The following is a 115,343-nucleotide window of genomic DNA, read 5'->3' as shown; positions in this document are numbered from 1 at the left end:
TCGCTGTTTTGCTTAAAGGTAATTTTTTCCAAAATGTTGTCTTCATCAAGTAGAGGTCTTACCGCTAAAAAATCAACGTTCATAATCATGTAATAGATGAAACGATCAAAGTTACCTAAACCTTTATTGATAATGCTTTTACCAAATGTTGAAGTGCTTTTTTCATAGAATATGCTCTCACTGTCATTTTGAAATTGTGCTCTGTCGTACAGTCTACCTCCGGTGTAGTATAGTATGTCATTGTCGTAAAAGTGTTTTTTCACCAGGTCCACTTCAACCATTCTTTGCGACATCACTCTATTTGGGGTTTGATAATCCCAATAATTATTGTCTCTATATTGCTTATTTAAGAAGTGATATTTCAGCGAAAAGGTATTGATTGAACGAGTGCTCTTATAGTGGTTTCTGAGTTCTTCGATAATCGTTTTAGTTTCTTTTAGTGTTGATGTGGTTGAAGCCAGCGCTGAAGTTGTCGTTATAGTGAGAATAAATAAGACTATTAAATTTAGCGTTGGTGAATGACTCATACGGTTGAGATTCATCAATAACTCCTTGATTTTTAGTTGGTAAATATAAAAGGCGTATAGTGTGATTGCTTATTCTGCTACAGTATTGCATCGTAAGTTTTATTCATCACTTCTACGCTAATATCGTTATTTTTGAAGTTGCCCACGATGCGCTTAAATTTCAGCTGTTTACTTCGAATAAAATTAACGAAGGTTTTGGTGTAATTAGGTATTACCTTGGCAATGGTATTGTCGAACGCGATATCAAGAAATTTCGATTGAAATATAATTTCGCTATCTTCAAAGTGCACGAAACTTTGCCGTTTTGAATGCATATTTTCTAAAACATAAAAATGCGCGCCACCAATAATTTGATCATGGCTAATAGTGCGAAATTTAAAGTTAGTTATGTTATCAGCAAATGTAGGGTAGGCTTTGATAGCGTCGATGCTATAGGCATCAGCTAGTATTTCGATACCTTGGTTTGCGTAAACGTCGAGGCCATCAATTTCATAGCCGTGCGGATGTGTGACATAAACCGAAGATATCTTTTTATTTGGGAATTGCTCATTGATTAGCTTAATGGTTTTTTCTGCTAACGCCTTATAGCCACTGGCACCAAAAACCATAATTTCATCACCATTGACTTTAAATAAACTGTTCCGCCACGCCGAAGAGTCAGTAACTAGGTAAAGATCTTTTGCAATTGCCTTGGCAACTAAAACACCGTCAGCTATAGGAATTACCGGACCATATCCTGTTGGTATTTTTAGTTTGCTAGGCTCTACCTGATCAATAACTTCGAAATGATCGTTGTAGATGCTGTAGTATGGCTCTGTAGCGCCATCAAAATATTGGTGTACAGTTCTCGCGTAGGTTAAGCCGTTTGTTATTTGATAGTTTTCATAAGTCAGGATTGCTTGTTTCGATTTATCATAGAGCGATGTCAGTCGCAACGGAGTATTGCTAAACTTATAAGTGACAATATTGTTATCGTCTGTATGGTGAGTGATGGTTGATGTCCCCGATTTATGATCCTGGTGTAGGGAAATGTTTTCGCCAATATTGTCTTCCGCTAATAGCGGTCTTACCGCTAAAAAATCTATATTTAACCGGACATAGTCCATTCTAAAAAACTGTCCCTTGCCTTGATCAATAATACGTTTACCTAAATAGCTACCATTTAATTCAAAGGCAAAGCTTCCGGTGTCATTTTCAAAGTGCGCCTTATCTAACAGTAATCCGCCTGATGTGTAGTAGACGTCATTATCGTAAAAGTGCTGGTTAACCAAATCTAGCTCGACTGTTCTTTGAGCCATTATTCTATTAGGTATTTGGTAGTCCCAATAATCGTGAGATTGGTATTGTCGGTTTAAATAGTGATGACTCAATGAAAATTTCTTAATTTTTCGAGTTTTTTTATAGTGTGTTTTAAGTTTGTTTATAAAAGCTTTTGTTTCTATTTCTGTTGCTTCCGTGGTCGATGCCAATGCTGGCACGGTTACCATAATGAGCATGCACAATGCCACGCAGGTAAAGGCAATAAAATGACTTTTATAGTTTGCTTTCATTGGAATTTCCTAAATAAAATAATAAATTTGAGGTTTAAAGTTGCTAGAGAAAAGACCGCTATAACATGGCATCGTAAGTTTTATTCAGCACTTCAACGCTAATGTCGTTATTTTGGTGATAGCCAACAATACGATTAAATTTCAGTCGTTTAGCACGAATAAAGTCGACAAAGGTTTTAGTGTAATTAGGTATGTCTGTGGCAATAGTATTGTCATAAGCGATATGGAGAAATTTCGACTGAAATATAATTTCACTTTCCTTAAAGTGAACAAAACTTTGTTTTTTTGAATGGTTATTGTCTAAAACATAAAATTGGGCACCTTCAATAATTTGCTTATGCTTAATAGTGCGAAATTTGAAGGTAGCTATGCTGTCAGTAAATTTTGGGTAAGCTTTAATCGCAGCAATGGTATATTCATCAGCAAGAATGTCGATACCATGCTCAGCATAAACGTTAAGACCAGCAATTTCATAACCATGCGGGTGAGTGACATAAACTGAAGTGATTTTCTTTTCTGGAAATTGCTGGTTAATAAGTTTAATGGTGTCTTTCGCTAATGCAGGATAGCCACTGGCACCAAATACAGTAATATCATCACCATTCACTTTAAACAAACTATTGTTTTTTTCTGATGAATCAGTCACTAAGTAAAGATCATCTGCAATTTCTGTTGATACTAATTTTCCATTTCCTTCAGTAACAATTGGACCGTACCCATGGGGGATTTCAAGCTTAGTAGCCTCAATCTCTTTAATAACATTTAGGCTTGCAATGTGTTTTATAAACGTAGGTGTCATGTCTCCATTTGCATATTGCACTATAGATCTAGCAAAGGTTAGGTTATTAGTGGTTTGATAGTCATCATAGAAATAAATACGACGTAACGACTTATTGTTAAGCGATAGCAAACGTAACGGACTGGTACTAAAAGTATACTCAACAACATTATCATCTGAAGCTTTATGTATTAGAGTAGTTCTGCCGAAATTTTTGTCGTGAAAGAGTTTAATCGTTGCTGCAACATTTTTTTCAGCAAGAAGAGGTCTAACGGCGAAGAAATCGACATTAACAACAATAAGATTTTTGAAACCTTCGAATTCACTCATATCTTGTTTGATGATTTGTTTACCATATGGCGCGCCATTTTTAGCGTATCTTAAGCTGCTGGTATCATTCTGAAAATGTACCTCGTTATGCTTTCTACCACCGGCATAGTGGTGTATTACGTTTTCATAATAATAGTCTTTTTCTAAATCGAACTCTGTTACCTTAAATGCCGTATATCTGTTTGGCGCTTGATAATCCCATGCACTATAAGACGCATTACTGCCTAAATATAAGTAGTTATGAGTCATTGAAAATTTTTGAATTGATTGGGTTGTTTGATAGTGTGTTTTAAGCTGAGCAAAGAAATTTTCTACTTCACTTGCTGATTTTGCTGGTATCGCAACGGCAAACAAAAACAACAAAACAATCGATTTAATAAAGTGATTCATTATTAACTTTCCTATAAGTGAACAGTGTCTGTGTTCCGATGTCACTAATATAAAGTGCCTGTAAAACGCTAAACAGACATAGTATGTAAAACTATTAAGGCGATGTTTTACAAAAGTTTACATTGGAAAGTTGGCAATATCCTGTATCTTAATTATTTAAAGGTATAATGAATCAACCGTGTTAATCGACAGCAGTTTTAATAGCAATAAGGGAATAATTTGACCATCAAACCTAAGCTTCTTATCGTAGAAGACGAGCCTGCAATATTAATGGGGCTTACTGATTTATTCGTCTTTCACGGTTATCAGGTTGAAAGTGAAAGTAACGGAGAAAAAGGTTTAGCACTTGGGTTAAATGGGCAATATGCCTGTATTATTCTTGATGTTATGTTGCCATCGCTTAGCGGTTTTGAGATCTGTAATGTGCTTCGCAAACATTCGCGCACGCAACCTATTATGATGTTAACTGCCAAAAACTCGGAAGAAGATATTATTAATGGTCTAACGCTTGGGGCTGATGACTATGTTGGCAAGCCGTTTTCAACGTCTGAACTGGTATTGCGAGTTAACGCTTTAGTAAGACGTTCAGGTTGGACGGGCGAAAACAGCACTATTACACTAAGCGCTGAGGTATCTATTTGTTCTCAAACCTTAACGGGCAATTCATACCAACAAAAAACTAAATATACCCGCAAAGAAGTGGAGGTTTTAAGCTATTTGCTGCGGCAAAATAAGCCGGTGTCTCGTGATGAATTACTTAAACAAGTATGGGGATATAAAACCACTAGTGAAGTAGATACCCGTACTGTTGATATTCATATCGCAAAAATTCGCAAGAAAATAGAAACGAATCCTAAATCGCCTAGGCATTTAGTTACCCATCGTGGCGAAGGTTATCAGCTCCATGTGGTTTAGTATGTTGTTTAACATCTTGTATAACTTTCAGCTAAATTTCTTGCATCATAAATTGGGAAGCTAAATTGATTTTTTCTAGTAAGCCGCTAAATAATTATGCACAACGTTTGCGTAGGTTACGCTATTTGGCTATCGGCTTTTTGTCGTTTTTATTGATCCCGCTAGGAACATTACTTTTTTTCGGCTTTCAGCAAATGGAAAAAAACCTGCTCGTTGAATATCAGCGCGAATTAAGTAGTTTAATTCAGCAAATCGATAGAAACTTTTTTAAAAAAAGAATGTTAACCAATACCATACCTGTTGATGCATTTGACTATTATCAGCAGGTGTATAACCCGGTAACCAAACTGTCAGAGCGAGTGCTATCACGCCTTTCCAAGTATGAGCTCGCCCAGCCGATTGTTTGGAAGCACACAGAAGGGTTGGTAGGGTACTTTCAGTATGATAGTGAAGGAAATTTTAGCAGTCCTATTTTTCCCAAATCTTTACGTAGTAATGGTTTAACTCAAAATGACGTGGCTAAGGCTAAGCGACAAATGCCAATTGAGGAGCTAGCATCTCGAGAAAAGGCAGCTAATAGCATGCACTCGATATTGTCTCAGTCGAAAAGTATTCAACAGTTGGTGAAAAATGGGTTTTCGGTAGACAAAGAGTTGCTAAATGTGGCTTTTGATGTACCCGGATATTTGATTTTCTATCGTGTGATGCTATTGGCAAACCATACTCGACTGCAAGGGTACATTGTGAAGAAAAAGCTATATATTGCGCAAATAATGATGGAAACGATGGAACAATATCGATTTGATAGTGCAATTTTGGTTGAATTAAGAGATGTTGAACACTCAGATCAGGCTGACTACTTTCTTTATCAAAACTTACTTGATGATCGTGTGAAAATCACTCAACCATCAGAAAAAAATGTAGCAGATATGCACTTGCAGCAAAAAACTATATACCAAAAGAACTTGCTTTGGCCATTTTTGGGGTATCGAGTAACGGTGACAGTAAACCAATTACCGAAGACACCAGCTATGCTGTATAGTGGTGTTTTTATTGTTGTGCTAATTATTTCTATATTACTTGCCTGTTTTGGTTTTTACCGCTTAGGCGTAAAGCAACTTAAACTAGGAGAGCAACGTCTTAACTTTGTTTCTTCCGTTAGTCACGAACTAAAAACCCCTTTAACCTCAATTCAAATGTATTCGCAAATGCTCAAAGAAGGTACTGTGATATCTGAATCACATCAACAAAAGTACTTTGACTTTATTTTTGGGGAAAGTGAACGTTTAACGCGACTAATCAATAATATATTACAGCTATCTAACCTAGGAAATCAGCAACAAAAAGTACAACCAGAATTTATTTCACTGGCAATACTTCAAGATATTATTCGCTCTAAAACCTCATCAATCATGGAAAAGCATAACTTTCAGCTAAATATGGTTGTGAAAGAAGTTGATGCTGACAATGTCATGATGTTAGTTGAACAAGATGCCTTTGCTCAAATTGTTATTAACATTACTGACAACGCCGTTAAATTTTTTAATCGGGAAAAGATAAATGATGCAAGTCGGCAAAAAGTTGATTTCATTTTTTGTCAGCATCCTAAGCATAAAGATAGAGTGCAATTGGAAATACGAGACTATGGCGAAGGCATAGCCTTAGATCAAGAAAGTAAAATATTTGATCTTTTCTACCGTGGCGGTAATGAGCTTACTCGAACAACACAAGGTACAGGTATTGGCCTCGCTTTAGTCAATGAATTGGTATTAGCGCAACAAGGGATTATTAAGGCAGAAAAGAGAAAACCTGGGCTTTCAATGTTGTTGTCCTTTAAAGCAGAATATAAAACAACAGCACACAACTAGTATTTAATAACGTTATCAATAATCAAGAACAACATTTACTCAAATGGCAGGGCGATAGCGAGCCCAAGAATAAATATAGTAAGGAAAATAGCCATTACTATTTTCCTAAACCTTACTAATAGTCGGTTATGCTAGTGCATTCTCAAATAAATATAGTAAGCGAGCCCAGGCTTTTTCAGCCTGTATTTCATTGTAACCATGAAAGTCTGGTGTACACCAGCCGTGTAAAGTGCCTTTATATACTTCAATTTCAGCAGCTACACCTGCTTCTTTATAGGCAGCTCGGATAATATTTTTGGTTTCAGGCGATCTTTGATCATCATTTTCAGCAACAGCATGAAATGCATGTGCCGTTAATTTGGGGATAAGCAGGTGCGGACTATCAGGTCCATCGGTAACCATGCTCCTGCTGCCATGAAATGAGGCGACAGCACCGACTCGATTTGGCATAGCGGCTGCCGTTAAAACAACAAGTTCACCGCCCCAGCAATAGCCCATTGTCCCTAATTTTCGGTTCACGTCGACGCTAGGGTGGTTATCTAGAAAATTTATATAGGCCTTTGCATCAGAAATATTGCCATTTTGAGTAAGTTTCCACGCCATGCTTCTTAAATATTGCATGGTTTCGGGATCACTAAAGCTTGCGTTAGGGCCAACAACAGGAGCTTTTGCTTCTCGGTAATAAGGATTTACCACTAAAACTGAATACCCAGCAGCAGCCAAACGTTTAGCTATAGCGGTATAAGCTGGCCTTAAACCCTTAATGTCTGGCCATAATATTACTCCAGGATGTTTTCCTTGAGCGGGGCGGACAAAATAACAATCAGAAGCGCCATCTGGCGTAACTACTTCAACAGTAGATTCACTCAAAGCGTCAGCAAAGGCGACTTTGGGCAGCATAGCCATTAAAAGTGTAGCGGCTCCAATTTTACTAAAATCGCGCCGGTTAATTTTGTTAGTTTGTAAGCTAAATTTATTTGCATCTTCTTCTGTTTGTTCATCGCACATGCAGAGTTTCCTGTTGCTTTATTATTAGGTCTAACACTGCCGTTTGTTAAGTAACGGCAGTGACAAAGTAATTTAAAGCTACGTTGGGCGGTTAAAACAGTCATGTTATGTAAAAATAGGGATTAGATAATTTACAAAAGTTTACATCAGGTTGATTTTAGGCATCAATTCTCAAGTATAAGTTATCACGATGTAGTTTCAGCTGCTCTAGTTTTCCAACTCAAAACTAAAGCAATTGCGAAAGTTGTTAAACCAAATACTAGCCCTAATTTTTGATAACTATTAATAGCAAGCATACTAGCAAAAGCAGCTATAATAGCCCCACCAACCATTCTCATGAAGCCATCTATTGATGTTGCAAGCCCGGCACAGTATTTAAATGGCTCTAGGCTAAGTGAAGTTGCTGCACCGCTTATTACACTAAAGCCGGCACAACCAAATGCAGATAATAAGAAGAACAAGTTTACGTTTTCTTGGCTGACAAAAAACAATGCGAATCCTGAAAGTACTATCATCGTCAATCCAAATAATACAGTATAACTTCTGCCAAGTAAGTGCATTAACTTTGGTGCGATAAAGCTCGCAACAATTTGTGAAGCGCCAATCATTCCAAATAGGATTGAAAAGTTAAATTGACTCAAACCGGCTTCTTTTATGGCGACAATTGGGGATATTGCTACATAAGAAAGTAAACCACCAAAACTAAATAAATTAGCTGTGCTAAAGGTTAAAAACTGTTTGTTTGAAAGAATATCTTTCAAGTTACAAGATAACTTTTCGGTATCTTCAGTATCTGTAGTGAGGATAGTGACCTTTTCTGAAGGAACGCCTCGTAAAGCCAGTAGGAATATAAATAGTGCCACAAGTGACATAGCATAAAAACCGCCAAACCAGCCCCAGTAAACGGCTAAAATACTCCCTATAAGTGGCGCCACGGTTGGAATAGCACTTGTTACACCGCCCATATAACTAAGCCATTTAGCCGCCGTTACACCGTCATAATGATCTCTTATCCATGCCATTGCGCTAACCAGCGTAAATGCAGCGCCAATACCTTGTACAATCCTAAATGAATATAAGTAGGAAACTGTTGTACTATAAGTGATAGCTAAACTGGCAAATCCATACAGCACAAGTCCAATGATTATTGATACTTTCCGGCCATATTTATCAGATATAGGGCCGGCAATTAATTGAGCTATCCCTAATGTCAAAACATAAAGCGATATTGTAAGTTGAACGCTGCTATCTGATGTTTGAAAATATTCAGCCATCTGTGGCATGGAAGGCAAAAACACATCAATAGCTAGAGGACCTAATGGCACCAACAAAAATATAACAATAAGTGCACCAGTATTTGGTTTAGTCATTTCTATCCCCTCTAACTTGTCCAAGTTTACAAATTGTCTTAAACAGTGGTATTTCTGAGCGCTTTGAAATGTATTCTGCAAATACTTTTAATTGTTTTGGTAATGGTAATTCATAAACCATTGATAAATTTCGTAACTCTGCAAATGTCGCTATATCATCGAGATTAATATACCTTTGATTTAGCAATAACTCTTTTATCTTCAACTTCGAATCCAAAATAGTTAAGTGTTCAAATACTTCAACAGTTACCTTATCTGTCATTAATAAAGCGTCTGAAAATGAACATTTTATTCGCTCCTCTCGCGAGTGCTTAAAATATTCCGTTGCCGTTTCGTCTTCTAGTTCAGGCAAATTTAGATAAGGCATTCTTGGGTAGCATAACTTGCTTGATGTTTTAGCAATAATACCCAGTAGCATATTTATTTCTCTGCTAATGTTAAAATCATCAATTATTGGCGTACCAAATGTTTTATCTAAAAACTCAATAATTTCTAAACTTTCCTGCATCAGCACACTATTGTTAGCACCACCATTATCTATCTCTAAAAGTGGTACCACCTTTTTAGTTATTCTGCTTTCTAAGTGAACTGGAAACTGACCAGCTTGTAGGAACTCAATTTCACAATCTATTTTTTTTAAACCAATTAAAGTCCGTACTCGAGTACAAAACGGACAACTGTCATATACGTATAATTTCATTTAACCACCATGAATAATTGAGAAACCCATTTTTTCGATATACGTGGGTAAGTCATTATAGTTAGCCCACTCTTTATATTTTGGCATTTCAAGTGTTGTACTCATTGCTAGTACCGATGGCACTAAACTTGATGGGGCAGTATCGTTAATCTCTTTAACTTTATTGAAAACAACATCATATAAATCGTTTAAAAAGTCAGCGGTGTTCTTTAATGGCGTCAGTGATGTTGAGGAAGAATGCACATTAATGGCATGTACAACATCCCATTTCAAAAGGGTATTCAGTATTTTCCGCACCCCTAATAAATTTGTATCGGTCAGAAAAACTCCGGCGTTTAAACCGTTATCAACATACATGTCAGCACTTAAAACTATTTTCTCCTTAGGTAAATACACAATTGCCGTAGCGATACCGTCTGCAGCAATTAAATGATGAAGCTCTACCTTTGTCGTCCCCATGTTTATAGCCATGTATCTTTCAAATGTTTTGTGAATTACATCAGGCACTAAATCCAACGGATCTAATCCTTCAAATTCACGAATGTTATTCTGGGCAATAATTTCAGCGTCAGGGAATACTGCTGTGCCTCCGGTGTGATCAAAGTGTTCATGCGATAAAACTATTTTCTTTACCGGTTTATCTGTGAGCTTTTTAATCTCTGCTTTAAGCGCATTGGCTCTATATGGATTAGCTGTATCTGTTATTAGAACGTCACTTTTACCCACCACCACTAGGCTTGTATAATGATAAAGGCTGATCATATATACATTTTTGCTTAATTCTTTTACTACAGCATTACTCTTTGCAATTGTTGATGTCGTAGTAAACGTTAGCGTGAGTAAAATTATGATTTGTTTGATTAATTTCATATTTTTCACCTACAAAAGTACTAATTGCCATGCCAAATTGAATAAGACATTCGCTGTATATGGCTTGGCAAATTCTTCTCATAGCCCATCCAGTGGCTGAATTCTGGTAACTTAATCGTTTGCATCAATTCTTCGGTCGATTTGCCTTGTTGCATTCCTGCCCAAACAGCATCGAATAACGCTTTATTAAAACGATAGTCTTCTTCAAATTGCTCAACAGAAGATGTCGGCATATGTCCACTTAGCACATGGTCAAAGGCTAATTCTTCTCTAACTCTTTCCATTGTATTTAGCACACCAACATAATCGTGCGACGGTAAACGGTAACCCTCATTTACATAGCCTTGAAGATGCCAATCAACAGCCAACAGTATTTTGTCTTTTGGCATATGAATTACACTCATACAATTGCCATCGTTAGGGCCGTAGTAATGTAGATCTACTTGTTTGTCGCCAAGTTTAATACTCATACTTTCTTTGTAAGTTTCATCAGGTAAAACTACTTTTTTTTCTAAGTCACGACTAAGTAGCTCGGTGCAATTTTCTTGGGCAATAAATTCGGCACCTTCGTCCTTAAATATTTGGCCGCCTCTTGTGTGATCAAAATGATCATGGGAGTAAATTACCTTAACAACAGGTTTGTCAGTTAACCTTCTAATAGCCTTTCTCATATCTGCAGCTCGATGGGCCTTAGAAGGGTCAGTCACTAAAACACCTTCATCGGTTACAACAACGAGGCTTGTATAAAAGTACTGATGATATTGGTAAACACCGTCAGTGATTTTAGTCATTACCGGTTTTGACGGATCGAAGTTCGCTGCTACAGCTGTTGAGCTAGCAATTAACGCGGCTGAAACGAGCAAAGGTTTAATAAACTTCTTCATTCTTTTTTTCTCCAATATTTAAACCCGCTGATAAAATGACGAGTCATATTTGATTTTGAATAGAGCAAGTATATTCAATACATTTAAAAGATAAATGAACCATAGGTAAGTTGTATGTATACTAAAAGTATCTAATGATTGAGGTGTTACTGTTCAAAAAACGACTTAATAGGGGAGTAATCAGTGGATAAACTAAAGGACATGCAGCTGTTTTGCGAAGTTGTAGAAAGAGGAAATTTCGCAAACGCTGCGAAAAGCATAAGTGTAACTCCTGCTATTGTTGGTCGCAGAATTGCGGCTTTAGAGAATGAGCTTGGCTTTGTGTTGTTAAATAGAACAACACGAAAAATGCTATTAACGCCTAGTGGCAAAGCTTACTATGAAGGCGCAAAAAAAATTATAGAAAACCTTGAAGAACTTGAAGACGCATTAGGCTCTGAGCATCAGAAAACACCTGGTGGCGTTATACGATTATCGGCACCTGACGGCTTAGGAGCACCGTTTTTAGTTGAAGCCATTCAAGAATTTCAAACGCTATACCCAAATGTTAGATTTGATTTGCTTCTGCAAAATAATCAAGTTGATCTTATCGAAGAATCGATAGATTTAGCATTTAGATTCTCCTTTGATTTACAAGATTCATCCTATGTGGCGAACAAGTTTGGTGAAACAACCTTTAATATGTACGCTGCTCCTTCATACATAGAACGACGCGGCCAGCCACAACACTTTAGCGAATTAGAAAATTTTGAATGCCTGCATATGGGAGCAAATAGATACGGTGATTACTGGAAGTTATCTGTTAATGGTGAAGCGGTTGCCTACAGGCAACCTTGGTCTGTAGTCTTATCAAACACCGAAAGTTATCTAGCGGCTATCGTAAATGGCATGGGAATAGGGGTGTTACCTGAATTGTTTGCTCGCGAAGAGTTTAAAAAAGGCAGCATAATAAAAATATCAGGAGTTGCTGAATTCCCTACACTTGGCGTTTATGGCATATACCCAACTCGAAAACACTTACCGCATAGATTAAGGCTTTTTATCGACTTTCTAAAAGAGCGACTTTCACCATTACTAAAAGTTAATTAGCCGAAACTAAAATCTGTTTAATTATTTTTACCCGAACTACATGCTTAATCAAATTGGCGGTCAATTGACTAAAACTGGCAAGATAAGTACTCAATTTTTGAATAAATTTCATTGTATCCAATATTCTTCAGAATAGGGCTAGTGCACTTTTTAACTTCTTAAACTACGTAAATGAGCTATTTTAGTGCTTATTGATGGCTCTTTATTTATCTCGATAAGAAGACGAAGCCTATCAATTTTAGATTGCATTGAATCAATTTGAGTTTCGTATAATTCAATTTTCCTATCCAAATTATAATAGTTTTCGACTGCCTTTCTGACTGCTTTTGATGCAGCACCGGTTCTAAACTGGAGCTTTAGTAACTCTACTTTTTGGTAAAATAAAGGATCTGTAGAGTGAAATTTAATTAACATTCTGCAATTATGCTTTTGCTCTTTTCTGTCTAATGTTTGGATCTCTTAATGTAACTTTTCCATCTTTTTGGATGTTATCATACTCTAATAGCTCTATTCTGGAGCTACTGTTTAAGAGACTTTGCCATTCATTTATGCAGTATAGTGTTGAATTTGAAATTACAACTACTCCATTTGATGGGGTGTAGTTCATGCAAAATGTTAAGAGCCTCCGTACAGCATCATTTATGTCTGTGTAATCATTAACAGGAGATGTATTAAACCCTTCACCCTTAATGTTAATTCCATATTCTGTTTCAGCAAATGAGATAAATGTATTGAAAATGTTTTGAAAAATTATTGTTTCATTTGTGTTTTGATATGTTTTTTCACAGTGAATAATTTGACCTCTTACCCTATCTAGGTATTGTTTCACATTTAATGAATATGTTTCTTTCGTTGTATATGGAGTTACTGATTCATATGAGTTTTTTGGAAAAAAAGATTTATACAATTGTCTTTTATTTTTAATTTCTAAAATATCGGAATGATAATTTTCATTTATATATTTTTCAAAATCAGCAATGGAATCATAATAGTTTCTCAGTGTATTTTGTTTTAATGCATTTTTATTAGCTTCAATAGTAAGTTTGATTTGTTCTGCATTTTGAGTAGAACGGTGTTGGGTAGCAAGTAGTAAAACTATAGATAATCCTGCTGCCAATATGCTAATCGGTAACTTAAAGCTATCCATGAACAATTCAGCATTTAAAGCACCGAAATTTTCTATATAGGTCAAGTTATCCGTAGAAATAATATTGTTTGCCACATAGCAAGTTAATATTAAAACGCTTCCTATTAAAATCCATACACGTTTGAGTTGGAAGAAGCTTCTAGGTAATTTATTTTCACTCATTTTCATCCTTGATAGTTGTAAGTTCGAGTTCGGGTACTAGTGACACGCGAATTAAGTCCGGATATCCAGACTACTTTTTAGCTTTACAACTATTATAAGCTGCGAGAAAACTGTCTTCAACAAACAGAAATTATGCCGTGCAAGGTTAAATAAGTTATATTTAATTTTGACCTATATTGACACGAAGCGTTTTAAATTCTGCTACCAAGATAAATTTCATGGTCAATTTAGAAAGTGTTATTGCTAAAATAATGTTGGCATTAAAACTTAACCGTTGCTTATCCTACGTAATTAAAATGGTAACAGCACAACTAATGAAAGCACTAAGTAAGTCTAAACACTGAGATGATCGGAAGTATCAACTGGAGCAACGAAACTTATACGTGAGTACCAAAAGTAATGCAGCTAATAAGGATAACTTGGAATAGAATGAGCATCTCAAATAATTCAATATTATTAATAAATTAGCTAAAATCTAACTTTTAAATCTGAGGGTAATGTTAATCCAAGTTAAGAAGTAGATCTTGGGCTTTTTAAATTCAAGAGGTTACGGGGATTTTGCAAAGATCTTTTTCTAAAGTTTCCAAGCTAACAGATAGATCTTCATAGTGTTTGCAAGTGAACAACTAGATCTTCAATACCAGACTACAAAATCTATACATAGCAAGGGCTGCGAGAAATCGCAGGTATATAAATACAATATATACAAATGCTAATAATGTAAATAGCAATTTATTTTTGGTAGCTATATTAAGTTCATCATTCGTGACTATAAAACCTATAGTTAATATGACATTATACTAAGTAATTATAAAATAAGGAGTTGTCACGTTAATGCCTATAGGAATAAATGAGTTTTATCAAAAATATTTAGGGAAAAAGCTTAGAACGCAATATGCTTGGGGAGCTAAGCTCGATAATTCCGTTCTAGCTTTAAATTGTTGGTCAGAAGAATTATCAGTAGTCGATAATAAAACACGCGTTCTCGTATTAGACACGACTAACCCTAGTAAAATGACTAATGGCCATACCAACCCAAACTATATTGAAAGAGTCTCGCATATAGAAATGGTCAAGTCTGGATTTAAGGTATATGGAGTATTGATTAGTAATGGTGGTGTTTGTTCAAATGCTACTAAATGGAATATCAAAGACCTAAACACTGACTCAATCTTTGAATTATCTGATTTAGCAATAGAAGATGGTGTTTATACCATGGCCATAAACCTTACTTCTCCTATACCTATTAAAGAGATGGTCTTTGATAAAGAGCATGCTATCTCACAAATTCAAAACTTTCCGAACGGTCTAGAAACAATAAAAAGAGCCGAAAGCAAAGGCTGGGAATTGGTAGGTGTTAATGAAGAAATTGCTACATTATCTCAAAAAAACATGTATATGAAAGTTGAACTTACGAATGGTAAGTTTGCAACAACTAAAGATATTATCTGAACCTCAAATATTGTTTAATGAAAAGATTAACGTGTGTAAAAATATAGTATTCATGGAAGAGTAGTAAATGGTAGTTTCTTCCGCCCAATACGCCTATGAGAATGATTTCGAAGGTGTGTTGACCCACAGATCAAATGTTTTAAAGCATCCTAGGCTTGGGTGCTGTATATATTTACAGTGCGCATGATTTGTCCTATGATTAGTTAACACCAATTAATCATAGGGTTCCTTATGAAAAACAAACTGACAAGCCAAATCAAAGAGATTGAAGGAAAGTTGTTCCTAGAGTTGCCATCACAAGTAATTGAAAATTTGTCAGTTTCTCAAGGAGATAACGTAGAGTTTGGTATAGGCAAGCAAGTTAATTTATGGAAAAGTCATAACACTGATGTGCCAGATGATATTTATGAACGTGTATTGGATACCGTTAAAACTGACGAATTAGCTTTCAAATGGTTGAACACCAAGAGAGCGTTCTTCCAAGGTAATACAGCTATTGAAATGCTCTCGACAGATGAAAAGAAAGAAAAGGTATTCGAGTTGTTAGATCGTTTGGCTAGAGGCGATATATCGTAGGATAACTATAAGTTAGCTTTCGCCAATTCACTTTAAAAACTGAAGCTTTTCATGTGTATCAAGTATTTTAACCAAGTCAGATTGCATGTATTGATAAATATCTTCTATTGTTAAATTCTCAACCTTATCTAGATAATGTTTGCCTGCATACTCTTCAATCCTTTGTAAATGCATGGTCTCCATTGCAAACACCTTATCAGCCCAATCTAACAGCTCTGTAGTACAAACCGTTGTGCCATGTTGTGAACAATACTTTTCACTAAGCCCCGCTGATTTATAGCTGTGCCCTGGGTAACTTTCACGAAAGTGGTCCTCAGCTGTTCTAGAGCGTTGAATGTTAGCAGTACACAAGAATAGAATTTTCATAGGATGATTTTGTAATAAGCATAATGTTTATATTATCGATACTAGCAACTTCAGCGAATAAAACCTATAACATCTGATAACCTCATTACCGTATTTACAGCAATAAAATTTAGTCTTAAGATGACTCACGTATAAAGCCTATCAACTAAAATATACAAACGAGAACCGTCAGTGGAAGAGTACAGTAATAATAAAAATATCTCATTTTATAGTGAAAACTCAACAGCACTATTTGACCAATACCAATCACTTTCATTTGATGCTGTTCATCAATCCTGGCTAGGTACTGTTAACTTATCAAAGTACAAAACAGCGCTTGATATAGGGGCAGGAAGCGGAAGAGACGTACTTGCCTTGAGTGAATTAAAGTTATGCGTTACCGCAATCGAGCCAGCAAAATCCCTTATGGATAAAGGCTTAGAGCTAACAGGCGATAAAGTTACCTGGCAAAGCGATTCTTTACCCGACTTATCATCTTTAAATAAAAATACCTTTGATATAATCCTAGTAAGCGCCGTTTGGATGCACTTAACTAAAGAGCAACAGCGCCAAAGTTTAAGTCGATTAAGTATGTTATTGAATGACAATGGCATACTCGTTATTACATTAAGACATGGTGAGTTCAACGATGGAAGAAAAGCATTCGAAGTAAATGGCCAACGTTTAATGGAAGAAGCTAAATCGTTCCATTTAACCGTATTCCACACAGACAACGACACAGACCAACTTAATCGTCCTGATGTTTATTGGGAAACTGTAGTTTTTACACGTAAGTCTTAGATTTTATTATTGTTCCTTGGTACTATTTCATCATTAAAGATGAAACAAGGATTGTGATGTACCGAGGGCAGTTAACTAAGTGGGACAATGCCAAAGGGTTTGGTTTTATAAAATCTACCGAATTAAAGCAAGATACCTTCATTCATATTTCTGCGCTCAAGCATATGAGCAGAAAGCCTAAGCAAGGCGACTTCATTCATTTTGATGTTGAGCAGCATAAAGGAAAGTCTAGAGCGACTAATGCTCGTATTGAAGGCGTAAAAGCGAATTCATCCTTTAAAGTTTCCAAAAGTTATAAACCTCGCTCAGGCAATAAATTTATTTATGCTGCTGTAATTGTCGCAATTGCTGCTTTCACATTTCAGCGTCTTGATTTAGGCCAAAGTAATCAAACACCGCAAACGCAACTTGCGCCGAGCCCAACAAAAGCAATACCCACACAGCAATTTACCTGTGATGGTCGCCAGCATTGCAGCCAAATGACATCTCGTGCAGAAGCAGAGTTTTTTACTAAACATTGTCCTAATACAAAAATGGATGGAGATAATGATGGTATACCTTGTGAAAACGACTCAAGGTTTTAAGTAATGACTCTGGCATTTTATAACGACAAACTTCAAGGCATTAGGGCAGATAAATCATCTGGTAGAGCTAAACCTCATAAGGTTTGCATGATGTTTGCTGTCATGGACTTAATCGAACAAGGCCATTTTCAAGATAACCGTATTTACTATGATGAAACGCTTAAAAAGCGCTTTAGCTGGCACTTCTTAAGATTAAAACAAGGCAATGATGCAGATAGCCCGTTCCTACCATTTTATCATTTAAAGTCCTCAGGGCTTTGGCATTTAGACGTATCAAATGAAAATAAGCCAGCGTTTGATTCAATTAAATCAGCAACTGATGGCAATATGCGCAAGCTTGTGAACTTCGCTTACCTTGATGAAGCGTTATTTGATTATCTTAAAAGCCCAAACACTGCGCCGATACTTAGAAACGCGTTAACAGCAAACCTAGATACCCTTGAAGACCAATATGGCCGCTGGGCTAAGTCTATTGGTAAGTCAGATAAAACCATCAAGATCTATGTGGGAGCGCTTAAAAACTCTATTCCTAACTGGTTAAACGATGCTGGTGTTACTAAACAAAGCTTACTTAGCGTAGGCTCTTTCGTGGAATATGAGAATATCATCAATAAAACGTATGAAGTGCGAGAGTTTGTTGAAAAGGATAAACGTGGTAATGGCATGTATAGCGCTGCCATTAACAGCTACAGAGCCTTTTTATCAGACATTACACAAGCTGAAGTACAACATGACATTGATGAAATCATCCTAGATAAAACCATTCCAGATACGCAAAAAGCAGTCATGGTTAATACTCGTGTTGGGCAAGGACGATATAGAGAAGATTTAATTAACCATTGGCAGGGCTGTGCAGTAACTAAGTTTCAAAACTACTCGTTTTTAATCGCATCACATATAAAGCCATGGTCAAAATCTGATAACGAAGAGCGACTTGACCCATTTAATGGATTATTGCTCCTGGCCAACATCGATAAAGCCTTTGATTTGGGTTATATCAGTTTCGATGATCGGGGACGAATATTGATATCCAATCACCTAGAAGAATATCAAACGCTTGGTATTAATACTGATATGAATGTTTTGCTCGCTAAACAGCATCAGGATTATTTGGCGTATCACCGTGAATGTAAATACAAACAATAATATGGACTTTTGAATTAAATGAATTTGAGAACATACCAATTAGAAGCAGTTAACTCTGTCATTCGAAAAATTGAAAGTAAGGAAGAATCACCATTTTCAGTTTTGATGGCCACTGGCTGTGGGAAAAGTCATGTATTAGCATCGATCTTGTATGAATTACTCTATAACAACCTAGCAAAGAAAATATTGGTTTGCGTCCCAAGTATAGCGATTGAAAACCAGTTACTTAATGTATTAAGTACTATAAATGTTAATGACCATCATTCACTAAGCAGTATTTTCCAAGTCGATGTTGTATCTAGACTAAATAAAGAAGCGCTGATTAATTCGGATGAAAATTCTATTAGCTTATCTACGATTCAAAGAGTTAGGCAACAACCTCAAATTATAAATAGCTACAACCTTGTAATACTTTTTGAGACTCCAATAAATCTAAAACAATTTACAACTTTGCAAGCTAGCGGTAGCCAATGGTTATTTCTTGGTGATTATTTACCGCGTTCCATGAAACAGTTATTTGGTGAGCCTTTATACCAATACAGGTTAGAACAAGCTATACATGATGGATACTTAGAACCACCGGAAATTATTTCCCTAAACGTATTTAAAAGAAATGAACCTATTGGCATTGATTCATTAGAAATGATGTTACCCCAACTGTTTAATAACATAGATGAGCATAAAAAAATCCTAATTTTTTGTAAAGATGGAGTTGATGCGAAAAATGTATATGATTTAATTTGCAACAATCAAATAGCTAAGTCTTTTAAAGGTATTAATTTAATAACCGCTGAATCTAATTATTTAGAGCATATCAATGAATTAAGAAATAACAGAGGACCGCAAATTGCTATTAGTATAAAAGTTCTTCAGCATGGTTATGAGATTGATAATGTTACAGATATAATTTTACTAAAAAACTTCACTACAGAAAGAGAGCTAATTGCCTCGACTAAACTTGCTTTAAGACCGAATAGCAAAAACATACCTAAAACAACTATTTGGGATTTGTACTCTAATAATGGATTAATTGAATTATTTAGTGACTCAGTTGTAGATTTTTCTGATGAATTCAATGTTAAACCAAAGAATAACCCCGATAAAACAACACCCAATGAAATAATCGAAGAGCTTTTTCAAAGTAATAAACTAATTAAACCTAGTGGTGACTCTGTAAGCAATACCGACTATCTGAATAGAGATTATCTAATTGATACGTTAAAAGGATTAATTGAACATAGCTCTGAAAACACACAACACAAGCCATTTGTTTTTGGTTTGTTTGGAAAGTGGGGTACAGGTAAAAGTACTATAATAAATTTGTTGAAACATAAATTTATTGATAACAAAAAATTCAAATTTATAGAATACAACGCATGGCAAAATGAACATTGTGTTAATGTTACCGCTTCAATTGCTAATTCAATTACTAATAAGCTTTATGAAAAGAAAAGCTTATTTAGTCGATTCAGGCTTGCTTTCAAGAGTCAGGTCTTACAGCAAAAAGATACAATTACAGTGTCAGTTTTCTTATTTTCATTGTTAGCTTTAGTGGTCGTCCTTTTTATAGATACAAGCAAAATTCCGCTACTGAAAAACACATTTGTCTCAGGAATTATGGATGAATATAAATATCCACTATCGTTTATAGCGTTCTTAACAGCAACAACTTGGAGTTTCTTCAAACATCCATTTACTTCAAAGATTAAACAATTAGCAGAAAAGCCAGGCTTTGCACAGTACTTAGGAGTTTCAGAAGAGATTAGAGGTCAAGTCAACGCTTTGTTCGATGCGTCTACTAGTGTAAATTGGTTTTGGTTGAAGAATTATCAACCTGAACAATATGTTTTAGTAATTGATGATTTAGATCGGTGTGAGCACAAAAGCATACTTCAATCTCTTGAAGCCGTTAGGGTCTTTTCAGAGAGACCAGACATGATCGTTCTAATTTGTGTAGACAAGTCTGTTCTTCTAAATTCAATTGAAAAAAAATACCAAGAATTAAATATAAGTTTAGAGGAAGAAGCTCATGTTACAGCTAGAAAATTTCTAGCAAAGGTATTTCAGTTATCTTATGAATTGGTTGATGATAATGGTCTTTCAATAAATACGTTTATAGAAAACAGGATATACCCTAAAGATGTTATTCCAAAATCTAGTAATAAGGGGATAATCACTAAACCTATCAATACAAATGAAGATGATATTGAACAAGATGACTTAGAGTACGAAGATGACCACATAGAGGAGGGTGTACCTTCATCTGACATAAAGAATAAAATTGAAGAATCCAATGAGTTTGTTGAGGCCTCGCCAGGTGAGAAGGAAGGTTTTGTATCATGTGTTAAGTTGTTTGAATTTAATAATCCGCGAACTCTAATTAGACTTCATAATACTATTACTTTGATTAAAGGCATGTACTCCAAAAAGGTTAATACTTCAGATAAGTTTCCAAGTTTGATCTTCGCTACTTTTTTATATGAATATATGTGTAATAACTCACATTATAGTTATCTTGAAAGCATGATATTGAAGGAGGAAAAAGTTAAAGAGTACATAAAATCCACAAGTATTGATTATAAAAGTACAGAATTCCAAGAGCTTATGAATATTGTTTCCAAAGCCTCGCTACCTTCAAGTATACAAATTACACCTTAAATATTATTTAGGTTATGTACTTGAGTTTTTAGCTCTTATGAATAATGCATTGTTAAACGCTGCTATATCAAATGTTCGCGTTTTTTTATCGACCATAACATTGAAATATTCATTTATGGCAAGCGTATCGATACGCTGAGTTAACTCATCTTCTATTTTCGGTATTTTTGAAAGCTCAACGGCTTTGGTTACAGGATCTGATAACGTGAGAATATGTTCAGCCCAGAGTAACCATTTTTCCTGGTCTTTTGCTATTTCACCAGACTCATGAATACGTTGTTTAATCGCTGAAACAAACTGCCTAGCTTTCTCAGCATTTTGCCAGCTTTCAAACTGCTCAAAGAGAAAGGCGATGTTGTCTTTTTCTTTTCGAACTTCCTTCTTAAAAAAGTCATTTAGCTCTTGTTGTTTATGGCGTTCTTGTTCTTCTTTAGCACGTTCAATTTCCCTCTGTTCCATGTACTTTGATGTGGCAATAAGTGAACCAATAAATTCATCTAATTTGTCTTCTATAGGCTCACCTGGTTTATCGATGAAGGCTGTTTTACAGTTACTATCAACGTATTCTTCAATTGTTAAATGGAACATGCCTGTAGGCATGAGTACCTTTTCATAATAAACGTAACGGCCAGTGGCTTTATCTTGTTGTTCTTTTGTAGTTAACGTTCTTGGCGTTTGTTTAGTTTTCTCTCTAAGTTTAAACGTTACGGTTTTCTCATTAATAACAACTGCGTTTATCTTGCTACGGCGAGTAAAGTTATCTGTAATTTTGAAGGTCCAGCCTTGTTTATCAAAGTACTTAACCAGCGAATCAAAAATCTTTACCGCTCTATCAAATTTTTCGGGTGATACCGCAAATTGATACGTTTCAATTTGCCAAGGGGAGACCATCAGCTTGTCATGTTCAAATGTTGGTTTTTTATAATGCTGTTTAGCAAGCTGAGATAAAGGGTGAAATTTACCGATACGCTTAGGTACGGTTACTTTTCTTTTAGTCGATTTAGTTTTGGTAGGAGGTAGGTCTATTGCTGGTTTATTTATCCGTGGTTTTTGGCGTTTTCTAAAAATAATTACCATTGAGCCGTCAATATCATCATGCAGAGGGACAGTATTTGGTGATTTACCTAGTGACACTAACGTCCAGTGACCAGAAACGGGTCTAGGAATGCTATGCTTGTCGCACACTTTAGTGATAGCTTGAGAATTGATCTCCCAATTCTTAGCGATAACCGATAGTGGCTTTTGCCAAATGAGTTGGTGCAGTGCTTCGATGCTTATCTTTATAATGGACTTTGAGTAATCATGACTGTTATCTGTTAGGTTTGATGCTTCAGTATTATCCATCTGCAATTCCTCATGTATTAGAGCCTAGTGCTTGTTGCTTATAACGTGCTAACAAAGGATAGAAGTCTTGAACCTTTGAAAGAGGCATGTCCACTAAAAACTCTGGAAAGCCTGTTTCATCGTAGCCAAGAATTTGGATTTCTAAAAATTCATCACCAATGAGTCTAGCTCTTAATGTATTAATGAGGGCATTGATAATAAAGATATATCTATCCTCAACCGTAATAGCATCGAGTAACCGTACATTTAAGTAAACATCGTGAATTCTTCGTGTAAGCACCTCATGTTGTACGTTAGGTTTCATCAAGATTGTTTCGTTTGATATAACTAAGAAAGCTGTCACCTTCGATAAACTCCCCACGGCGCTGATGTTTTCCCCAACGCAGCTCTTCTTCATAGACGAGTGATTTAATCGTTTCCTCGTTTGTTTGCAGTGCAGAGGCAGCACTCGCAATAGTGATTGCATAGCGACATTGCTCTTCTCGAAACTCAATTAACCAAGAAGAAAGCATGGCCTTATCAATATAGACTTCACTTAAATCAAACACATCGTTGAAATAACCGTGAACCTGTTTTGATAGAACAGCATTAACCACATCACCGTATTGGCATAAATGGCGTACAAGTGAAGTTGAATTTTCAGTTATGCATGTATAACTTGTATGATCTTTAGGGCCTTTAGCGAAACGTTTTACTTTTTTGATAATGTCTTTGATATTAAATATCTTAGACTTCATCATTTTGTGATTACCCACGAAGGATTTATTCACCATAGGAAAGGTTTTAGCCTCAAACAAAATTGTACTGTCACTTACACTCAATTTCAGGGCTTTTGCTAATAAAAAGATATCAACATGGTAGATTGGCTGGTCTTTTTCTTTGTCCTTAACGTACTGAACACGAGCCTTTTGAATGTATTCAGTGCTCTCGTTAAAACCAAAAGATTGACAACTTAGTCCAACATCAAGTACTTCAACATTTTCTAAAAACAAACGAACAGGATTAATATAACCAGGATAGCTTTTCCAATAGCGTTGACAGGCCTTAGCCCAGTTATTACGAGTATCCTCATTAGTGAGCAGCCTTAAGCCGTTAAGTACAAGCTGATAATGATTTCGGCTAAAAGGAATGCGGCCATAACGCTGTATCATCACATCAAATGGACGAGCTGCCATATACATCGCGTAGGTTAGCTCTTGCAGTTGTTTTTCAGTCACATCGATAGTGCCATCAATAGCTGGCCATAAATCCTTTTCCAATTTAGATAAAGGCTCAACAGCTTTAGTGTCAGTAACATCCCAAGGCTTTTTACACTTTGGGCAAAACTCTAAAATATTAGCATCCCAACTAAGAGGTTTATTGCAATGAGGACAGCTATCAACTAAAGGCGTTAAATGCTTCGGGCATCTAGCTACCGTGCCAATCGCCCAGCGCCAGTCCATGGTTTTTTCTTCGATAACGCAGTGAACACATATTCTTGGAAAATCGACAATCAGCTCAGCTAACGTTCTGTCATAACCAAACAACCATTTGTCGGTATCATTACGGCTATGAAGCGCAATAACATCATCACATTGCCTACCAAGTGCTTTGGTTAGAACTTCATTAAGCACTTTGAGATGATGCGGAGCCCATTGGCCCATTTGGGCTTGCTTTACAGGATGCATACCTAAAACACCTAAAAGCTCTGATATTTTAAAGAAGCCATTTACATAGCACAGGCGAATCAGGTATTCGTTAAGGCGCTCTTTGGGTTTTGGATAAGGTCGCAACGTTAGCATGTTAACTACCTTGTCGAGAGCCACGTTTGTGTTTAGCCTGTCTTTCTTCACGTCTTTTTTGATACGCCATTCGTTTCACGTACTTAGATACTTCTGCCTTTGTGGCTGTAAACAAAGGAAAACCATTCATTTGATTAAACCCAACAGAGTCAAACGCACTTTGCAGTATCTCAGGCGTAATATGTTTTTCATTTCGACAATATTTAGTAGCTCGTGTAAACAAAATGCCTATATTTCGAAGAATACCGTCAGTAGCAATATAAATTCGTTTAACCATGTCTTCCTGCCCAATAGAAAAAATAGTGGGTCCGTAATGATTAAAGGTAGATTCAATGCTCGCTATATAATTACCAAATTCTTCAAAATTTCCTGGCCCATTAGCGCCCAAATGAAATGGTTGTAATTTAACTTTGATGTAACTAACTCGTTGCTTAAGTTCAGGGTGTTCATCAAGTAATTGCTGTGCTTCAGGTAAGCCAGCAAAAACAACGGTCAGTCCGTGCTCATCCATTAATAGCTTTATTAAAGCCAGTACATCAGCTGTTGATATCAAGGCTTCTTTTCGAAGAAGGTGTTGAAACTCATCAAAAATAATCATTTTGACTTGTAAGGCGTCCAGCATCCGGCTGACTCTTGTGTAAGGAGAGTGACTACTTTTGGACGCAGGTGTGTATATACCTTGAGTGCGTCTTAATATTTGCTCACATAACTTGGGGATTGTTGGCTTGCCTGGCACTGGAACATAGATTACTGGAATAGGAGTGAATTCATCTGTGGCTTGGTACTCTGTGCGAGAATATATTTCACAAAGAAAGTAACGTAATAGACGACTTTTTCCTACACCCGGTGGGCCGAATAGGCAGCAACCAGACGGTTCAATACCATAATTATCGAATGTATCTAATATGCCATTAAATGCCTTCCTAAATGAAGGATGTTTATGTGTACTAAACCTAATTGCCTGAATGTTCGGCTGTATATGAGCTAACGTTTCTTTCTGGCGTAATTCTGTACGAGAATCAACAGGTGTTGTATTTAAAATTTTGAACATGCCACTCTCCTTAGTCAGATTCATAGGCTGTGAAACCGCGTGAGGAGTTGTTATCAATGCCGTATGGGCACTCATCAGTTATTTGTGGTTCTTTCGTATTCATTTCATCCATTAAGCGCTGAGTTTCTTCAGGAGATGCAGCTCTGGTTTTAGATGATTTACGGGTGTTAATGGTGCGGTTTACTGCTTTTTGACCGGCTTGAACTTCAGGATGTTTAGCCATTGAGTTCACTTTTTTTGCCCCTTTATTTTTGTATAACGAAGGGTTTTTAACTGCAAACTCCTTAGTAGACATACCGGGCGTAACACTGTTACTTATCGCTTCAACTCTAAATTCATCTCCATTAATTGGGCAAACAACGGTAATAGCTGATAAATCATCCTCAGAGTGAAGGCAGGTGACTTTGGCTTTTTTTCTGCGGCTTTGGAGCCAGAGTCCAATTTCTTTCAATCTTCCTTCATCATCGTTGTAGCGTATTCGGTTTACAGTCACACCAAGATGAAAAACATCTCCTGAAATCGTTGCTTCTTTTCTATTTCCTCCAGGAAGCATGACGTTATCCATATCAACGGGCACTGTTGGGACCCAGCCATTATCGAGTGCTTTTTGCCACTTTTGTGCTGGAGTTAGGCCATTTAATCCGCTATGTGGTGTGTGGTGATAATCGTCAACAATCCACATTTCAATGAACCGTCTCACTTCATCTACAGTATGCGTTGCTCTTTCTTTAATTTTATATTCAAGTTTCTTTTGGTCTTTTTGTTTGCCAACATGGCCACCAATGTTAGATGCACATTGCCCTCGAAAAGTACCAATAAATCTTTCAACAAATGGCTTTAGCCATGGACTATATGATGAAAGCACTTCAATTTCTGAGCCGGTTGTTTTTAAAACATAAGCGTGTGTTTCTCTGGAAATGAATCCTGAGCCACCATCAACGACTAGTAATTCTGGTACACCATAGCAAAACCAAATATTGCCGAACTGACTGTAATAACTGCCCTGAATTTTAGGGCATATTGAGTGACGGTAAGCACTGATAACCGTTGAAGCAGGCTCGCCACTGCCTATGTGTAACTCATATCCAAGTATGCAGCGAGTATGAACATCAAGCATGAAAATGATGGTAAAGCTACCAAGGTAATTTCCTTCATCATCGATTAAGCCTATCGAAATACTGGCTCCATCTGCTTCGACTCTCTCTAGTGGACGAGAGACTTTAAACTTTTGTAATGCATTGCGCTGTAGCTTTTTACGTTCACTTTGAGATAAACCTTTTTTTAGCAATTCTGGATCAATAAGGTCATCCATCCAGTCACTAAAAGTTTGCCGGCAAGGTAATTCATCGAACTCATCTTTGTATTTGTCGATAAAATCATTGTATAAGCTCTGAAGACTTCCTGAATTACCTAAATAATGTTGCATGGTAAATTCAATAGCTAACAGTCTAATTTCTACTGAAAACTTGCTTTCACGTTTAAGTTTAAAAGCTCCTGCGATATGAGCTTTTAAACCACCAATACTCGTTTTGTCTAATTTGACCCATTTCTCTAGCGTTGCTGGACAAGGAGGGTTTTCATCCCCCAGACGTTTTGCGGCTATATCAATGGCCTTAATTCTAGCTTTTAAACCACCAACAAAATACTTTCTACTTCCTATTTCATAAAGGGTTTTCAGATAGGCTTCTTTTCGCTTTATTTCAAGATTTTTTTTAGGTGTTAAATTAAAATGTGCCTTTGAAGACTCTTTACCCGAAGTAACAAATAAAGACGTATTAAAAGACTGCTCTAACTCTTCATTTGTCATTATTAAGGGATCAAGAGCATCGCTTTTGAAAACAATTGATACATGATTTTGACCAACTAAATGAACGGTTGCAGGTAAGCTCTCATAAACAACTGATAAGTTATCCTTTCTCAGCGCTGTAACGTTTGTATAAATTCCCATAATATTTTCTCAAATTACCAAGTAAAAACTAACTCGTTCCATGCTTTGGTTAGATCTGTTTTTAAAAGCTTGTGTGCAACTGCGTTTTTAATCACACTTCGATTGATTTTTTTGTTATCTGCCAAGGTGTAGAGCTCCCATAGAGAAAGCTGTGGCTGTTTAACTTTACTTAGCAGCACTTCCATTACTTTCACAGGCGCAGGATGATGCAGGCAGGGTTTTAACATTTTGTAGTTTTCAGCTCGTTCACCTAAACGAATATCTTGCTCAGTTAGTACGCGAAATGTTGTTTTTTCATCTTCTTCAAAAAGACTTTTCAACACTTCGTGCTTGTGTAAAACCGCTGATTTAATTGAGTCTTCGTAATATTTAACTTCATCAATCCAAATTTTCTCGCAAGGAAAGGTTATGTGGCCATCTGATGTGTAATGGGTTGGTTTTCCGTTCAACTCGTAGTAAAACTTTTCCGGCTGCATGATAAATAAGGCATCATGAGGCAATGTGAACAACATCCAATTGTAGTAATCACGCTCTAAAGTGCTTTCTTTGACGGTCACGTTGTCAAATTGTTTGGTGTATCCGATGAACGTACTTCTTACACCACTCTGTTTTGCTAATAATCGTCTTGTCATTTCGTTATTGCTCATTAATCATTCAAATTTGTGCGAATTATAGGTACGAATAATTAGGTGTCAAATATGCAAGCACCTGATTTATAGCGACTTATTTGTTGATATAATATGTCAGCGATAGGTAGTTCATTGAATTAATGAGTGTTTTCCAAAAGAGTAACACTATTGACATTTTATCTTTAAAAATCAATAACAAACTAAATTTCATTTCAGCTCAAAGCATTAGGTGTAAATTTCGCAAAAGTTACAAAAAAGTTGACGAAAAGTTTATGTCAATAGCGTGAGAGACACCTGAGGTTCTTGTATTTTTAGCACTGGTTGTTTTGCCAATATCCCTACTTATCGACATAGTAAGTAACGTTAGAAGAAGGCAGGGCAGTCATAACCTGATGTAAATCAAACAAATGCGATGATTAAACAGTCAAATGACATAATTTGACATTTTATCTATTGAGGTGTGTTTCATTATGAGACATACTGACTTTGACTATTTGAATAATAAAAAGAATTTTCTCGAATCAATAATAAGATATGGACAATCAATTGGAAAAATTAAGCTACGCGCAACAACAGCGTCTCGCCTATATAGATTTTAAATTGTATTTTACCGGTAGCGTTACACGCTCCGAAATTGTCCAGCATTTTAAATTAGGTGTTTCTGCCGCAACACGCGATATCAACCTTTATAAAGAGCATGCGCCTAAAAATATGGCGTATGACAATACTCAAAAGAAGTATTTTCTAACCAATAGCTTCAAACCACTCTTTAAACATGATGCAAAACGCACGTTAGTAAAGCTTGCCCATCAAATATCTGATGGCTTTGATGCCATTGGTGATGTGGAATTCCCTGTAGAACAACCAAGCCAGCTCAACGTACCTGATATCAATGTAATCGCCAAACTTACTCAGGCCATGATTAACGGCAAAGCGGTAAGTGTTATCTATACCTCACTTTCAAGTGGCTCTGGTGCGCGAGAATTAGTGCCACACACTATAGTCGACAATGGCCTTCGCTGGCATGTACGTGCTTATGACAGAAAGAGTAATGCCTTTAGGGATTTTGTATTAACACGCCTTGCCAAAGTAACGGTGATTAATAACGAGCCTGAAGTAAACGAAATTAAGGCTCAAGATGAACAGTGGAATACCATTATGCCACTAGAAATCGTGCCACACCCTAAGAACGTTGAATACCCAACTGCCATTAAAATGGACTACGGTATGGACAATGGCGTACTCAAATCAGACGTTAGAGCAGCTATGGCAGGTTATTTGCTAAGACGTTGGAACGTGGATTGTTCTGAAAATGGCTCTCTAGCAGGCCCAGAATACCAACTCTATTTGCAAAACTGCCAAACATTATACGGTGCGGAAAATCTCGCTATTGCACCGGGTTATAAGGATTAATTTATAAAAGGATATTTATGTGAATCAACGAATTATATATCAGCGATAAACTTGTTTTTTAGTTTATCGCTTTGTCATTACAACATTGGCGTTAGATAGTGTGTATCTAACCGTTTAATTACCGAATTATTGAGATAAAAAGATGAAAGCACAAGAACAACAGTTTTTAAAAGACTTAGAGAGTAAGCTCTGGTCAGCAGCAGAGAAGTTAAGGTCATCATTAGATGCATCACAATATAAACATGCCGTATTAGGGCTCATATTTGTAAAGTATGTATCTGACGCTTTTAAAATTCGCCAAGATGAAATAAAAGCTGATTTAGCTAACCCTGAGCATGAGTACTATTTAGACCCTGCTGATTATTCAGAAGAAGAGCTAAAAAAAGAAATTAACATTGAACTTGAACAGAGAGATTTCTATACCGAAAAAAATGTATTTTGGTTGCCTATTGAATCTCGTTGGCAGTTCCTGCAAGACAATGGACCCATTGTTATTGGTGGTAAAGAATTAGAAATTGATGGTAAAACAAAGAAAATAACCTCAGTTGGCCACTTAATCGATAATGCTTTAGAAGGCATTGAGCGAGATAACGCCAAACTTAAAGGTGTATTAAATAAGCACTACTCACAATTAAAAATTGATCAGTCAAAACTAAATGAGTTAATTAACCTAATAGCTACTATTCCATTCGATCATAATTCATTAAACAGTAAAGATATTTTAGGTCATGTTTATGAGTATATGCTTGGTCAATTTGCCTTAGCGGAAGGTAAAAAAGGTGGTCAATTCTATACTCCTGCAAGTATTGTCTCACTCATTGTAGAAATGATTGAACCCTTTGAAGGGAGAGTTTATGACCCAGCTATGGGCTCTGGTGGCTTCTTTGTTCAATCAGAAAAATTCATTGAACGTTATGCAAATGAAAAGAAAATTGACTCTGTAACCCAGAAGCAAAAAATATCAATTTATGGTCAAGAGTATAACCATACAACATGGCAATTAGCAGCCATGAATATGGCTATAAGGGGATTAGATTATGACTTTGGTAAAGAGCCTGCTAGTACCTATACCAATGTGCAACATCCTGATCTACGAGCCGATTTTATTATGGCAAACCCTCCATTTAATATGAAAGAGTGGAACATAGGTGTAGATGTTAACGACCCTAGGTTTAAATATGGGCAACCAACAGGTAATGCAAACTTTGCATGGATGCAACATATGTTGCACCACTTGGCTCCTGACGGTTCTCTAGCATTGCTATTGGCTAATGGTTCGATGAGTTCAAATACGAATAATGAAGGTGAAATTCGTAAAGCGCTTATAGAAAACGATTTAGTTGAATGCATGGTTGCTTTACCCGGTCAACTGTTTACAAATACTCAGATACCTGCGTGTATTTGGTTCCTAACAAAAAATAAAAAAACGCGTATAGATAAGGCAGGTCGTAAACTACGCTCTCGCAAAAGAGAGGTTTTATTTGTTGATGCACGCAACCTGGGTTATATGAAAGACCGTGTTTTACGTGACTTTAAATTTGACGATATCGAAAGAGTTTCAGATCTATTTCATTCATGGAAAACAGGCAATGAAGTAAATGGAGTTAATTACAAGGATCAAGCTGGCTTTTGCAAATCGACATCAATAGATGAGATTGCTGATCATGGCTATGTTCTAACACCGGGTCGGTATGTAGGTTCAGAAGTTGAAGTTGATGATGGAATTCCATTTGATAAAAAAATGGAACTACTTACTCACAAGCTTAGTGAGCAGTTTTCAGAAGCTTCAATTTTAGAAGCTGAAATAAAAAAACACTTAGCGGGGCTAGGCTATGAACTTTGATCTGCCTTTTAAACTGCCGGAAGGCTGGAAAATATTTACCGTTGAGGACTTGATAGAACAAAATGTTATCGAAAAGCCGTTGGATGGTAATCACGGAGGGTCACATCCTAAAGCCTCGGATTATGTCGAGTCTGGTATACCTTTTGTTATGGCTTCAGATTTATCTCAAGGACGAATTAAATTCGACTCTTGTAAATTTATTAGTAAAGAACAAGCAAATAGTTTAAGAAAAGGCTTTTCTAAAGAAGGGGATGTTTTGTTATCCCATAAAGCTACCATTGGTCGAACGGCAATTGTACAGGATAATGAATATGAATTTATTATGCTAACTCCTCAAGTAACATATTACCGTGTAAAAGATGCGAGCATTTTAAGTAATGTTTACTTAAAGGCTTATTTTGATTCGGCATTTTTCCAAAATATATTAAACCTTTGGGCTGGAGCTGGTTCAACACGAGCGTATCTTGGAATTACTGGACAATTAAAATTACCAATAATTTTGCCTCCGATATTAATTCAAAAAGAAATAGCTTTATATGCAAACAGTATTAATAAAAAAATAGCTCATAATGAGTTAATTAATCAAACATTAGAACAAATTGCACATACGATATTTAAATCGTGGGTAATAGAGTTTGAACCGGTTAAAGCAAAAATAAAAGGTGAAAAATTAGGTAGTCTAGTTGAAAAGTCAGCTAACCTTTTTTCGGATAAGCTTGTTGAGTCTCAGGTTGGGTTAATACCTGAGGGTTGGGAAGTTAAGCCTTTGGATAAAATAGCGCATTTTCAAAATGGGTTAGCTTTACAAAAATTTAGACCAAAATCAGATGATGATGACTATTTACCAGTATTAAAAATCGCTCAACTACGTCAAGGTTTTTGTGATGATAAAGAAAAAGCTAGCATAGACATAAAGGAATCATGCCGAGTTTATGATGGGGATATGATTTTTTCTTGGTCTGGAACATTGCTTATTGATCTTTGGACTGGTGGACAGGCAGCTCTAAATCAACACCTTTTTAAAGTGACTAGTAAGGAATACAGTCTGCCCTTGTATTTATATTGGACTAAATATCATTTAGCTAAATTTCAACAAATTGCAAAAGACAAAGCCGTTACTATGGGGCATATAAAACGTGAACATATAAGTGAATCCTTATGTGTAATACCACCTAAAGAGTTAAGAGAACAACTCTCTGATATCTTGATGCCATTGATAAACCAGAGCCTAAATTTAAGATTGCAAAGTAAGCAGTTATCAAATCTTAGAGACATTTTGTTACCTAAGCTTCTATCTGGTGAGATAAATATAGAAAAGAGGAAGGTTGATAATGAATAAACCATTCCATGATAGTCACCACATAATTGAACGCGTAGAGCAATATTTAGACTCAAAATTACAAGAAAATCCTACTTTTAACGAAGAGATTAACTCCAGTTCTTCTGTTGAAATCACTTCAGATGGTCCAAAAATAAGAATTACTAGCATGTCCGACTCTGAGTCTTCATTCCAATATGATGTTAGTGACATACTTTATTGGGTTGAACGAGATACTTATTTTGATGAGTTGTCAAAATGGAATGGTATGAAGCTAGAAGAAAAACATAGATCAGCTTTGGACTTTCTAAAATCATCTGAACAAACGCCAACATTTTTAGATTTTATAGATGCGATTAAGCGTCAACGTGTTGCTCCATTTGTTGGAGCCGGTGCATCATTACCTGCTGGATATCCTTCTTGGGGTAGCGCTCTCAAGAGGTTGGCTAGGCAAATGGGGGATGATGTTTTTCAAAGCATAAGCTCAGACTTAGAAAACTATTTGTATCTGGAAGTTGCAGAAGCATTATACCAACATAACGAACATCTATTTAAAAATTTTGTTCAAACAGAGTTTAGACTTAAAGCTAATCAGGAAGATGATAAACCAATATTCCCTCCAATTGTTGAACTTTTACCAGAACTTGCTTCTTCATGTGTAGTTACTACAAACTTTGATCGCTTAATTGAAAAAAAATTTGAGTTAATTAGTGGTAAACCATTAAGCGGTTATATGTATGGTAAACAAGAGCAAAATGGCTTTATTAGCCAATTGTTAAAGGGAGAGCAATGCTTAATGAAATTACATGGTGATTCGGAGCAACCTCAATCGTATGTTTTCACTGAGTCACAGTATAGAGGTGCATATGGTAATCAACAAATTGACTTTAAGAAGCAACTACCTCGTTCGCTAAGACAAATATTTATCAGCTATTCGTTAGTTTTTATTGGCTGTTCCCTAGAGCAAGATAGGACTTTAGAGCTATTTAAGTCAGTAATGGATGAAGGTCATTTTGAAATTCCTTGGCATTATGCATTATTGCCTGACTGTGAACCAGAAGTTAAAGCAGAAAAAATGGGAAGACTTTTAAGTATGAATATAAAGCCCATTTGGTACGACGCAGTAGATCATGATCATAGCATGTTAATAGATTTACTCTTGCTTGCTATCGATGTCGCAAATAAGAAATTTAGCCTAGGGAATATATAATGATAACAGAAGACCAGTTAGAACAGTATTGCCTTGATTGGTTTATCGACCAAGGATATCTATACAAAAATGGCTATCATATTGCGCCTGATGGAGATACTCCAGAGCGTGATGATTATCATCAAGTTGTGTTAAAAGAACGTTTATTAACTCAGCTTGAAATTATCAATCCTGACATACCTAGTGATGCGTTATTAGAAGCGGCTACTAGCGTTTGTACACCAGATACACCAATTCTAATTAAAAATAACAGAGCTTTTCACAAATATGTTATTGAAGGTGTGCCTGTTGAATACACTGAAATAGAAAATGGTGAAACGAAAACTAAGAATACTCATGCGCAGTTAATTGATTTTTCAAACCCTGATAACAATGAGTTCTTAGTCATTAATCAATTCACTATTACAGGTATAAAAGGTAATAGACGACCAGATATTGTGGTGTTTATAAATGGCTTGCCAATATCTGTAATTGAATTAAAAAATCCAGCAGATGAACATGCTGATATTTGGAATGCATATAACCAATTGCAAACATATAAAGATGAAGTAAGTGATTTGTTTGTATTTAATGAAGCATTAGTTGTAAGTGATGGTTGGACTGCAAGAGTTGGCTCTTTAACTGCCAATAAAGAGCGATTTTTACCTTGGAAAACAGTTTCTAACGAAGAAGATAAGCCATTATTGGAGTTTCAATTAGAAACCTTAATCAGGGGGTTTTTCAAACAAGAGCTATTACTTGATTACATTCGTTACTTCATTTTATTTGAAACTGATAATGACACGATTATAAAGAAAATAGCAGGATATCATCAATTTCATGCTGTAAGAGCTGCGGTTGAAGCGACTGTACTTGCGGCTAATAAATCAGGAAATCACTTAGAAAGTACGATTAGTTCGTTAGAAAAAATAAAGCAAGGCTCAGGTAAAGCTGGTGTTGTTTGGCACACCCAAGGAAGTGGTAAAAGTATATCAATGGTCTGCTATGCAAGCAAATTGCTACAGCAACCACACATGAATAACCCAACGATTGTGGTTGTAACAGACCGAAATGATCTTGATGGTCAGCTTTTTAATACTTTTGGTATGGCTCAAGAAACATTGAAGCAGATACCTCAACAGGCTGATGATAGATCTTCTTTAAGAGACCTATTAATAAACCGTCAGTCCGGTGGCATTATTTTTACAACAGTTCAAAAGTTTTCTTTGTTAGAGGGAGAAACTAAACACCCAAAACTATCAGAACGTCATAATATTGTTGTGGTATCTGATGAGGCACATCGAAGCCAATATGGTAATAAAGCTAAAATAAAAAGCATCAAAAACGAAAGTGGTGAAGTGGTAGGCTCTAAATATGTATATGGGTACTCTAAGAACATGCGTGATGCGTTGCCATTTGCTTCTTTCATTGGTTTTACTGGTACACCAATTTCTGTGGATGATAAGGACACTCGTGGTGTATTTGGTGAATATGTATCTGTTTATGATATTCAAGACGCCGTAGATGATGGTGCCACCGTTCCAATCTATTATGAATCACGCTTAGCTAAGTTGGATATCAATAAAGAAGAGATAGAAGCGCTCAATGATGAGATTGAAGATGAAATTGGAGAAGATGAAGAAACATCAGCTCGTGAAAAAATTAAGTCTCAATGGTCTGCATTAGAAAAGTTAGTAGGTGCTGAACCTCGTATTGAACAAGTTGCTAAAGATTTAGTTGAGCATTTCACTACGAGAACTAAAACCTTTCCTGGTAAAGCTATGATAGTTGCCATGAGCCGTGAGATTTGTGTTGATTTATATAATGCTATCGTAGAAGTCAATCCTGAATGGCATCATGACGATACTGATAAAGGGGCTATTAAAATCGTGATGACGGGTTCTGCTTCTGATAAAGGGAAGTTGCAGCCACATATTCATGATAAGAAAACGAAAAAGCTTTTTGAAAAACGCTACAAAGATACTGAAGATGAGCTGAAATTAGTTATTGTTCGAGACATGTGGCTAACAGGTTTTGACGCACCTTGCTGTCATACAATGTATGTAGATAAGCCGATGAAAGGCCATAACTTAATGCAAGCAATTGCTCGGGTAAATCGTGTATTCAAGGATAAACCTGGTGGTTTAGTTGTTGACTATATAGGTATTGCAAATGAGTTAAAGAATGCCCTTAAAACCTACACTAACAGTTCAGGTAAAGGTCAACCTACAGTTGATACAGCTGAAGCGTTTTCAGTTTTAATGGAAAAGATTGATGTCGTTAGAGGGATGTTTGCAACACCAGTCGAAAAAGAGGTTTTTAATTATAGACCGGACTTTGAAACAGATGCGTTAAAGTTATTGCCTGGTGCTGTTAACCATATTTCAGGCCTTGTTACACCACAAAGGGATGGCAAAGAACAAAGAGATGGTAAGCGTAGATATTTAGATGTTATGGCTGCTATTACTAAGGCATATTCTCTTTGTAATACCATGGATGAAGCTAAAAGTTATAAAAATGAAATAGCTTTTTATTCAGCGATTAAAACCGCCTTTATTAAACACTCAACTGTGGATAAAAAGCGAACTGATGAAGAGCGAAATAGTGCCTTAAAACAAATTTTAGATAACGCTGTAATAGCTGAAGGTGTTGACGATATATTTAATATGGTTGGCTTGGACAAGCCAAATATCGGATTGTTATCAGAAGAGTTTCTTGAAGATGTAGCCAATATGAAAGAGAAAAACTTGGCTGTTGAGTTACTTGAAAAACTGTTAAGGGACGAAGTAAAAGCAAGGATGAAAAATGATGTGGTACAGGAGAAGAAGTATTCTGATCGCATTATGACTACCCTTCAAAAATATCATAACCGTAACATTGAAACAGCACAGGTTATTGAAGAGCTGATTAAGTGGGCAAAAGAAATGGCCGCTGATTCTGAGATGGCAGATAACTTAAACTTATCAGTAGATGAAATAGCATTCTATCGAGCTTTAGTTGTTAATGAAGAATCTGTTCGTGTATTAGGTGATGATGTATTAAGAAAGTTGGCTATTGAACTTACTCAACAACTCAGGAAATCTGCAACCGTAGATTGGCAAAAACGTGATAGCGTTCGAGCTAGGATGCGTAATTTAGTTCGCAGACTATTACGAAGATTTAAATACCCACCTAAAGCATCCGATGAAGCGATTAAGTTGATTATAGAGCAAGCAGAAACGCTGGCTAAAACTTGGACTGACAGAAATGAATCTAGGCATTCTGAAGACGATATAGCTAAGTTTGTAATAAACAAACTGTATCAAAATAGTGATATTTACTCTGTTAAACATACTATCGCGTCTGATTCAGCAAGCAGTGGCGATATGATGTTTAAGTCGATGCTAACTGTTGACGGGCACTTTGGTTCTAAAGGTGGAACATATGTAAAACTGCCTGCTTTGCTTAAGATGCTTCAAGGCGTGATGACAGCTGATGGTGTTGTTGGAGAATTGTTAGGTACGTCTTTAGGGGCTGTATTACCTCTAAATTGTATCAGCTTAATATGCCAAAAACTTTTTGGAAGTAAGATAAGCCTTTCTCCTGAAGATTGCTTAGTTCTAACATCTTTTCCTAGTGAAACAATAAGAACTGTAGACGAACTTCTTCAAAATACTTCTAAAAATGCTCATTATTTAGGTGTTGATAAGATTGACGAGGAAGGGCTTGGCTCTATTTTAACTGAGCTTCAAAGGAATGGTTTGTTAGAACCATTACCTTCCGGGAAGTGGGAAATTAAAGAGAAAGTTATCACTGCGTTGTAGCTACTTAAAGGAATATTATGGCAATAGAACAAGGCATTTGGAAAATAGGAAGTAAACCTAAAAAGCTTTCACCAATAGTTATCGAAAGTGAAAATTTACTAGAAGAACAGATAGTTGCAGATATATCTATCCTTAATTCAGGCTGGATGATTATTGGTCAACAAGTTAGAACTGCTTTTGATAAATACATCGATTTACTAGCGATTGATGCTAGTGGCAGCGTTATTATAATCGAGCTTAAAAGGCATAAAACTCCACGAGATGTAGTGGCTCAAGCAATAGATTACGCTTCATGGGTCGTTGATATTGATGACAGTAAGTTAGTAGATATCTATTCTGAATATAGTCAAAAACGCTCATTAAACGAACAAAGTTTGGATAGGGCGTTTAAGTCTAAGTTTGGCTTAGCTTTTAGTGATGTTAATTACGATGGTTCACATCAAATGGTTATTGTAGCTGCCGAGCTTGATGCTAGTTCTGAACGGATTATTAATTACCTGAATGACAAAGCAAAAATACCAGTAAATGCCGTTTTCTTTAGTGTTTTTGAAGATAACGGAAATAAGTATTTAAGCCGTGCTTGGATGATTCCGCCAGAGGAAACACAAGAACGAGTTATTTCAAAATCATCAAAAGAACCATGGAACGGAGAATTTTATGTTTCTTTTGGTCATGGTAAAGAGCGTCATTGGTCTGATGCCAGAAAATACGGTTATATAAGTGCTGGCCATGGTCGTTGGTATTCGAATACATTAAACATGCTAGAAGTTGGTAATAGAGTTTGGGCCAATATTCCCGGTACAGGTTATGTTGGTGTTGGCGAAGTTATTGGTGATATTTGCCGAGCAGAAAAATATCAATTCAATGAGTTTGATAATAAAACCATCAATGAATTATCGACTGAAGGTAATTATTCATCGTTTGAAAGTTTAGATGATGATAATGCAGAATATTTAGTACCAGTTAAATGGCATGATACAAAATCAATTAATTCGGCTTTTAGTGAAACAGGATTGTTTGGTAATCAAAACTCAGTGTGTAAACCAACAACACCTAAGTGGTCTCATACAATTGAGAGATTAAAGACAGAATTAAAATATACTAATAATTAAATTAATGTCGTGACGCTATGTGAAATTTACTAGGGAATAGCCGCAAAAGTAAATTTCATGCACGTAGCGTGACGCAAAATAGGATCTAGTTGTTAACTTGCAAACAGTAAAATGTCAGCAAGCTAAAACATCAAATACTTTAACTAATTCAATAAGATGAATTACCAGTGAAAGCTGGATCCGATCCAGTTTTAAATTTGGATTAACAGTAATCAGAGAAGAGAATCCTTTAACTTCTAAACACCTCGCTATGTCCGATACTCTTCAGTATTGGACATAGCGTATGTAATGCATTAAACTCAGTTCATACCAATATTGTTACTCAGAATTAAAAATAAAATGTTATTAAATAAGCCTGTTCCTTTATTTCCTCCATATCTAGATCTATGTGACTTTGACCTTGAAGATTATCCTGAATTGGATGATTTGTTTTCTTCAAATGAGTCTTGGTGGCTTGAGCAATTTAACTGGGGTAAAGTTTTTCTTGTTTACATTGGTAGAAATAAATCTGAGCATACTTATGACAGATTTAGGAATGATGTTGAGCGTTTTCTGTTGTGGTCGTTTATTGAAAAGAAAAAACCCATTGACCAATTACGTAAATCTGACTTTCTAGAATACGCAGACTTTTGTTGGCAACCACCAGTTAGCTGGATTGGCACATCAAATCAAGAACGTTTCAAAATTGCTAATGGTTATTCTTCAGCTAACGAACATTGGTTTCCATTTAAAATTCAGTCGCCAAAAAGTCAAAAAGCAAATTACGTTGTTGATAAGAAAAAATATCGTCCATCACAACAAACGCTTACATCAATGTTTACAGCTATAATCGCATTTTATAATTACTTAATGGCTGAAGATTTTGTAATTGGTAACCCTGCACAAATTGCTAAAAAAGATTGCCGGCACTTTATAATTGATTCGCAAGTTAAAGAAATTAAACGTTTAACTGGCAGCCAATGGCAATTTGTTTTAGATACTGCCGTAGAAATGGCTGATGAAAACCCTATTTTTGAACGTAATTTATTTGTTATTGCGGCGCTAAAAACCCTATTTTTACGTATTTCAGAGCTATCAGAGCGTCCCAATTGGTCACCAACTATGAGTCATTTTTGGCAAGATGAAGATGAAAATTGGTGGCTTAAAGTATTTGGTAAAAGCCGTAAGTTACGTGATATTACCGTTCCTATCGATTTTCTGCCATTTTTAGAGCGCTACCGCACATCTCGTGGCTTATTAGGTTTACCTGCTAGCAATGAAAACGCTATTTTAGTGGAAAAAGTACGTGGCCAAGGTGGCATGACGTCCCGTCATTTAAGGCGTTTAGTGCAAAGTGTATTTGACCAAGCGTATGAAAATATGCGCCAATCTGCAGGTGCTAATAAGGCCTTGAAGTTAAAAGAAGCGTCTTCACATTGGTTAAGGCACACAGGTGCCAGTATGGAAATTGAACGTGGTCGCCCTCTTAAAGACATTTCTGAGGATCTTGGTCACGCCAGTATGGCTACAACTGATACCGTTTATGTTCAAAGCGAAAACAAAAAACGTGCTGAAAGTGGTAAACGTAGAAAAGTTGATTAGTTTCAGTACTATACTAAAAGATTATTTGAATGATTCACCCGAATTAACGCTTTAAAAAGCTTAGGAAATATATGTTAGAAAATGCTTTAATTTATTTGGCAGCAGCAATAGTTGCTGTGCCTATCGCAAAGCGCTTAGGCCTAGGTTCTGTATTAGGCTATTTATTGGCAGGAATATTAATCGGGCCATTTTTACTGGGCTTGGTTGGCGATCAAACTGATGTGATGCACTTTGCTGAGTTTGGCGTGGTGATGATGCTATTTTTAGTTGGCTTAGAATTGCATCCATCACGATTGTGGAAACTTAGGCATTCGATTATTGGTTTAGGCGGGCTGCAAGTTACCCTTTCAACATTAATTTTATTCGCTGCCTGTTTGTATCTACTTGATTTACGCTGGCAAACTGCAATGGCGATAGGTTTAATGCTTGCACTTTCTTCTACGGCTATTGTTTTGCAAACCTTGACTGAGAAAGGATGGATAAAACAAGAAGCCGGGCAAAGCTCGTTTTCAGTATTACTATTTCAAGATATTGCTGTTATTCCCATTTTGGCTCTTTTGCCATTATTAACCTTTGCTGATTTATCTGCGGTTACTACTGAGCAAGGCCATGGAAATTTAATTGAGCATTTGCCAGTTTACGGCCAAGTATTAATTTCTATTGCTGTTATTGCGGCGATAATTTTTGCCGGTAAGTATGTGTCAGCACCAGTATTTAGATATATTGCGAATACACGATTACGCGAATTATTTACCGTGTTTGCATTATTTTTGGTGATAACTATTGCCGTATTAATGCAAAAAATAGGGTTATCCCCTGCTTTAGGCACGTTTTTAGCTGGTGTGGTATTAGCTGAAAGTGATTTTAGGCATGAGCTAGAAGCTGACATTGAACCTTTTAAAGGCTTATTACTCGGTTTATTTTTTATTACCGTTGGTGCGTCAATTGATTTTAAGTTATTTGCGGAGCAATTCGGTAATATTGTGATGTTGGTAGTGGGATTAATTATAGTAAAGGCTACTGTGTTGTATGTTCTAGCGAGATTATTTAAATTACCAGGAAGACAAAAATATTTATTCGCACTCGCGTTAGCGCAAGGTGGTGAGTTTGCTTTTGTACTCTTGTCTTTAACTTCTTCACTGCAAATTTTAGACGATACTCAAACAAAATTCACAACATTGGTTGTTGCAATGTCGATGTTATTAGCGCCGTTATTACTGATTTTTTATGACAAAGTGATTGATAAAGAAAGTGCCAGTGACAAGGTCTATGACACTGGTGAAGAAATAGAAGCGACCACGCAAGTGATCATTGCGGGTTATGGCCGCTTTGGCCAAATAGTCGGTCGTTTATTAACAGCGCAAGGTTATCATTTATCAATTCTTGACCATAGTCCAAGCCAGATAGAGCTATTAAAACGCTTTGGTAATAAAGTTTACTATGGTGATGCATCGAGACAAGACTTACTAGAGGCAGCTGGTGCCCATGATGCTCGACTTTTAGTTATTGCTATTGATGATGCTGATAAGATCATAGAATTAGCGCAATTAGCTCAGAAACATTTCCCTAACTTGAAAATTGCAGCGCGAGCTCGAGATAGACGACATGCCTATGAATTGATGAGTATTGGCATTGAAGTGTTTAGGCGTGAGTCTTTTGATTCTGCCTTAAACTTAGGGATTGATGCATTAAAGCTACTGGGAAATAGTGATAAGCTTGCAAGTCGTGCCGGTAAAATATTTTCAGAGCATGATCATGAATCAATGAAGTTATTGGCTGATCTTTGGGGCGATGATCACAGTTATGGTGTTGCTGTTAAACAACGCAAAGAAGATTTGCAACAAGTATTAGCCAAAGATAGCGCAGAATTAAGTAAACTTAATACTTGTCATGGTGAGAATTGTGACGAAAATAAAGTTTAGCTAATTATTTAAATTATTGTTTAATAAACATAAAAAAGGTAGCTAATGATTAATTAGCTACCTTTTTTGTTACTCAATCATAATTTTAAAGGTTATCAAATTAGCCATAGATAGCTTTTAACTGCTGGTCAAAAAAATCTAACCAGCTATCGAGTAACTCTTTAACATCTTCTTGAGTAACTTCTTTATTATCTGATTGCTCGCTAATGCCTTTGCGTAATACTTCACCTTTAAGCGCATTAGACTTGCCATCAAATAATTGGGCTTCTAAATAAATTGCTGCAATTGCATCACGTCTATCGGTAGCTGATTTGATCATGGTACGAGCAATGGCAATAGGTAATACATATTGGTGTGCTTTTAATTCTTCCGTTTCAGATGTGATGGCGGTAATGGCTGGCTTAATGGTTAAAACATTATCACCTGGGGCTGTTGCTAAGCGCCCTATTTTTGATAACCGATCACGAAATCCTTGATTTAAATATTCAGCAATTTTTGTCGCTTCTTCGGTACTTACTTGCTCGTTCACATTAAAGCCAGGTAATAAATTAACGGGTTCAATATACATTTTTTCGTATTGCTTTAAATCGTTCTCAAGCCATCGCATAGCTGTTTCATCAGCTAGTGGTTGTAGTTTGTCGTAATGACTTAAATAACCACTAAACTTCATTTCTTCAACATTGATTTTGTGCTGGGTGGTACATGCGCTTAATAGTAGACTCGCAGTAAATGCGAATAATGCAATTTTCATATAAATACCTTCTTTTATTAGTTAAATCAATTAGCAAAATGCCTAAACGTATATTATTAAGATTGGCACATAACACGACACTGTCAAATTTAGTTTAGTAGTCAATATATTGAAAATTCGTATTTTTCTTTGAATCTTGATTGTGTCGAAAGCTATTTTAGAAAGCTGTTTAAATTAGGGTTTTATTGCGGGGCAAGGAGATTTTTGTGATCGGGTATCGCAAATATAAATTTGTTGAAATCGACTTATCCAAGCATCTAATTTTGCTGGGGTAAATGTGCCCTGCCAAATTTTTTGCACATGATACAGGCTGTCGTTCCCGCGAAGCAATAAATGTAGGATTATTGCTTCGCTAGTATCTTTGCGTAAACAATTAGTTTTCCAAAATTCGGCCGGATAGTCAGCTGGGTGCTTAGAATCTATTGTTGAGCTGGTAAAGTTTTCACAGGACTGAATACCAGGCTGATCGATAACGGCTCTAAAATGAGACAAAGCATTTTGCTCTCGTGGAGTAACACTTACAACATAAGCATCTTTAAATCCTAATTCTGGGTGTTGCCACATTCTAGAGTGATAATGTGGTTTATTTTCCACATGCACTTGCCAGCCGGCAAGAAAACCTGAATATGGTGTGATTAAATTTTCTCCGCTAAATACCTGTGGCTGATGCTTAACATTCACACAACCTAAGGACGCAATACTTATTAGCCCAATAAGAGAGTTTTTAATGATGCGCTTTTTAATCACAACGTTTACCAAATAGTACAGTTAACAATTGGCTCTAATATATTCGTTATTGATAATCTTTCATATATAAATCTTCTAACTGATAGCTAGCAACTATTAAAACCATGCGTTAATTACTAGCGTTTTAAAGCGTTTAGGCATACCGTATTAGCAGCAAACGATATTAAGAAATGGAGATGGCATGAGTGACAGTAATTCATATATTCCACCAAAAGTATGGCAATGGAATACAGAAAATGGCGGTAACTGGGCAAATATTAATCGCCCAATTTCAGGGCCAACTCACGATAAAACACTAAGTAAAGGCAAACACCCCTTTCAACTGCATTCACTTGCAACCCCTAATGGCGTTAAAGTGACGGTAATGTTTGAAGAATTGCTCGCCCTTGGTATAAAAGAAGCTGAGTATGATGCTTACTTAATTAATATAGGTGAAGGTGATCAGTTTAGCAGCGGCTTTGTTGATATTAATCCAAATTCAAAAATTCCTGCTTTATTAGACCAAAGTGGCGAAAAACCAACTCGCTTGTTCGAGTCAGGTTCAATTTTACTGTACTTAGCTGAAAAATTTAATGTACTTATACCTAGCAATGAAAAACGCGCAGAATGTATGTCATGGCTATTTTGGCAAATGGGCAGTGCGCCTTATTTAGGTGGAGGCTTCGGACATTTTTATGCCTATGCACCTGAAAAAATTGAATATTGTATCGACCGGTTTTCCATGGAAGTAAAACGTCAACTTGACGTTTTGGATAAACAATTAGCACAGAATAAGTATATTTGTGGTGATGAATACAGTATTGCTGATATAGCTATTTGGCCATGGTACGGCGCACTCGTATTAAATCGACTTTATGACGCAGGTGAGTTTTTAGATGTGGCGTCTTATAAAAATCTAATGCGTTGGGCTGAAAATATAGATAAGCGCCCTGCGGTAAAACGTGGCGTAATGGTTAATAAAACGTGGGGAGAGTTATCTACTCAACTACATGAACGCCATGATGCAAGTGATTTCTCTGAGCGAACACAAGATAAATTAGAAGCTTAAGTTCTAAAAGTAAAAAGAGCATTTATTTCTACAAAAAATAAATGCTCTCTCGTTAACTTATCTATTTGAATTATATTAAATGCCTAATGATTTACACCAATTACTCGCATTAACAAATTCTTTATGGATAAAGTTTGCATCTAAACCATAGATATCGATAAGTTCCTGAATATTCTCGCCATCACCTGTTATATAGTTAGTTGTTAACTCTAATAGCTGACCAAGAATACCGGTATGGCTAACTAATGCCTCTTCAATTGGTTTTGCTAGTGGCATAGTTTTAATGATTTCACTCATCGGCATGCTCATAATGACTTCTATCGCACTTAGTAAACCGGTAATGAAAGCAAAATCGCTAATTTCAACGAAGGCACTTTCAGTTGCCAATTTCGACATAAGCTTAGCAGTAATTAATGATTGCTTAGAAACTTCACTCGTTTTATCCGAAGTAAGTTTTGACAGCGCTAGAATAGTAACAAACTGTTTTAACTTATCTTCACCTAAATAAGCCGCAGCTTGTTTTAAAGAGGTTATTTCAACACGTGTACCAGTAGAGACATTATTAACAAGTTTCAGGAGGCCTACGGTTAAATTAACATCATGACTGATTATTTCTGCAATATGATCAAAGTCTAATGGCTTGTTGAATGTTTCACTGATCAGGTGCAACATTTGAGATTTAATTGGTGCTAACGTTTGTCCTTCAACAATTTCAGGCTCGTGATAGAAAAAACCTTGATAATAGTTAAAGCCTACTTCGGCTAACGATTGAAGTTGGTAGTTGGTTTCTACTTTTTCAGCAATTAACTTAACGTCAAATGGTTTTAGGCGTTCTAAAACTGGGCGTAACCTTTTTGCATTAGTAACTTCTATGTCAACTTTAATCATTGAGATGTAAGGAAATAACACGTCCCATTTCATGTCTAAATCATATTCAGTTAATGCAATTTGATAGCCTTTTTCATGATAGTACTTAACTATTTTTAATAATCGCTCAGTTGCAGATTTATGGCCAACAAGCTCAATAACAATAGCCGACTTATCAAACATTAATGGGTATTTGTTGATCAAACATTTTTCAGTAAAGTTTATAAATGCTAATTTACCTAAACTAATCGACTTTATATCACCTTGAAAATGGTTCTGAATTACCAATTTAGAACTTGCAATATCTTGATCTATTTCAGGAAATTTATTGTCAGGGCTATCCCTAAACAATAATTCGTAACCAATAGTCTTGTTATTGCGATCGAGTATTGCCTGACGGGCGATGTAGCTTATTTCCATAGAATAGAATTATTATTAATTGTGTGATCTAAAACATACCCTATTATGCATGTTAATGAAAAGTTATTTAAGCTAATTTTTTGAAATGTCTGTTAGTTACTTAAGTTTCATTGCTAGTAATATCTATTTTTGCAATGTTAAATGATTACATATGATATGTAGCTTATCACCGTATTGTATATTGCTAATGTAAGGCACTAAAATTTCTATGAGATTTTTTGGTTGGAAATGCTCAATTTTAGTTTCAACTTCTGGCTGATAAATTAGCCCTGAATAAATTTTACTAGCAACAATTAATTCACAGTTATAAAAGTTAAAATTTTCTGCAGGCATTAACTGATGCCATTTTACTTTGATAAATGAATAGTTAGGCCGAGTTAAGAGCACGCTACTGCAATCTAACTTTGCATTTATTGTTGCTGAAAAATATTGACTTAAGTCTAAACCAAGTGATTTAAAATAAGGCTTTTGTGCTGCAATAGTACCCTGTGGAAAGCGTGAGTCATTCGCGTTACCAGAAGCGACCTGATGCCCTTTTACTACAATACATGGGTATTTAGTCATTATAGTGCTCATGGTATGTGTATCGTTTATTACTTAACAATCTGATCCGCAATTTCATAGCTACCATCAATATTGTCTACGTCAGTCAGCCCTAATGCTCGAGTAATAATAGGTAAAACATTGATGTTTTCAAATGGTGCGACTTCATGCCCTTTTTTAAAGGCTGGACCCGTCGCGATAAATATTGCATCTAAATCTCGAAGATATTTAGGATCATAGCCATGGGTTTCAGGGTCAATTTGCGAATGACCCTTATCGAAAATGTATGATGAACTGGCGTCAATAATGGCATTCGGTGTGGCTGCTGTTGTATTATTGAGCTGCCAATGTTTTGGAAAGTTAGGCGATTTATAAATGCTATAGCCCTTTTTATCACCATTCTCTTGTTGATGCTTAAACCTTTCAATACTCTTATTTATAGCCAATTTATCGTCACTGTATAGATAAAGTTGTGTCGAACCATTAATGACCTTTACATTTTCTATTTGCATATTTTGCCACTTGATAATATTTTTGGGGCCGATTTTTGTCATACCATGATCAGAGACAATCACTAAGTTAACTTGCCCTGAAAACTCAGTATTAATGGTTTCTATGAAATTTTCTAACAGAGTATCAAGATCCATTATCGCTTTAACTAACTGGGGAGAATTTTCACCAAAATCATGCCCGGCATCATCTACAGAGGCAAAATATCCAGCAATAAAGTTAGGTCGTTTACTTTCAGGGAGGCGTAACCAATCTAAAATCTGATCTAGTCGTGCTTTATTCGGTGTAAAATGCTTGTAGGGGTAGTAATAACTGGCGTTTTGATTGTTGATTGCTGTTTCAGATTCTGGCCAAAAATATACCGCTGATTTGTTTCCTTGCATTTCATTAATGTGCCAAAGTGGTTCAGCAGTTAACCATCTAGAATCATTTTTTCCATCACCTAATTGATATGATTTATTGATACCACGGTGAAAAAAATCATTGTGAACAATGCCGTGATTAACAGGATATTGTCCTGTAATAATACTTAGATGGTTTGGAAACGTTTTGCTAGGAAAAATAGGTAACAATGCTTTTGCGCTTGTTCCTTGCTGTTTTAACTTATTAAGTGTTTTCGGTTGATATTGATCTAAATATCGTTGTGCAAAGCCGTCGATTGATAACAGTACTAATGGTACTTTCGCTAAACAAGCAGTAGAGGTAAAGGCGAAAATAAAGAGGAAAAACTTGAGCTTCATGTATTAAAAACCAAATATTAGCTATTAAAAATTCAACATAAAGTATTACGTTAAATTATACAAGCAGCACACTGATTAGTAACAGAAAATTAATTATAGTTTTTAACAAAAAAACGCAGCCTAAATAGCTGCGTTTTAAATACTGACTTAATTAGACTATTCAAATAAGTCTAAAATATTAACAAGATCTTTCTTACCTGTTGCAATTTCGTCTGGCGTTAAGCCTGATAATTCGTGCGGGAAAACTAACCACTCTGCTGATTCGTGTACATAATAGTCAGGTACGATATCAACTTTCGAGTTTTGCGGTTTATACCAAGGACAAGCTATTCTAACGTCTTTTGGCATATTGTTACGAGTAAGCTTTTTCAATTGCGCGATTAATGCTTCAATACTGCGACCAGAATCGAAAACATCATCAACAATAAGTAATCCGTCATCAGCATTGGCATTTTCAATTATGTAATGTAGCCCGTGGACTTTAATTTCTTTACTTTGCTGGTTAATACCGTAATAAGAAGATGTACGCACTGCAATATGATCAGTTTCTACTTTTTTAAAATCAAAATATTCTTGTACCGCGATACCAATTGGCGCGCCACCACGCCATATGCCGACAATAAATTGTGGTCTAAAACCGTCTTCGTATACTTTCGCTGCAACACGAAATGAATCTTCAAGCAACTCTTGCGCAGTTATATATCGCTTTTCCATTGATGAGTTAACCTCAGTTAATTATTAATTATCGCTATTATAACGTGTTTTTCTATGTGCTGAGTAGCAAAGGCAAGATTTTTATAGATTTTGATCAAGAAAGATAAGTTGTTGGTAGATAGTTTCTACAGCATTAAGAAAAAATTCATGATTGGCGTTTTGATATGTGTCTGAAATTTTATGGTAGTTACTATGAGTACCAACTCCAAAATAGATAAATGGAATGTTGTTTTTATGAAACACTCCGTGATCACTTGCTACTTCCCACTTTACTTTATTATTTTGATTGTTAAAACCAACGCCGCGAAAGCCCTTTTTAACTTGTACTGATGCTGACTCAAAATTACTAATATATGCTGCTTTTTGTTTTTCGGTTAATAGAGTTTCTAAACCCCGGCTAATATACTGCAACTTTTTAGTTCTTCTATTACCCGCAATCATATCAAGGTTGATATTTAATATGATGCTAGTCATCAGTTGTTGGTTTTGTGCAACAAAGGCTTTTGCACCTTTCAAATTTAATTCTTCACCGTCAGTAAATAGCAAAATCACACTATAACCTAATGGCCTTTGCTGTAATCGCTTTGCGTAATGCAATAATGCCGCAGTGCCAGAGGCATTGTCATCTGCGCCATTATATATCCGCTTACCTTGACCACCAATATGGTCAAAATGCGCAGATAATACGATAAAATTTTCAGGTTTTTTGGTACCAGGCACATATGCAATGACATTATTTGCTTTAAGATCATTAAACGAACGTTCAATAATAAAAGGCGCCAAGTATTCTTGCCCAAAAGGCTGAACACCTTCCTTTTTAAGTTGTTCAACCAAATAACCTTGTGCTAGAGCCCCTCCAGATGAACCAACCTTTCGACCTTGTAGTTCATCAGAAGACAAGTAATGTAGATGCCGAAGTAAGTTTGAGTCAGGTATAGTAACAGAAACTTCAATATCGTTAGTTTGTGTTGCACATGAAGCAATTAATAACGAAATTAAAATAAAAATAATTCGACTAATTATCATGTATTAATTTAACCTTCTTGATTCCTGTAATATATTTAATTTCGCAATATACTGCTTATCAAAATGAATTACTTTGTTCTTAGCTATCGCTTTTTTCAAGTAACGCTGCGCTTTTTCAACTTCATCTAACATATAGTAAACTTTAGCAAGACCGAAATAAAATTCATGAATGTTTTTATTTAGTTTTATAGCCTTGCGATAATGATGTATCGCTTCGCCGTAAGCTCCGATATAAAACTTTTCATCAGCGAGTAACGCATAATAATATGGGTTATTAGCACGCTGACGCATGATAATTGTATCTAACTTCTTAGCTTGCTCATACTCACCGTTACCATGCAACAACATGCTTAAATTTGACATAGCGGTAAGGTTTTTTTGATTAAGGTTAATCGCATGTTGATAGGTTTTAATCGCTTGTTGTTCAAAGCCACTAAATCGATACAAAATACCTAAATTACCCCATGCGGACGAAAATTCTGAATCAATTTCTGTCGCTGCTTTTAAATAAGCATAGGCGGTAACGTAATTACCATCTACCATGGCATTAGCACCTTTATTATTGTAAAACATTGCAATAACTGTATTTTTATTAATAACTTTTTTGGAGAATGACCGTTTGACAACAAAAGGATCGAAATCTATTTCTGAAATACTTCTTTCTAAAAAAACGATTTTATTTGGTGATTTTTTTTTAAGAACTCTTAAATTAACATGCCCGGTTAACATATTAACTCGGCCATTTCGCACCCAATATTCTGGTATATTAACACTTTGAAAAGCGACATCTAAGTCCGCTTCTTTTGCTAATGCATAAGCCATTATCGTTAAAGAAAGACAATTAGCCTCTTTATTTTGATAAGCTTGAGATGCTATGACATTAGCGCCAGCATTATAAGCAAGCCGTGTTTGCTCTGAGCTGAAAAAGTGTTTAAGTAATTTTATTGTTTTCTTTCTACTATCACGTTCATTAGCTAGCTTACTAGCAACCATAGCTCTCATATCATCATTTAGTGCAAATATTTCATCTTCGCTCTCTATGTAAACATTTTCATAATTTTCAAACTTTTCGTCAGCATATAATGATGAATTTGAAAGCTGAATGTTTTTAGAAAAATTAGGAGCTGACTGACAAGCAGTTAATAGGCTTAACACAATATATAAGATAATAATCAATAAGCTAAATTTCATAACAACTCCAAAATATACGCATTTGCTATACATTAAGCATAAGTTAACTTTGACATTTAATTTATATTTCTGGTTATTATTAATAAAGAATTACAATTAAACGTTGTTAGAGTAGAAGCCTTGAATTCATAAACATTGAAATAGCTACAAATTGAAACGTTAAATCTATCTAAAACCAAGTAATCTTTAAGCTAAATTTTACAATGTACCTATTACGGATATATAAATTTCATGATCAAAAGAAATATTACTGGCTTTTTAATTGGCAGCGTAATCGCAACCTGTATTGTTATATCAATAGCAAGTTATCAGTTATATAAGTACAAATATGTCACTGTTGATAAAGCACTGAAAGAGATATCTGGTATAGAATTCGACAAAAATCTTAAATTGTGGGCAATAAATGATGGCGGTGATGGTGCAAAGCTTTATCAAGTCAATAAAAAGGGATCGATAGCAAAAACTATAACAATTACCAATGCCAAAAATATTGATTGGGAAGATATGACCCAAGATGATTTTGGACACTTCTTTTTAGGTGGTTTTGGCAACAATGAAAATCTACGTAAATGGTTAACGATATATAAAATTGAAAACCCTATCGATATCAAAGGTGAAACTACTGAAGCCGAAATTATTAAATTTAACTACCCTGATCATAATATTTTCCCACCTAAAGCTGAAAAAAAAGAATTTGATGTAGAAGCATTTATTTACTACAAAAAACACTTATATTTATTTACTAAAAATAGAACAACACCTTTTAATGGTATTACGACCTTATATAAAATCGGTGATCACGCTGCTAATTTCGATGCTGAAAAACTAAGTACCTTTAAAACTTGTACCTTGGCGGAAGAATTATGTTGGATTACATCTGCAGCATTAAGCCCTAGCCGAAAAAAGTTGGCATTATTGGACTCTCAACGTATATGGCTATTTGAAAATTGGCAAGAAGATGACTTTTTCTCAGGCGATGTTTATCGCATTGATCTCGGTATTGTCACACAAAAAGAAGCGATAACTTTTTATAATGAAGACTATATTGTTTTTACTGATGAAGAATTTCATGGCATAGGCAGAAATGCTTATGTTATTAATCTGAACGAAATAGAAAAACATAAAATTAATTAAATATCTATGCGTTCGTGTATTTTTCAAAAATCATGTCTATAGTTATATCTAGATGTTTTTATTACAAATTAATCTAAAACAAATACTAATAATAAAACTGATTTTTGGAGAAAGATAATGTTGGATTATGTTGCCCTTTTCTTAGTGTTTTTTGTTGCTATTGTCATATTTTATGGAATTATTGTCGTGCATGATATTCCTTATGAGATAGCCGAAAAACGAAATCACCCACATCAAGATGCCATCCATGTAGCAGGCTGGATAAGTTTATTTACCTTAGGTGCCATTTGGCCTTTTTTATGGATCTGGGCGACATTATATAAACCAGGTGTCGGCTGGGGCATGGTAAGCAACAATACAAAAAATCAAAATAATGCTACTGACAAAAATCTAGAAAATATGATGGACGATTTAAAGTTAGAAGTTGATGCCCTTAAAAAATCAATCGCGAAACTGGAGCAATAGATTATGGACTTATTGATAATTCTAACGTACACCGCGATATGCATAGCAATATTTAAAGCATTTAAAATACCTTTAAATAAGTGGTCTGTACCAACGGCTGTTTTAGGTGGTGTAGTTATTTTAGGTGGAATCATGTTGGTGATGAATTATTTACATCCTTATGCAAAATACGGCAAGGAAGTGTTTGCATCGATACCTATAACGCCACTGGTTGCAGGAAATATTAAATCAGTTGATGTTGAAGCTAATAAATTGGTAGAAAAAGGTGACGTCCTTTTTACTTTATACAATGAGGAACAAAAAATAGCTCTTGAAAAAGCCGATGCAGCGCTTGCACAAGCAAAAAATCAGGTATTACAAAATGATGAAGCACTTTTAGCTGCGGTTGCTCAAGTGGCCAAAGCGCAAGCTAATAGCGATAGAACAAAACTAACATACCAACGTTATGCTGACGGTCAAGCAAAAGCAGGTGTAAATTCTCCTTTCTCTCAACAAGAACTAGATAATAGGAAAAAACTAAACGAAGCTGCCGATGCGTCTCTACAAACGGCCAAAGCAAACGAAAGAAAAGTTAGGCTATTAACAGAGTCAGAAATATATGGAGAGAATACCCAAGTTGCTCAACTAAAGGCCATTAAAGATAAAGCGCAGCTTGATTATGATCGAACATTTGTTAGAGCACCTACTGATGGTACCCCAACACAATTAGCATTAAGACCGGGAATGCGTGCAGGCATTTTGGCTGTTAGACCCGTAATGAGCTTTATTCCAAAAGAGAAACGTAGATTTGCCGCTAGAATTTGGCAAAATTCATTATTACGTTTAAAGAAAGGTTTAGATGCTGAAGTAATATTGGATGCAGTACCCGGGCATGTATTTACGGGTAAAGTGGTTGATATACTGCCAGCCATGGCAGAAGGTGAATTTCAAGGCTCAGGTTCATTAATACAAGCAAACAGACTCACTAACCACGGGTTTTCTATCGCTATTATAGAACTTGATGAAGACTTAAACGACTATAACTTGCCGTTAGGGGTTCAAGGGCAAGCAGTTGCTCTAAATCCTGATGGCGATTTTTTGCACACGTCGTTAGTTCGTAGAATATTACTCCGTATGATGAGCTGGATAAAATACGTTTACCCGATCAAGTAACTCAATACCAATCCTATTAGGGTGATATAAATGATTAAAATCACCCTTCTTATCAAGTTACAATAATTAATTCTAGACTCGTTATTAATGACTTTTTGATTAATAGCCTTTCTATTAGTTTCTTTTTTCCGACTATAATCAAATCACTCCTTTTAAACATTTAGCTTAAGGTAATTATATGGAACGTCAGCTTAACGGCTTTATTGAAGGTGTTGTCACTCAAGTTAAAAACTGGACCGAAAATGAGTTTTCCATTCAGGTAAAAGCCGACGTAAAACCATATATTGCCGGTCAATTTACTAAACTTGCATTAAAAAATATTAATGGTGAATGGGTACGCCGAGCATATTCGTTTGTAAATTCGCCAAACCAAGCTTCTGGGCATAGTGATATGGAGTTTTTAATTATTGATGTTGAAAACGGGCATTTAAGCCCTCAGCTGGCGCAATTAAATATCGGTGATCAAATATATGTTGGAGACAAAGCAAGTGGCTTTATGACATTAAGTGAGATCCCTGCCGATTGTACAAATTTATGGTTACTTTCAACCGGTACCGCTATTGGGCCTTTTCTGTCAATATTATCCGAGCCGGACACTCAAACTCGATTCGACAGTATTATTCTCGTGCATGCGGTCAGAACAAAACAAGAGTTAGTGTACCAAGAATTAATTACGCAATTACAAAACAACTATCATGGTAAACTAAAATACCTACCAATTGTTTCTCGTGAAAAAATACCAGATGTACACTCAGGTAGAATTCCGCAATTATTAACAAACGGAAAATTATTCTCGTCAGCTGACATTACACCAACAACAGAAAATAGTTTTTTTTATCTATGCGGCAATCCCGATATGGTACACGACACCAAAGACGCTCTTGAAACGCTTGGCTTTAAAAAACATTTACGACGCTCACCAGGACATTTTAGTTCTGAAAACTATTGGTAAAAAGTAAAAGAAATAATATTAAATTTTACTTTTTACATGAGTTCTATTCACTTTTGCGAAAATAAAATACTGTACAAAACACCTATATCAGACAATTAACACCTCTTAAAAATGTACTCGTTTTTAGTTAAACGTGATGAATAATAAAATTTAATCATCGAAAGATTTTCGTATCCAAAATCAGTATTCACCCTCCAATAACTCTATTTTTAAATAACCAATAGTAACTAATAAGCATTCAAACGTTTAGCATATTTTAGTTAATTCAATTCCAAATCACTTACATCTATGTAACCAACTAGTAAGTAAATAGTCACTCCGAAAAAACAAAGAGTTACCAGGGTTATCACAAGCCATTCCATCAGAGTTATCAGAGTTATAATTGATACTAGAATTATAACTCCGGGAGTTATCAGTATATTTACTTGTAGAGTTATAGGGGTTACAATAAATAAATATAGATTTATGGGATTAAAATAATGAAATATCCGATCATGGTCATTAAGAGTAATGTAGAAAATAATTACAATTTTTCAGTAGTTGATTTACCAGGCTGTCAGGTAAAAGCAGCGACAATGGATGATGGTTTACATATGCTCGAAGACGCTATGGCGTCTCATTTGAGTATTTTGGTTGAATATGGAGAGCAAGTTCCACAAGCGAAATCAATCGAATACCACATGCAAAAAACAACTGAAATCTCCCCTATTTGGGCTGTTTTAGAGTTTGATATTGTTCCGTATTTGGGAAAAAGTCATAAGATAAATGTGACTTTACCCGAGCTATTAATTAAGCAAATTGATGATCGAGTGGCTAAGACATCTCAACACAGTAGCCGTTCAGGTTTTATTGCCAGTGCATGTATTAGTGAATTAGCGAAATAATTTCGCAATGAAAACTTGATATCAGGTAAAATCAGTATTAATAAATAATTTAAAATTAAGGTATAAATGTGACTATAAAAAATGCAAACCTGCTACTTTTAAGCAGTTCACGAGTGGGCGAAACAGAATATTTAGTACACGCTTTAAATATGATTAAAGCAAAACTTAACGGTATTACTGAAGTATTATTCGTACCTTACGCCGGCGTTACATTAAATTACGATGAGTACACTGAGAAAGTTCAAAGTGCTTTAACTGAAATCGGCGTTAATGTTAAAGGTATACACGAGTTCTCAGATCCTGTTACTGCAGTAAAAAATGCCCAGGCAATTGCAGTTGGTGGCGGTAACACTTTTCATTTATTACACCAGATGTATGAGCTTAACTTAATTAGCGCTATTCAAGATAAAGTGGCAACAGGTATGCCATATATTGGTTGGAGTGCTGGCTCTAACATTGCAGGTATGTCAATTAGAACCACAAATGATATGCCTATTATTGAGCCAAAAAGCTTCAAGGCATTAAATTTTGTTGATTTTCAATTAAACCCACATTACACCGATTATAATCCACCTGGTCATAACGGTGAAACCCGTGCACAACGTTTAGCAGAATTTATGGTATTAAACCCTGCCACACCAATTGTGGCTATTGTTGAAGGTAGTGCATTAGAGTTAAAAGATAATACCTTAGGTTTAGTAAGCGGCTGTGAAAATAATTTGGGCTATATTTTCAAAGCTGGCGATAAAACCACCATCACGACCAATGATGATTTAAGCGACTTACTATAAGCTATTTAGTTTAAGCTAAATATTTAAAGCAGTGCAGTAATTGGTGTTATATCAATATCCTGTGCTGCTTGCTCAATATCTTTATTAAAACCTAATTCTGCTAATTTAGGAATAGGTAGTAATTCTTCTAACTCCGCAATATTTTCTGCTAAATACGGCATTTCTTCCGGACAATTAGCCAACCAACCTAAGCATTCTAAGCCATCAGCAATAACAGCTTGATAGGTTAACACTGCATGATTTAAGCAACCCAGTTTCATATTGACCACCAAAATAACCTTTTGCTGGGTAACTAGTGCAAATTCAGATAGAAACTTGCCATTACCTAAAGGTAAACGCCAGCCACCAGCACCTTCGGTAACGATAATATTAGGACTAAATTTAGCTAATCTCCCAAAGCCCTGTTCAACTTCTGATAATGATATTGTTTTGTGTAATTTCGCCGCAGCTATATGTGGCGCAATAGCGGGTTCAAAAGCAATAGGGTTAACTTCACAAATTGTTTGTTGGCAATTTGATTGTGCTAATAATAACTGCGCATCTTCATTAATTAAGCTGTCACCAATTCTTTCGCAGCCTGCCGATATTGGTTTATACACAGCTACAGTATTATTGGCTTTAATTAAGGCATTAACTAACGTTTGAGCCACATAGGTTTTACCTGCGTCAGTGTCCGTCGCGGTTATAAATAAATTTAGCATAGGGTTTCTTTTTTTAAGCAATGGGAATGTTTGGATATGACGCTAGTCACTTAACTTAACCACTAAACCTGAAAATACCTTATATGTTGCAGGGTAAATTCCAGACGGCTCCTGAAAGTCTTGGTAACTTTTAGTCATACTTTGCCACTTTTCTTTTCCTGCTAAGCCTTTGCCCTGCTTTTTAGGTACATGGCTTGCCCCTAAGCCTTTCAATTCGTGTGCTAAATGCAAAACGTTTTCGTATTCTAAAACAATATCTTGTTCTTTGGCATTTAATAGCTTTCGATCATTGCCTTCAAGTAACCAGCGTATTTCTCTTTCAGGTTTAAAATCAATCACGTGTTTATCGTCATCAACTTGTGCCCAAGAAGATTTTAATTCAAATAAAGTCCCATCGACTAACGTGCTAAACACAAACAGACCACCTGGTTTTAAAACTCGCATTATTTCATCAAGTACTATGTTCAGTGGATCACACCATTGGATCATTAAATTAGAATAAATAAAGTCAACACTATTATCTCTTAAGGGTAATTTATAGGCATCAGCTTCCAACCAATGTATTGCTGAATTACGATTTTCTTTTGCAAAGCGTAACATTTTAGTCGAAATATCTAAGCCAATTACTTGCTGATATCGACTTGCTAATAAGTCGGTAAAAAAGCCTGTACCTGAGCCTAAATCTACAACCGTTAAATCATTCCTATTCGGCAACCACGGCATTAAATGTTTACCGCAATAACGCTGTAAACGTGCTGATATATCATAAGACTTGCTAGCCGAACCGAATGACCTTGCTATTTTGTACCGACTATTTAATTCGGACATGAATCTATAACCTCATTGATACAATTAGCTAGGTAATTGATATCATTATCTTTATGTTTTGATGTTATGGTTACGCGTAACCTCGAACTCTTATTAGGAACGGTTGGTGGCCGTATAGCAGTTAACCAAATTCCCTTCTCGCGTAGTTTCTGACAAACATCTAGTGTTGAAGTTTCTTCACCAATGACGATAGCGTGTATTGATGATTCGTTACTCATTAACTTTACGTTACTACTTAATTTAGACGCTAGTAATGTACTTAATTGTAAAATTTTTTCTCTTCGCCATGATTCTTTTTGCGCTATTTCTATACTCTTTTTTGTTGCCCAAGCTAGCGCTGGAGAAATTGCTGTGGAGTAAATATAGTGTCGTGAAAAATTAATTAAATAGTCAGCAACTATTTTATCACAAGCGACAAACGCCCCGCTGGTGGCTAACGCTTTTCCAAACGTTGCCATAACAACATCAACTTCTGCACTAGCGCTACTACCTTGGCCTCGCTCACCAACAACACCTATACTATGGGCATCATCAAGATAAAGTAACGCTTGGTGTTCACGCGAAATCTTTGCTAGTTCTGCAACGTTAGCTTTATCACCATCCATGCTAAACACACCTTCAGACACAATAACTTTATTACTGTTTACCTGACTGCTGTTCGCTTCTTTTACTAAAAGACGTTGCAATTGTTGAGTATCATTATGCAAAAAGCGCTTAACCTTAGCTTTACTGTCTAATGCACCGTCAATTAAGGAAGCATGACTTAGTTTGTCTAAGAACAAATGGCAACTCTGATCTCCAAGTGCTTGCATCATGGCAGTATTTGCCGAAAAACCACTGGCAAATAATAAGCATCTAGGTTTATTTAGCCACTGACAAATATCATTTTCTAACGCTTGATGAGCATACGAATAACCAGTAATTAAACTTGAGCCACTAGCACAAGTTCCAAATCGATCGGCACCTTCTTGCAGCGCAGCATTAATTTCTGGGTGATGATTTAAACCTAGGTAATCATTAGATGAAAAATTTAAGTAAACTTTATTATTAATGGTGACTTCTCGACCATTTTGCTCTGCATTACACTGACGCACGCGATAACGTGCACGTGCTTTTTGTTGTAATACATTGTCGGTAAGAAACTCAAACGCCATCAGGAATTAATTAACCGCGTTATAAAAAAGATCACTATTTTGTTGATCAACAACAGCTGTTTTTAAGCGCTGCTCATCATCGTCAGAACTTGCAATGGTTTCAGTATTAATACCTAAGCGTTCAAACAACATCATATCTTTGTTTGCTTCGGGGTTTCCAGTAGTTAAAAGTTTGCAACCATAAAATATAGAGTTGGCACCTGCTAAGAAACACATTGATTGCATTTGCTCGTTCATGGCATCACGACCAGCAGACAAACGCACATGACTTTTTGGCATCATTATACGTGCTACAGCGATACAACGAATAAATTCAAAATGATCTAAATCGGCTACATCAGAAAGTGGTGTACCTTCTATCTTAACTAGCATATTAATTGGCACACTTTCAGGTTGTGGTGATAAGTTTGCTAATTGCGCTAATAATGACGCCCTATCTTTACTTTCTTCACCTAAACCAACAATGCCGCCACTACAAACTTTCATACCTGAGCTTCGAACATTAGATAACGTGTCTAATCTGTCTTGGTACGTACGTGTTGTTATAATTTGGTTGTAATGCTCTGGAGACGTATCAAGGTTGTGATTATAGTAATCTAACCCTGCTTCTTGTAATTCATCTGCTTGATCTGACGATAACATACCCAATGTCATACAAGTTTCTAAGCCCATGGCTTTTACGCCTTTAACCATTTCTACTACATGCGGCATATCACGGGCTTTCGGGTTACGCCAGCCAGCTCCCATGCAAAAACGAGTTGAACCTTGTTCTTTAGCTATTTTCGCAGCCTCAAGCACCTTTTCAATTTCCATCAAACGTTCTTTGTCGATATCTGTTTTGTAGCGAGAACTTTGTGAACAATATTTACAATCTTCAGGGCATGCACCGGTCTTAATCGACAATAATGTACTAACTTGTACCTCATTTGGATTAAAATTTTCACGATGCACAACTTGCGCTTTAAACATTAGATCATTAAACGGCATATCAAACAAAGCTTTCACTTCATGCGCTTGCCAGTTATGACGAATTTCGCTGCTAGTGCCGTTATTAATTTGGCTTGGTGCATTTAGTGCTGCTTCGTCTTGATTTAATGTTGCTTGTGTCATAATTATTCGCTCGTAATGGAAATTGCATCTAGATAGTTTAACGGGTAGTCTATGCACCAGCTCGAAGATGTCAACTAATTTACCGATGCAAGCTTTACATATGAATAATAATTATACAGATATTCTAAATTTTGATAAAACTCATGTTTGGCATCCATATACATCTATGTCGAACCCTTTACCTTCCTACTTAGTCGACTCAGCAAATGGTGTACATATTAACCTAGCCACTGGCGAAAGCTTAGTAGACGGCATGTCGTCGTGGTGGTCGGTATTACATGGCTATAATCATCCAGAACTAAATGAAGCATTAATTAAACAATCAACAAAGTTTTCTCATGTAATGTTTGGCGGCTTAACACACCAACCTGCTGTAGAACTTGCTAAAACACTTATTGATATTACGCCACAAGGTTTAAATAAAGTATTTTTAAGCGATAGTGGCTCAGTGTCAGTAGAAGTTGCTTTAAAAATGTCGATTCAGTATTGGCACAGTAAAAACCAAGCCAAAAAGCATAAAATATTAACAGTAAGAAATGGTTATCACGGCGACACCTTTGCTGCGATGTCAGTATGTGATCCCGTAACCGGTATGCATCAATTATTCGAATCAGTGTTGATGAAAAATATATTTGCACCCGCACCAAAAACAACCATTGATGAAAAATGGGATGCATCCGAGCTAAAGGCATTAACCGCATTATTTGAACAACACCATCAAGAAATAGCAGCCTTCATTATTGAACCTATCGTTCAAGGAACTGGCGGTATGCGCTTTTATCACCCTAACTATTTAAAAGCTTGTAGAGCATTATGCAATCAATACAATGTGTTAATGATCGCAGATGAAATTGCGACCGGTTTAGGGCGAACGGGTAAGTTATTTGCCTGTGAATGGGCTGACATTTGTCCTGATATCATTTGTTTAGGTAAAACCTTAACGGGCGGCTATATGACCCTCGCGGCCACTTTATGTACGGACGAAATCGCAAATACAATAAGTGATGGTGAAGCCGGTTGTTTTATGCATGGCCCAACGTTTATGGGTAACCCTCTTGCTTGCGCCGTAGCTAATGCAAGTTTAACCATTTTAAAGCGTAACCAATGGCAACAACAAATAGCCAATATTGAACAAGTGCTAACGAAGCAACTATTGCCACTAACGCACCATAATAGAGTACAGAGTGCACGTGTCTTGGGTGGTATTGGCGTTGTAGAAACCAAACAAAACGTTAATGTAGCAAAAATTCAAAAACGCTTTGTTGAATTAGGTGTTTGGATCCGCCCTTTTGGTAAGTTAATTTATATTATGCCGCCGTTCATTAGCGAAACGGAACACTTATTACAATTAACAAATGCAATTAGTTCAGTATTAGATGAAGACGATTGCTTTAGCTAACGTTTAACTAACAACATTAGCTTCAGAAATTTGAATTAAAATAAAACTTACCCAAGCGATGGTTATCACCAACAAAAGTAATATATTAAAATGGTTGCCATCGCTTTTACGGCGACTGCGATATTTATCTAAAATTAAACAAAAATAACTGCTTAACGCACTTAACCATAAAATAATATATAAATAGCCAGTTAATGGTGTTAACCAAAATTTGCGTATTTCAATATTGTGGTACCGTAAAATACCGTAGTCAGCATCGGGCGCAGCGTAATAAGAAACAACTAAAGCAAAAATAAATAAACCCCAACCAATAATAGCTAAACTTCTGACAACATAAGTCCATATATCCGTGGCATTCCTTCGTTCTTTTTTCAGTATTTTCATTGTTCATACAACCTTTTTTAACTAAATTACGCTTTTTCTTTTTTAATAGACCGGAAATATCAACTTTTACTTGTTAAACACTATAAGCAAGGTAACATATCAATCCTTAAAATTTGAGCACATTTGACAGAAAAAGAGGTTTGTAAATGTCAGTCATTGCAATTACTGATATCTTGGCAGGAAAATATCCTGTTAATGAATCAATTACTATCCATGGTTGGATCCGCACACGTCGTGATTCGAAAGCCGGTATTTCATTTTTAGCGATACATGACGGTTCATGTTTTGACGCTATACAAGCAATTGCGCCGAATAATTTGGATAATTACCAGACTGACGTATTAAAGCTAACCACAGGTGCTGCGGTAAAAGTTACCGGTATTTTAGTGGAATCTCCAGGTAAAGGTCAGTCATTTGAACTACAAGCTGAGCAAGTAGAAGTACTAGGTTTAGTTGAAGATCCTGACACTTACCCAATGGCTGCAAAACGTCACAGTATTGAGTTTTTACGTGAACAAGCACATCTTCGCCCGCGCACTAACATTGGTGGTGCAGTAACACGTGTTCGTAATACTTTAGCACAAGCGGTTCACCGTTTTTTACACAGCAAAGGTTACTTTTGGATCAGTACACCACTTATTACCGGCAGTGACTGTGAAGGTGCTGGTGAAATGTTCCGTGTTAGTACCCTTGATATGGAAAACTTACCAAGAAACGATCAAGGTAGTGTTGATTACAACCAAGACTTTTTCGGTAAAGAAACTTTCTTAACGGTTTCAGGACAGCTAAACGTTGAAACTTATTGCTGTGCAATGTCGAAAGTTTATACGTTTGGCCCAACATTCCGCGCAGAGAATTCAAATACTACTCGTCATTTAGCAGAGTTTTGGATGATCGAGCCGGAAATTGCCTTTGCCGACTTAGCAGATGCAGCAGATCTTGCTGAAGAAATGCTAAAGTACGTATTCCAAGCTGTATTAGATGAACGCGCTGATGACATGGCGTTTTTCCAACAACGTGTCGATAAAACCGTTGTCGATCGTTTGAATTCAGTGATCAACAATGATTTTGTTCGTTTAGATTATACCGATGCAATTGCAATTTTAGAAAATTGTGGTAAGAAGTTTGAAAATAAAGTTGCTTGGGGTGTTGATTTAAATTCAGAGCACGAGCGTTACTTAGCTGAAGAGCACTTTAACGGCCCTGTTGTCTTACAGAACTACCCGAAAGATATTAAGTCATTTTACATGCGCTTAAATGATGATGAAAAAACGGTAGCGGCAATGGATATTTTAGCACCAGGTATTGGTGAGATTATTGGCGGTAGCCAGCGTGAAGAACGTTTAGACGTGTTAGACAAACGTTTAGCAGAAATGAATTTAGATCCTGCTGACTACAGCTGGTACCGTGATTTACGCCGCTACGGTACTGTGCCTCATTCAGGTTTTGGATTAGGTTTTGAACGTTTAGTAGCTTATGCAACAGGCATGCAAAATGTACGTGACGTAATTCCTTTCCCTAGAACACCAAATAGCGCGGCATTTTAATCATTAGTTAATTTTCAGATAAATAAAAACCCTCATCAGAGGGTTTTTTTATGGCTGAAATATAAAATGTTTGACACGTTTACATTCTAAAACTATCAACTCATGAAACGACGAAAGGCCTTTAAAATATGCTGCTGCATTCCTCTGCTGATTTACTGATCTTAAGTGGAAGCTCCTTTGCTTTATCGCCGATATATAAAAAGCCAACAATATCTTCATGCAAGGCAATATTTAATCGCTCTTTAACTAATGGATGGTAACTCATCTCACCTGTTCGCCACATAGCACCTAGCCCTAATGTTGTAGCGGCCATTTGTATGGCATGGGCGGCGCAACCCGCAGCAACCAATTGCTCTTGCTGTGGTACTTTTACATGTTGTTGATACTTTGTACTAACAACAATAATTAACGGTGCTCTAAACGGCATTTTTGCCGCTTTATCAGTTTTAGCTTCATCAGCGCCATCACTAATAACGGCTGACTTAAATGCCTTGCTTAATTTTTCTAATCCCGCACCTTTGATGACAGTAAAATGCCAAGGTGTTAAACCAGCATGATCAGGAACTCGCATTCCTGCTTGCAGCATACTATGAATAATTTCTGAATTTGGCGCGTCACCCTGCAAATGAGGGTTTGATTGGCGAGTATGTAAAAACTCTAACACGTTCATAAAAATACAGCTTCCTTAAATTCAAACTATTAGCACTAAGTAACGACTTAACGCTCTGTTATATAAATAATAAAATAACCTTAACCTGCCAAAAGGTAATTACTGCCTACATTAACATTTATTTGTTATTAAGGTTACAAGCAATAATAAAAATTTCACATGTTTATGCTTTACATAAAAATATTAAGTTTACCTTCATTAACAGTAGAACAAGCTAGGCTAAAATTACTTTCAAAGTGCTTAACGACAAAAATATTTACATTTACGACTACTTAAGCAAGGGAATTTTAAGTAGCATATAGCTATCTAACTATTAAATAACTTATCGATGAAACTGTATGAAAGAAAATAGAGGTACTTTCGCCCGCATAATCGCAGGCTTATTCAGCTTGCTGAATACATCGCGGAAAATTATTGTCAATTTAGTGTTCTTCACTGTGTTATTAATATTTTTTGTAGCGCTCACTAGTGAAGAAGAAAAAGTTAACATTAAGCAAGGTTCAGCATTAGTATTGAACTTTCGTGGTGACATAGTTGAACAAAAACATGAAATTGATCCTATGGACACTTTTATTAGTGAAGCTTTAGAGCAGCCAGAAAAAGCCCCTGAAGTATTACTTTCTGATATTCTCGATGTTATTGAACATGCAAAGCAAGATGCTCGCATTTCAACTTTAGTGCTAGATCTAAAAAATATGCGTGGCTCTGGTATTACTAAGCTAAAAGATATTGCCCATGCGTTATCAGATTTTAAAACGAGTGACAAAAAAGTTATCGCCATTGGCGAGCAATACAGCCAAAATCAATATTATTTAGCGAGTTTTGCTGATGAAATTTGGCTAAGCCCAAATGGTTGGATGCTACTAGATGGTTATGGTCGTTATCAGCTTTATTTCAAATCAGCTTTAGAAAAGTTATCAATTAGCCAACATGTTTTTCGCGTTGGTACTTATAAATCTGCTGTTGAGCCCTATTTACGCGACGACATGTCGTCAGCAGCTAAAGAAGCTAATCAACTTTGGTTAAATGATTTATGGCAGCAATATAAAGCAGATGTTGCCGAGCAACGCAATTTCTCCACTAGTAACTTTGACGAAAATGTTGATGTTTTAGTTTCAAAATTAACCGCGGCGAACGGTAACGTTGCCGAATATGCACTGCAAAATAATTGGGTTGATGAACTAAAAACACCAACTCAAATTAATGATGATTTAATCGCTCTTGTTGGTAGTGATGGCGATGACAGTTACAAACGCATATCTTTTAAACATTATTTAAAAGATATTACCCCGGCTTTTAAACCAGAAAACTTAAGCAATGAAAAAGTTGCCATTATCGTTGCAAAAGGTACGATTTTAAATGGTAACCAGAAACCCGGCGTCATTGGTGGTAAAAGTACTGCTGCCCTTTTACGACAAGCGCGAGAGGATAACTCTGTAAAAGCTGTAGTATTACGTGTTGACAGTCCTGGCGGCAGTGCTTATGCCTCAGAAATTATTCGTCAAGAAGTTGAACTCATTAAAAAATCTGGCAAACCTGTAGTCGCCTCAATGGGAACCTATGCAGCTTCAGGCGGCTATTGGATTTCAGCACCTGCGGATAAAATTTACGCTGCACCGACAACAATCACCGGTTCAATTGGTATTTTTGGCTTTTTTATGACTTTTGAGAACACCTTAAGTAAATTAGGTGTTTATACTGATGGTGTCGGTACAACTGATATTGCTGGCTTTGGTTTAACGCGAGAATTAACGCCAGGTATGGCTAGCATAGTTCAATTGAATATTGAGCGAGGTTACCGCGATTTTATCGAGTTAGTAGCACAAAACAGAAACATGAATACCGAACAAGTAGATGCAATTGCTCAAGGCCGTGTATGGTCAGGAAAAAAAGCACAAGAACTTGGTTTGGTTGATGAACTAGGGAATTTGGATGCTGCAGTCGCAGCTGCAGCCGACTTGGCTAATTTAGGAGATTACGACACGGTATTGATCGAAAAAGAGCCAAGCGAGCGAGCACAAATATTACAAAGCTTAATTGGGCAAGCATCAGTGTTTTTGGGTGAATCAACTGCCCCAACGTATCAGGAAAACAGTCTAACTCAATTGATAAATAAACTATCGACAGAGCTTAAACAAATGGCGCAACTAAACGATCCTCAAGGCGTTTACTCATTCTGTTTAGCATGTGAAATTGAATAGTTAACCTTACGACTGAAATATTACTAAGCCTCGATTATTCGGGGCTTTTTATTAGCGTCTCTAATTAAATAAAAAATAATATCGTTTAATCCTACTTTCACTAGCTTGTTATCCCCAGCATTATGTACAATTGACCTATACCCATCTATGCCAGAACATAATATTTTGCATAGATACTCAAACAGACATTTACCATAAGACTTTTACGATGAGAAAACGCATTTATATCGCCTACACGGGCGGGACTATAGGTATGAAACCTAGCGAAAATGGCTATATCCCACAAAAGCAGCATTTAACTGATGCTATAATGAAAATGCCAGACTTTCATCGTGAAGAGATGCCTGAGTTTACTATCAATGAATATCAGCCGTTAATCGATTCTTCAAATATGTCGCCTGCTGATTGGCAACGAATAGCTAATGATATTCAACAGCACTATAATGAATACGATGGTTTTGTTGTGTTACATGGTACCGATACCATGGCTTATACCAGTTCAGCTTTATCATTTATGCTAGAGAATTTATCAAAGCCGGTTATTGTTACTGGTTCACAAATACCATTAAGCCAACTACGTTCAGATGGTCAAGAAAATTTATTGAACTCATTGTATATTGCTGCTAATTACCCGATTGCCGAAGTTGGTTTGTATTTTAACAATAAGCTATTTCGCGGTAACCGCTGCATAAAGGCATATGCCGATGGTTTCGATGCCTTTGACTCACCAAATCTAACACCCTTGCTTGAAGCCGGTATTAATATTAGATTGATCCAAGGAAAAATATCGCAAGCTAGTACCGAACCTTTGCAGTTGGCAAATATTACGCCACAACCAATAGGCGTAGTACATTTATACCCTGGCATTTCAGTTGAATTAATTAAAAACATTATTAAGCAGCCAGTAAAAGCGTTGATCATTCGCAGTTACGGCGTAGGTAATGCGCCGCAAGATCAAGCTTTGCTAGATTGTCTAAGACAAGCAAACGAGCAAGGTATTGTTATTGTTAATTGTAGCCAATGTATAAAAGGCACGGTTAATATGAAAGGCTATGCTACTGGTAATGCCTTAAGTAAAATTGGCGTGATTAGTGGTAATGACATGACATTAGAAGCAACGTTGACGAAGCTACATTACTTACTAAGTAAAAATTATTCACATGAAAAAGTGTGCCAGTTGCTACAAGAAAATCTGCGTGGCGAACTAACAATTAACTAATATTTAAATTGTCCTGATCCTCCAAACGCCCTACCTTGAAATTTATTCTGCACATCAAGGTAGGAGTAAAATCTTAAATAAAACCACACTATTATTCTATATAAACGCCTCGTGATACGTTACGCTACCAGCAGGAATCGGTGTATCTGTTTCCATAGCAAGTGCCAAAAAGTACTCTGGTGGCACACCTTCTAAAGTTAGGTTAGCACAGAATTTAAAACCAAAACGTTGATAATACTCTGGTTCACCTAACAAAACGATGCCATGTGCTCCCTGTTTTTGTAACTCATTGATACCTTCATTAATTAACTTACTACCAATACCTAGATTTTGCTGTTCAGGTACAACAGAAACTGGCGCAAGCCCATACCAGTTTGATGCTTCACCATTGATTAAAACAGGTGAGAAAGCAATATGCCCGACAATAACTCCCCGATCAGAGGCAATAAGTGACAAGGTAAGGGCCTCATCATTTCTTAATTTTTGAACAATAAGATGTTCTGTTGGTTTTGCACCAGCCTCATGATGTGGATGATTTTCAAATGCTTGATAAATAACTGTTTCAATTTTATCTAAATCGTCTGCTTGTTCTTTTCTAATATCCATTTTATTTCACAACTTTAAACGTAAAGGTTTAGTATCTTTTTAGGCTAAGTGGTCATCAAAGATACTTTAATAAAAAAGCCAGCATCAATATAACAATTCATGCTGGCTTTTTACTTAACTTGTTAAGTATCAAGTTAATATTTTTAAAACTAAACTAGTTTACAAATATTGCTTTAATACGTTGTAATAAGCTTATATCTTGCGACTTAAGCTGTCCTAACATCAACCATTGATTAAATTTCGCAGGTAAATCAATTGCAGTTCCAGACGACATTTGCTCTTGCATTAAGCTTACTTGTACCGACATACGCTTTTGCTGTAATTCTGCAGGTGAAGCAACACCTGATAGAATCTCTAACTCAAGTGTTAACTCATCACGGTTTACTTCTTTTACAAAATTCGTTAGTTCATGCAGCCTTTTCTGCCATGCTTGGCTTAACGTTGGAAAGTTATTGTGCTCTGAAAATGCCACTTCTTGCTGCAAACTATCTTCTATGACCGAAAATATATTTTGCCACTGCTGCTTTTCAAGCGATATTTTCGCTTTAGCTATTTTTTCAGCTATTGACTTCTCTCTTTGAGCCAACGCCTTTTCCAAATTAACCATTTTTGGTTTTTGCTGTTGTACTTCTTGCTTAAACAAACCTAAAGATTGCTCAAACTGTTGTAATTTTACTAATTCATTAGTATTCGAAAATTCTTTTTCAAGGTTTTTAAATGTTAATTCAAATTCTGCCAATTTTTCAGAGCTGGCTGATTTTTCTAATGCATTTTGTTTTTCACGTTGGGCAAAAATTTCATCATTAACTTTTCTAAAAGTTTGCCATAATTTGTTTTCAACTTTATTGCCAGCGAATCCTGTATCTCGCCATTGTGTTTGTAAGCGCTTTACTTGAGAAACAGCCGAGTAAATATCTTCTTCGTTTAGCAAGGCTTCGGCACTTTTAATTAAGCTTTGTTTCACTTGCTTATTTTCATGATGAAAATTTCTAATTGCTAATTTAATCGGTTGCAAAGCATTATTAAACTGCTGATTTATTTCCTGATAAATATTACGATCAACCTGTCCAGAATTTTGCCATTGCTTCAGTAGGTTATTTAACTCGGTATCAAAATGTTTAAAATCAATACTTGTTTCAGCCTCAGATACACTTGCTAATTGTTCTGCTAAATTAGTAGCTTGTGCAAGTATGGACTGGCGCGCAACTAAATGTTGTTCACGTAATTTTTCTTGCTCAGCAAAATATAAACGGCAAGGTGAAAATGCAGTTTCACATAACTGATTAAACTCAAAGTTTAATGCCTTTTCCGCGTCATCATCAGCGTGACCTAGACTGTTCCAGGTTTTCCTATATTGTTTAACTTTCTCCGCTTGCTCATTAGGATTATCCAGCGGCGTTTCAACAATCGCTTTTATGTCAATAAGTAATTGTTGCTTACGCGGCGTGGCAATGTAATGCTCCCAATCCGCTAAGTCTGCAATTTTTTCAGTAACTGTATCAAATTCACGTTGTAACCTTTGCTGCTGAACTTCCGATAATGCAGAAAATAACTGTTTTACCTTTTTGAAAACGCCAAACGCTGCATTGTACTTACCTGCGCCTATTAGTCTTTTTACATCATGTAATTTTTTTTGCGTTGTCGAAAACTCTTGCTTTTGCAATTGTTGTAATGGTTTCAGTGCCTGACGCCAATTTTGTTGAATTTCTTTTGAGGCACTTTTAATTGATTCAGGTAAGCTACCTGCTGAAAGTTTTTCAGCACTTTGCCAGTTCGTTAACCACTCTTGATAAGTTGACAAACGTTCATTCATTTCTTCAACACTTGTTGGTAATGCTAATTGAGAAACTTTTGAAATAAGATGTGTTGCATCACTGACAGATTGCGCAATTTCAGGTAATTGTTGTAGCTTTTGTTGTTGTTGACAAATTTTAGCAATAAATTGATTTTGCTCGTCGTTATTTAATGCAGAAGCAATAATCTCGCTGGTTAATTTATCAAATAAGGTTTGATATTGTTGTTCATCGATTTCTTCATTCTCGAAAATACTAGTAGATAATGTTTGATCAACAATAGTTAAAGTTTTATTAAAATGCTCACGACTTTGCTGTTTCTGTTGTTCTAATTCACGAACTAGCTCTGCTTGTGCATGTTGCTCAGCTTTTTCAGCAAAGAGCTTATCTAAATTAAGCAGAATAGTTTCTTGTTTAGTTTTAAACTCAGCACAAGTTTGCTCTGCTAAACATGGAAACTCTTCTGAAAGCTGTAACCATTCTGCCTCAAGTTGTTGACGTTTCTCAATGTAAACACTGTACTCGTACTGATCTTTTAAAGCTTGAAGCTTTGCCAACACCAAATTAATCTTTTTACTTAAAATAATCGGTTGTTCAATGGCAAATTGTATCGTGGAAATTTTACTATCAATTTCTGAAGCTATTACTTCGTTAACTGACTTTTTCTTTAATTTTTCAAGCGTTTCAAGATCTGCCACTTTAGCAATAATATATTGCTGAACTTCAATATCTGGCTTTTGGTTAAACAGGTTAATTAATAATTGAGGTTTTAAACTGCTTGAATTTCCGTTCAACGTACTTTTATTTGCTAGTTTTTCAAATAAAGCAATGATCAAACTTGATTGGTCTGCAAGTTTTAGCCAAGTTTCAAAAAAACTATAGTGATTGAAATTAGCAATATAGTTTAACTTTTCTTGCTCGTTGACCTTAATAGTGTCTTGCTCAGTTAGTATCGATTCAACTTTCTTCTGAGCATATTGTTTAACTTTTGTCAGGCTGTTTTCTTGACTTTGCTCTAACCAAACAGAAAAACTTGCCAACTTAATTAATGCTGCCCTACGCACATTTTCGCTATCATCATTTTTTGCTAATTGTAAAATAATGTCGCGTTGCTCAGAGTCGTCAATAGACAGACTACTGCTTATAGCTTCTACGCGAACAACACTATCTTTATGTTGCCACTTCTTTTTTAAAAACTTGGAAAAAATCATAAATCGGAAAACCTAGCAATATCGTTGCTATCCTTTGTTTTTGGAAAATCTGAACGTAGTTCGCTTTTTGTTTTAATAATCATTTCACCACTTGGGCCAATAGATAACGTTTGATCAGAATTTAAATGTTTTGACTGATAAGCCATAGTAATTTGCACTGCAGACAATTGTTGCTCTTTATCAACGGGCGTACCTTCAGGCCACTTACCTGTTTCAGCGGCACATTTTAATCGTAAATACATTTCTTCTGACATAGTGTCGACTAACTGAATGATATCCATGAAAATCTCTTATAAATAAATTTGATTAATTACGGTTTACGTTTGTTTAAAATAAGTCTGACCCGCGTAACAATATATAAAATAAAGCCGATTACGGCACTCGCTATTGAAACCACATATTGCCAAGTACCAGGTTGAGCATTTTGCCAATAAAGAAAAAGAAAACCGCCACAAAACAACAACATGGCTATGAAGGAATGGTTCATTAACTGTTGCGATTTTTCTACCGCACTAACACGTTTTAACTGAGCAATTTTTTCTGCATCAAGTTCAGTTAAATTTAACTGACAATGAGAACAAGTTTTTGCTTTATCTGAAATTTTTTTCTTGCAACCAGGGCAATTAATTACAGCCATATATTCACCTTTTTTTCGATACTTTATTTTACCTAAAAAAAACGCCCTTGCGGGCGTTTTTTTAACATAAATATTATTTATTTTTTATTTTGTTGTTCTAATCTGTCTTCCCAGAAATTAGCATTTTCAATTTCTAGCTTTTTTGGGTCAAAAGTATAGTGTTCAACTTCTTCTTTTTGTTGACGCTCGTAATCTCTTAACGCCTTGACAGCAGGTTTTGCCATAAAGAAAATGACGATAATACCAATAATGTTCAGCCATGCCATCATACCAACACCTACATCACCCATACCCCATGCAACATCAGCCGCTTTTACAGTACCGTAAAATGTTGCGGTCATAATAAGCACTTTCAAAAGGAAAGTTAATGCTGGAAAATTAAAGGTACGCTTAATATAAGAAACGTTATTTTCAGCGATAAAGTAGTACGCCAAAATTGTGGTAAAAGCAAAGAAGAATAATGCCACAGCAATAAACGGTTTACCAAAACCCGACAGCATACTCTCAACGGCTATTTGAGTATAAGCAGGACTGTTAGCTGCAATGTCACCGGCAATATTTTGCACGATAAAGCTTGCTTCACCTTCAAGTTGAACGTTATATGACTGAGTAATTAGGATCATAAATGCTGTCGCCGTACACACAAATAAGGTATCAATATAAACAGAAAATGCTTGTACTAAACCTTGCTGTGCTGGGTGATCAACCTCTGCTGCCGCTGCTGCATGAGGTCCTGTACCTTGACCTGCTTCATTTGAGTAAACACCACGTTTAACCCCCCAACCTATAGCGGCACCAACACCTGCCATTGGTGTAAAAGCGTCACCAACTATCAACATAAAAATATCAGGTAAACGATCAATGTGTAAGAAGATCATCACACACGCGATAATAATGTAGGCTAATGCCATAAATGGAACGACAACTTGAGTAAAGTTGGCAATTCGCTTAACACCACCAAAGATGATAAAACCAAGAATCAGTACAATGAAAACAGCAGTATAAAGCTTGGTCATTGCAATTGGTCCAAGTGCAGTATCTAGCATGTCACCTGTACCAAATACCATAGTTACCGCTTCACCGATACTGTTTGATTGTACCGTTGGTAGCAATGCACCACACGCTAAAATAGTCGCAATAGCAAATATCCATGCATACCATTTTTGTCCCATAGCTTTTTCAATATAATAAGCTGGACCACCACGATATAAGCCGTCTTGCTCTTCTTTATATATTTGCGCATTCGTTGATTCAATGTATGCGGTAGCTGCACCAAAAAATGCAACAACCCACATCCAAAAAACTGCACCAGGGCCACCAAAACCAATAGCTGCCGCAACCCCTGCAATATTACCCGTACCCACACGGCCAGAGAGTGATACAGCTAGTGCTTGGAACGATGAAATACCTTGTTCAGAGCTTTTTCCCGATAACAACAGTCGCCACATTTCGCGAAAATGACGAATTTGTACAAACCTTGTGATTATTGAGAAAAATAAACCGGTACCCAAACAAAGATAAATCAATGCTGGGCTCCAAATTATGCCATTTAGTGTATTGACAATTTCTTGCACGCTAGACTCCTAATAATTATTATTTTTTTAAAGTTAAATTTGCGTTGTAAACTGGTTTAAAACCGCTACTTACCGTAAATCATCAACAACATGATAAATTGCAGTTAAAAAATCGCGCCCAAATAAACTACTACGTTCATCTGACCAACCTACGCTGTAATCTGGTAATAAATCATTGTCTTTAAAAGGCATTTCTACGGTATAAGCTAAACACTTAAATTGTTCACCAACCCAGTTTGAACCAACCGTTAAATTCGCTTGGCCAGGTTCATCTTTATCGTAGCCTTTATCGTCTTGAAATTCTGGTGTAATGGCTAGCAATACATTTTTGAACTTTTCTTCTAAGTTTTTGTGACGCTCGTCATACGATGGAATACCTTCACAACCAGCTACAAAATTAAATGGTAATGCTTCATCACCATGAATATCTAAATGCATATCAACGCCGGTAGCTAACATTTTTTCGCGAACAAGGTAAACTTCTGGGCTGTTTTCCATGCTTGGAGTTTGCCATTCACGGTTTAAGTTGACACCTTTTGCATTGGTACGTAAGTGTCCACGTGCTGAGCCATCGGGGTTCATGTTTGGCACTAAGTAAAATACAGCACTATTTAGTAATGAGCGTGCAACACCGTCATCTTCATCTAATAAGCGATCAATAAAACCTTCCATAAACCATTCTGCCATGGTTTCACCTGGATGTTGACGTGCAGTTAACCAAATAACTTTTTTACCTTCGCCCTCTTCACCAACTTTTAGTACTGACATATCACGACCATCAAGGGTTTGTCCTAATACTTGTAACTGACAATCAATGTCTAATTGTGCACCGTGAATTAGATCTTGATGACGTTCATAACTGTACGGTGCGAAATAAGCAAAATAAGTTGCATCAAATTCAGGAGTAAAAGTAATGGTTAGGTTTTCACCGTCAAACTCGGTAGGAACGCGAAACCAAGTTTGTCGGTCATAAGAGGCAACCGCTTGGTAGTTTTGCCAACCTTCAACATAGGCTGATTTGCCGGCATTAGTTAACTTCATCACATGTTCAGTGTGCTCTGTATTATGAAGTTTAAAGTGGAACCACTGATAAAACTCTGATTGATGATCTTTCTTAATGGCTAGTTGAATATCTGTAGGGTTTTGCGCTGAAATGACTTCAATATTACCTGAGTCAAAATTTGCTGAAATTTGCATAAGGTCTTCTGCTCGCTATTATTTTGATAGCCTTAGTGTACACAAACGTGCATTAGATCAGAAGTCTAAAAACTCCTTAAATATAAGCCAATTTCCGAAGAATAGCCGAGTGAGCGAGCAATGATTGTATTTTCTTCATCTAAAACATAATAACTTGGATATCCCATAACCTTATAATCACTTTTCACCGTTTCATTACCCAGCGCAACAGGAAAGGTTAATTGATGGTTCATGGTAAACTTTTTCACTTGTTCAGCGTCGACAAAATCTAACGCCACGGCAATAACATCCAAATTAGGCGTTTTTTGATAAACATTCTGTAAATTGTCGATACTCAAATTACACACTTGGCACCAAGGCGCAAAAAAATAGACAATGGTTTTTTTGCCATCAGCATGCAAACTAATATCTTTATCCATAATGGTTTTTAACTGATGCATTGCTGGCTTAATATCATCACTTGACGATAACATACTGGTTTCTCGCAACATGGCAACGGCATTGAAAATAAATAAAAAAACAATTAGTTGTATTAAAATACTGCGTATCAAAACGGCAAACTTCCCAAAAAACAAAATGGCTATTAACTAAGACCTGATAAGTAAAATATTTGTTCATAGAAATATTTTATTTTGCTCATTAATAATGTGTAGTAATCCTAATGCCAATAGCCAACTTAAAATTCCTTTACTGGTAAAACGCCAACTTAAGACATTTTTCATATCACATACAAAAAATCCAATACCTAGGTATTGGATTTTTAGTATTTATTAATAAACAACTAATGGCTAGCTGATATTACTACAACCTTTCATATAAGGTTGTAGTACTGTTGGAACATTAATGCTGCCATCAGCTTGCTGGTAGTTTTCTAATATAGCAACAAGTGTACGCCCTACTGCTAAACCTGAGCCATTTAAAGTATGCACAAGCTCTGGTTTATTGGTTTCACTATTACGGAATCGCGCTTGCATTCTACGAGCTTGGAAGTCACCCATATTAGAACATGATGAAATTTCACGATATGTATTTTGCGCTGGTAACCAAACTTCAATATCGAAAGTTTTTGTCGCACTAAAGCCAATGTCACCAGTACAAAGTACAACGGTACGATATGGTAATTCTAATTTCTCTAGAATTTTTTCAGCATGACCGGTTAATTCTTCTAAGGCATTGAAAGAATTTTCAGGCTTAACAATTTGTACCATTTCAACTTTATCAAATTGATGTTGACGAATTAGGCCTCGAATATCTCGACCGTAAGAGCCAGCTTCACTGCGAAAACATGGCGTATGCGCACACATTTTAATAGGTAATTCTTGCTCTTCAACAATTTCATCACGTACTAGGTTCGTTAATGGTACTTCTGCTGTTGGTATAAGTGAGAATTTTTTATTGTTTAAATCGGTATGAAATAAGTCTTCACCAAATTTTGGTAATTGCCCGGTACCATATAATGAATCATGATTAACTAGGTAAGGCACGTACATTTCTTGGTAGCCATGCTCTTCACTGTGGGTATCAAGCATAAATTGTGCAAGTGCACGATGTAATTTTGCAATTTTGCCACGCATTACCGCAAAACGTGTACCAGCCAATTTTGCACCGCTTTCAAAATCTAAACCTTTATCTAGTGCCGTGGCCACATCAACGTGGTCTTTTACTTCAAAGTCAAATTCACGTGGCGTGCCCCAACGCTTAATTTCGACGTTGTCATCTTCGCTCTCACCAGCAGGTACTGATTCATGTATTAAGTTTGGAATTGCAGAAGCAATACTATCAATTTTTGCTAATACATTACTTTGTGCTTCTTTAGCAGCTTCTAATTCATCGCCCAATTTACTTACTTCGGCAAGTAGCGGCTGAATATCTTCACCACGCGCTTTAGCTTGTCCTATCGACTTAGAGCGGGTATTACGCTGATTTTGCAAATCTTGTGTTTTCATTTGGATAGATTTGCGTTGTTCTTCCAACTCAATTAATTGGGCGGTATCTAACGTGTATCCTCTTTTTGCAAGTTCAGTTGCGGTGTTTTCTATGTCTGTTCTAAGTAGTTTTGGATCAAGCATGATATGTCACGTGTTTTCTTTGTTATTTACTTGTTAAAAATAGATACAATAAACATTCCTAATGCCGCTGCAAAAATACATAAGCTAACATTAAGTAAAACATTTACTGACGCTTTCAATACATCACCTTGTTGAATTAATAACAAAGTGTCTAATGAGAATGTTGAGAAGGTTGTAAAAGCACCTAAAAAACCGATACCGATCAGTGTTCGATAAACACCAACTTCAATTACACCTTGTTCAATTAACCCATAAAGTGCTCCCATGATCAGGGAGCCGGAAATATTAACCGCCAACGTCGCAAAAGGGAATCCTTTTCCGAGCCAATTTAAAATTAATTGTGAAATATAGAAGCGTAAACTTGCACCACTAGCACCGCCTATGGCAATTAATAAGTACAATGTAAAGTTGCTAATAGTATTAGTCATAACGACGATTATTACTCTGTTGGTCTAATTGATTCAAATAATTAATTTTATCTCGCAGTTGTTTTTCTAAGCCACGGTCAGTTGGCTGATACAATACCGTCTGTGCTATTTCTTCTGGAAAATAGTTCTCTCCAGCAGCAAAAGCTCCTGCTTCATCATGTGCATAGCGGTATTCGCTACCATGGCCAAGATCTTTGGTAATCGCACTAGTAGAATTTTTCAAATGAATTGGTACGTCTAAATCACTTGTTGCTTTAGCCATTGCCTTAGCTTGACTAAAAGCACTATAAACGGCATTACTTTTTGGTGCTAACGCCATATAAACAGTAGCTTGCGCAATTGCTCTTTCCCCTTCACTGGGGCCAACACGCTGGAAGGTATCCCAGGCATTTATTGCTAATTGCATTGCTCTAGGATCAGCATTGCCGATATCTTCACTCGCAATGGCAAGTAAACGACGAGCAACATATAAAGCGTCACCGCCACCTGTTAGGATACGGGCATACCAATATAAGGCAGCATCTGGGTTAGAGCCGCGTACCGATTTATGAAAAGCACTGATCAAGTCATAAAAGGCATCACCACCTTTATCGTAAAGGGCTATTTTATTTCCAGCCACTTGAATAAGTTGTGCTTTCTCTATTTCTTGCTGGTTGTCGTTTATCGACGCTATTTCTAAACAATGCTCAAGTAAATTAAGTAACCGTCTGGCATCACCATTTGCCAATGCGATAAGTTGTTTTTTGGTTTCACTATTAAGAACAACTTCAATACCTGTTGTATCTAGTTGATAGCTCATCGCCCGAGATAGTACTTTTTCTAAGTCATTTGGGTTTAATTTCTTTAAGGTATAAACACGTGCACGTGACAATATAGCTTGGTTAAGCTCAAATGCAGGGTTTTCGGTCGTGGCACCAATAAAAATTATAGTGCCGTCTTCAATATGTGGTAAAAAAGCATCTTGCTGACTCTTATTAAAGCGATGCACTTCATCAACAAATAACACCGTTCTTCTTTGCTGATGTATGGCTCTGTCTTTGGCATTATCAATTGCTTGACGAATATCTTTAATACCTGAAGTGACCGCAGACACACGTTCAATATCAGCATTGGCATGATTAGCAATAATTTCGGCAATCGTGGTTTTACCTGTGCCTGGAGGCCCCCAAAATATAATTGAGTGCACTTTTCCTTGTTCAATTGCTACCGTTAGTGGCATACCTTGACCAAGGATATGCTCTTGGCCTTGATATTCTGCTAGTGATTTAGGACGTAATTTTGCCGCTAACGGTTTAAAAGTATCACTTTCAGCAAACGCTAAATCTAGCGTTCCGTTAGCGCTGGTCATCTAAATAAACACCTTCGGGCACGGTAAAATTAAACAAGTCATTATTTGCTTGGTTATTATGCTCAGATAATGAAATAACGCTTAATTGTCCGGTAGCATCTAAAATATTAAAAGCGACTAATTGCTCACGAGCACCATTATCGCTAAATGTTAATTCTAAAGACTTAACACGGGCGTTATCATTTTTGGCTTGAATTAAATAATTATTATCACTCAGCTGACTAACTCGATAGTCTTGCCACAACTTAGGATCATTGTTGGTGATTAATAATATCGGCGTGTTTGCAATCGCGTTTTGTAAGGTATAAACACTAACCTGTTCAACAAATGGGTCATAAAACCAAAGGTTACTGCCATCTGAAACAATCAGTGATTCGTCAGGTAACTTTGTTTGCCAGTTTACTAAATTAGGTTTACTTACTGATAGTTGACCACTACCTTGTTGTAGCTCTACGCCACTTTCATCAAAGATTTTTTGCGTAAACTTGGCACTAAAAAATTCAATTTTTGTCAATTTAGCCATCAATTCAATTTTACTTTTTGAATTAGTGAATTGTTCATTAGTTGCAGTTTTATTTTCATTAGCCACGGCTAAAATCGTACTTTTGCTGTCTTTAATATTTTCAGTTGCTGTATTTTCTGCCAAGCTTGTTGTTGATAATACCGCATTAAATAACGTTGCAGTTACAACGCCACTTTTTATCAAATTCATTTTAATGTTCCTTAATTGGCGGTGGTGCTAATACTTCTCTGGCACCATTATTACCGGGTCTACTTACGACACCTTGTAATTCCATTTGTTCAACTATACGGGCAGAGCGATTGTAACCAATTCTAAATTTACGTTGGATGCTAGATATTGATACACGTCGCGATTCGGTAATAAATGCAAGGGCTTCATCATATAAAGCGTCAAGCTCTTCTTCACCGTTACCTTCAGATTGCTCTCCTGGCAATAAAATTTCTTGCTCGGTATCACCAGAAAGTATTTCTTCAATATAGTTTGGCTCAGCACGTGACTTCCAGTCACTTACTACCGCATGTACTTCATGATCGTCAACAAAAGCACCATGAACACGAATAGGTACCGCTTCGCCAGGTGGAAGGTAAAACATATCCCCCATCCCTAGTAATTGCTCTGCACCCTGTTGATCTAGAATAATACGAGATTCAATGCGTGATTGGACGCGAAGTGCCATACGTGTTGGAATATTTGCCTTAATCAAACCAGTAATTACATCAGCAGATGGACGCTGTGTTGCTAGTACTAAATGAATACCGGCCGCACGCGCTTTTTGCGCAATACGAGCGATCAGTTCTTCTACCTTCTTACCAACGATCATCATCATGTCAGCAAACTCATCAACAATAATTACAATTGCCGGTAACTTTTCTAACGTTGGAGGCGTTTGAGTAAAAGCGTCACTTGGTTGCCACAACGGATCAATCATCGGCTCGCCATCAGCAATAGCTTTAGTGACTTTATCGTTATAGCCTTTAAGGTTACGTACACCTAACTTAGACATTAATTGGTATCGTCGCTCCATTTCGCCTACACACCAACGAAGTGCGTTGGCCGCTTCTTTCATGTCGGTAACAACTTCTGACAACAGGTGCGGAATACCATCGTAAACTGAAAGTTCAACTTGCTTAGGGTCAATCATGATCATACGCACATCTTCTGGTGAAGATTTATATAAAATACTGACAATCATGGTATTAACGGCTACTGATTTACCTGATCCCGTTGTACCGGCTACCAGTAAATGTGGCATTTTGGCTAAATCTGCAATAACTGGCTCTCCGGAAATATCGCTGCCAATTGCCATTGCTAAGTTTGATTTTGACTGAGCAAATTTATCGTTAGAGATAACCTCAGAGAAAAATACTGTTTCACGATGTTTATTAGGTAATTCAATGCCAATAACAGACTTGCCTTCAATAACCTCAACTACACGAACGCTTTTTGCTGAAAGTGACCGTGCTAGATCTTTTGATAAATTGGTAATTTTACTAACTTTAACGCCCGGTGCTAAGTTTAATTCAAAACGAGTTATAACTGGGCCGGGGAAAACGTCGACAACTTCAGCTTTAATTCCAAACTCAATTAGCTTTGCTTCAACAAGGCGAGATACTTTATCAAGCTGCTCTTGGTCAATCGGATTTTTAACTTTATCTGCTCTATCGAGTAAATCTAATGATGGCATATCATCATAATTTGGCTCTGCAGGCTTATCATTTTCAAGCTGTTGATAAATTTTATCGTGTAAAGTTGTTGGTTCATCTACGACAATTTTTTCAACAGGTTCAAAGGCGGCTGCTATTTCATCGTCACTTACATGCTCTTGGACATTAATAGCTAATGGCTCACCCATAAGTTCATCAATATCAACAAATGGCTCTTGTTCCCGTGTGTTATAGGCACTGTCGTCTTCACTTTTGGCAAATAAGCTTTCATGTTCCTCTTCACTAAGTGCTGCTAGTGCTTCTTTAACCTCTTCAGGCTCTTCATCAAACGGAATATAGTGTTCAGTTACGTTTTCTTTAATGGAATCAGTATTTTCAGATTTATTTTCTAATGTTGCCGAGTCCTTTATTAATGCACTATCATTGATTTTACGAGTTTTATTATCATTAATCGGTTTTTCAATACCTGTACCTAAATGGTGCTTAATTAACGCCGGTAAAGCGACAAGATATTCCAATGCTGCAATAGTGTATTCACCCACTTTATCGATAGTTTTAAGTAATGAAATACCGGTAAGTAAAACAAACCCAGAACCACAAAAGGTTACAAATAATAATGTACTGCCAACAAACGACAGATAAGGTAATAATGAATTACTAAGTACATCACCTAAAATACCACCGGCCGAAAAATAAAAAATATCATCAAAATTCATGCTAGCAATTGAAGTAATGCCAATATAAAACAAAATAAAACCAATGAATTTTAGTCCAAGTGTTAAATAGTCGAGTTGAATTAATCTATGATATTTTTGAAATAGCAACCAACCTGTTATAGCAATAACAAAAGGCAGGCTATAAGCGACAAGACCAAATAGGTTTAATAATAAGTCAGAAAAATAAGCACCAATTGCACCACCAAGGTTTCTTACTGGTGTTTGATAACCCGTTTGCGACCAACCTGGGTCTGCAGGATCAAAACTAAATAACGCTAACATGATAAACATAGCAAAAACGCAAGACACTAATAGTCCTGCTTCAAGAAGACGCTGAACGCCGTTTAACTTAGGAGATGGAGAAGACAAATATACACTCTTGAAAATATTTTCATTATAGTAATGCTAAAGTACCAAACATTAGCGATGAATTAAATGTTATTAGCGCTTAATTGGTAACAGATTGGCGGATTTCACCTCTTCCATTACTACGTAGGTTCTACTTTCGCTAACTGCTGGCAATCGAAGTAATGTATCACCGAGTAATTCACGATACGCTGCCATATCTGCAACACGGGTTTTTAATAAGAAGTCAAAATCACCCGAAACTAGGTGGCACTCCTGGATAACATCAAGTTCATGTACGGCTTTTGAAAAATCGTCAAAAACATCAGGGCTAGTTTTTGTTAGCGTAATTTCTACAATAACCAATAGCGCTGCTTCAAGCTTATGTGGGTTTAATCGTGCTTGGTACCCTAGTATATACTCATCATTCTCTAATCTTTTTACCCTTTCTAAACAAGGAGTTGCACTAAGCCCCACCCTTTTTGAAAGTTCAATATTAGATAAGCGACCATTTTTTTGTAATTCAACTAAAATGTTTTTATCAATACGATCAAGTTTTTTATTAGTTACAGACGACATATTATATTAATCACTAGTGAAATTAATTTTAACAGGATTATATCCTAACATATAAAAAATAACGACAGGTTAATCCGTATAAAACTCACTATACTAGTTTCATATTTTTGAGGAGAGATAGAACTATGATTATTGGTGTACCAAAAGAAATAAAAAACCACGAATACCGCATTGGCTTAACTCCAGCTGGCGTTAAAGAATTAGTTGTAAATGGCCATGACGTTATCGTTGAAAATAATGGTGGTGCAGCAATCGGTTTTGATAATGAACAATACATTACAGCCGGTGCAAAAATTATCGACTCTGCAGCAGAAATTTTCGCAACTGCTGACATGATTATTAAAGTAAAAGAACCACAGCCAAATGAATGTAAAATGCTTCGTCCTGGGCAAGTATTATTTACTTATTTACATTTAGCACCAGACCCACAACAAACTGAACTATTAATTGCTTCAGGCGCTACCTGTATTGCTTACGAAACAGTAACACAAAATGGCGGAGGCTTACCGTTATTAGCACCTATGTCTGAAGTAGCTGGCCGTATGTCTATCCAAGCTGGTGCACATGCTTTAGAGAAAGCACAAGGTGGCTTAGGTGCATTGTTAGGTGGTGTTCCTGGTGTTGCTCCGGCAAAAGTATTAATTGTTGGTGGTGGTGTTGTTGGTACACAAGCGGCTCGTATGGCTGTTGGAATGGGCGCTGACGTAACTATTTTAGATCGTTCATTACCTCGTCTTCGTCAACTTGATACTGAATTTGATGGTCGTTTAAAAACGGTTTATTCCACGGCTGATGCTATGGACCAACTTATTGTAGAAGCTGATTTAGTTGTTGGTGCCGTATTAATTCCAGGTGCAGCTGCACCGAAATTAGTTACAGCGCAACATATTAAAATGATGAAAAAAGGTGCGGTTGTTGTTGACGTTGCAATTGACCAAGGCGGTTGTTTTGAAACATCAAAAGCAACAACACACCAAGAGCCAACATATGTTGTTGATGATGTTGTTCACTATTGTGTTGCTAACATGCCAGGTGGTGTTGCTAGAACATCAACAATGGCATTAACAAATGCAACTATGCCATTTACTGTTACGTTAGCAAATAAAGGCGCAAAACAAGCTATGCTTGATGACGCACACCTTATGGCAGGCTTAAACGTACTAGGTGGGAAAATTACTTACAAGCCAGTTGCTGATGTACTTGGCTATGATTATGTGACTGCAGAAGACGCCATCGCAACACTTTAATTAAGTAAGCAATTTATCTAAAGCCGTTATTTTCAATAACGGCTTTTTTTATTCTATTGCAGTTCATCCTTATAAATTCAAGATTTTGCATGCCTTCAAATAGCTAATTTGTAACATTAAGCTTGCAGTTTGATAAAATTGGTAATTATTTATAATTATTTCTTTGTTGCTCTCTTGAGATATTCCCTTAGAATCCCAACCATTAAAAACATCAATATATTTTCTTTTGGAGTAGTTCATGAGCGAAGCAAGACATTGCCCGTTACTCATTTTAGGTTCTGGCCCTGCCGGTTATACCGCAGCTGTTTACGCTGCACGCGCAAATTTAAAGCCAGTGATGATCACAGGTATGCAGCAAGGTGGTCAATTAACCACCACAACCGAAGTTGAAAACTGGCCTGGTGACGCTGATGATTTAACGGGTCCTGCATTAATGGAACGTATGCAAAAGCATGCGGAAAAATTTGATACAGAAATCATTTTTGATCATATTAATGAAGTTGATTTTAGTGAGAAGCCATACAAGTTAAAAGGTGACTCTGGCTCTTATACTTGCGACGCTTTAATTATTTGTACCGGTGCTTCTGCACAATATCTTGGCTTACCATCAGAAGAAGCCTTTATGGGTAAAGGTGTATCAGCATGTGCTACATGTGACGGTTTCTTTTATCGTAATCAAAAAGTAGCGGTTGTTGGTGGCGGTAATACTGCCGTTGAAGAAGCTCTTTATTTATCGAACATTGCTTCTGAAGTTCATTTAGTGCATCGCCGTGATACTTTCCGTTCTGAAAAAATCTTAACAAAGCGTTTAATGGATAAAGTTGAGAATGGCAACATTGTATTGCATCTTAATAGCACGCTAGATGAAGTACTAGGTGACAACATGGGTGTTACAGGTGTAAGACTGAAAAGTTCACAATCTGAAGCAACCGAAGAGTTTGACGTAATGGGCGTATTTATTGCCATAGGCCATAAGCCAAATACTGATATCTTTAAAGATCAACTTGAAATGAAAGATGGTTACTTAACCATTCAAAGTGGCACCAATGGCAATGCAACACAAACCAGTGTTGAAGGTATTTATGCTGCTGGTGATGTTGCTGATCACATCTACCGCCAAGCTATTACCTCTGCAGGTGCAGGCTGTATGGCAGCACTAGATGCCGAACGTTACCTTGACGCAAAAGGCAGCCACTAGCATATGAATAGAGCTATTCCTTGGTTATCATTGGATAGCTCTACTTTTCCAGACGTTTCAACAGCATTAAATGAGCCTAACGGTTTACTCGCCTTCGGTGATGATTTAACACCGAAAAGAATATTACAGGCCTATCAACAAGGAATTTTTCCTTGGTTTAGTGATGGCGAACCTGTCATGTGGTGGAGTCCAGATCCACGGGCAATTATCAATATAGAACAATTAAGAGTTAATAAAACCCTTAGTAAGTTTCTAAAAAAAAAGCCCTATACGGTTACCCTAAATAAAGCCTTTCAAGAAGTTATCGCTTATTGCGCCGATGCACCATTTCGCACAGAGGAAACTTGGATTGTTCAACCTATGTTAGAAGCTTATCAAGCACTACATCAAAAAGGGCAAGCACATTCGATTGAAGTGTGGCAAGAAAACGAACTGGTTGGCGGTTTATATGGCATCGCGATAAATGGCTACTTCTCTGGTGAATCAATGTTTTACACCAAAACTAATGCCTCAAAAGTCGCTTTAGTATATTTAGCAAAACTATTAAAATCGATAGGGGTAAACTTTATTGATTGCCAAATGCAAAATCCATTTTTACAGTCTATGGGTTGCATCGAAGTTTCACGACCAGCATTTATTCAACAGCAACAACTAGCAAAAAGCATTACTATTGAACCTCAGTTTTGGCAAGCACGACAATTGAGTTAGAAATAATTAGCTTAATCAATAGCTGATTCAGCGGTAGTTGCTGCTTCTTCATTGGCCAAAATAACACTTCCATTACGTCCTTGCGCTTTTGCCTGATACAGCGCCTTATCAGCACGTGCGTATATTGACTTTTCATCATCGCCATTTTTATATATCGCCGCACCAATACTAACCGTTAAAATATTAGAAACTGATGAGTCAGGATGAATAATTGCTTCGCTTTCAAGAGTTTTGTGAATACGTTGACAAATAATATCGGCGCTATGCCAATCTACATCAGGAATTAAAATAGCAAACTCTTCACCACCTAAGCGGGTTACTGAGTCGGTTTCTCTTTGAAATATGTCCGTTAATAGTTGGGCAATTTTAACTAAACATTTATCTCCTTCAGGATGACCTAAATTATCATTATATTGCTTGAAAAAATCGACGTCTAATATCAGTAATGAAAAGCCAAGTTCAAATCTGTGTGCACTTGCCAAAGCCGCTGTCATAGCAAGCCTAAAGCCTTTACGGTTTTGAATTTTCGTTAAATCATCAATAATATTTAAGCGTTGTAGCTGGCGCTTTAACATTTCATTTTTAACCACATGATACTGCCCTTTAAGCAACAACTGGCGCATGGTACGCATAAAAAGGATAAGTAATACCGGAAACTTAATTACAGAAATGAATAAATCAAATGCAGTTTGTGGAACCTGAATTTGCAGTGCTAAATAGATAGCAGCGATCGAAAAAGACGATATATATAATAAAGTTAGATTTGAATAATAAGCGAGAATTGAACAAATAAAAGCAATAACTAGTAAATCGGAAGCTGACTCCAGCTTACCCCACTGATTAAATATAATATACGCTAAACAAAGCCAAGCGATAGACAACATCACAGACGAGATAAAAAATTTCACAACATGCAGAGATTTTTCCCAAAAATATTGAGTAGCAAAAATCAAACTTAAAATAGCAAGCGTATACGCAAGTACTGAACCTTGTTTTAATGATGATTTATCTATCACAAGATATAAAGTAACAATAACTTGAAAGAAAGCAACGAGGATAAGCATCCACTGGATGCTTGAGCGATTTACTGTGTGTTGAATTTCATTGGCGTATTCCTTCCATTCAGCAGAGTTTTTCAATGAATAAATACCTTACTTTTCTAAGATTATTTACCTAATTTATATATTAGTGCGATAACCAAATTCTAGTATAAACAATAACGAATAACAAAGTTATACATTAGTAACAATGCCTTGCGAGCAATAAAAGCAAAAGCTTAGCTTTAATAATTGCTATAATAACAAATAATAGAAAACAGCATACCAATACGCTTACTGCGTTATAAAGGTTCTTAATGAGTTTAAATTACAAGCTTGGTATTACGAAATCGTTTCCCTGTAACTACCTGCCTGATCAACAAGAAAGGCTATTAGTTGCAGTTGACCCAGCCTTACATGACAGTGAACATTATAGTTGGCTTATGCAACAAGGGTTTAGACGCAGTGGCGATGACATTTACCGCCCTCACTGTCAAACATGTCAAGCATGTCAATCTCTTCGAGTTGTCAGTGCTTTATTTACTCCATCGAAAAGCCAAAAGCGGTTGTTAAAGCGCAGCCAACACTTTAACATTCGAGTTAGCCATACGATTAAAGACAACTACTATCCTTTATATGAACAATATATAAATGAAATTCACTATGACGGTAGCATGTTCCCCGCAACGCCAGAGCAATTCAGAAGTTTTGCTGGTAGTAACATAGCACCTCAAATATATATTGAAATATGGCATGACAAGCAATTGATCAGTGTTGCGGTAACTGATGACATCCCGAATGCGCTCTCAGCGGTTTATACCTTTTATCACCCTGATTATCGAAAATACGGACTTGGTGTTGTTTCTATTCTTAAACAAATTGAAGTTTCTCGGCAATTAGAGCGAGAATTTCTTTACTTGGGATACCAGATAAATGAATGTAATAAAATGAATTATAAAGACCGCTTTAAGCCCCATCAGATTTTAGTCGAAAATCAGTGGAAAACAGTAAATAAATAACACTATAGCTTTACATTAGCGTTGCAATTCGGCATTATCTGCGCAGCTTTTTATTTACGCACTAATTTAGAGGTTTGGCGCCCAATGGCGAAAGAAGAAAATATTGAAATGCAAGGTACTGTTTTAGATACTTTGCCAAATACTATGTTCCGTGTTGAATTAGAAAATGGTCATGTTGTTACCGCTCATATTTCTGGGAAAATGCGCAAGAACTACATCCGTATTTTAACTGGCGATAAGGTTACTGTTGAGTTAACTCCTTACGACTTATCTAAAGGCCGTATTATCTTCCGTGCTAGATAAAAATAATTCATTTTTAAAAAACGCTTTAGGTTTTGTCTAAAGCGTTTTTTTATATCTCAATTTTAGCCAACTAAATTTAAGATATAAAAAAAGCCAAGTAATACTCAGCTTCTTTAACGTTATTATAAATTAATTAGTGCTCTACTAACTCTTTTTTCGATTCGTAGTTAATCACCAGTTTGTCTTTCTTAACCGCTACTTTTGCAACGCCACCTTGCGTTAACTCACCAAATAATAATTCATTGGCAAGCGGCTTTTTCAATTGCTCTTGAATTAAGCGTGCCATTGGTCGAGCTCCCATTGCTTTATCATAACCGTGGTTTGCCATCCATTTTTTAGCATCTTTAGTGATCTCTAAAGAAACACTTTTTTCATCTAACTGAACTTGTAATTCGACAATAAATTTATCAACGACTTGCTGAATAACATCATCACTTAAATGATTAAACCAAACAATATTGTCTAGTCGGTTTCTAAATTCTGGTGAAAATACTTTGTTAATTTCATCCATCGCATCAAGACTATTATCTTGCTGTTTAAAGCCTATTGACTGTTTCGTAGTATGTGCAACACCCGCATTAGTGGTCAGTACTAAAACAATATTTCTAAAGTCTGCTTTGCGACCATTATTGTCGGTTAACGTACCGTGATCCATCACTTGTAGTAAAATGTTGTAAACATCTTCATGAGCTTTTTCTATTTCATCAAGTAGAACAACCGCATGTGGGTTTTTAATCACGGCATCGGTTAGTAAGCCGCCCTGTTCATAGCCGACATAACCAGGAGGTGCACCAATCAGCCGACTAACAGCATGTTTCTCCATATATTCCGACATGTCGTAACGTAGCAACTCAACACCTAATACTTTCGCAAGTTGTTGAGTAACTTCTGTTTTACCAACACCGGTTGGGCCAGCAAAAATGAATGAACCAACAGGTTTATGCTCATTACCTAAACCAGCACGTGATAAACGAATTACAGCAGATAGTTCATCGATCGCATGATCTTGGCCAAAAACTACCAATTTCAAGTTTCTATCTAAAGTTTTCAAGCTGTCAATTTCAGTAGAAGATACTGACTTTTCCGGTATTCTAGCAATTTTCGCAACGATATTTTCAATGTCGGTATTGCTGATCACTTTTTTACGCTTTGAAGGCGCAACTAGTTGCTGACGCGCACCGGCTTCATCAATAACATCAATAGCTTTATCAGGTAAAAAGCGTTCATTTATATATTTGTCAGATAATTGCGCGGCTGCGCGCAAGGCATTATTCGAGTATCGAATGCCATGGTGTGATTCATACTTGTCTTTTAAGCCATGAAGAATTTTAGTGGTATCGTCTACACTTGGTTCGACCACATCAATCTTCTGAAACCTTCTTGCTAATGCACGATCTTTTTCAAAAATGCTTTGGTATTCTTGATAAGTGGTTGAACCTAAGCATCGTAACTTACCTGATGAAAGTAATGGCTTTAACAGATTAGATGCGTCCATCATACCACCAGATGCAGCACCTGCACCTATGATGGTATGAATCTCATCAATAAATAATATTGCATTACCGTCTTGTTCTAACTCTTTTAACAGCGCTTTGAAGCGTTTTTCAAAATCGCCTCGGTATTTTGTGCCAGCCAATAATGCGCCCATATCAAGCGAATAAATTGTCGCATCAGCTAAAAATTCAGGAGCTTTATCTGAAATAACTAGATTTGCGAGCCCTTCGGCAATAGCAGTTTTACCAACACCTGCTTCACCAACATATAGCGGATTGTTTTTCCTACGGCGACTTAGCACTTGTAAAGTGCGCTCGAGTTCACTATCACGCCCTATTAACGGGTCAATATTCCCCTTTAATGCTTCTTCATTTAAGTTTGTAGAAAAGTTTTCAATAGTGCGCGGCTCTTCCTCTCCCTCTTGAACTGGTTCTTGGCTATCATTATTCGCTTGTTCTATTTTTGCGATACCATGAGAAATATAGTTAACAATATCTAAGCGACTAATATCAGACTTTTTCAAAAAGTAAGCGGCTTGTGACTCTTGCTCACTAAAAATAGCCACAAGTACATTTGAACCATTAACTTCGCTTTTCCCTGAAGATTGCACATGAAAAACCGCACGTTGTAGCACCCGTTGAAAACCTAAAGTAGGCTGAGTTTCTCGCTCTTCCTCACCGGTTGGTATAACGGGTGTGGTATCAGCTATAAATGCAAGTAGCTCTTTACGTAATTTTGTCATATCTGCACCACAGGCATGCAGTGCATCAATTGATGAAGGGTTATCTAACAGTGCCAACAATAAATGTTCAACCGTCATAAATTCATGGCGAGACTCTTTAGCCTGTCGAAAAGCCATATTTAACGATACTTCTAAATCTTTATTTAGCATAGGTTACTCCAATTCAAATCTAGCGTAATTACGCTTTTTCCATGGTACATTTAAGCGGATGTTCGTTGCTTGTTGCGTAATTGAGTACTTGATCAACTTTTGTTTCTGCCACTTCAGCTGTATAGGTACCACATCGCCCCTTTCCTTTGTAATGTACAGCTAACATTACGTCAGTTGCTTGCTCTGAGTTCAAGTTAAAAAACTTACACAATACATCGATAACAAAATCCATCGGTGTATAGTCATCATTTAATAAAACAACATTGTACATTGGTGGTTTTTGATGCTCTTCAATTATCTCGTCATCAAGAACCGCTTGGTCATCAATTAACTCTTTCCATCTACTCATAATTCTATATTAGTCTGTCAGTTAAATTTTTGCTTTAAGAATTGAAAAAATAATAATCAAATATCACTAATATATACTAGTTATCACTTGACTATTTTTTTTTATTATCTACGATTTACTTTGGTGGGCGTTTTTTGTCCACTTCTGATACAAATTTAATGCTTTGAGGAAAGCATACCTAATTACCGATGATTTTAGAAGGATGTTGAAGTATGGCTCACGGTACAGTTAAGTGGTTTAATAATGCAAAGGGGTTTGGTTTTATTCGTCCAGAGGATGGTGGTGAAGATATTTTTGCTCATTACTCTACAATTCAAATGGAAGGATACCGTACATTAAAAGCGGGTCAAGACGTAAACTACGAGTTAAATGCCGGACCAAAAGGTCACCACGCGGCAAGCATTACGCCATCAGATGTAGAAGCAGAAGAGTAACTTTTAGCTTTTGATGGGTAAAACAAAAAAACACAGCCTAAGCGCTGTGTTTTTTTATTAGAGAACAAGAAAATTTAATTTCATTACTTACATATGTTCAATTATGCAATCACCAAATTCAGAACAAGTAACAAGGGTTGCATTATCCATTAAACGTTCAAAATCATAGGTTACTGTTTTTGCATTAATAGCGCCCGACATGCCTTTCAATAGTAAATTAGCCGCTTCAACCCAACCCATATGACGTAACATCATCTCTGCCGATAAAATAACTGAGCCTGGATTAACCTTATTCAACCCTGCATATTTTGGCGCCGTACCATGAGTTGCTTCAAAAATTGCCACTTCATCATTTAAATTGGCACCAGGTGCTATACCAATACCACCAACTTGAGCTGCTAAGGCATCAGATAAGTAATCACCATTTAAATTTAACGTTGCAATAACGCTATATTCCGCTGGACGTAGTAAAACCTGCTGTAACATGGCATCGGCTATAACGTCCTTAATGATGATTTCTTTACCTGTTTTAGGGTTTGTTAAACAACACCAAGGACCGCCATTTAATAATTCAGCTCCAAATTCCTCCCTTGCAAGCTCATAACCCCAGTCTTTAAAAGCACCTTCGGTAAATTTCATAATATTACCTTTATGAACTAAGGTAACTGATTCCCTATCGTTATCAATAGCGTACTGTATTGCTTGTCTAACCAGCCTTTGCGTACCTTCTTTGGAAACCGGCTTGATACCTATCCCACAATTTTTTTGGAAGCGAATTTTAGTTGCTCCCATCTCTTGTGTTAGGAAGTTAATCATTTTAGTGGCTTGTTCTGTGCCAGCTTGGAATTCAATACCAGCGTAAATATCTTCCGAGTTCTCTCGAAAAATAACCATATCAACTTCGCTTGGCTTTTTAACAGGGGTTGGCACGCCCGTAAACCATTGCACTGGCCGCTGACATACATATAGATCAAGAATTTGTCTTAATGCAACATTTAACGAACGCATACCACCGCCAACGGGGGTTGTTAATGGTCCTTTAATGCCAACCTTATACTCTTTAAACATCGCTAAGGTTTCATCGGGTAACCAAGTTTCTGAATCATACATTTGTGTCGCTTTTTCACCTGCGTACACTTCCATCCAGTGAATTTTTCTATCATTGCCATATGCTTTATTTACCGCTGCATCAACTACTTTCATCATAGGTGGCGTAACATCGACACCAATACCGTCACCTTCTATGAATGGAATTATAGGGTTACTCGGTACAGTTAACTTACCATCAATTGAGGTGATTTTAGCACCAGAACTAGGAATATTTACATGACCCGACATATGAACTCTCCTAAATTTATAAATGAAAATAGCCGTTTGCTATATTCGTTATTTATTAAATTAAATGAAAAAGAGCAATGACACTAATACTGAAATAGTGATAATGAACATCACTGTGGTGAATAATTAAAACAAGTGTTTTAATTATTACTGAATTTAAGCAAAAAAAAAGCTAGGCAGTAGCCTAGCTTTTCTTGCTGAGTCTTAACTTATAGTAAGCTAGACAAGATAGTATTTAACGTTTCACTAGGACGCATTGCTTTTGCGGCTAATTCAGCATTAGCAAAATAGTAACCATCAACATCCATGCTAGGACCTTGCGCAGCATTTAACTCTTCAACAATTTTATCTTCTTGTTTTGTTAATGCTTGAGCCACAGCAACAAAGCTTGATTTTAAGCTTTCATCACTTGTTTGCTCAGCTAACGCTTGTGCCCAATACATTGCTAAATAAAAGTGAGAACCACGATTATCTAACTCACCAACGCGACGAGATGGAGATTTATTTTCTTGTAAAAACTTAGCCGTAGCTTGATCAAGCGTATCCGCTAAAACTTGTGCTTTAGCATTACCGGTATTAACACTTAAATGCTCAAGTGAAGCTGCTAATGCTAAAAACTCACCTAATGAATCCCAACGTAAGTGGTTTTCTTTTTCAAACTGTTGCACGTGCTTAGGCGCTGAGCCACCAGCACCAGTTTCAAATAAACCACCACCGTTCATTAATGGCACGATTGATAGCATTTTAGCACTTGTGCCAAGCTCTAAAATTGGGAATAAATCAGTTAAGTAGTCGCGTAAAACGTTACCCGTAACGGAAATTGTGTCTTCACCTTTAGCAACACGTGCTAATGTATATTCACACGCTTTAACAGGTGCCATGATTTGAATATCTAAACCAGTAGTGTCGTGATCAGCAAGATAAGCATTCACTTTTTTGATCATTTGAGCATCATGACCACGATTTTCATCTAACCAGAATATTGCTGGTACATTTGTCGCTTTTGCTCGTGTTACGGCTAATTTAACCCAATCTTGGATTGGCGCATCTTTCGCCTGACACATTCTCCAAATGTCACCTTCAGCAACATTGTGCTCAATTAACGTTTCACCGTTGTCATTTACAACACGCACTGTACCTTCGCCTGTCATGGTAAACGTTTTATCGTGTGAACCATATTCTTCAGCTTTTTGCGCCATTAAACCGACGTTAGGTACAGTACCCATAGTAGTTGGGTTAAATGCACCATTTTCACGACAGAAATCAACAACAGCAGAAAATACACCTGCGTAGTTACGATCAGGGATCATAAACTTAGTTTCTTTCTGCTTGCCATCTGGTCCCCACATCATTCCTGAAGCACGTAACGCTGCTGGCATTGAGGCATCGATAATTACATCACTAGGAACGTGTAAGTTAGTAATGCCTTTATCAGAATCAACCATAGCTAATTCAGGACGTGTTTCATAAACGGCAGTAATATCAGCTTCGATTTCTGCTTTCTTCTCATCAGATAAACGAGCGATTTTAGCGTAAACATCACCAATACCGTTATTAGCGTCAACACCTAACTGTTCAAATGTTTCACTGTGCTTAGCAAAAACATCTTTATAAAATACTTTAACCGCATGACCAAACATAATTGGATCAGAAACCTTCATCATCGTTGCTTTAAGGTGCAATGATAATAGAACGTCTTCTGATTTTGCTTTTTCAGTTTCAGTAGCAAAAAAGTCTACTAAAGCCTTTTTACTCATTACCGAAGCATCAATAATTTCTTGATCTAATAATGCTAAATGCTCTTTCAATAATGTAACTTCACCATTTTGGGCTACGTATTCAATTTTAACGTTAGTTGCGCCATTAATGGTTGCTGATTTTTCGCTACCGTAAAAATCACCCGATTGCATATGTGCAACATGAGATTTTGTTGTTGGTGACCAAGCACCCATTGAATGTGGGTTGTTGCGAGCGTATTGCTTTACAGAACCAGGAGCACGACGATCTGAATTACCTTCACGTAACACTGGGTTTACCGCAGAGCCTAAAACTTTAGCGTAAGTTAACTTGATTGACTCTTCAGCTTCATTTTGCGGCTCTTCAGGGTAATCAGGTAAGTTATAACCTTTTGCTTGTAGCTCTTTGATAGCTGCTTGCAACTGTGGAATTGACGCTGAAATATTCGGTAATTTAATAATATTTGCTGCTGGCGTTTTCGCTAATTCACCTAATTCAGCAAGTGCATCTGCCATTTTTTGTTCAGCAGTTAAATACTTAGGGAAGTTGGCAATAATACGACCCGCCAATGAAATGTCGCGTGTTTCAACATCAATTGCAGAAGACGCTGTAAAAGCTTTAACGATTGGTAATAAAGAATGCGTTGCTAAAGCTGGAGCTTCATCGGTAATAGTGTAAATAATTTTTGATGTATCTGTGGTCATTTAAAATCCTTTGCTGATTTGTCAATAATCGATAAAATGAATAGAAATTCAATTTAAATTGATATTCATTTTATCGATAAAAAATATTTTGCGCGCGCATAGTATCGGAATTCAAAGCGCATTAAAATAGATGAATTATCTACAGCACAAATTCAGCAAGGCAAAGTTTAGTGACAAGTAAGCAAAAACAAGCGTTTGCGCGCAGAAACCCCCAAAAAAACACAAAGGTACGACCAGTTAACTTTAAAACTGAAATCGTACTTTTTAACAAACCATTCGATGTTTTAAGCCAATTTACCGATGACCAAAACAGAAAAACACTAAAAGATTTTATAAATATTAAAGATGTTTATGCAGCTGGCCGTCTTGACCGAGACAGTGAAGGTTTATTGTTATTAACCAATGATGGTCAATTGCAACACAAGCTGGCTAACCCAAGTCAAAAAACAGAGAAAACTTATTGGGCGCAAGTTGAAGGCGTACCAACCGAAAAAGATATCTACGCGTTACGCCAAGGCGTTGAATTAAAAGACGGGTTAACTAAACCGGCTAAAATAAATATTATTGATGAACCCAATATATGGCCGCGCACCCCGCCAATTCGAGAACGAGCTTCAATACCGACAACATGGCTTGAAATTACCATTAGTGAAGGACGAAATAGACAAGTTAGACGTATGACTGCACATATTGGTTTTCCGACCCTACGCTTAATTCGCTATCGTATTGGCAAATGGACCATTGACGATATCAACAACGGCCAATATAAGAGGCTAACCCATGGATAAGCCGCTAACTGAAACTCAACAACCCGATAACCCCCATGGTAGTGAGCAATTTAAACCAAATACCACAGTAGCGGCCGTTGTTTGTTGCCAAAATAAGTTCTTATTGGTTGAAGAGTTAGAACATGGCGAAACCGTTTATAACCAACCTGCTGGCCACCTAGAAAGTCATGAAAATCTAATAACCGCCATCAAGCGTGAGTTAAAGGAAGAAACCGGGCTTTTATTATCACCGCAACATTTGTGCGGTATATACTACTATTATCGAGAAAGTATTGAGCTACATTATTTGCGCTTTTGCTTTGTTATCGAGCTAGAAAAACCACTAGCAACGCAACCAGAAGACGATGAAATTGTTGCTTGTCATTGGCTTAGCCTCGAAGAAATAAAAGAAAAATCAACACAATTACGTAGCCCACTGGTATTAGAATGTATTGAAGATTACCTTAGTGGAAAAAAAATCCCGTTAAGTCACTTAAAATCTAATCTTTAATCTATCATCAAGATAATTGCCCGTGCTATAATTTCGCGCCATTTTCCATTGTAATGTAGTTGTAATGACCTCAAACCAAGATTTAAATACTAATTCAACAGGGCCTAGCGATAATAAATTACCTCAAGACACAAAAGTGATTGTTGGTATGTCGGGAGGTGTTGACTCATCTGTTTCTGCATATTTATTGCTAGAACAAGGCTATCAAGTTGAAGGCTTGTTCATGAAGAATTGGGAAGAAGATGACAATGACGAATACTGTGCGGCCGCTGAAGATTTAGCCGATGCACAAAAGGTTTGTGAAAAACTAGGCATAAAACTACATACCATTAATTTTGCCACCGAATATTGGGACAACGTATTCGAGTACTTCCTTGCTGAATATAAAGCGGGAAGAACCCCTAATCCCGATATTATGTGTAACAAAGAAATCAAATTTAAAGCCTTTTTAGAATTTGCTTGCGAAGACCTAGGCGCTGATTACATAGCGACAGGTCATTATGTGCAACGTAAATTTAGCAACAATATATGGCAAATGATTCGCGGTTTAGACAGTAACAAAGATCAAAGTTACTTTCTTTACACCCTTAGCCACGAGCAAGTTGGCAGAACTTTATTTCCTGTTGGTCATATTGAAAAACCAGAAGTACGTGCCATTGCTGAAAAAGCGGACTTAATTACCCATAATAAAAAAGACAGTACTGGCATTTGCTTTATTGGTGAACGCAAATTTAAAGACTTCTTAGGAAAGTACTTACCTGCACAACCTGGCGTTATTGAAACTCCAGAAGGCGAAGCAATAGGTGAGCATGACGGGCTTATGTATCACACGCTTGGGCAACGAAAGGGATTGCGCATTGGTGGTTTAGCTAACGCTGGTGAAGAACCTTGGTATGTGGTTGATAAAGATTTAACACGTAATGTCTTAATTGTGGGTCAAGGACATAATCACCCTCGCCTATTTTCTAAGGGCTTAATCGCAAACCAATTACATTTAGTCGACCGCAATGAATTAACTTCGCCAATTAGCTGTACGGTTAAAACTCGTTACCGCCAAGAAGACGTGGCATGTAATGTTTCTCCAATGGCTAATGGTGAATACCTGGTAATGTTTACTGAAGCGCAAAGCTCAGTTACACCAGGTCAGTCAGTGGTTTTTTATCAAGATAGTGTTTGCCTAGGTGGCGGTATTATCAATTCTCTAATTCGTTAATTGTAGACTTTCATGAATAGTATAGAAAAACAAACAATTACCATGGCGGCAATTTGCCAAGTTGCTGCTTTAGTACAAAAAATTGCTCGTACAGGTTCTAACATTGATGATGAGCTAAAAATCATGTTAGAAAGCGTTATCGTTACCTCTCCTGATAACACTTTAGAGGTTTATGGTGATGAGCTTGCACACCTTAAAACCGGTTTAACCGCCTTGGTTGAACAATTGGGCAATCAAACCAAACAAAAAGACCCTGAGCTTACCCGTTATGTAGTTAGCCTATTAGGGTTAGAACGTCGACTTGCTGCAAAAAGAAATCAATTATCTTTATTAGGCGAGCGAATAGAGCAATGCCAACGCCAACTCGCCCACTATGACATTGACAGCGAAACCTTAATTGCTAGTTTAGCTAGTATTTATAGTGATTTGTTAAGCCCTCTTGGTACACCAATTCAAGTAGCGGGCGAGCCTGAACGACTTAAGCATACGGGTAATCAACATAAAATTCGTGCCTTATTATTGGCTGGAATTCGCTCAAGTGTGTTATGGCGCCAAGTGGGTGGCAAACGTAGAAATATTTTATTTGGTCGCAGCAAAATGGTTGCTTGCGCCCAACAATTACTTAACCAGATTTAATAATAACTTCAGGAATATACTATGGAACTTTCAGCATTAAGTGCAATATCACCGGTTGACGGTCGTTATGGCAGCAAAGTTAAAGCATTACGCCCTATTTTCAGTGAGTTTGGCTTAATTAAATATCGTGTAACCGTTGAGGTTCGTTGGTTACAAAAGCTAGCCGCAACAGTTGAAATCAATGAAGTTCCAGCGTTTTCAGATTCTGCAAACGCATTATTAGACGCTATTGTTGCCAACTTTTCAGAATCTGACGCGCAACAGATAAAAGATATTGAAGCAACAACAAACCACGATGTAAAAGCAGTTGAATACTTCTTAAAAGAAAAAATAGCTGATAACGCAGAATTGCATGCAATTACTGAGTTTATTCATTTTGCTTGTACCTCTGAAGATATTAATAACCTTTCTCACGGTTTAATGCTTGCTGATTGTCGTGATGAAGTATTACTACCGATGATCGATGATATTTTAGCTGAAATTAAAGCGCTAGCAGTTGAATATCAAAGCATTCCTATGATGTGTCGTACTCACGGTCAACCAGCTTCTCCAAGTACACTTGGTAAAGAAATGGCTAACGTTTACGTGCGTTTAAAGCGTCAACGTCAGCAAATTGCACAAATTGAAATGCTAGGTAAAATTAATGGTGCTGTTGGTAACTACAACGCTCACTTATCAGCATATCCTGAAGTTGATTGGCATAACTTTGCTAATGAATTTGTTAATTCTCTTGGCTTAAGCTGGAATGCGTTTACTACGCAAATTGAACCACATGACTATATTGCTGAACTTTTCGATGCTATTGCACGTTTCAATACGATATTAATCGATTTTGATCGTGATGTTTGGGGTTACATAGCTCTTGGCCACTTTAAGCAAAAAACAATTGCTGGCGAGATAGGCTCTTCAACTATGCCGCATAAAGTTAACCCTATTGATTTTGAAAACTCAGAAGGTAACTTAGGCATTGCTAACGCCCTATTTACACATTTAGCGCAAAAATTACCTGTATCTCGCTGGCAGCGTGATCTTACCGATTCAACGGTATTACGTAACTTAGGTGTTGGTTTTGCACATACGCTAATCGCTTACCAAGCAACACGTAAAGGTATTAGTAAACTACAAGTAAATGAAGAAAACTTGCTTGCTGAACTTAACTCAAACTGGGAAGTGCTAGCTGAGCCAATTCAAACAGTTATGCGTCGTTACGGCATTGAAAAGCCATACGAAAAACTAAAAGAATTAACACGTGGTAAACGCGTTGATGGTGATTCAATGCGTGAATTCATTATGAACCTTGAATTACCTGAAAGTGCAAAAGCACAGCTTTGTGAAATGACACCAGCCTCATATATTGGCCGCGCAGTTTCATTTATCAAAGAACTAGATTAATTCAGCAACACTTATGTGTTAATCATAAAAGGGATCCATTACGGCTCCCTTTTTTATTTCATTTTTCAGCTACATTTAAAAACTCGCTAGCGCACAAGGCAACACTATGAATTTTGACTCACTAAATTGGGGTGACTTAAGCCCAGAAATTTTTCTTAAAGAATACTGGCAAAAGAAACCATTGCTCATTAAAAAAGCTTTCAACAATTTTCAAGATACCATTCCAGCTGATGAATTAGCCGGTTTGGCGATGGAAACCGAAATTGAGTCACGTATTGTTAGTCACGACGGCAGTAATAACTGGCAAGTTGATCATGGACCATTTGATGATTTTACAAAATACGGTGAAGAGAATTGGACCCTACTAGTACAAGCCGTCAATAACTGGTCTAGATCTACCAACGCATTGCTTACACCATTTTCATTTATTCCACGTTGGCGAATAGACGATGTCATGGTGAGCTTTTCAACACCTAACGGTGGTGTTGGTGCACATTTAGATCAATATGATGTTTTTATCATTCAAGGCAGTGGTAAACGACGCTGGCATGTAGGAGCCCCTAATAGTGAATTAGCCACACTATTACCTCATCCAGATTTAAAACAAGTTTCTGACTTTGAACCACTAATTGATCAAGTAACAGAAGCAGGTGATTTACTCTATATTCCACCAAACCACCCTCACAATGGTGTTTCAATAGAAAACTCAGTTAACTTTTCAATTGGTTTTCAAGCCCCTTCGAGTCAAGAGCTTTGGTCTAGCTTTGCCGATAAATTAATTGACAAAAATATCGGTGAACAACGCTTTAGCGATGCAACAAGACAATTAACGCCCGATAGCGCTTTAATTAGTAAAGCCGATCAACAGCAATTAAAATCATTTATGCTTGAACAATTAGAAAACGAAGACTTATTTGAGCAGTTTATTGGTCAGTACCTAACCCAAAGCCACCATGCACTTGAAGTATTAATGCCTGTTACCGATATTGACAATGAAAAACTTGACGATATTTTATCAGAGCCTGAGATTTTATTTATGCCGGTGTCAGGCATTAAAGCAGCAATAATCACTGAGCCAGCACCAGTATTATTTATTAATGGTGATAGTTTTACCATTTGCCAACAAACAATCGCCTTAGCCCAGCAATTGGCAAATCAAGCTCCTTTGGCAACAACACAGGTAAAAAGTTTCAACACATGTTTGAAAAACAGCCAATTGTTAACTAGTGTTTTAAATAAGGGTTATTGGTATATTGAATAGAGTGCAATGTCATACACAGTAAGTAGAGTGCAATGGGAGCAAGCCGCTCCCTTACTTAAAAATGTACGAGAACAAGTATTTGTCTGTGAATGGCGTATACCAAAAAACATTGAATTTGATCAAAAAGATCGCTTTGCCTTTCATATACTTGCTTGTAATGACATAACGCAAGAACCAATAGGAACAGGACGAATATTATCAACAGGAGAAGTGAGCCGAATTGCCGTTCTTAAATCATGTCGAAAAGATAAAGTTGATAAAATTATTCTACAAGCGCTATTTGATATAGCTAAAGAAATGAATTTAAAAGAAATATTTATCTATAGTCCGCTAGAATCCATAGATTATTTTAGAAAGTTTCACTTTAATACTGCCGGCGCAGTATTTATGGAAGCTGGTTTACCAAGGCAAAAAATGATTTGTGCGCTTGATAACGCCAGCTTTGCTAAATATTATTTAAGTCATTAATACTAACGAGAATGACCTAGCACTGAGCTTTAATTAGCTTTGCCACAATTCTTCTTTTTCATAAAGTTTGTACAAGCCATCTGCGCGGCCTATCAACAGCTTTGCAAACTCATGTTGTTCTGTATCTTCACTTTGCAGTAAATTCTCTGCCTGTAATTGCCACTTTAATGAAAAATGTCGAATAACTTCTCGCGCTTCCTCATCGCCGTTTAGTGCTACATGATCGGTCGGAAGATCACCTGAAATAACCCAAACGGTTGACTTATCCAGTAAGTTAATTTTCCAAACGGCTAAAACCGGTACTAAATAACGGCTTTCGGTATCTGCAACACTTTCTGTAACTAAGCCTTTGTCGGCAAGGTATTTAGTTGCTGCTAGGTATTGTTCTCTGATCCATGCTTGCTGCTGCTCTGCAGTCATAGCTTGTTGTTCTGTCATGATTATTATCTTTTTTGTTAATTATATTAATGAGATGTTAACTTTGGAAACTTGTATGAATTAATTCACAGTAAATTTCAGTTTTATTTGTAGCTTCACTGGCGAACCACCTGCCTAGATGGTATTGTGCGCAGCAAATTATTACAACCTCTGTTCAATAAAATATTTATAATTGAACTGTTTCTATAATCATTGGAGATTATCATAGTGGCCGTTTTTGATTTAGTTGATTTTGATAACCATGAGCAAGTCGTTTATTGCAGTGATGAGGCTTCGGGCTTAAAAGCTATTATTGCAGTACACAGCACAGCGTTAGGTCCAGCCGCAGGTGGTTGTCGCTTTTGGGATTATGCAAGTGATGAAGCAGCATTAAAAGACGTATTGCGTTTGTCTAAAGGTATGACTTATAAAAATGCAATGGCTGGTTTAAAACTAGGTGGTGGTAAAGGCGTTATTATCGGCGACCCAAAGAAATTAAAATCAGAGCAATTATTTAAAGCGTTTGGTAATGCGGTAAATAATTTAAATGGCCGTTATTACACTGCAGAAGACGTTAATATCACTACAGGTGACATGGCAATAGTAAATGAAAGTACTGAATTTGTTTCTGGCCTTGAAGGAAAAAGTGGTAACCCAGGCCCTTTTACTGCATTAGGGACATTTTTAGGTATTAAAGCCGCGGTTAAATTTAAACTAGGAAAAGAAGATCTTGCTGGTGTTAAAGTCGCCGTACAGGGCTTAGGCAGTGTAGGTTATTCACTTTGTGAAAAATTACACCAGGCAGGTGCTGAGTTAATCGTTACAGATATTAACAAGGCAGCACTAGATAAAGCCGCCACTGAGTTAAATGCACAAGTAGTTGGCTTAGATGAAATATATCGGCAAGACGTTGATGTTTTCTCACCGTGTGCACTTGGTGCGTCAATTAACGATGACAGTATTACGCAAATGAAAGCCGTGATCATTGCTGGTTGTGCCAATAACCAATTAGCAGAAGCTCGCCACGATCAAATATTGCTAGAAAAAGGTATTTTATACGCACCAGATTACGTAGTTAATGCTGGTGGAATTATAAACGTTGCATTAGAAATTTACCCTGAACCATATTGTGCAGACAGTGCTACAGCCTTAGTTGAGAATATATACAATACCTTGATGAATGTATTTGAAAAAGCAGCAGAAAAAAATATGCCAACCGGCATTGTTGCTGATGAAATGGCGCGAGAGATTATCGCTAAAGGCCATAAATAGTTAACAATTACCACTTGGTAACTTAATAATAAAAAAGCACCGATATGGTGCTTTTTTATTATTTGCTAATGAACCATCAATAGAAGCTGCAAAAGCTTAAATAACTATAACGCTGCTAATAAGGCTTGTACTGGGTGTAAAACCACTTTTTTATCTAAACGTTTTATCTGACTGCGACATGAGTAACCTGTTGCGAGTATCTGCTGCGTTTCGAGTTCAGAAACTTTATTTTTCCAACTCATTTCATAAAGTGAAGTGGAGTTATCTAAGTTAACCTTTTCATGACCATAGGTACCAGCCATACCGCAACAGCCAACAGAAACACTCGATAACGGCAAACCAAAATGATTAAAAATGTTTTGCCATTGCCCTTCGCTTCCAGCTAAAGCCGTTTTTTCCGTGCAATGAGCGAACAACTTATACGCTGTTAGCTGTTTCTTTTCGTTATCAACTTTATTATGATGATCGAGAATAGAAATTAACCACTCATGAGCAAGCATCACATTAAAATCACCACGAGCATCCCCTAACACTTGACGATACTCATCGCGATAACATAACGCCAGTGAAGCATCTAAACCTATCATAGGTATTGCTAACTGATGTATTTTGTTTAAAAAATCTGCTGTTGATCTTGCAGTTTTTGCGAACTTTGCTAGAAAACCTTTAACATGCTGTGGTTTACCATTGGGCTTAAAAGGCAATAGTATTGGCTGAAACCCTAATTTTTGTACCAGTAGCATAAAGTCTTCAACTACTTTTGCATCATAAAATGAGGTAAATGGATCTTGAACAATAAGTATTTGCTTAGCACGTTCTTGCGATGGCATGCTTTCAAGCTGGCTGAGATCGAACGTTGTAAATTGCTGCTCTTCAACGCGCTCTTTTAATGTTGGTACCGATAACAATGGTGTATCAACATAACCGATACTTGCGCGAGATAACTTATCGTAAATATTTGAACCCAGCACATGATTTACAAGCTTTGGTGCTTTTGCCATTAGAGGCGTCATTACTTCGACATTTGCCACAAGATGATCTTTAGCTGGTCTGAAGTAACGAGAGTGATAAAGGTTAATAAAACGAGCGCGGAAATCAGGAACATCGACCTTAATTGGACATTGACTTGCACAAGCTTTACAAGCTAAACATCCTTGCATTGCTTCCATAACTTCATGGGAAAAATCGCTATTATCTTGACCATCAAATTGACTATTAAAACGATTTTTTACCTTATCAAGTAGCGACTTTACCGACCAATCTTGTATGTTTTTCTCTAACGCCAGAATATCAACGCCTTTTGCCTCAATAAGACGCAACCACTCTCGCATCAAGCCAGCTCTACCTTTCGGAGAATGCCTGCGATCACGCGTAACCTTGCTTGAGGGGCACATAGGACTATTAACATCATAGTTGAAGCACAAACCGTTACCATTACAATCTAGCGCCGATTTAAAAGAGTCTTTTACCGAAACTGGAATTTGTCTATCGTAAAATCCACGCTTTTTATCATCAACCGAAACCAGCTTTTCATTTGATTCAAGTGGAGTACAAATTTTACCAGGGTTCATTTTATTTTGAGGATCAAACGCGGCTTTTATTTTGCGTAATTCGGTAAATAGACGTTCACCGAAAAACTCTGGACCATATTCACTGCGGTAGCCTTTACCATGTTCTCCCCACATTAATCCGCCATATTTTGCCGTTAATGCCACAACTTGATCTGAAATTTTGCGAAGCAATACTTCTTGCTCTGGATCGCACATATCCAATGCTGGCCTCACGTGCAATACGCCAGCATCAACGTGACCAAACATACCGTAATGTAAACCATGTGCATCAAGCAATGTTCTAAATTCAGCAATAAAATCTGCTAAGTTCTCTGGTGGTACAGCGGTATCTTCAGCAAATGCTAATGGTTTTTGGCTACCCTTGGTATTGCCCAGTAAACCAACCGCTTTTTTACGCATGGTATAAAGCTTGGCAATACTGCTTAAGTCAGATGTAACTTGATAACCTATAATACCGTTTCCAGCTTCGATATCTTTATCCAGTTCAAGGCAAAGTGCTTCAACTTGTGCTGCAACGCTTTCAACACTTTCACCGTTATATTCGACCATGTTGATGCCATCCATAACGGCACCTTCAACATCTTGCAACATATCGCTGACCAGTTGCCAAACAATATCTTGCTTCGCAAGATTGAGCACTTTGCTGTCAATCGTTTCAACAGACGTTGCTTTGGCTTTAACCAACGATGGTGAATGACGTAATGCCGAATCAAAACTATCGTACTTTATGTTAATTAAGGTTTTGGCATTTGCTATCGGTGTTAAGTTTAGCTTTGCTTCACAGACAAATGCAAGTGACCCTTCCGAGCCAGTGATTATTCGGCTTAAATCAACTATCGATAAGTCTTCATTAAAAACATTTTCTAAATCATAACCTGTTAAAAATCGATTTAAGCGTGGAAATTTTTCAAGTATTAATGCCCTATTATCACGACAAGAATTCAATACCTGTTGTATTAACTTACCTTGTGTCGAGCTTTGCTGTGCCAACGTTTCAGCGTCTGCAATGCTCATAGGTGTAGTATCAAGTAACTCGCCATTGGCTAATACGCTAGTCAAGCCAAGTACATGATCAGAGGTTTTACCATACACTAAAGAACCTTGCCCTGAAGCGTCGGTGTTGATCATGCCCCCAATAGTTGCTCTATTACTGGTTGATAAATCGGGAGAAAAGAAAAGTCCATGGGGTTTAAGGTAATCATTTAGTTGGTCTTTAACCACACCGGCTTCAACACGTACCCAATTTTCTTCTACATTTATCTCTAATATACGGTTCATGTATTTAGATAAATCAACAACAATACCAGGCGTTAAACTTTGTCCGTTAGTACCTGTTCCGCCACCTCGAGCACTAAACTTTATACCAGCAAAGCGTTGCTCGTCACCAAGTGCACTTATTATTTGTATATCTTGTTTACTGCGAGGGTGAAGTACTAATTGCGGTAATTGCTGATAAACACTGTTATCAGTCGCGTGTGCTAAACGAGCGCCATACTGAAAATTAATATCTCCAGTAAATCGTTTAGTCGCTAAAATCTTTGCATATTCTTGATATAAAGGGGAAACGAGCTCTTGTGGGGCTAGCTTAGGTAACATGAATTAAATTTTCTATTAACAATAATATGATGCCGACATTATATCATGGCAAAGAAGAGTTTTTCTTACTTAACAAAAAAAGCCTAAGAACTTTTTTATCATTCTCATGATAAATAGCTCCTAGGCCTACTTTGAAAAAAGTAACTTATTAGGTCAATTACTTTTTATTATGCTGCTCAGCTAAATATAGCCAAGTTGGTAATACGGTATCAGGATTAAGCGACACACTTTCTATGCCTTGCTCAACTAACCATGCGGCAAAATCGGCATGATCTGATGGTCCTTGACCACAAATACCAACATACTTACCACGTGCTTTACAGGCTTTAATTGCCATTTCCAACAACGCTTTAATCGCCGGGTTACGTTCATCAAATAAGTGTGCAACTAAGCCAGAATCACGATCTAAGCCCAATGTAAGTTGAGTTAAATCATTCGAGCCAATTGAAAAGCCATCAAAGTAGTCTAAGAACTGATCAGCTAATAAGGCATTCGACGGCAATTCACACATCATTATGATGCGTAAACCATTTTCACCACGCTTTAAACCGTGTTCTGCAAGAATATCAATCACTGCCGATGCTTCTTCTAATGTACGAACAAATGGGATCATGATCTCTACATGGGTCATATCCATTTCGTTACGCACACGTTTAATTGCTTCACATTCTAATGCGAAGCAGTCTCTGAAGTCCTTTGAAATGTAACGTGAAGCACCACGATAGCCGATCATTGGATTTTCTTCTTCTGGCTCGTAATCTTCGCCACCAACCAAGTTGGCATATTCGTTAGACTTAAAGTCAGACATACGCACAATAACTTTTTCTGGTGCATAGGCTGCTGCTAACGTTGAAATACCTTCTGTCAGTTTTGCAATATAGAATTCTACAGGATTTTCATAACCGGCAATAATATCGCGAATTTCATCTTGAAGGTCTGCCGATTGCTCATCAAAATTTAGTAACGCTTTAGGATGAACACCAATCATTTTATTAATAATAAATTCAAGGCGGGCTAAACCAATACCAGCATGTGGTAAACGTGCAAAAGCAAAGGCTCGGTCAGGATTACCTACATTCATCATTACCTTTAATGGCAATTCCGGCATTGAATCAACTTCTGATGTCGTTACAGTAAAATCAAGTTTGCCTTGGTAAATAAAGCCAGTATCACCTTCAGCACAAGACACAGTTACTTCATCACCGTTAGCTATTTTACTTGTTGCATCACCACAACCGACAACTGCAGGAATACCCATTTCACGAGCGATAATCGCTGCATGACAAGTACGACCGCCACGGTTTGTAACTATGGCTGATGCGCGTTTCATGATAGGTTCCCAATCAGGATCTGTCATATCAGTAACTAGTACATCACCTGGAAGAATTTTATCCATTTCATCTAATGAAGATAAAACTTTCGCTTCACCACTACCAATTTTGTGGCCAATAGAACGACCTTCACAAACAATATCTGCCGTTGCTTGCAACTGAAATTGTTCCATTACATTAGCATTTTCTCGACTTTTCACTGTTTCAGGGCGCGCCTGCACAATATAAAGTTTACCGTCTAAGCCATCTTTTGCCCATTCGATATCCATTGCACGACCGTAGTGTTTTTCGATAACTACTGCTTGTTTTGCTAACTCTTCTACTTCTGCATCTGTTAACGAGAAGGTATCCGATTGCGCTTGTTCAATATCAACAATTTCAACTTGTTTGCCATGTTCTTGGGTATCAGCGTAAATCATTTTAATTGCTTTACTACCAATATTACGGCGTACAACCGCTGGCTTACCTTTGGCTAACGTTGGCTTATGAACATAAAACTCATCAGGGTTAACCGCACCTTGTACGACCATTTCACCTAAACCATAACTTGAGGTAACAAATACCACGTCTTCAAAGCCAGACTCGGTATCAATCGAGAACATAACACCACTTGAAGAAATGTCGCTACGTACCATACGTTGAATACCTGCAGATAACGCTACACCACGGTGATCGTATCCCTGGTGAACACGATAAGAAATAGCTCTGTCATTAAACAATGAAGCAAATACATGTTTAATTGCGATCATTACTGCGTCTAAGCCACGTACATTAAGGAATGTTTCTTGTTGACCAGCAAAAGAGGCATCTGGCATATCTTCAGCAGTAGCTGATGAACGAACAGCAAAAGAAGCATCATCGGCAAAACCACCAGCAAGTGTTGCGTAAGCTTGTTCTATGTCTTGCTGCATTTGAGGAAGGAAAGGTGTATCAATAACCCATTGACGAATTTTATTACCACACTCTGCCAAGGCGTTAACGTCACTAACGTCTAAATCATCTAATAAAAGATAAATTTTATCGTTAAGGCCACTTTGTTCTAGGAATTCATTGAAGGCAAACGAGGTAGTAGCGAATCCCCCCGGTACCTGCACGCCCATATTCGAAAGATTTGAAATCATTTCACCCAATGATGCGTTTTTACCGCCAACGCGATCAACATCATTCATTCCTAAATCTTCATACCAAAGTACATTTTCTTGCACGGCTACATCTCCATTCGCAATAAAAAATTTAAGAAAGTTATCTTTAACTCCGCTATTGCTACAAAGGCTCACGAAAAATAACTTTCTTAAATTCGTCAAACTGGAATAAAGTGTATTTATCAGTAGTTTTCACACCGCAGACATTTTACACTGCTAACCTTGAAACTAAAGCACTATTTGAAAGTTTTCATCTTTCACTACAGAATAATATTATAGGACTAATTTATGCGGGCAGCGTTTTATATTTCTGACGGTACAGCAATCACTTCTGAAGTTTTTGGTCACGCACTGTTATCTTTATTTCCAACGGAGTTTGAGCATGACACTATTTCATTTGTTGAAACCAAAGAAAAGGCTCTCGAAGCCCGTGCTCGTATCAACCGAGCTGCAAAACGTACTGGCGAGCCTCCGTTAGTTTTTCACACTTTTGTTAATCCGGACATTCGCGAAATAATTGATGGCTGCGATGGTATTATCTATAACTTTCTTGAGCACTTTGTATCTCCTCTTGAACAGCACCTAGGTATAGAAGCGAAACCTAAAGCCCACAGAACACATAGTATTCATGAAAATAGCTATGACTATCGAATAGACGCCGTTAACTACTCGTTAGCAAATGATGATGGTTCAAACGTTACCAATTACGAGCATGCTGACGTTATACTTGTTGGTGTTTCTCGCTCAGGTAAAACTCCCACATCACTATATTTAGCACTTCAATATGGTATAAAAGCGGCGAACTACCCCTTTACTGATGATGATATGGACGAGCTAAAACTACCATCATTTTTAAAAATGCATAAAAAGAAAATTTTTGGCTTAACCATAGATGCTGAACGCCTGGTTGATATACGTGACGGTCGACTGGCAAATACTAAATATTCTTCCGCACGACAATGCCGTATGGAAGTACGGGAAGTTGAAAAACTTTATAAAAAAGAAAAAATACCTTTTTTAAATACTACTAAGCTATCAGTTGAAGAAATTACCGCAAAAATATTGTCTGAAACTGGCCTACAACGTTATAAATATTAATTTATGACAAATTAGTTCAATAAAAACTAAGAAAGCAGTTCACTTAACTGGTTATATTCGTTATGTTAGCGCGATATTATTATTGCGCCGCATAATAGATATGCTCGCTTAAAAGCATTTGATAGCACATGACCATAAAAACAGATGAATTTAGAACTACGCTAATTGAAAATTTAGTGTCACCTGCTGAGCTTGCCCAGCAAATACCTCTTGACGATAACACGGCAAATTTCATCATTAATAGTCGACGAGATATAGAAGCCATTATTAATGGCGACGATAATCGTTTATTAGTGATCATTGGCCCTTGCTCGATTCATGACACGACAGCCGCAATCGATTACGCAGAAAAATTAAAAGTATTACATGATAAATACGCCGACCAACTGTTAATTGTTATGCGCGTATATTTTGAAAAACCTCGCACTACTGTTGGTTGGAAAGGTTTAATTAGTGATCCTAACCTAGATAAATCATTCCATGTTGCAAAGGGTTTAGATTTAGCCCGTAATTTATTAATGGAAATTAATAAGCTTGGCTTACCTGCTGGCACTGAATTTTTAGATATGGTAACTGGCCAATATATTTCTGATTTAATTAGTTGGGGAGCTATTGGCGCACGAACAACAGAAAGCCAAGTTCATCGAGAGCTAGCTTCTGCATTGTCATGTCCTGTCGGGTTTAAGAATGGTACAGACGGGAATATTCAAATCGCTGTAGATGCAATTAAAGCGTCTAGTGTACCGCATGTGCTATATTCTCCTGATAAAAGCGGCCAGATGTGTATTTATCAAACTCATGGCAATCCACATGCTCACGTTATTTTACGTGGCGGCAAGCAGCCAAACTATCATGCTGAAGATATTCAAACAACCTGTGCTACTTTATCAAATGCTAATTTAGCAGAGAAAGTGATGATTGATTGTAGCCATGGCAACAGTTACAAAGATCATAATAAACAAATTGATGTTGCACGTTCACTGGCTAAACAAATTGAAACTGGTGACCAAGCAATATTTGGTGTCATGATAGAAAGTTTTTTAGTTGCTGGTAATCAAAAAGTTATTGAAGGTGAATCACTCACCTACGGACAAAGTATTACAGACGCTTGTATTAACCTTGATACAAGTGAAGAGATTTTAGATGTGTTAGCAAACGCTATTAAAAACCGCAGCTAATTGAACAGCATTAAATACTACTAAAAAAGCCGATTATCAAAATGATAATCGGCTTTTTATTTATTCAAACTTATTTTTAAAAAGCGTAGTAATTAAAAGAAGTTCGCTTTAAATTCAACACCCCAAAAACGTGGCTCATTTACGTAGCCAGTTAGGTTGTTAAAATCAATTGCACCAGTTAATTGCTCTTCGTCAGTAATGTTGCGACCAAATAATGCTACTTCATATTCAGCATCGTCACCATACCATTCATAACCAACGCGAACACCACCTTCTAGTAACGCATCACCAGTAAACTCTGTTGATTCATATAAGAAAAAGTTAACTTCACTGCGGTATGACCAATCTGTGTAAACATAAAGTTCACCATCAGCAATTTCTTTTGTCCAACGTGCACTTAAATTACTGATCCACTCCGGAGATTGTGGTAATGAATTACCATCAATAATTGCAAGGCCGTCAGCATTAAGCGGGTCGGTTACTGTACAACCACCGCCACAACCAGGAACTGCAACCGTACTGTCTTTCAATTCAGTGTGGTTATAGCTAACACTTGCAGCGATGACAAAATCAGGTGTTACAAAGTACTCTGAATCAATTTCAAAACCGTAACCGACCGCTTTATCAGCATTTAATAAACTTGCTACGTTGCCAGTTCCACCAACAGCCGTTAATTGTTGATCTTTTACTTGGTAATAGTAAACAGAACCATCAACACGAGCGGTGTTTTCTAAGAACACTGACTTAAAACCAGTTTCAATTGAGTCTACAATTTCAGAATCAGCTGTTGTCGAATTTGCAGAAAAAAGTAAACTACGCCCTTGAATACTTGGAGCACGATAGCCACGTGCTAAACGGCCATAAATGTTTGTTTCGTCATTTAGTACGTACGAAATACTTAAATCACCACTGACTTGTGAATCATCAACATCATTACTTTCTTTAAAACTAGGAGCACCGAATGGCGATTGTACTAATTCACCATCCCATTTGCGTTCATCATCTGAGTAGCGTAAACCACCATTAATACTTAACCTATCCGAAATTTCGTAATCAAGTGAAGCAAATATAGCCCATGCTTTAGTTTCCATATTCTGAATAGCGATACCATTTTGAGCACCACCACCAAGAGTATCAAAACTCAAATTATTAATAGTTAAATCTTCATCAAATAAGAAGAATCCAAATTGATAATCTAAAGCACCTAAATCATTACTCGCAATTCGAACCTCTTGCGTTGATTGCTTATGGTCTGGCATTCTTGCACCAGTTTCAGACGGGAAAGGAATAAAGCCTGGTCCCATATAATCTGGTAAAAATGCTGCACCATAACCACCATCAATATCACCAACAGAGAACATTTCAGCTGATTCGTGACCAGTAACAGAGGTTAAAGTATGGCTACCAAAATCATACTCAATTTTTAAGCTTGCGCCTTTCATATCAACCGTTTGGTTATTACGAACTGCCGCATCATGAAAAACAGTTTCACGGTCAAAATCATCAACTAGGTCGTTAGTACCAGGCTTAATGATGTTTGCTCTAAAAATTCGAGCATCCGCTTCTGCATCTCTAAAATGGTAATTAAACAATGCAGAGAAATCATCATTTGGCTCCCATAATAATTGTAGGCGCCCTGCTGTCTCGCTGTAGCCACCCAATTGATCTTTCTTTTCAAAACCAGGTGCTTTGTTATCAATCCAGTCATCACGATCTTGTTGAAGAAATGCAACTCTTGCTGAAAGCTCATCCGTTAAACCACCACCAACTGCTACACGAAGATCAGTTGAGCCAAAGCTACCATAAGAACCGGAAACCGTTGCATCAAAATCTTGTGTTGGTTTTTTAGATTGAACTTTTACGATACCTGCTGGCGTATTACGACCAAATAAAGTGCCTTGAGGACCACGCAAAACTTCTACGCGTTCAATATCAAACATTGGCATGCCTTTAGTTAAGGCATTTTCCAATACAACATCATCGTAAATTAAAGATACAGGTTGTGATGCTAGAAGATCAAAATCCGTATTACCTAAACCACGAATATAAAAACGTGGAAAGGTACGGCCAAATGACGATTCAATGAGTAAACTTGGAACTTTTGCAGATAAAGCTCTAACGTCCATACCTGAAGAGCCCAGTACTTCAAGTTTTTTTGGTGTTAATGCAGAAACTGAAATAGGTACTTCTTTAACATTTTCAGTACGCTTTCGCGCGGTAACTTCGATAACTTCAATGCCGACAACTTCGTCAGCTTGTTCTTGTGCCATTGCTGAACCAGAAACGCTAGCAACAGACGCAAAAATAGCCGCATTTACACAAAGTGCAAGCGACGTTTTTTTAAAAACATTCATTAAGTACTCTCCCAAGAACTGTTTATGTTTTGTGTTGAATTATGTATTTCGTATTTTTATTGGCGTACGTAAAATTAACGTACGCATAATTTCTATATAATTTTTATAACTTTATTAAAGATCAAGGTCTGATAAAAAGCTCGTACCGTACGGCATTTTTTCTAATTTAAATAAATCAGCTATCGTTTGACCAATATCTGCAAAAGTGTTTCTTTCGCCAATATTAACAGATCGTACCTGCTTATGATATGCCACGACGGGAACATACTCTCGAGTGTGATCATTGCCATGCCAAGTTGGATCACAACCATGATCAGCAGTTAAAAATAAAACATCATCGTCATTCATGGCGTCAATAACTTCAGTTAGGCGCTTGTCAAAGTTCTCTAAAGCTAAGGCAAAACCAACGGGATCACGACGATGGCCATAATCTTGATCAAAATTCACTAAATTGGTAAATATCAAGCTGTTGTCTTGAGCACTAATTATATGAGTAATTGTTGCATCAACTAAAGCGTCGATACCTGTAGCTTTGGTTTTTTCACTAATTCCTTGATGCGCGTATATATCAGCAATTTTTCCAACACTAATTACATGACCACCTGCCTTAGTAAAAACATCTAATACTGTTGGCGCTGGAGGCAAAATTGAATAGTCGCGACGATTACCTGTACGAGCAAAATCTGCAGGATTTTCGCCTACGAACGGACGAGCAATAACCCGACCTATATTCATGTCGCTAAGTAATTCACGTACCGTCTCACAATATTTATACAGGTTATCTAAACCAAAGTGTTCTTCATGGGCAGCGACTTGAAAAACACTATCAGCTGATGTGTAACAAATAGGCAAACCTGACTTTATGTGCTCTTGCCCTAAACGATTAATAATGTCAGTACCAGACGCGTGGCAATCGCCTAAAATACCATTAATACCCGTTTCTTGGTTAATTTTGCGAACTAATTCCGACGGAAAAGCGCTACCTTCTTTAGGAAAATATCCCCAATCAAATAAAACCGGTACTCCCATCATTTCCCAGTGCCCACTTGGTGTGTCTTTACCGGTACTTATTTCAGCAGCGAAACCATATGCACCTTGCTCTGGTTCTTGCGACATTACTGGAAACACTTCTTTTCCGGCTTCCATAGCGGCTTTTACTAAGCCCATTTTTGCTAAATTAGGTAAGTTAATTTTACGATTTTCTTGTTGATAAAACTTTTTTGCTAAATTAGCAAAAGTATTAGCGGTTACATCGCCAAAATCAGCCGCATCGGGTGCGTGCCCAATACCAAAACCGTCGATAACTAAAACTATTGCTCTTGCCATGATACTTTCCCGTATTTATATAAATGCATTTTAACAAACTTTTTTGAATATTCCTCGATAATACCGATAAAAATTCATGACCAAATGGTCAACATGTGGTACTTTACCAAGCAATAAATTATAGACAACTGAAATTTTGTAAATATTTAACAATTAGCTGCTGTGATTACGGTGATTGTTATTAATTTCAGTATAATTAGTCCATAATATGACCGCTAAACATTCTAGTATGGTTTAGCTATAAATAATTTTAACCCTATTGTTAACAACACATTTAAGGCTTTCTGTTTTGCAAACCAATAAACCGACTATTATTGCGGTAACTGGCGCTTCAGCATCAGGCAAATCACTTTTTGCGCAAACCATTTATGATGAACTTTTACCCGAGCTTGGGGCAAATGGAATCTCTATTATCAAAGAAGACTCCTACTATAAAAGCCAATCTCATTTATCAATGGATGAGCGAGTTAAAACCAATTACGATCACCCTAGCGCATTTGAACATAGCCTACTAACAGAACATTTAACAAAGTTAAGTTATGGTGAAAGTGTTGACATTCCAACATATTGTTATAAGACTCATACCCGTTTAGATGAAACGCTGCATTTATCGCCTACTTCAATAATTTTAGTTGAAGGAATTTTACTGTTTTCAAATGAAGAGTTGCGTAAAAAGTTTGATATAAAGATTTATATTGATACTCCTCTTGATATCTGTTTGGTTCGCCGTATTAATCGTGACACTATTGAACGTTCACGTAGTGTAGAGTCAATTACTGAACAATATTTAACAACTGTAAGACCTATGTACCATCAATATATTGAGCCAAATAAACCATTTGCTGATGTTGTTGTAACTCGCGGTGGCAAAAATAGAATGGCGATTGAAATGTTGAAAGCCAAAATACGACAAATAATGCAAAAAAATTAGCAAACATTTAAGCAAAAATAATTTTAAAAATATAATAACGATAACAAAGTAAATTATGAGGTAAGTATGGATTTAAGTGCACTTAGGGGCGTAATGGGTATTGTTGCTCTATTAGTAATTGCCTTTTTATTGTCAAAAGATCGTAAAGCGATTAACTGGCGTACGGTGGGGTTTGCTTTTTCTTTGCAAATTTTATTAGGCGCTTTTGTACTTTACGTGCCGTTTGGCAAAGATGTACTTGGTTCCATAACTAATGGCGTACAACAAGTTATTGATAGTGCTAAAGCCGGTATCAACTTTTTATTTGGCGGCTTAGGCACCGACGCTATGTTTGATAATGGTGTTGGTTTTGTTTTCGCCATCCGTGTATTACCCGTAATTATATTTTTCTCATCTCTTATTGCTGTACTATATTATTTAGGCGTAATGCAGTGGGTAGTTAAAATTATTGGCGGTGGCTTACAAAAGCTTTTGAAAACTTCAAAGCCTGAATCACT

At 36.8% G+C, this 115,343-nt stretch carries 98 protein-coding genes and 1 pseudogene (2 of these 99 running past the window's edge); 46 read left to right on the top strand and 53 right to left on the bottom strand.

The features are described from left to right. From AC27E9_RS14100 to AC27E9_RS14090, 3 genes are all read right to left on the bottom strand, one after another. Positions 1-542, bottom strand: the 5' portion of a protein-coding gene (locus tag AC27E9_RS14100) for a hypothetical protein (protein WP_487131206.1). It extends 532 nt beyond the left edge of the window; the window shows 542 of its 1,074 coding nt (coding positions 1-542); it begins with the start codon at positions 540-542; its stop codon lies off the left edge, out of view. Between the two features lie 62 nt (positions 543-604). Next, the gene (locus tag AC27E9_RS14095; RefSeq protein ID WP_487131204.1) at positions 605-2,077 is read right to left on the bottom strand and encodes an MBL fold metallo-hydrolase; all 1,473 of its coding nucleotides are present in this window, start codon (positions 2,075-2,077) and stop codon (positions 605-607) included. A gap of 58 nt (positions 2,078-2,135) precedes the next feature. Then, complete coding sequence (locus AC27E9_RS14090) at positions 2,136-3,575, bottom strand: MBL fold metallo-hydrolase (protein ID WP_487131202.1); 1,440 nt, start codon at positions 3,573-3,575, stop codon at positions 2,136-2,138. Between the two features lie 219 nt (positions 3,576-3,794). Here AC27E9_RS14090 and AC27E9_RS14085 point away from each other — a divergent pair, with 219 nt between their 5' ends. Continuing rightward, on the top strand, positions 3,795-4,490 hold the full coding sequence (locus AC27E9_RS14085; RefSeq protein ID WP_487131200.1) for a response regulator transcription factor: 696 nt from the start codon (positions 3,795-3,797) through the stop codon (positions 4,488-4,490). 65 nt (positions 4,491-4,555) lie between these two features. Further along, on the top strand, positions 4,556-6,358 hold the full coding sequence (locus AC27E9_RS14080; RefSeq protein WP_487131198.1) for a sensor histidine kinase: 1,803 nt from the start codon (positions 4,556-4,558) through the stop codon (positions 6,356-6,358). 126 nt (positions 6,359-6,484) lie between these two features. On the opposite strand, the gene AC27E9_RS14075 is transcribed toward AC27E9_RS14080, so the two are convergent. From AC27E9_RS14075 to AC27E9_RS14055, 5 genes are all read right to left on the bottom strand, one after another. Then, on the bottom strand, positions 6,485-7,366 hold the full coding sequence (locus AC27E9_RS14075; protein ID WP_487131197.1) for a dienelactone hydrolase family protein: 882 nt from the start codon (positions 7,364-7,366) through the stop codon (positions 6,485-6,487). Between the two features lie 185 nt (positions 7,367-7,551). Beyond that, entirely contained in the window at positions 7,552-8,736 is a 1,185-nt protein-coding gene (locus AC27E9_RS14070; RefSeq protein WP_487131195.1) for a multidrug effflux MFS transporter, read from the bottom strand. Beyond that, positions 8,729-9,436 (bottom strand): glutaredoxin 2, encoded by a 708-nt coding sequence (grxB, locus tag AC27E9_RS14065; RefSeq protein WP_487131193.1) that lies wholly within the window; start codon positions 9,434-9,436, stop codon positions 8,729-8,731. The genes AC27E9_RS14070 and grxB overlap by 8 nt, the downstream gene beginning before the upstream one ends. Then, complete coding sequence (locus AC27E9_RS14060; protein ID WP_487131191.1) at positions 9,437-10,306, bottom strand: MBL fold metallo-hydrolase; 870 nt, start codon at positions 10,304-10,306, stop codon at positions 9,437-9,439. A 20-nt stretch (positions 10,307-10,326) separates the two neighbouring features. Next, a complete protein-coding gene (locus tag AC27E9_RS14055) occupies positions 10,327-11,190 on the bottom strand; it encodes an MBL fold metallo-hydrolase (RefSeq protein ID WP_487131189.1) in 864 nt (287 codons plus the stop codon). Positions 11,191-11,373: 183 nt separating this feature from the next. Between AC27E9_RS14055 and AC27E9_RS14050 the strand changes: the two genes are divergently transcribed. After that, complete coding sequence (locus AC27E9_RS14050) at positions 11,374-12,279, top strand: LysR family transcriptional regulator (RefSeq protein WP_487131187.1); 906 nt, start codon at positions 11,374-11,376, stop codon at positions 12,277-12,279. A gap of 421 nt (positions 12,280-12,700) precedes the next feature. Here the strand turns inward: AC27E9_RS14050 and AC27E9_RS14045 are convergent, their stop codons facing one another. Beyond that, positions 12,701-13,588: a hypothetical protein gene (locus AC27E9_RS14045; RefSeq protein ID WP_487131185.1), complete on the bottom strand. Its 888-nt coding sequence runs from the start codon at positions 13,586-13,588 to the stop codon at positions 12,701-12,703. A gap of 834 nt (positions 13,589-14,422) precedes the next feature. On the opposite strand from AC27E9_RS14045, the gene AC27E9_RS14040 reads away from it, so the two are divergent. Both AC27E9_RS14040 and AC27E9_RS14035 read left to right on the top strand, forming a co-directional pair. Further along, on the top strand, positions 14,423-15,040 hold the full coding sequence (locus AC27E9_RS14040; protein WP_487131183.1) for a hypothetical protein: 618 nt from the start codon (positions 14,423-14,425) through the stop codon (positions 15,038-15,040). 231 nt (positions 15,041-15,271) lie between these two features. Beyond that, complete coding sequence (locus AC27E9_RS14035; protein ID WP_487131181.1) at positions 15,272-15,616, top strand: antitoxin Xre/MbcA/ParS toxin-binding domain-containing protein; 345 nt, start codon at positions 15,272-15,274, stop codon at positions 15,614-15,616. Between the two features lie 27 nt (positions 15,617-15,643). Here the strand turns inward: AC27E9_RS14035 and AC27E9_RS14030 are convergent, their stop codons facing one another. Further along, a complete protein-coding gene (locus AC27E9_RS14030) occupies positions 15,644-15,982 on the bottom strand; it encodes a low molecular weight phosphatase family protein (RefSeq protein ID WP_487131179.1) in 339 nt (112 codons plus the stop codon). Between the two features lie 171 nt (positions 15,983-16,153). Here AC27E9_RS14030 and AC27E9_RS14025 point away from each other — a divergent pair, with 171 nt between their 5' ends. Genes AC27E9_RS14025 through AC27E9_RS14010 form a run of 4 tightly spaced genes read left to right on the top strand, consistent with a single transcriptional unit; the run spans position 16,154 to position 21,150 of the window. After that, positions 16,154-16,762: a class I SAM-dependent methyltransferase gene (locus AC27E9_RS14025; RefSeq protein WP_487131177.1), complete on the top strand. Its 609-nt coding sequence runs from the start codon at positions 16,154-16,156 to the stop codon at positions 16,760-16,762. A 56-nt stretch (positions 16,763-16,818) separates the two neighbouring features. Continuing rightward, positions 16,819-17,346: an excalibur calcium-binding domain-containing protein gene (locus tag AC27E9_RS14020; protein WP_487131175.1), complete on the top strand. Its 528-nt coding sequence runs from the start codon at positions 16,819-16,821 to the stop codon at positions 17,344-17,346. 3 nt (positions 17,347-17,349) lie between these two features. Next, positions 17,350-18,492, top strand: coding sequence for an HNH endonuclease (locus tag AC27E9_RS14015; protein WP_487131173.1), 1,143 nt, complete (start codon positions 17,350-17,352; stop codon positions 18,490-18,492). A gap of 18 nt (positions 18,493-18,510) precedes the next feature. After that, entirely contained in the window at positions 18,511-21,150 is a 2,640-nt protein-coding gene (locus AC27E9_RS14010) for a P-loop NTPase fold protein (protein ID WP_487131171.1), read from the top strand. A gap of 12 nt (positions 21,151-21,162) precedes the next feature. Here AC27E9_RS14010 and AC27E9_RS14005 read toward each other — a convergent pair whose 3' ends face one another. The 6 genes from AC27E9_RS14005 to AC27E9_RS13980 are packed head-to-tail and all read right to left on the bottom strand — an operon-like array spanning position 21,163 to position 27,906. Beyond that, positions 21,163-22,494 (bottom strand): hypothetical protein, encoded by a 1,332-nt coding sequence (locus AC27E9_RS14005; RefSeq protein ID WP_487131169.1) that lies wholly within the window; start codon positions 22,492-22,494, stop codon positions 21,163-21,165. 10 nt (positions 22,495-22,504) lie between these two features. Next, entirely contained in the window at positions 22,505-22,774 is a 270-nt protein-coding gene (locus tag AC27E9_RS14000) for a hypothetical protein (RefSeq protein WP_487131167.1), read from the bottom strand. A 13-nt stretch (positions 22,775-22,787) separates the two neighbouring features. Then, positions 22,788-24,275, bottom strand: coding sequence for a TniQ family protein (locus AC27E9_RS13995; RefSeq protein WP_487131165.1), 1,488 nt, complete (start codon positions 24,273-24,275; stop codon positions 22,788-22,790). Between the two features lies 1 nt (position 24,276). After that, entirely contained in the window at positions 24,277-25,326 is a 1,050-nt protein-coding gene (locus AC27E9_RS13990; RefSeq protein ID WP_487131163.1) for a TniB family NTP-binding protein, read from the bottom strand. A gap of 10 nt (positions 25,327-25,336) precedes the next feature. Further along, positions 25,337-27,274, bottom strand: coding sequence for a hypothetical protein (locus AC27E9_RS13985; protein WP_487131161.1), 1,938 nt, complete (start codon positions 27,272-27,274; stop codon positions 25,337-25,339). A gap of 14 nt (positions 27,275-27,288) precedes the next feature. Beyond that, positions 27,289-27,906 (bottom strand): hypothetical protein, encoded by a 618-nt coding sequence (locus tag AC27E9_RS13980; protein WP_487131159.1) that lies wholly within the window; start codon positions 27,904-27,906, stop codon positions 27,289-27,291. A 531-nt stretch (positions 27,907-28,437) separates the two neighbouring features. Here AC27E9_RS13980 and AC27E9_RS13975 point away from each other — a divergent pair. From AC27E9_RS13975 to AC27E9_RS13940, 8 genes and pseudogenes are all read left to right on the top strand, one after another. Further along, complete coding sequence (locus tag AC27E9_RS13975) at positions 28,438-29,316, top strand: BrxR family transcriptional regulator (protein ID WP_487131157.1); 879 nt, start codon at positions 28,438-28,440, stop codon at positions 29,314-29,316. Between the two features lie 142 nt (positions 29,317-29,458). Further along, positions 29,459-31,159, top strand: a complete 1,701-nt coding sequence (locus AC27E9_RS13970) for a type I restriction-modification system subunit M (protein ID WP_487131155.1) — start codon at positions 29,459-29,461, stop codon at positions 31,157-31,159. Continuing rightward, entirely contained in the window at positions 31,149-32,498 is a 1,350-nt protein-coding gene (locus tag AC27E9_RS13965) for a restriction endonuclease subunit S (protein ID WP_487131153.1), read from the top strand. Before AC27E9_RS13970 ends, AC27E9_RS13965 begins: the two co-directional genes overlap by 11 nt. After that, positions 32,491-33,687 (top strand): SIR2 family protein, encoded by a 1,197-nt coding sequence (locus AC27E9_RS13960; protein ID WP_487131151.1) that lies wholly within the window; start codon positions 32,491-32,493, stop codon positions 33,685-33,687. Before AC27E9_RS13965 ends, AC27E9_RS13960 begins: the two co-directional genes overlap by 8 nt. Beyond that, positions 33,687-36,902, top strand: a pseudogene (locus tag AC27E9_RS13955) (type I restriction endonuclease subunit R); the annotation flags it as partial. The gene AC27E9_RS13960 and the pseudogene AC27E9_RS13955, both read left to right, overlap by 1 nt. A 584-nt stretch (positions 36,903-37,486) precedes the next feature. Next, complete coding sequence (locus tag AC27E9_RS13950; RefSeq protein WP_487131149.1) at positions 37,487-38,581, top strand: endonuclease NucS domain-containing protein; 1,095 nt, start codon at positions 37,487-37,489, stop codon at positions 38,579-38,581. Positions 38,582-38,920: 339 nt separating this feature from the next. After that, positions 38,921-40,162 carry a tyrosine-type recombinase/integrase gene (locus AC27E9_RS13945; RefSeq protein ID WP_487131147.1) on the top strand — a complete coding sequence of 414 codons (1,242 nt, stop codon included), beginning with the start codon at positions 38,921-38,923 and terminating at the stop codon, positions 40,160-40,162. 71 nt (positions 40,163-40,233) lie between these two features. Further along, positions 40,234-42,084 carry a monovalent cation:proton antiporter-2 (CPA2) family protein gene (locus AC27E9_RS13940; RefSeq protein WP_487131145.1) on the top strand — a complete coding sequence of 617 codons (1,851 nt, stop codon included), beginning with the start codon at positions 40,234-40,236 and terminating at the stop codon, positions 42,082-42,084. Between the two features lie 100 nt (positions 42,085-42,184). Here AC27E9_RS13940 and AC27E9_RS13935 read toward each other — a convergent pair whose 3' ends face one another. Together AC27E9_RS13935 and AC27E9_RS13930 are read right to left on the bottom strand one after the other, a co-directional pair. Continuing rightward, positions 42,185-42,835 carry a DUF3313 domain-containing protein gene (locus AC27E9_RS13935; protein WP_487131143.1) on the bottom strand — a complete coding sequence of 217 codons (651 nt, stop codon included), beginning with the start codon at positions 42,833-42,835 and terminating at the stop codon, positions 42,185-42,187. A gap of 174 nt (positions 42,836-43,009) precedes the next feature. After that, entirely contained in the window at positions 43,010-43,582 is a 573-nt protein-coding gene (locus AC27E9_RS13930; RefSeq protein WP_487131141.1) for a hypothetical protein, read from the bottom strand. 181 nt (positions 43,583-43,763) lie between these two features. Here AC27E9_RS13930 and yghU point away from each other — a divergent pair, with 181 nt between their 5' ends. Then, positions 43,764-44,630 (top strand): glutathione-dependent disulfide-bond oxidoreductase, encoded by an 867-nt coding sequence (gene yghU, locus AC27E9_RS13925; protein ID WP_487131139.1) that lies wholly within the window; start codon positions 43,764-43,766, stop codon positions 44,628-44,630. A gap of 75 nt (positions 44,631-44,705) precedes the next feature. Here yghU and AC27E9_RS13920 read toward each other — a convergent pair whose 3' ends face one another. The 6 genes from AC27E9_RS13920 to AC27E9_RS13895 form a co-directional block, all read right to left on the bottom strand. Further along, positions 44,706-45,917: an EAL and HDOD domain-containing protein gene (locus AC27E9_RS13920; protein ID WP_487131137.1), complete on the bottom strand. Its 1,212-nt coding sequence runs from the start codon at positions 45,915-45,917 to the stop codon at positions 44,706-44,708. Between the two features lie 123 nt (positions 45,918-46,040). After that, entirely contained in the window at positions 46,041-46,481 is a 441-nt protein-coding gene (locus tag AC27E9_RS13915) for a hypothetical protein (RefSeq protein WP_487131135.1), read from the bottom strand. A 29-nt stretch (positions 46,482-46,510) separates the two neighbouring features. Continuing rightward, positions 46,511-47,710 carry an alkaline phosphatase family protein gene (locus AC27E9_RS13910; protein WP_487131133.1) on the bottom strand — a complete coding sequence of 400 codons (1,200 nt, stop codon included), beginning with the start codon at positions 47,708-47,710 and terminating at the stop codon, positions 46,511-46,513. A 156-nt stretch (positions 47,711-47,866) separates the two neighbouring features. Then, the gene (locus AC27E9_RS13905; protein ID WP_487131131.1) at positions 47,867-48,424 is read right to left on the bottom strand and encodes a phosphoribosyltransferase; all 558 of its coding nucleotides are present in this window, start codon (positions 48,422-48,424) and stop codon (positions 47,867-47,869) included. 81 nt (positions 48,425-48,505) lie between these two features. Continuing rightward, positions 48,506-49,450, bottom strand: coding sequence for a M28 family peptidase (locus AC27E9_RS13900; RefSeq protein WP_487131129.1), 945 nt, complete (start codon positions 49,448-49,450; stop codon positions 48,506-48,508). 3 nt (positions 49,451-49,453) lie between these two features. Then, positions 49,454-50,641, bottom strand: a complete 1,188-nt coding sequence (locus AC27E9_RS13895; RefSeq protein ID WP_487131127.1) for a tetratricopeptide repeat protein — start codon at positions 50,639-50,641, stop codon at positions 49,454-49,456. A gap of 231 nt (positions 50,642-50,872) precedes the next feature. Here AC27E9_RS13895 and AC27E9_RS13890 point away from each other — a divergent pair, with 231 nt between their 5' ends. The 6 genes from AC27E9_RS13890 (at position 50,873) to pepE (ending at position 56,019) form a co-directional block, all read left to right on the top strand. Continuing rightward, a complete protein-coding gene (locus AC27E9_RS13890) occupies positions 50,873-51,775 on the top strand; it encodes a hypothetical protein (protein ID WP_487131125.1) in 903 nt (300 codons plus the stop codon). A 117-nt stretch (positions 51,776-51,892) separates the two neighbouring features. Continuing rightward, the gene (locus AC27E9_RS13885; RefSeq protein ID WP_487131123.1) at positions 51,893-52,240 is read left to right on the top strand and encodes a DUF3302 domain-containing protein; all 348 of its coding nucleotides are present in this window, start codon (positions 51,893-51,895) and stop codon (positions 52,238-52,240) included. A 3-nt stretch (positions 52,241-52,243) separates the two neighbouring features. Further along, complete coding sequence (locus AC27E9_RS13880; RefSeq protein ID WP_487131121.1) at positions 52,244-53,392, top strand: HlyD family secretion protein; 1,149 nt, start codon at positions 52,244-52,246, stop codon at positions 53,390-53,392. Between the two features lie 178 nt (positions 53,393-53,570). Then, positions 53,571-54,344 carry a ferredoxin--NADP reductase gene (locus tag AC27E9_RS13875; protein WP_487131119.1) on the top strand — a complete coding sequence of 258 codons (774 nt, stop codon included), beginning with the start codon at positions 53,571-53,573 and terminating at the stop codon, positions 54,342-54,344. Between the two features lie 479 nt (positions 54,345-54,823). Further along, positions 54,824-55,228 carry a type II toxin-antitoxin system HicB family antitoxin gene (locus AC27E9_RS13870; protein ID WP_487131117.1) on the top strand — a complete coding sequence of 135 codons (405 nt, stop codon included), beginning with the start codon at positions 54,824-54,826 and terminating at the stop codon, positions 55,226-55,228. 74 nt (positions 55,229-55,302) lie between these two features. After that, a complete protein-coding gene (gene pepE / locus AC27E9_RS13865; RefSeq protein WP_487131323.1) occupies positions 55,303-56,019 on the top strand; it encodes a dipeptidase PepE in 717 nt (238 codons plus the stop codon). A gap of 23 nt (positions 56,020-56,042) precedes the next feature. On the opposite strand, the gene bioD is transcribed toward pepE, so the two are convergent. From bioD to bioB, 4 genes are read right to left on the bottom strand one after another with little or no spacing between them, the layout of a single operon-like run. After that, positions 56,043-56,720: a dethiobiotin synthase gene (gene bioD, locus AC27E9_RS13860; RefSeq protein WP_487131115.1), complete on the bottom strand. Its 678-nt coding sequence runs from the start codon at positions 56,718-56,720 to the stop codon at positions 56,043-56,045. A 42-nt stretch (positions 56,721-56,762) separates the two neighbouring features. Beyond that, on the bottom strand, positions 56,763-57,548 hold the full coding sequence (gene bioC, locus AC27E9_RS13855) for a malonyl-ACP O-methyltransferase BioC (RefSeq protein WP_487131113.1): 786 nt from the start codon (positions 57,546-57,548) through the stop codon (positions 56,763-56,765). After that, positions 57,536-58,702, bottom strand: a complete 1,167-nt coding sequence (locus AC27E9_RS13850) for an aminotransferase class I/II-fold pyridoxal phosphate-dependent enzyme (protein ID WP_487131111.1) — start codon at positions 58,700-58,702, stop codon at positions 57,536-57,538. The genes bioC and AC27E9_RS13850 overlap by 13 nt, the downstream gene beginning before the upstream one ends. Before the next feature lie 6 nt (positions 58,703-58,708). After that, positions 58,709-59,689: a biotin synthase BioB gene (gene bioB / locus AC27E9_RS13845; RefSeq protein WP_487131322.1), complete on the bottom strand. Its 981-nt coding sequence runs from the start codon at positions 59,687-59,689 to the stop codon at positions 58,709-58,711. Positions 59,690-59,912: 223 nt separating this feature from the next. Between bioB and bioA the strand changes: the two genes are divergently transcribed. Continuing rightward, a complete protein-coding gene (gene bioA, locus AC27E9_RS13840) occupies positions 59,913-61,211 on the top strand; it encodes an adenosylmethionine--8-amino-7-oxononanoate transaminase (RefSeq protein WP_487131109.1) in 1,299 nt (432 codons plus the stop codon). Positions 61,212-61,214: 3 nt separating this feature from the next. Here the strand turns inward: bioA and AC27E9_RS13835 are convergent, their stop codons facing one another. After that, complete coding sequence (locus AC27E9_RS13835) at positions 61,215-61,595, bottom strand: hypothetical protein (RefSeq protein WP_487131107.1); 381 nt, start codon at positions 61,593-61,595, stop codon at positions 61,215-61,217. 146 nt (positions 61,596-61,741) lie between these two features. Between AC27E9_RS13835 and asnS the strand changes: the two genes are divergently transcribed. Next, positions 61,742-63,142 carry an asparagine--tRNA ligase gene (gene asnS, locus AC27E9_RS13830; protein ID WP_487131105.1) on the top strand — a complete coding sequence of 467 codons (1,401 nt, stop codon included), beginning with the start codon at positions 61,742-61,744 and terminating at the stop codon, positions 63,140-63,142. A gap of 121 nt (positions 63,143-63,263) precedes the next feature. Here asnS and AC27E9_RS13825 read toward each other — a convergent pair whose 3' ends face one another. After that, entirely contained in the window at positions 63,264-63,812 is a 549-nt protein-coding gene (locus AC27E9_RS13825; RefSeq protein ID WP_487131103.1) for a nitroreductase family protein, read from the bottom strand. A gap of 338 nt (positions 63,813-64,150) precedes the next feature. Between AC27E9_RS13825 and sppA the strand changes: the two genes are divergently transcribed. Then, complete coding sequence (sppA, locus tag AC27E9_RS13820; RefSeq protein ID WP_487131101.1) at positions 64,151-66,013, top strand: signal peptide peptidase SppA; 1,863 nt, start codon at positions 64,151-64,153, stop codon at positions 66,011-66,013. Positions 66,014-66,221: 208 nt separating this feature from the next. After that, entirely contained in the window at positions 66,222-67,232 is a 1,011-nt protein-coding gene (gene ansA / locus AC27E9_RS13815; RefSeq protein ID WP_487131099.1) for an asparaginase, read from the top strand. A gap of 96 nt (positions 67,233-67,328) precedes the next feature. Here ansA and AC27E9_RS13810 read toward each other — a convergent pair whose 3' ends face one another. From AC27E9_RS13810 to lrp, 13 genes are all read right to left on the bottom strand, one after another. Then, positions 67,329-67,838, bottom strand: coding sequence for a GNAT family N-acetyltransferase (locus AC27E9_RS13810; protein ID WP_487131097.1), 510 nt, complete (start codon positions 67,836-67,838; stop codon positions 67,329-67,331). 154 nt (positions 67,839-67,992) lie between these two features. Beyond that, positions 67,993-70,842 carry a DUF349 domain-containing protein gene (locus AC27E9_RS13805; protein WP_487131095.1) on the bottom strand — a complete coding sequence of 950 codons (2,850 nt, stop codon included), beginning with the start codon at positions 70,840-70,842 and terminating at the stop codon, positions 67,993-67,995. Beyond that, positions 70,839-71,123 carry a YeaC family protein gene (locus AC27E9_RS13800; RefSeq protein WP_487131093.1) on the bottom strand — a complete coding sequence of 95 codons (285 nt, stop codon included), beginning with the start codon at positions 71,121-71,123 and terminating at the stop codon, positions 70,839-70,841. The genes AC27E9_RS13805 and AC27E9_RS13800 overlap by 4 nt, the downstream gene beginning before the upstream one ends. A 29-nt stretch (positions 71,124-71,152) precedes the next feature. Next, positions 71,153-71,479: a hypothetical protein gene (locus AC27E9_RS13795; RefSeq protein WP_487131091.1), complete on the bottom strand. Its 327-nt coding sequence runs from the start codon at positions 71,477-71,479 to the stop codon at positions 71,153-71,155. Positions 71,480-71,556: 77 nt separating this feature from the next. Then, complete coding sequence (locus AC27E9_RS13790; protein WP_487131089.1) at positions 71,557-73,053, bottom strand: alanine/glycine:cation symporter family protein; 1,497 nt, start codon at positions 73,051-73,053, stop codon at positions 71,557-71,559. A 69-nt stretch (positions 73,054-73,122) separates the two neighbouring features. Beyond that, entirely contained in the window at positions 73,123-74,250 is a 1,128-nt protein-coding gene (locus tag AC27E9_RS13785; protein ID WP_487131087.1) for a M14 family metallopeptidase, read from the bottom strand. A 65-nt stretch (positions 74,251-74,315) separates the two neighbouring features. Then, on the bottom strand, positions 74,316-74,801 hold the full coding sequence (locus AC27E9_RS13780) for a TlpA family protein disulfide reductase (protein WP_487131085.1): 486 nt from the start codon (positions 74,799-74,801) through the stop codon (positions 74,316-74,318). Positions 74,802-75,038: 237 nt separating this feature from the next. Next, the gene (gene serS, locus AC27E9_RS13775; RefSeq protein ID WP_487131083.1) at positions 75,039-76,319 is read right to left on the bottom strand and encodes a serine--tRNA ligase; all 1,281 of its coding nucleotides are present in this window, start codon (positions 76,317-76,319) and stop codon (positions 75,039-75,041) included. Positions 76,320-76,345: 26 nt separating this feature from the next. Next, a complete protein-coding gene (gene crcB / locus AC27E9_RS13770; RefSeq protein ID WP_487131082.1) occupies positions 76,346-76,747 on the bottom strand; it encodes a fluoride efflux transporter CrcB in 402 nt (133 codons plus the stop codon). After that, a complete protein-coding gene (locus AC27E9_RS13765) occupies positions 76,740-78,095 on the bottom strand; it encodes a replication-associated recombination protein A (protein WP_487131080.1) in 1,356 nt (451 codons plus the stop codon). The genes crcB and AC27E9_RS13765 overlap by 8 nt, the downstream gene beginning before the upstream one ends. Then, positions 78,082-78,807: an outer membrane lipoprotein periplasmic chaperone LolA gene (gene lolA, locus AC27E9_RS13760; protein WP_487131078.1), complete on the bottom strand. Its 726-nt coding sequence runs from the start codon at positions 78,805-78,807 to the stop codon at positions 78,082-78,084. Before lolA ends, AC27E9_RS13765 begins: the two co-directional genes overlap by 14 nt. A gap of 1 nt (position 78,808) precedes the next feature. Further along, the gene (locus tag AC27E9_RS13755) at positions 78,809-81,367 is read right to left on the bottom strand and encodes a DNA translocase FtsK (RefSeq protein WP_487131076.1); all 2,559 of its coding nucleotides are present in this window, start codon (positions 81,365-81,367) and stop codon (positions 78,809-78,811) included. A gap of 72 nt (positions 81,368-81,439) precedes the next feature. After that, complete coding sequence (gene lrp / locus AC27E9_RS13750; protein WP_487131074.1) at positions 81,440-81,922, bottom strand: leucine-responsive transcriptional regulator Lrp; 483 nt, start codon at positions 81,920-81,922, stop codon at positions 81,440-81,442. Between the two features lie 125 nt (positions 81,923-82,047). Here lrp and ald point away from each other — a divergent pair, with 125 nt between their 5' ends. From ald to aat, 3 genes are all read left to right on the top strand, one after another. Then, a complete protein-coding gene (ald, locus tag AC27E9_RS13745) occupies positions 82,048-83,169 on the top strand; it encodes an alanine dehydrogenase (RefSeq protein ID WP_487131072.1) in 1,122 nt (373 codons plus the stop codon). Positions 83,170-83,407: 238 nt separating this feature from the next. After that, complete coding sequence (trxB, locus tag AC27E9_RS13740) at positions 83,408-84,367, top strand: thioredoxin-disulfide reductase (RefSeq protein WP_487131071.1); 960 nt, start codon at positions 83,408-83,410, stop codon at positions 84,365-84,367. Positions 84,368-84,370: 3 nt separating this feature from the next. Continuing rightward, positions 84,371-85,075, top strand: coding sequence for a leucyl/phenylalanyl-tRNA--protein transferase (gene aat / locus AC27E9_RS13735; RefSeq protein ID WP_487131069.1), 705 nt, complete (start codon positions 84,371-84,373; stop codon positions 85,073-85,075). 11 nt (positions 85,076-85,086) lie between these two features. On the opposite strand, the gene AC27E9_RS13730 is transcribed toward aat, so the two are convergent. Further along, on the bottom strand, positions 85,087-86,214 hold the full coding sequence (locus tag AC27E9_RS13730) for a GGDEF domain-containing protein (protein ID WP_487131067.1): 1,128 nt from the start codon (positions 86,212-86,214) through the stop codon (positions 85,087-85,089). Positions 86,215-86,429: 215 nt separating this feature from the next. Between AC27E9_RS13730 and AC27E9_RS13725 the strand changes: the two genes are divergently transcribed. Both AC27E9_RS13725 and infA read left to right on the top strand, forming a co-directional pair. Then, positions 86,430-87,131 carry an arginyltransferase gene (locus AC27E9_RS13725; protein ID WP_487131065.1) on the top strand — a complete coding sequence of 234 codons (702 nt, stop codon included), beginning with the start codon at positions 86,430-86,432 and terminating at the stop codon, positions 87,129-87,131. Between the two features lie 84 nt (positions 87,132-87,215). After that, on the top strand, positions 87,216-87,434 hold the full coding sequence (gene infA / locus AC27E9_RS13720) for a translation initiation factor IF-1 (protein ID WP_011043571.1): 219 nt from the start codon (positions 87,216-87,218) through the stop codon (positions 87,432-87,434). 133 nt (positions 87,435-87,567) lie between these two features. On the opposite strand, the gene clpA is transcribed toward infA, so the two are convergent. Together clpA and clpS are read right to left on the bottom strand one after the other, a co-directional pair. Next, on the bottom strand, positions 87,568-89,820 hold the full coding sequence (gene clpA, locus AC27E9_RS13715; protein ID WP_487131063.1) for an ATP-dependent Clp protease ATP-binding subunit ClpA: 2,253 nt from the start codon (positions 89,818-89,820) through the stop codon (positions 87,568-87,570). Positions 89,821-89,848: 28 nt separating this feature from the next. Continuing rightward, the gene (clpS, locus tag AC27E9_RS13710; RefSeq protein WP_487131062.1) at positions 89,849-90,169 is read right to left on the bottom strand and encodes an ATP-dependent Clp protease adapter ClpS; all 321 of its coding nucleotides are present in this window, start codon (positions 90,167-90,169) and stop codon (positions 89,849-89,851) included. A 212-nt stretch (positions 90,170-90,381) separates the two neighbouring features. Between clpS and cspD the strand changes: the two genes are divergently transcribed. Beyond that, the gene (cspD, locus tag AC27E9_RS13705; protein ID WP_487131061.1) at positions 90,382-90,603 is read left to right on the top strand and encodes a cold shock domain-containing protein CspD; all 222 of its coding nucleotides are present in this window, start codon (positions 90,382-90,384) and stop codon (positions 90,601-90,603) included. 87 nt (positions 90,604-90,690) lie between these two features. On the opposite strand, the gene icd is transcribed toward cspD, so the two are convergent. After that, positions 90,691-91,941 (bottom strand): NADP-dependent isocitrate dehydrogenase, encoded by a 1,251-nt coding sequence (gene icd / locus AC27E9_RS13700; protein WP_487131059.1) that lies wholly within the window; start codon positions 91,939-91,941, stop codon positions 90,691-90,693. A 209-nt stretch (positions 91,942-92,150) separates the two neighbouring features. Further along, positions 92,151-94,382 carry an NADP-dependent isocitrate dehydrogenase gene (locus tag AC27E9_RS13695; RefSeq protein WP_487131057.1) on the bottom strand — a complete coding sequence of 744 codons (2,232 nt, stop codon included), beginning with the start codon at positions 94,380-94,382 and terminating at the stop codon, positions 92,151-92,153. 170 nt (positions 94,383-94,552) lie between these two features. Between AC27E9_RS13695 and AC27E9_RS13690 the strand changes: the two genes are divergently transcribed. From AC27E9_RS13690 to AC27E9_RS13660, 7 genes are all read left to right on the top strand, one after another. Further along, a complete protein-coding gene (locus AC27E9_RS13690) occupies positions 94,553-95,170 on the top strand; it encodes a pseudouridine synthase (RefSeq protein WP_487131055.1) in 618 nt (205 codons plus the stop codon). Continuing rightward, positions 95,163-95,660, top strand: a complete 498-nt coding sequence (locus AC27E9_RS13685) for an NUDIX hydrolase (protein ID WP_487131053.1) — start codon at positions 95,163-95,165, stop codon at positions 95,658-95,660. Before AC27E9_RS13690 ends, AC27E9_RS13685 begins: the two co-directional genes overlap by 8 nt. Positions 95,661-95,724: 64 nt before the next feature. Further along, on the top strand, positions 95,725-96,873 hold the full coding sequence (mnmA, locus tag AC27E9_RS13680; protein ID WP_487131051.1) for a tRNA 2-thiouridine(34) synthase MnmA: 1,149 nt from the start codon (positions 95,725-95,727) through the stop codon (positions 96,871-96,873). Between the two features lie 12 nt (positions 96,874-96,885). Continuing rightward, a complete protein-coding gene (gene hflD, locus AC27E9_RS13675; protein WP_487131049.1) occupies positions 96,886-97,509 on the top strand; it encodes a high frequency lysogenization protein HflD in 624 nt (207 codons plus the stop codon). A 21-nt stretch (positions 97,510-97,530) separates the two neighbouring features. Further along, positions 97,531-98,901 (top strand): adenylosuccinate lyase, encoded by a 1,371-nt coding sequence (purB, locus tag AC27E9_RS13670; protein ID WP_487131048.1) that lies wholly within the window; start codon positions 97,531-97,533, stop codon positions 98,899-98,901. 106 nt (positions 98,902-99,007) lie between these two features. Continuing rightward, positions 99,008-100,162, top strand: a complete 1,155-nt coding sequence (locus AC27E9_RS13665; RefSeq protein WP_487131046.1) for a JmjC domain-containing protein — start codon at positions 99,008-99,010, stop codon at positions 100,160-100,162. A 6-nt stretch (positions 100,163-100,168) separates the two neighbouring features. After that, the gene (locus AC27E9_RS13660; protein ID WP_487131045.1) at positions 100,169-100,630 is read left to right on the top strand and encodes a GNAT family N-acetyltransferase; all 462 of its coding nucleotides are present in this window, start codon (positions 100,169-100,171) and stop codon (positions 100,628-100,630) included. A 33-nt stretch (positions 100,631-100,663) separates the two neighbouring features. Here AC27E9_RS13660 and AC27E9_RS13655 read toward each other — a convergent pair whose 3' ends face one another. Then, entirely contained in the window at positions 100,664-101,068 is a 405-nt protein-coding gene (locus tag AC27E9_RS13655) for a DUF4826 family protein (protein WP_487131043.1), read from the bottom strand. Positions 101,069-101,275: 207 nt separating this feature from the next. Between AC27E9_RS13655 and AC27E9_RS13650 the strand changes: the two genes are divergently transcribed. Continuing rightward, positions 101,276-102,319, top strand: coding sequence for a Leu/Phe/Val dehydrogenase (locus AC27E9_RS13650; RefSeq protein ID WP_487131041.1), 1,044 nt, complete (start codon positions 101,276-101,278; stop codon positions 102,317-102,319). Between the two features lie 104 nt (positions 102,320-102,423). Here AC27E9_RS13650 and ydiJ read toward each other — a convergent pair whose 3' ends face one another. Together ydiJ and ppsA are read right to left on the bottom strand one after the other, a co-directional pair. Continuing rightward, positions 102,424-105,486 (bottom strand): D-2-hydroxyglutarate dehydrogenase YdiJ, encoded by a 3,063-nt coding sequence (gene ydiJ / locus AC27E9_RS13645; protein WP_487131040.1) that lies wholly within the window; start codon positions 105,484-105,486, stop codon positions 102,424-102,426. Between the two features lie 157 nt (positions 105,487-105,643). After that, entirely contained in the window at positions 105,644-108,022 is a 2,379-nt protein-coding gene (ppsA, locus tag AC27E9_RS13640; protein ID WP_487131038.1) for a phosphoenolpyruvate synthase, read from the bottom strand. 225 nt (positions 108,023-108,247) lie between these two features. On the opposite strand from ppsA, the gene ppsR reads away from it, so the two are divergent. Together ppsR and AC27E9_RS13630 are read left to right on the top strand one after the other, a co-directional pair. Next, a complete protein-coding gene (gene ppsR, locus AC27E9_RS13635) occupies positions 108,248-109,057 on the top strand; it encodes a posphoenolpyruvate synthetase regulatory kinase/phosphorylase PpsR (RefSeq protein WP_487131036.1) in 810 nt (269 codons plus the stop codon). A 128-nt stretch (positions 109,058-109,185) separates the two neighbouring features. Continuing rightward, a complete protein-coding gene (locus tag AC27E9_RS13630) occupies positions 109,186-110,235 on the top strand; it encodes a 3-deoxy-7-phosphoheptulonate synthase (RefSeq protein WP_487131034.1) in 1,050 nt (349 codons plus the stop codon). Between the two features lie 92 nt (positions 110,236-110,327). Here the strand turns inward: AC27E9_RS13630 and AC27E9_RS13625 are convergent, their stop codons facing one another. Together AC27E9_RS13625 and AC27E9_RS13620 are read right to left on the bottom strand one after the other, a co-directional pair. Next, complete coding sequence (locus AC27E9_RS13625) at positions 110,328-112,589, bottom strand: TonB-dependent receptor (protein WP_487131032.1); 2,262 nt, start codon at positions 112,587-112,589, stop codon at positions 110,328-110,330. A gap of 114 nt (positions 112,590-112,703) precedes the next feature. Then, positions 112,704-113,915 carry a phosphopentomutase gene (locus tag AC27E9_RS13620; RefSeq protein WP_487131030.1) on the bottom strand — a complete coding sequence of 404 codons (1,212 nt, stop codon included), beginning with the start codon at positions 113,913-113,915 and terminating at the stop codon, positions 112,704-112,706. Positions 113,916-114,204: 289 nt separating this feature from the next. Here AC27E9_RS13620 and udk point away from each other — a divergent pair, with 289 nt between their 5' ends. Beyond that, a complete protein-coding gene (udk, locus tag AC27E9_RS13615) occupies positions 114,205-114,846 on the top strand; it encodes a uridine kinase (protein ID WP_487131028.1) in 642 nt (213 codons plus the stop codon). A 66-nt stretch (positions 114,847-114,912) separates the two neighbouring features. Next, positions 114,913-115,343, top strand: the 5' portion of a protein-coding gene (locus AC27E9_RS13610; protein WP_487131026.1) for a NupC/NupG family nucleoside CNT transporter. 814 nt of this gene lie beyond the right edge of the window; only the first 431 of its 1,245 coding nucleotides appear in the window; the start codon lies at positions 114,913-114,915; the stop codon falls past the right edge of the window.

The organism is Colwellia meonggei, from assembly GCF_057537295.1.
The sequence above is the reverse complement of the archived record's forward strand: the minus strand, read 5'-3'. Positions and strand labels throughout refer to the sequence as shown.

Coding starts and splice junctions, on each gene's coding strand:
- AC27E9_RS14095 (WP_487131204.1), bottom strand. CDS start 2,077: ATGAAAGCAAACTATAAAAGTCATTTTATTGCCTTTACCTGCGTGGCA.
- AC27E9_RS14090 (WP_487131202.1), bottom strand. CDS start 3,575: ATGAATCACTTTATTAAATCGATTGTTTTGTTGTTTTTGTTTGCCGTT.
- AC27E9_RS14075 (WP_487131197.1), bottom strand. CDS start 7,366: ATGTGCGATGAACAAACAGAAGAAGATGCAAATAAATTTAGCTTACAA.
- AC27E9_RS14070 (WP_487131195.1), bottom strand. CDS start 8,736: ATGACTAAACCAAATACTGGTGCACTTATTGTTATATTTTTGTTGGTG.
- grxB (WP_487131193.1), bottom strand. CDS start 9,436: ATGAAATTATACGTATATGACAGTTGTCCGTTTTGTACTCGAGTACGG.
- AC27E9_RS14060 (WP_487131191.1), bottom strand. CDS start 10,306: ATGAAATTAATCAAACAAATCATAATTTTACTCACGCTAACGTTTACT.
- AC27E9_RS14055 (WP_487131189.1), bottom strand. CDS start 11,190: ATGAAGAAGTTTATTAAACCTTTGCTCGTTTCAGCCGCGTTAATTGCT.
- AC27E9_RS14045 (WP_487131185.1), bottom strand. CDS start 13,588: ATGAGTGAAAATAAATTACCTAGAAGCTTCTTCCAACTCAAACGTGTA.
- AC27E9_RS14040 (WP_487131183.1), top strand. CDS start 14,423: ATGCCTATAGGAATAAATGAGTTTTATCAAAAATATTTAGGGAAAAAG.
- AC27E9_RS14035 (WP_487131181.1), top strand. CDS start 15,272: ATGAAAAACAAACTGACAAGCCAAATCAAAGAGATTGAAGGAAAGTTG.
- AC27E9_RS14030 (WP_487131179.1), bottom strand. CDS start 15,982: ATGAAAATTCTATTCTTGTGTACTGCTAACATTCAACGCTCTAGAACA.
- AC27E9_RS14020 (WP_487131175.1), top strand. CDS start 16,819: ATGTACCGAGGGCAGTTAACTAAGTGGGACAATGCCAAAGGGTTTGGT.
- AC27E9_RS14015 (WP_487131173.1), top strand. CDS start 17,350: ATGACTCTGGCATTTTATAACGACAAACTTCAAGGCATTAGGGCAGAT.
- AC27E9_RS14010 (WP_487131171.1), top strand. CDS start 18,511: ATGAATTTGAGAACATACCAATTAGAAGCAGTTAACTCTGTCATTCGA.
- AC27E9_RS14005 (WP_487131169.1), bottom strand. CDS start 22,494: ATGGATAATACTGAAGCATCAAACCTAACAGATAACAGTCATGATTAC.
- AC27E9_RS13995 (WP_487131165.1), bottom strand. CDS start 24,275: ATGCTAACGTTGCGACCTTATCCAAAACCCAAAGAGCGCCTTAACGAA.
- AC27E9_RS13990 (WP_487131163.1), bottom strand. CDS start 25,326: ATGTTCAAAATTTTAAATACAACACCTGTTGATTCTCGTACAGAATTA.
- AC27E9_RS13985 (WP_487131161.1), bottom strand. CDS start 27,274: ATGGGAATTTATACAAACGTTACAGCGCTGAGAAAGGATAACTTATCA.
- AC27E9_RS13980 (WP_487131159.1), bottom strand. CDS start 27,906: ATGACAAGACGATTATTAGCAAAACAGAGTGGTGTAAGAAGTACGTTC.
- AC27E9_RS13975 (WP_487131157.1), top strand. CDS start 28,438: ATGGACAATCAATTGGAAAAATTAAGCTACGCGCAACAACAGCGTCTC.
- AC27E9_RS13970 (WP_487131155.1), top strand. CDS start 29,459: ATGAAAGCACAAGAACAACAGTTTTTAAAAGACTTAGAGAGTAAGCTC.
- AC27E9_RS13965 (WP_487131153.1), top strand. CDS start 31,149: ATGAACTTTGATCTGCCTTTTAAACTGCCGGAAGGCTGGAAAATATTT.
- AC27E9_RS13960 (WP_487131151.1), top strand. CDS start 32,491: ATGAATAAACCATTCCATGATAGTCACCACATAATTGAACGCGTAGAG.
- AC27E9_RS13950 (WP_487131149.1), top strand. CDS start 37,487: ATGGCAATAGAACAAGGCATTTGGAAAATAGGAAGTAAACCTAAAAAG.
- AC27E9_RS13945 (WP_487131147.1), top strand. CDS start 38,921: ATGTTATTAAATAAGCCTGTTCCTTTATTTCCTCCATATCTAGATCTA.
- AC27E9_RS13940 (WP_487131145.1), top strand. CDS start 40,234: ATGTTAGAAAATGCTTTAATTTATTTGGCAGCAGCAATAGTTGCTGTG.
- AC27E9_RS13935 (WP_487131143.1), bottom strand. CDS start 42,835: ATGAAAATTGCATTATTCGCATTTACTGCGAGTCTACTATTAAGCGCA.
- yghU (WP_487131139.1), top strand. CDS start 43,764: ATGAGTGACAGTAATTCATATATTCCACCAAAAGTATGGCAATGGAAT.
- AC27E9_RS13920 (WP_487131137.1), bottom strand. CDS start 45,917: ATGGAAATAAGCTACATCGCCCGTCAGGCAATACTCGATCGCAATAAC.
- AC27E9_RS13915 (WP_487131135.1), bottom strand. CDS start 46,481: ATGACTAAATACCCATGTATTGTAGTAAAAGGGCATCAGGTCGCTTCT.
- AC27E9_RS13910 (WP_487131133.1), bottom strand. CDS start 47,710: ATGAAGCTCAAGTTTTTCCTCTTTATTTTCGCCTTTACCTCTACTGCT.
- AC27E9_RS13905 (WP_487131131.1), bottom strand. CDS start 48,424: ATGGAAAAGCGATATATAACTGCGCAAGAGTTGCTTGAAGATTCATTT.
- AC27E9_RS13900 (WP_487131129.1), bottom strand. CDS start 49,450: ATGATAATTAGTCGAATTATTTTTATTTTAATTTCGTTATTAATTGCT.
- AC27E9_RS13895 (WP_487131127.1), bottom strand. CDS start 50,641: ATGAAATTTAGCTTATTGATTATTATCTTATATATTGTGTTAAGCCTA.
- AC27E9_RS13890 (WP_487131125.1), top strand. CDS start 50,873: ATGATCAAAAGAAATATTACTGGCTTTTTAATTGGCAGCGTAATCGCA.
- AC27E9_RS13885 (WP_487131123.1), top strand. CDS start 51,893: ATGTTGGATTATGTTGCCCTTTTCTTAGTGTTTTTTGTTGCTATTGTC.
- AC27E9_RS13880 (WP_487131121.1), top strand. CDS start 52,244: ATGGACTTATTGATAATTCTAACGTACACCGCGATATGCATAGCAATA.
- AC27E9_RS13875 (WP_487131119.1), top strand. CDS start 53,571: ATGGAACGTCAGCTTAACGGCTTTATTGAAGGTGTTGTCACTCAAGTT.
- AC27E9_RS13870 (WP_487131117.1), top strand. CDS start 54,824: ATGAAATATCCGATCATGGTCATTAAGAGTAATGTAGAAAATAATTAC.
- bioD (WP_487131115.1), bottom strand. CDS start 56,720: ATGCTAAATTTATTTATAACCGCGACGGACACTGACGCAGGTAAAACC.
- bioC (WP_487131113.1), bottom strand. CDS start 57,548: ATGTCCGAATTAAATAGTCGGTACAAAATAGCAAGGTCATTCGGTTCG.
- AC27E9_RS13850 (WP_487131111.1), bottom strand. CDS start 58,702: ATGGCGTTTGAGTTTCTTACCGACAATGTATTACAACAAAAAGCACGT.
- bioB (WP_487131322.1), bottom strand. CDS start 59,689: ATGCCGTTTAATGATCTAATGTTTAAAGCGCAAGTTGTGCATCGTGAA.
- bioA (WP_487131109.1), top strand. CDS start 59,913: ATGAATAATAATTATACAGATATTCTAAATTTTGATAAAACTCATGTT.
- AC27E9_RS13835 (WP_487131107.1), bottom strand. CDS start 61,595: ATGAAAATACTGAAAAAAGAACGAAGGAATGCCACGGATATATGGACT.
- asnS (WP_487131105.1), top strand. CDS start 61,742: ATGTCAGTCATTGCAATTACTGATATCTTGGCAGGAAAATATCCTGTT.
- AC27E9_RS13825 (WP_487131103.1), bottom strand. CDS start 63,812: ATGAACGTGTTAGAGTTTTTACATACTCGCCAATCAAACCCTCATTTG.
- sppA (WP_487131101.1), top strand. CDS start 64,151: ATGAAAGAAAATAGAGGTACTTTCGCCCGCATAATCGCAGGCTTATTC.
- ansA (WP_487131099.1), top strand. CDS start 66,222: ATGAGAAAACGCATTTATATCGCCTACACGGGCGGGACTATAGGTATG.
- AC27E9_RS13810 (WP_487131097.1), bottom strand. CDS start 67,838: ATGGATATTAGAAAAGAACAAGCAGACGATTTAGATAAAATTGAAACA.
- AC27E9_RS13805 (WP_487131095.1), bottom strand. CDS start 70,842: ATGATTTTTTCCAAGTTTTTAAAAAAGAAGTGGCAACATAAAGATAGT.
- AC27E9_RS13800 (WP_487131093.1), bottom strand. CDS start 71,123: ATGGATATCATTCAGTTAGTCGACACTATGTCAGAAGAAATGTATTTA.
- AC27E9_RS13795 (WP_487131091.1), bottom strand. CDS start 71,479: ATGGCTGTAATTAATTGCCCTGGTTGCAAGAAAAAAATTTCAGATAAA.
- AC27E9_RS13785 (WP_487131087.1), bottom strand. CDS start 74,250: ATGCAAATTTCAGCAAATTTTGACTCAGGTAATATTGAAGTCATTTCA.
- serS (WP_487131083.1), bottom strand. CDS start 76,319: ATGCTTGATCCAAAACTACTTAGAACAGACATAGAAAACACCGCAACT.
- crcB (WP_487131082.1), bottom strand. CDS start 76,747: ATGACTAATACTATTAGCAACTTTACATTGTACTTATTAATTGCCATA.
- AC27E9_RS13765 (WP_487131080.1), bottom strand. CDS start 78,095: ATGACCAGCGCTAACGGAACGCTAGATTTAGCGTTTGCTGAAAGTGAT.
- lolA (WP_487131078.1), bottom strand. CDS start 78,807: ATGAATTTGATAAAAAGTGGCGTTGTAACTGCAACGTTATTTAATGCG.
- lrp (WP_487131074.1), bottom strand. CDS start 81,922: ATGTCGTCTGTAACTAATAAAAAACTTGATCGTATTGATAAAAACATT.
- ald (WP_487131072.1), top strand. CDS start 82,048: ATGATTATTGGTGTACCAAAAGAAATAAAAAACCACGAATACCGCATT.
- trxB (WP_487131071.1), top strand. CDS start 83,408: ATGAGCGAAGCAAGACATTGCCCGTTACTCATTTTAGGTTCTGGCCCT.
- aat (WP_487131069.1), top strand. CDS start 84,371: ATGAATAGAGCTATTCCTTGGTTATCATTGGATAGCTCTACTTTTCCA.
- AC27E9_RS13725 (WP_487131065.1), top strand. CDS start 86,430: ATGAGTTTAAATTACAAGCTTGGTATTACGAAATCGTTTCCCTGTAAC.
- infA (WP_011043571.1), top strand. CDS start 87,216: ATGGCGAAAGAAGAAAATATTGAAATGCAAGGTACTGTTTTAGATACT.
- clpA (WP_487131063.1), bottom strand. CDS start 89,820: ATGCTAAATAAAGATTTAGAAGTATCGTTAAATATGGCTTTTCGACAG.
- clpS (WP_487131062.1), bottom strand. CDS start 90,169: ATGAGTAGATGGAAAGAGTTAATTGATGACCAAGCGGTTCTTGATGAC.
- cspD (WP_487131061.1), top strand. CDS start 90,382: ATGGCTCACGGTACAGTTAAGTGGTTTAATAATGCAAAGGGGTTTGGT.
- icd (WP_487131059.1), bottom strand. CDS start 91,941: ATGTCGGGTCATGTAAATATTCCTAGTTCTGGTGCTAAAATCACCTCA.
- AC27E9_RS13695 (WP_487131057.1), bottom strand. CDS start 94,382: ATGACCACAGATACATCAAAAATTATTTACACTATTACCGATGAAGCT.
- AC27E9_RS13685 (WP_487131053.1), top strand. CDS start 95,163: ATGGATAAGCCGCTAACTGAAACTCAACAACCCGATAACCCCCATGGT.
- mnmA (WP_487131051.1), top strand. CDS start 95,725: ATGACCTCAAACCAAGATTTAAATACTAATTCAACAGGGCCTAGCGAT.
- hflD (WP_487131049.1), top strand. CDS start 96,886: ATGAATAGTATAGAAAAACAAACAATTACCATGGCGGCAATTTGCCAA.
- purB (WP_487131048.1), top strand. CDS start 97,531: ATGGAACTTTCAGCATTAAGTGCAATATCACCGGTTGACGGTCGTTAT.
- AC27E9_RS13665 (WP_487131046.1), top strand. CDS start 99,008: ATGAATTTTGACTCACTAAATTGGGGTGACTTAAGCCCAGAAATTTTT.
- AC27E9_RS13660 (WP_487131045.1), top strand. CDS start 100,169: ATGTCATACACAGTAAGTAGAGTGCAATGGGAGCAAGCCGCTCCCTTA.
- AC27E9_RS13655 (WP_487131043.1), bottom strand. CDS start 101,068: ATGACAGAACAACAAGCTATGACTGCAGAGCAGCAGCAAGCATGGATC.
- ydiJ (WP_487131040.1), bottom strand. CDS start 105,486: ATGTTACCTAAGCTAGCCCCACAAGAGCTCGTTTCCCCTTTATATCAA.
- ppsR (WP_487131036.1), top strand. CDS start 108,248: ATGCGGGCAGCGTTTTATATTTCTGACGGTACAGCAATCACTTCTGAA.
- AC27E9_RS13630 (WP_487131034.1), top strand. CDS start 109,186: ATGACCATAAAAACAGATGAATTTAGAACTACGCTAATTGAAAATTTA.
- AC27E9_RS13625 (WP_487131032.1), bottom strand. CDS start 112,589: ATGAATGTTTTTAAAAAAACGTCGCTTGCACTTTGTGTAAATGCGGCT.
- AC27E9_RS13620 (WP_487131030.1), bottom strand. CDS start 113,915: ATGGCAAGAGCAATAGTTTTAGTTATCGACGGTTTTGGTATTGGGCAC.